The organism is Pseudoalteromonas prydzensis (assembly GCF_001661495.1).
Taxonomy (GTDB): domain Bacteria; phylum Pseudomonadota; class Gammaproteobacteria; order Enterobacterales; family Alteromonadaceae; genus Pseudoalteromonas; species Pseudoalteromonas prydzensis.
Window position 1 is genome coordinate 114,753 of sequence record NZ_BDDT01000004.1, and the last position, 115,343, is coordinate 230,095.

Annotated in this window: 89 protein-coding genes, 1 tRNA gene and 1 pseudogene (1 of these 91 only partly in view); 66 read left to right on the forward strand and 25 right to left on the reverse strand. The window is 41.5% G+C overall.

The window, feature by feature from the left end; all coding sequences use genetic code 11:
* Positions 1–293: 293 nt before the first annotated feature.
* Both A7968_RS23720 and A7968_RS10030 read left to right on the forward strand, forming a co-directional pair.
* Positions 294–1,592 carry a methyl-accepting chemotaxis protein gene (locus A7968_RS23720; RefSeq protein WP_157586720.1) on the forward strand — a complete coding sequence of 433 codons (1,299 nt, stop codon included), beginning with the start codon at positions 294–296 and terminating at the stop codon, positions 1,590–1,592.
* A 144-nt stretch (positions 1,593–1,736) separates the two neighbouring features.
* A complete protein-coding gene (locus A7968_RS10030) occupies positions 1,737–3,227 on the forward strand; it encodes a dipeptidase (protein WP_064666629.1) in 1,491 nt (496 codons plus the stop codon).
* Between the two features lie 63 nt (positions 3,228–3,290).
* On the opposite strand, the gene A7968_RS10035 is transcribed toward A7968_RS10030, so the two are convergent.
* The gene (locus A7968_RS10035) at positions 3,291–4,070 is read right to left on the reverse strand and encodes a putative porin (protein WP_064666441.1); all 780 of its coding nucleotides are present in this window, start codon (positions 4,068–4,070) and stop codon (positions 3,291–3,293) included.
* A 276-nt stretch (positions 4,071–4,346) separates the two neighbouring features.
* On the opposite strand from A7968_RS10035, the gene A7968_RS10040 reads away from it, so the two are divergent.
* The 4 genes from A7968_RS10040 to A7968_RS10055 all read left to right on the forward strand — a co-directional run bounded on the left by A7968_RS10040 (position 4,347) and on the right by A7968_RS10055 (position 12,629).
* Positions 4,347–4,970, forward strand: a complete 624-nt coding sequence (locus A7968_RS10040; RefSeq protein ID WP_225736576.1) for an OB-fold-containig protein — start codon at positions 4,347–4,349, stop codon at positions 4,968–4,970.
* Positions 4,971–5,032: 62 nt separating this feature from the next.
* A complete protein-coding gene (locus A7968_RS10045) occupies positions 5,033–7,135 on the forward strand; it encodes an SPFH domain-containing protein (RefSeq protein WP_064666442.1) in 2,103 nt (700 codons plus the stop codon).
* 69 nt (positions 7,136–7,204) lie between these two features.
* Positions 7,205–12,409 carry a DNA repair ATPase gene (locus tag A7968_RS10050; protein WP_064666443.1) on the forward strand — a complete coding sequence of 1,735 codons (5,205 nt, stop codon included), beginning with the start codon at positions 7,205–7,207 and terminating at the stop codon, positions 12,407–12,409.
* Between the two features lie 28 nt (positions 12,410–12,437).
* Entirely contained in the window at positions 12,438–12,629 is a 192-nt protein-coding gene (locus tag A7968_RS10055) for a biotin/lipoyl-containing protein (protein WP_064666444.1), read from the forward strand.
* A gap of 151 nt (positions 12,630–12,780) precedes the next feature.
* Here the strand turns inward: A7968_RS10055 and A7968_RS10060 are convergent, their stop codons facing one another.
* From A7968_RS10060 to A7968_RS10075, 6 genes are all read right to left on the reverse strand, one after another.
* Entirely contained in the window at positions 12,781–13,776 is a 996-nt protein-coding gene (locus A7968_RS10060; protein ID WP_227008850.1) for a N(5)-(carboxyethyl)ornithine synthase, read from the reverse strand.
* Positions 13,777–13,808: 32 nt separating this feature from the next.
* Positions 13,809–13,955 carry a hypothetical protein gene (locus A7968_RS23155; RefSeq protein WP_157586716.1) on the reverse strand — a complete coding sequence of 49 codons (147 nt, stop codon included), beginning with the start codon at positions 13,953–13,955 and terminating at the stop codon, positions 13,809–13,811.
* Positions 13,956–14,298: 343 nt separating this feature from the next.
* The gene (locus A7968_RS10065; RefSeq protein WP_064666446.1) at positions 14,299–14,853 is read right to left on the reverse strand and encodes a TFIIB-type zinc ribbon-containing protein; all 555 of its coding nucleotides are present in this window, start codon (positions 14,851–14,853) and stop codon (positions 14,299–14,301) included.
* A 103-nt stretch (positions 14,854–14,956) separates the two neighbouring features.
* Positions 14,957–15,109, reverse strand: a complete 153-nt coding sequence (locus A7968_RS22905; protein WP_084448133.1) for a DUF2256 domain-containing protein — start codon at positions 15,107–15,109, stop codon at positions 14,957–14,959.
* Positions 15,099–16,613, reverse strand: coding sequence for a cryptochrome/deoxyribodipyrimidine photo-lyase family protein (locus A7968_RS10070; protein WP_064666447.1), 1,515 nt, complete (start codon positions 16,611–16,613; stop codon positions 15,099–15,101). Before A7968_RS10070 ends, A7968_RS22905 begins: the two co-directional genes overlap by 11 nt.
* On the reverse strand, positions 16,613–17,929 hold the full coding sequence (locus A7968_RS10075) for a DASH family cryptochrome (RefSeq protein WP_064666448.1): 1,317 nt from the start codon (positions 17,927–17,929) through the stop codon (positions 16,613–16,615). Before A7968_RS10075 ends, A7968_RS10070 begins: the two co-directional genes overlap by 1 nt.
* Before the next feature lie 119 nt (positions 17,930–18,048).
* Between A7968_RS10075 and A7968_RS10080 the strand changes: the two genes are divergently transcribed.
* Positions 18,049–18,660, forward strand: a complete 612-nt coding sequence (locus A7968_RS10080) for a flavin reductase family protein (RefSeq protein ID WP_064666449.1) — start codon at positions 18,049–18,051, stop codon at positions 18,658–18,660.
* Between the two features lie 89 nt (positions 18,661–18,749).
* On the opposite strand, the pseudogene A7968_RS10085 reads toward A7968_RS10080, so the two are convergent.
* Positions 18,750–19,179 (reverse strand): annotated as a pseudogene (locus A7968_RS10085) (OsmC family protein).
* 208 nt (positions 19,180–19,387) lie between these two features.
* Positions 19,388–19,987, reverse strand: coding sequence for an FMN-dependent NADH-azoreductase (locus A7968_RS10090; RefSeq protein ID WP_064666450.1), 600 nt, complete (start codon positions 19,985–19,987; stop codon positions 19,388–19,390).
* Positions 19,988–20,193: 206 nt separating this feature from the next.
* Between A7968_RS10090 and A7968_RS10095 the strand changes: the two genes are divergently transcribed.
* On the forward strand, positions 20,194–22,116 hold the full coding sequence (locus A7968_RS10095) for an alpha/beta hydrolase family protein (protein ID WP_064666451.1): 1,923 nt from the start codon (positions 20,194–20,196) through the stop codon (positions 22,114–22,116).
* 28 nt (positions 22,117–22,144) lie between these two features.
* Here the strand turns inward: A7968_RS10095 and A7968_RS10100 are convergent, their stop codons facing one another.
* Both A7968_RS10100 and yghU read right to left on the reverse strand, forming a co-directional pair.
* On the reverse strand, positions 22,145–22,528 hold the full coding sequence (locus tag A7968_RS10100; RefSeq protein WP_064666452.1) for a hypothetical protein: 384 nt from the start codon (positions 22,526–22,528) through the stop codon (positions 22,145–22,147).
* A gap of 222 nt (positions 22,529–22,750) precedes the next feature.
* Positions 22,751–23,590 carry a glutathione-dependent disulfide-bond oxidoreductase gene (yghU, locus tag A7968_RS10105; protein WP_064666453.1) on the reverse strand — a complete coding sequence of 280 codons (840 nt, stop codon included), beginning with the start codon at positions 23,588–23,590 and terminating at the stop codon, positions 22,751–22,753.
* A 477-nt stretch (positions 23,591–24,067) separates the two neighbouring features.
* Between yghU and A7968_RS10110 the strand changes: the two genes are divergently transcribed.
* The 5 genes from A7968_RS10110 (at position 24,068) to csrA (ending at position 29,509) form a co-directional block, all read left to right on the forward strand.
* Positions 24,068–24,691 carry a GTP cyclohydrolase II gene (locus A7968_RS10110; protein ID WP_064666454.1) on the forward strand — a complete coding sequence of 208 codons (624 nt, stop codon included), beginning with the start codon at positions 24,068–24,070 and terminating at the stop codon, positions 24,689–24,691.
* A gap of 77 nt (positions 24,692–24,768) precedes the next feature.
* On the forward strand, positions 24,769–25,557 hold the full coding sequence (locus A7968_RS10115) for a BPSS1780 family membrane protein (RefSeq protein WP_064666455.1): 789 nt from the start codon (positions 24,769–24,771) through the stop codon (positions 25,555–25,557).
* A gap of 11 nt (positions 25,558–25,568) precedes the next feature.
* The gene (locus A7968_RS10120; protein ID WP_064666631.1) at positions 25,569–26,021 is read left to right on the forward strand and encodes a regulatory protein RecX; all 453 of its coding nucleotides are present in this window, start codon (positions 25,569–25,571) and stop codon (positions 26,019–26,021) included.
* Positions 26,022–26,040: 19 nt separating this feature from the next.
* The gene (gene alaS, locus A7968_RS10125; RefSeq protein ID WP_064666456.1) at positions 26,041–28,641 is read left to right on the forward strand and encodes an alanine--tRNA ligase; all 2,601 of its coding nucleotides are present in this window, start codon (positions 26,041–26,043) and stop codon (positions 28,639–28,641) included.
* 676 nt (positions 28,642–29,317) lie between these two features.
* Entirely contained in the window at positions 29,318–29,509 is a 192-nt protein-coding gene (csrA, locus tag A7968_RS10130) for a carbon storage regulator CsrA (protein ID WP_004587515.1), read from the forward strand.
* 26 nt (positions 29,510–29,535) lie between these two features.
* Here the strand turns inward: csrA and A7968_RS10135 are convergent, their stop codons facing one another.
* Positions 29,536–30,003, reverse strand: coding sequence for a YcxB family protein (locus A7968_RS10135; protein WP_064666457.1), 468 nt, complete (start codon positions 30,001–30,003; stop codon positions 29,536–29,538).
* A gap of 135 nt (positions 30,004–30,138) precedes the next feature.
* Between A7968_RS10135 and A7968_RS10140 the strand changes: the two genes are divergently transcribed.
* On the forward strand, positions 30,139–31,068 hold the full coding sequence (locus A7968_RS10140) for a hypothetical protein (RefSeq protein WP_064666458.1): 930 nt from the start codon (positions 30,139–30,141) through the stop codon (positions 31,066–31,068).
* On the opposite strand, the gene barA is transcribed toward A7968_RS10140, so the two are convergent.
* The gene (gene barA / locus A7968_RS10145; RefSeq protein ID WP_064666459.1) at positions 31,065–33,830 is read right to left on the reverse strand and encodes a two-component sensor histidine kinase BarA; all 2,766 of its coding nucleotides are present in this window, start codon (positions 33,828–33,830) and stop codon (positions 31,065–31,067) included. The genes A7968_RS10140 and barA overlap by 4 nt on opposite strands.
* 98 nt (positions 33,831–33,928) lie before the next feature.
* Between barA and rlmD the strand changes: the two genes are divergently transcribed.
* From rlmD to eno, 5 genes are all read left to right on the forward strand, one after another.
* Positions 33,929–35,254, forward strand: coding sequence for a 23S rRNA (uracil(1939)-C(5))-methyltransferase RlmD (gene rlmD / locus A7968_RS10150; RefSeq protein WP_064666460.1), 1,326 nt, complete (start codon positions 33,929–33,931; stop codon positions 35,252–35,254).
* 8 nt (positions 35,255–35,262) lie between these two features.
* Positions 35,263–37,419, forward strand: coding sequence for a GTP diphosphokinase (gene relA, locus A7968_RS10155; protein WP_064666461.1), 2,157 nt, complete (start codon positions 35,263–35,265; stop codon positions 37,417–37,419).
* An 8-nt stretch (positions 37,420–37,427) separates the two neighbouring features.
* Positions 37,428–38,225 carry a nucleoside triphosphate pyrophosphohydrolase gene (gene mazG, locus A7968_RS10160; RefSeq protein WP_064666462.1) on the forward strand — a complete coding sequence of 266 codons (798 nt, stop codon included), beginning with the start codon at positions 37,428–37,430 and terminating at the stop codon, positions 38,223–38,225.
* A gap of 138 nt (positions 38,226–38,363) precedes the next feature.
* Positions 38,364–39,998, forward strand: coding sequence for a CTP synthase (gene pyrG / locus A7968_RS10165; RefSeq protein WP_064666463.1), 1,635 nt, complete (start codon positions 38,364–38,366; stop codon positions 39,996–39,998).
* A 111-nt stretch (positions 39,999–40,109) separates the two neighbouring features.
* The gene (gene eno / locus A7968_RS10170) at positions 40,110–41,408 is read left to right on the forward strand and encodes a phosphopyruvate hydratase (protein ID WP_064666464.1); all 1,299 of its coding nucleotides are present in this window, start codon (positions 40,110–40,112) and stop codon (positions 41,406–41,408) included.
* A gap of 96 nt (positions 41,409–41,504) precedes the next feature.
* Here the strand turns inward: eno and mutH are convergent, their stop codons facing one another.
* Positions 41,505–42,176: a DNA mismatch repair endonuclease MutH gene (gene mutH, locus A7968_RS10175; RefSeq protein ID WP_064666465.1), complete on the reverse strand. Its 672-nt coding sequence runs from the start codon at positions 42,174–42,176 to the stop codon at positions 41,505–41,507.
* Positions 42,177–42,603: 427 nt separating this feature from the next.
* Here mutH and rppH point away from each other — a divergent pair, with 427 nt between their 5' ends.
* The 16 genes from rppH to A7968_RS10255 all read left to right on the forward strand — a co-directional run bounded on the left by rppH (position 42,604) and on the right by A7968_RS10255 (position 57,460).
* A complete protein-coding gene (gene rppH / locus A7968_RS10180) occupies positions 42,604–43,125 on the forward strand; it encodes an RNA pyrophosphohydrolase (RefSeq protein ID WP_064666466.1) in 522 nt (173 codons plus the stop codon).
* A 17-nt stretch (positions 43,126–43,142) separates the two neighbouring features.
* On the forward strand, positions 43,143–45,416 hold the full coding sequence (gene ptsP, locus A7968_RS10185; RefSeq protein WP_064666467.1) for a phosphoenolpyruvate--protein phosphotransferase: 2,274 nt from the start codon (positions 43,143–43,145) through the stop codon (positions 45,414–45,416).
* Between the two features lie 78 nt (positions 45,417–45,494).
* Positions 45,495–46,304: a sulfite exporter TauE/SafE family protein gene (locus tag A7968_RS10190; RefSeq protein ID WP_064666468.1), complete on the forward strand. Its 810-nt coding sequence runs from the start codon at positions 45,495–45,497 to the stop codon at positions 46,302–46,304.
* 12 nt (positions 46,305–46,316) lie between these two features.
* Entirely contained in the window at positions 46,317–47,120 is an 804-nt protein-coding gene (lgt, locus tag A7968_RS10195) for a prolipoprotein diacylglyceryl transferase (RefSeq protein WP_064666469.1), read from the forward strand.
* A gap of 14 nt (positions 47,121–47,134) precedes the next feature.
* The gene (locus A7968_RS10200; RefSeq protein ID WP_064666470.1) at positions 47,135–47,986 is read left to right on the forward strand and encodes a thymidylate synthase; all 852 of its coding nucleotides are present in this window, start codon (positions 47,135–47,137) and stop codon (positions 47,984–47,986) included.
* Positions 47,987–48,021: 35 nt separating this feature from the next.
* Complete coding sequence (gene galU / locus A7968_RS10205; RefSeq protein WP_064666471.1) at positions 48,022–48,900, forward strand: UTP--glucose-1-phosphate uridylyltransferase GalU; 879 nt, start codon at positions 48,022–48,024, stop codon at positions 48,898–48,900.
* Between the two features lie 124 nt (positions 48,901–49,024).
* Entirely contained in the window at positions 49,025–49,663 is a 639-nt protein-coding gene (locus A7968_RS10210) for an SPOR domain-containing protein (protein WP_084448134.1), read from the forward strand.
* Between the two features lie 120 nt (positions 49,664–49,783).
* Positions 49,784–50,383 carry a DUF4402 domain-containing protein gene (locus A7968_RS10215; protein WP_064666472.1) on the forward strand — a complete coding sequence of 200 codons (600 nt, stop codon included), beginning with the start codon at positions 49,784–49,786 and terminating at the stop codon, positions 50,381–50,383.
* A gap of 10 nt (positions 50,384–50,393) precedes the next feature.
* Positions 50,394–50,864 (forward strand): DUF4402 domain-containing protein, encoded by a 471-nt coding sequence (locus tag A7968_RS10220; RefSeq protein WP_064666473.1) that lies wholly within the window; start codon positions 50,394–50,396, stop codon positions 50,862–50,864.
* Positions 50,865–50,872: 8 nt separating this feature from the next.
* Positions 50,873–51,667: a fimbrial biogenesis chaperone gene (locus A7968_RS10225; RefSeq protein ID WP_064666474.1), complete on the forward strand. Its 795-nt coding sequence runs from the start codon at positions 50,873–50,875 to the stop codon at positions 51,665–51,667.
* 25 nt (positions 51,668–51,692) lie between these two features.
* Positions 51,693–54,638 (forward strand): hypothetical protein, encoded by a 2,946-nt coding sequence (locus A7968_RS10230; RefSeq protein ID WP_064666475.1) that lies wholly within the window; start codon positions 51,693–51,695, stop codon positions 54,636–54,638.
* A gap of 10 nt (positions 54,639–54,648) precedes the next feature.
* Complete coding sequence (locus tag A7968_RS10235) at positions 54,649–55,284, forward strand: SPOR domain-containing protein (RefSeq protein ID WP_064666476.1); 636 nt, start codon at positions 54,649–54,651, stop codon at positions 55,282–55,284.
* A gap of 51 nt (positions 55,285–55,335) precedes the next feature.
* Complete coding sequence (locus A7968_RS10240) at positions 55,336–55,929, forward strand: FlgO family outer membrane protein (protein WP_064666633.1); 594 nt, start codon at positions 55,336–55,338, stop codon at positions 55,927–55,929.
* Between the two features lie 12 nt (positions 55,930–55,941).
* Positions 55,942–56,622, forward strand: a complete 681-nt coding sequence (locus tag A7968_RS10245) for a FlgO family outer membrane protein (protein WP_064666477.1) — start codon at positions 55,942–55,944, stop codon at positions 56,620–56,622.
* A 7-nt stretch (positions 56,623–56,629) separates the two neighbouring features.
* On the forward strand, positions 56,630–57,298 hold the full coding sequence (locus tag A7968_RS10250; protein ID WP_064666478.1) for a FlgO family outer membrane protein: 669 nt from the start codon (positions 56,630–56,632) through the stop codon (positions 57,296–57,298).
* Between the two features lie 87 nt (positions 57,299–57,385).
* Positions 57,386–57,460, forward strand: a tRNA-Arg gene (locus A7968_RS10255).
* 131 nt (positions 57,461–57,591) lie between these two features.
* Here A7968_RS10255 and A7968_RS10260 read toward each other — a convergent pair.
* Positions 57,592–58,920 carry an ATP-binding protein gene (locus tag A7968_RS10260; protein WP_064666634.1) on the reverse strand — a complete coding sequence of 443 codons (1,329 nt, stop codon included), beginning with the start codon at positions 58,918–58,920 and terminating at the stop codon, positions 57,592–57,594.
* Positions 58,921–59,130: 210 nt separating this feature from the next.
* On the opposite strand from A7968_RS10260, the gene A7968_RS10265 reads away from it, so the two are divergent.
* Entirely contained in the window at positions 59,131–59,475 is a 345-nt protein-coding gene (locus A7968_RS10265) for a cupin domain-containing protein (RefSeq protein WP_064666479.1), read from the forward strand.
* A gap of 135 nt (positions 59,476–59,610) precedes the next feature.
* On the opposite strand, the gene A7968_RS10270 is transcribed toward A7968_RS10265, so the two are convergent.
* Both A7968_RS10270 and A7968_RS10275 read right to left on the reverse strand, forming a co-directional pair.
* Positions 59,611–61,059: a dihydrolipoyl dehydrogenase gene (locus A7968_RS10270; RefSeq protein WP_064666480.1), complete on the reverse strand. Its 1,449-nt coding sequence runs from the start codon at positions 61,057–61,059 to the stop codon at positions 59,611–59,613.
* 70 nt (positions 61,060–61,129) lie between these two features.
* A complete protein-coding gene (locus A7968_RS10275; protein ID WP_064666481.1) occupies positions 61,130–61,861 on the reverse strand; it encodes a glutathione peroxidase in 732 nt (243 codons plus the stop codon).
* Positions 61,862–61,975: 114 nt separating this feature from the next.
* Here A7968_RS10275 and A7968_RS10280 point away from each other — a divergent pair, with 114 nt between their 5' ends.
* Complete coding sequence (locus tag A7968_RS10280; RefSeq protein ID WP_064666482.1) at positions 61,976–62,878, forward strand: LysR substrate-binding domain-containing protein; 903 nt, start codon at positions 61,976–61,978, stop codon at positions 62,876–62,878.
* Here the strand turns inward: A7968_RS10280 and A7968_RS10285 are convergent.
* A complete protein-coding gene (locus tag A7968_RS10285; protein ID WP_064666483.1) occupies positions 62,862–64,055 on the reverse strand; it encodes a flagellar assembly protein FlgT in 1,194 nt (397 codons plus the stop codon). The two genes, A7968_RS10280 and A7968_RS10285, sit on opposite strands and share 17 nt — an antisense overlap.
* Positions 64,056–64,215: 160 nt before the next feature.
* On the opposite strand from A7968_RS10285, the gene A7968_RS10290 reads away from it, so the two are divergent.
* The 3 genes from A7968_RS10290 (at position 64,216) to A7968_RS10300 (ending at position 67,543) form a co-directional block, all read left to right on the forward strand.
* Positions 64,216–64,674 carry an LPP20 family lipoprotein gene (locus tag A7968_RS10290; RefSeq protein ID WP_064666635.1) on the forward strand — a complete coding sequence of 153 codons (459 nt, stop codon included), beginning with the start codon at positions 64,216–64,218 and terminating at the stop codon, positions 64,672–64,674.
* A 314-nt stretch (positions 64,675–64,988) separates the two neighbouring features.
* The gene (locus A7968_RS10295; RefSeq protein WP_503826079.1) at positions 64,989–65,558 is read left to right on the forward strand and encodes a transglutaminase-like cysteine peptidase; all 570 of its coding nucleotides are present in this window, start codon (positions 64,989–64,991) and stop codon (positions 65,556–65,558) included.
* Positions 65,558–67,543, forward strand: a complete 1,986-nt coding sequence (locus A7968_RS10300) for a bifunctional diguanylate cyclase/phosphodiesterase (protein ID WP_227008849.1) — start codon at positions 65,558–65,560, stop codon at positions 67,541–67,543. Before A7968_RS10295 ends, A7968_RS10300 begins: the two co-directional genes overlap by 1 nt.
* 104 nt (positions 67,544–67,647) lie before the next feature.
* On the opposite strand, the gene A7968_RS10305 is transcribed toward A7968_RS10300, so the two are convergent.
* The 4 genes from A7968_RS10305 to A7968_RS10320 are packed head-to-tail and all read right to left on the reverse strand — an operon-like array spanning position 67,648 to position 73,866.
* Positions 67,648–68,235, reverse strand: coding sequence for a response regulator transcription factor (locus A7968_RS10305; RefSeq protein WP_064666485.1), 588 nt, complete (start codon positions 68,233–68,235; stop codon positions 67,648–67,650).
* Positions 68,236–68,268: 33 nt separating this feature from the next.
* A complete protein-coding gene (locus A7968_RS10310) occupies positions 68,269–69,690 on the reverse strand; it encodes an HlyD family type I secretion periplasmic adaptor subunit (protein ID WP_064666486.1) in 1,422 nt (473 codons plus the stop codon).
* Positions 69,687–71,828: a type I secretion system permease/ATPase gene (locus A7968_RS10315; protein ID WP_064666487.1), complete on the reverse strand. Its 2,142-nt coding sequence runs from the start codon at positions 71,826–71,828 to the stop codon at positions 69,687–69,689. The genes A7968_RS10310 and A7968_RS10315 overlap by 4 nt, the downstream gene beginning before the upstream one ends.
* A gap of 40 nt (positions 71,829–71,868) precedes the next feature.
* Positions 71,869–73,866: a TolC family outer membrane protein gene (locus tag A7968_RS10320; RefSeq protein WP_064666488.1), complete on the reverse strand. Its 1,998-nt coding sequence runs from the start codon at positions 73,864–73,866 to the stop codon at positions 71,869–71,871.
* 231 nt (positions 73,867–74,097) lie between these two features.
* Between A7968_RS10320 and A7968_RS10325 the strand changes: the two genes are divergently transcribed.
* On the forward strand, positions 74,098–88,980 hold the full coding sequence (locus tag A7968_RS10325; RefSeq protein ID WP_064666489.1) for a beta strand repeat-containing protein: 14,883 nt from the start codon (positions 74,098–74,100) through the stop codon (positions 88,978–88,980).
* A gap of 174 nt (positions 88,981–89,154) precedes the next feature.
* Here the strand turns inward: A7968_RS10325 and flgN are convergent, their stop codons facing one another.
* The 3 genes from flgN to flgA all read right to left on the reverse strand — a co-directional run bounded on the left by flgN (position 89,155) and on the right by flgA (position 90,679).
* The gene (gene flgN / locus A7968_RS10330) at positions 89,155–89,586 is read right to left on the reverse strand and encodes a flagellar protein FlgN (protein ID WP_064666490.1); all 432 of its coding nucleotides are present in this window, start codon (positions 89,584–89,586) and stop codon (positions 89,155–89,157) included.
* Positions 89,579–89,893: a flagellar biosynthesis anti-sigma factor FlgM gene (gene flgM / locus A7968_RS10335; RefSeq protein WP_064666491.1), complete on the reverse strand. Its 315-nt coding sequence runs from the start codon at positions 89,891–89,893 to the stop codon at positions 89,579–89,581. Before flgM ends, flgN begins: the two co-directional genes overlap by 8 nt.
* 78 nt (positions 89,894–89,971) lie before the next feature.
* Complete coding sequence (gene flgA / locus A7968_RS10340) at positions 89,972–90,679, reverse strand: flagellar basal body P-ring formation chaperone FlgA (RefSeq protein ID WP_064666492.1); 708 nt, start codon at positions 90,677–90,679, stop codon at positions 89,972–89,974.
* A gap of 141 nt (positions 90,680–90,820) precedes the next feature.
* Between flgA and A7968_RS10345 the strand changes: the two genes are divergently transcribed.
* The 25 genes from A7968_RS10345 to pseI form a co-directional block, all read left to right on the forward strand.
* On the forward strand, positions 90,821–91,753 hold the full coding sequence (locus tag A7968_RS10345; RefSeq protein WP_064666493.1) for a chemotaxis protein: 933 nt from the start codon (positions 90,821–90,823) through the stop codon (positions 91,751–91,753).
* Positions 91,754–91,773: 20 nt separating this feature from the next.
* The gene (locus A7968_RS10350) at positions 91,774–92,604 is read left to right on the forward strand and encodes a CheR family methyltransferase (RefSeq protein WP_064666494.1); all 831 of its coding nucleotides are present in this window, start codon (positions 91,774–91,776) and stop codon (positions 92,602–92,604) included.
* A 317-nt stretch (positions 92,605–92,921) separates the two neighbouring features.
* Positions 92,922–93,332, forward strand: a complete 411-nt coding sequence (flgB, locus tag A7968_RS10355) for a flagellar basal body rod protein FlgB (protein ID WP_064666495.1) — start codon at positions 92,922–92,924, stop codon at positions 93,330–93,332.
* Between the two features lie 2 nt (positions 93,333–93,334).
* The gene (gene flgC / locus A7968_RS10360) at positions 93,335–93,766 is read left to right on the forward strand and encodes a flagellar basal body rod protein FlgC (protein WP_064666496.1); all 432 of its coding nucleotides are present in this window, start codon (positions 93,335–93,337) and stop codon (positions 93,764–93,766) included.
* A 14-nt stretch (positions 93,767–93,780) separates the two neighbouring features.
* Complete coding sequence (locus A7968_RS10365; protein ID WP_064666497.1) at positions 93,781–94,461, forward strand: flagellar hook assembly protein FlgD; 681 nt, start codon at positions 93,781–93,783, stop codon at positions 94,459–94,461.
* A 55-nt stretch (positions 94,462–94,516) separates the two neighbouring features.
* Entirely contained in the window at positions 94,517–95,884 is a 1,368-nt protein-coding gene (gene flgE, locus A7968_RS10370; RefSeq protein WP_064666498.1) for a flagellar hook protein FlgE, read from the forward strand.
* A 154-nt stretch (positions 95,885–96,038) separates the two neighbouring features.
* Positions 96,039–96,803, forward strand: a complete 765-nt coding sequence (locus A7968_RS10375; RefSeq protein WP_064666499.1) for a flagellar basal body rod protein FlgF — start codon at positions 96,039–96,041, stop codon at positions 96,801–96,803.
* Between the two features lie 21 nt (positions 96,804–96,824).
* Entirely contained in the window at positions 96,825–97,613 is a 789-nt protein-coding gene (gene flgG, locus A7968_RS10380) for a flagellar basal-body rod protein FlgG (protein ID WP_064666500.1), read from the forward strand.
* Positions 97,614–97,631: 18 nt separating this feature from the next.
* The gene (gene flgH, locus A7968_RS10385) at positions 97,632–98,315 is read left to right on the forward strand and encodes a flagellar basal body L-ring protein FlgH (protein WP_064666501.1); all 684 of its coding nucleotides are present in this window, start codon (positions 97,632–97,634) and stop codon (positions 98,313–98,315) included.
* 12 nt (positions 98,316–98,327) lie between these two features.
* On the forward strand, positions 98,328–99,422 hold the full coding sequence (locus tag A7968_RS10390) for a flagellar basal body P-ring protein FlgI (protein ID WP_064666502.1): 1,095 nt from the start codon (positions 98,328–98,330) through the stop codon (positions 99,420–99,422).
* Between the two features lie 132 nt (positions 99,423–99,554).
* Positions 99,555–100,523, forward strand: a complete 969-nt coding sequence (flgJ, locus tag A7968_RS10395; RefSeq protein ID WP_064666503.1) for a flagellar assembly peptidoglycan hydrolase FlgJ — start codon at positions 99,555–99,557, stop codon at positions 100,521–100,523.
* Position 100,524: 1 nt separating this feature from the next.
* Entirely contained in the window at positions 100,525–102,531 is a 2,007-nt protein-coding gene (gene flgK / locus A7968_RS10400) for a flagellar hook-associated protein FlgK (protein ID WP_064666504.1), read from the forward strand.
* A gap of 2 nt (positions 102,532–102,533) precedes the next feature.
* Positions 102,534–103,766, forward strand: a complete 1,233-nt coding sequence (gene flgL, locus A7968_RS10405) for a flagellar hook-associated protein FlgL (protein ID WP_064666505.1) — start codon at positions 102,534–102,536, stop codon at positions 103,764–103,766.
* 351 nt (positions 103,767–104,117) lie between these two features.
* The gene (locus tag A7968_RS10410; RefSeq protein WP_064666506.1) at positions 104,118–105,089 is read left to right on the forward strand and encodes a flagellin N-terminal helical domain-containing protein; all 972 of its coding nucleotides are present in this window, start codon (positions 104,118–104,120) and stop codon (positions 105,087–105,089) included.
* A 438-nt stretch (positions 105,090–105,527) separates the two neighbouring features.
* Positions 105,528–106,502, forward strand: a complete 975-nt coding sequence (locus A7968_RS10415; protein WP_064666507.1) for a flagellin N-terminal helical domain-containing protein — start codon at positions 105,528–105,530, stop codon at positions 106,500–106,502.
* 162 nt (positions 106,503–106,664) lie between these two features.
* Positions 106,665–107,636: a flagellin N-terminal helical domain-containing protein gene (locus tag A7968_RS10420; protein ID WP_064666508.1), complete on the forward strand. Its 972-nt coding sequence runs from the start codon at positions 106,665–106,667 to the stop codon at positions 107,634–107,636.
* 77 nt (positions 107,637–107,713) lie between these two features.
* On the forward strand, positions 107,714–108,148 hold the full coding sequence (locus A7968_RS10425; protein WP_064666509.1) for a flagellar protein FlaG: 435 nt from the start codon (positions 107,714–107,716) through the stop codon (positions 108,146–108,148).
* Positions 108,149–108,179: 31 nt separating this feature from the next.
* Positions 108,180–109,598 carry a flagellar filament capping protein FliD gene (gene fliD, locus A7968_RS10430; RefSeq protein WP_064666510.1) on the forward strand — a complete coding sequence of 473 codons (1,419 nt, stop codon included), beginning with the start codon at positions 108,180–108,182 and terminating at the stop codon, positions 109,596–109,598.
* A gap of 29 nt (positions 109,599–109,627) precedes the next feature.
* Positions 109,628–110,056 (forward strand): flagellar export chaperone FliS, encoded by a 429-nt coding sequence (gene fliS / locus A7968_RS10435; RefSeq protein WP_064666511.1) that lies wholly within the window; start codon positions 109,628–109,630, stop codon positions 110,054–110,056.
* On the forward strand, positions 110,046–110,345 hold the full coding sequence (locus tag A7968_RS10440) for a hypothetical protein (RefSeq protein WP_064666512.1): 300 nt from the start codon (positions 110,046–110,048) through the stop codon (positions 110,343–110,345). The genes fliS and A7968_RS10440 overlap by 11 nt, the downstream gene beginning before the upstream one ends.
* Before the next feature lie 11 nt (positions 110,346–110,356).
* Positions 110,357–112,435, forward strand: coding sequence for a motility associated factor glycosyltransferase family protein (locus A7968_RS10445; protein WP_064666513.1), 2,079 nt, complete (start codon positions 110,357–110,359; stop codon positions 112,433–112,435).
* Positions 112,436–112,672: 237 nt separating this feature from the next.
* Positions 112,673–113,896 (forward strand): aminotransferase class III-fold pyridoxal phosphate-dependent enzyme, encoded by a 1,224-nt coding sequence (locus tag A7968_RS10450; protein ID WP_208855837.1) that lies wholly within the window; start codon positions 112,673–112,675, stop codon positions 113,894–113,896.
* A 1-nt stretch (position 113,897) separates the two neighbouring features.
* Positions 113,898–114,386, forward strand: coding sequence for a GNAT family N-acetyltransferase (locus A7968_RS10455; RefSeq protein WP_064666515.1), 489 nt, complete (start codon positions 113,898–113,900; stop codon positions 114,384–114,386).
* A gap of 5 nt (positions 114,387–114,391) precedes the next feature.
* A complete protein-coding gene (locus A7968_RS10460) occupies positions 114,392–115,159 on the forward strand; it encodes a cytidylyltransferase domain-containing protein (protein ID WP_227008930.1) in 768 nt (255 codons plus the stop codon).
* A gap of 1 nt (position 115,160) precedes the next feature.
* Positions 115,161–115,343 carry the beginning of a pseudaminic acid synthase gene (gene pseI, locus A7968_RS10465; RefSeq protein WP_064666516.1) on the forward strand. It continues 855 nt past the right edge of the window, so the window shows 183 of its 1,038 coding nt (coding positions 1–183); its start codon is at positions 115,161–115,163; its stop codon lies beyond the right edge, outside the window.

Below are 115,343 nucleotides of genomic sequence, written 5' to 3' on the forward strand. Positions count from 1 at the left end.
TATTAAAGAATATAATTGCCCAAAAGTAATCAGGCTTATTATTAACTCTTTAATTTTAATAACTTAGCTACTAACATAGGATTATTGTTTAGAACTTTCGGTTTTTTGTAATACTTCCTGCTAATCCGATAACTAATCTTGCTCTTTTTAAAGTTTTTAACTATAAGATATTGTTGTTTTTTTTACGTGATGGTGGAAAAAATAGCTACAATCGAAGTATGGCTTTTAGAGAGTAGTGGTGTGAATTCTATGATTTAAATAGTTAATGAATAAAATAGTCAAAAGGTAAAATGATGTTTTTTAAATCAAAGAGTGCTGCTCTAGATAAACATAAACAAACTGGCGCAATAACTTCGCAGGCTCAAAAAGAACTCAATGCCATTAAATCTAATATAGCTTTTATCAGTTTTACGGCAGACGGGACTATTCTTGAAGCAAATAAACATTTTTTAGATGTAATGGGGTTTCAGCTTAGTGAAATTGTTGGTCAGCATCATAAAATATTTTGTGATTCAGACTATGCAAACTCTGAAGATTATCGTCATTTTTGGCAAGATTTAAGTGCGGGTAAATCGTTTGGTGGTACTTTTTTACGTTTTACAAAAACTAAGACTCCAATTTATTTAGAAGCAAATTATTTCCCCGTTGTAGAAGATGATGGTAGCGTAAGTAAAGTAATTAAAATCGCTAATGATATTACGGCGATAAATAATGTACTGAAGAATAAAGATGCAATACTTAATGCGCTGGATCTATCGCTAGCAGTTATTGAGTTTGATACATTAGGGAACATTTTGGATGCTAATGATAACTTTTTATCAACTGTTCGCTATTCACTTGAAGAAGTAAAAGGAAAACATCATAAGATATTTTGTGATGAAGAGTTTTATCTTAAAAACCCGATGTTTTGGGAGAGCCTTAGTAAGGGGCGATTTAATTCAGGTCGTTACAAGAGATTTACCAAAGATGGTCAAACATTGTGGCTTGAAGCAACTTACAACCCAATCGCTGATGAAAACGGCAAAGTATATAAAGTCATTAAGTTTGCATCAGACATAACTGAGCGCATTAACATAGCATTTAGCACGATTGATCAAGCTGCTGCTATATCAGAGCAAACCAGTCAAGTAACATCAAATGCAGTTAAAATATTAGGCTCAGCTGTTGAAACATCAAAAAACATTGCTGAACGAGTTAATAATGCTACGGCAACAGGAAAAGAGCTTAAAATTCAGTCTAAAAGTATTGTTGATATCGTGGTTACTATTCGCTCTATTGCAGATCAAACAAACTTACTAGCACTTAATGCCGCAATTGAAGCTGCTCGAGCTGGTGAAGCTGGGCGTGGCTTTGCTGTCGTAGCCGATGAAGTGCGCACTCTTGCCAGTAATACCGCAGAATCTACTGCAGAGATAGGTCGTGTGGTTGAGAAAACGCAAGCGTTGATAAGTCAAATGGACGAACTATTAGGCGCTGTCACAGGTATTGCAAATGAAGGGCAAGAAAGTATTTTAGAAGTATCTCAAGGGTTAAGTGAAATTACCCAGGGGGTTGAACGTTTTGTTGAGATGGTTGATCAGATGAAGCCATAAGTTGCTCCTAGTCTTTTAGTTACGTAGCAGCTGTGCTCTACGTTTTATTAAAAATAAGTTGTTGGTCTATCGCAAAGCGATGTTCGTTATCAAGTTAGGGCTTTATAATTGTGGTTCTTAGTTGTTAATTAAATGGGACTTGTTTTGAAAAAGTTAGCTTTAGCTAGTATCGCTTTATTGACCTTTAACGCGCATGCACAATTAAATAAAATTAATGACAGCGTGGCCGATTATGCTGTAAATAGCTACCAAAGTGCACAAATTCATACCTTAGCTAATTTAGTATCATTCCCGACTGTTAATAAAGACGGTATCAATACGCCCGATAATCTGGATTTTATTGGCTTTAAAACCTTGCTAAAAATGAAAGCTGCTGAGCTTGGTTTTGATTTCCAAGACTTAGGTTATACCGTACTTATAGGTATGGGTCAGCAAACAGATAAAGTAACCATAGTGACCCATGGTGATGTGCAACCAGCGGATGCCAGTAAATGGCAGAATAGCCCGTTTGAGATGGATAAAACCTCTGAGCCAGGTAAATTAATAGCTCGTGGTACCGAAGACGATAAAGGTGCTATCGCGACGGCTTTATATGCAATGAAAGCTATTAAAGATCAAGGTATCACACTTGATAATCGTATTGAGCTGATGATTTATTTAGCGGAAGAGTCTGATTGGGGGCCGCTTGAAGAGTTTATGAAAACTTATCAACAACCCAAATATGCAGTGACGATTGATGCCTCGTACCCCGTTGTGGTTGCTGAGAAGGGCTGGAGCTTAATAGCGCCGACGTTTGCAAGCACATCAGCACAAACCAATACCTATGTTAGCGATTTAACTGGCGGCGCATTTGTGAGTCAAATTCCTGAGGACGCCAGCGTTGTGTTACATAATGCGACAGATGCTAATCTTGAAACGCTTAATACTAATATTGCCACACTCAAGGATGTGAAAGTTGCCGTTACTGAGGTTAAGCAGGGCATTAAAGTTTCAGTAAAAGGCATGTCTGCGCATTCATCAGAGCCTGAGTCAGGGCACAACGCAATTGCTCATTTAGCGGAAGCGTTTAAAGGTATTGAGCTTGAAAATAACAGTGATGGTCAAGCAATTGAGTTTATAAATCAGCTAATTGGTCTTGATATACATGGCAAACAGTTTGGTGATATTGCTTATGAACATGACTTTATGGGGCCGATGACAGTCTCGCCAACCGTATTAAAACGTGATGGTAACGCGATCACTTTATCTGTGAATTTACGCCGTCCAGTTGGTAAAGATGAAGCAGTGCTAAAACAACAAATCGACGCAGCACTGGCAAATTGGCAGGCGAGTAATCAAGTCACTTTAAAAGATACGCAAGTGATTATTGGCACGCCTATGTTGCTCGACAGCGCACCTCATGCTCAAGCATTACTCGATATTTTTAAGCATTTTACCGGTGATCAAGAGGCGAGCTTCGTGTCTATTGGCGGCGGCACTAATGCCAAGTTATTTGATAATGCCGTATCGTTTGGGCCATCAATGCCAGGTAAGCGCTACACCGGCCACTCAGAGCATGAGTTTATTACAGTTGAGCAACTTAAGCTCAACCTTAAAATGTATACAGCAATGATGATAACGCTGGGTAATATGTAACTTAGGTTGTCATAGCCACAAAGTAAAACGCCGCTAAATAGCGGCGTTTTGATTTTTCACTCATTAAAACTGAGCTACAAATTTCACAGTGTATAAATCACCACTGTCATAATCAGTGAAATTTGCGGTAAAGTAATATTGGCTATTAATAAAGTATTTAGCTTCAAGTTGTAGGTCTGAGTCAGTAGCGCCAGCACCAATCGCAACCTTACGATTAAAGTAGTAATTAGCCATTGCTGATAAAGCATTGGTAGAGTCTTGGTAATCTACATCAAGGCTAAAATAGCGGTCGTTACCAAGGTGGCTAAAGTAACGCGAAGATGTATTCCAGTTATCTAGGTCATCATCAGTTTCTATAGTAAAACCGATATAGTCAGTGTCATTCAATTGATGATTATACTGTGCTTTAAACCAGAATATTTCATCTCCATATTCAAACTCTTGCATCCTTACTGAGGCTTTAAGTGAATCGTTAAATAAGTACCCTGCACCAACAGAGTAGTTGTCTAAATTACTTAAATCAGATAATTCAGCACTAACAAACCAGTTGCCATAAAAGCCTTCACCGTTAAAGGAAAAGTTATCATGGCCATTACTCTCGTAGTAATGAAGAGCAATGTTAGAATCAGTATCTAGGTAGCCATAATCATCCCACACGCCGGTATTTTGTTGTGGTGCAAAATAATAATGGCTCGAAAGTTGGGTTGAATCGTAATCTAAATCTGTATTTTCTAAGGTGTTATATTCAATACTATTAAACCATTGACGGGTTTCTGATTGCTGTGCACTAACAGTAGCTGAGCAAGATAATGCAAGTAATGAAATTGGTAGTAAATAACGCATAAGTGTCCTTTCTTAACGGTTTAAATAAAGCTATTTGCATAGAATGCAAATACGAGAGCGCGGATCCTATATTTTTTTGTAATCAATTGCGAGCATATTTTATAAGCAGCGTAATATCTAAGTCGTTAATTAAGTTAGATTTACATCAAAAAGTAGTAGTTGTTTACTTTCATTTATATTAAAAGCGTTAATTCGTTATAAAACACTTAACATTTACGCGACTAAATGATAAAAAGTTTTATCGCCTAATGCGTTTAAAATAAATGGATAGTTGTAATGATGGAATTTTTAAACTTAGCGCTTACTTTCCCCACCGTTATTTTTTCAGCCCTGTTGTTAGTTGTGATGTTGTTTTGGCTAATAACCCTTATTGGCTTCGCTGACATTGATCTGTTTGAGTCAGATCTGGAAATTGAAGCCGACGCGTCGCAAAGCTCAGGATTGAGCTCATGGTTTAGCATGGGTTTTGGTGGTATTCCAATTACCGTATCTATTAGTCTCGTAGTGATGAGCAGTTGGTTGATCAGCATTTATGCCCACAAGTTTTTTGCTTACTTGTTAGGGGATGGTATCTGGTTTTATATTTCTGGCGTGCTCATGCTGGGCGTTTGTTTGCTAATTGCTATACCAATTGCGGCTATTATTTCACGCCCCTTACAGCGCTTTTTTAGCAGCGCAGAAACCTCAAAAAGCTCTGATTTACTAGGTTTAGAGTGTGTTATTGCCACTGGCAAAGTAACCAACACATTCGGCCAAGCACGGGTTAAATTTCAAGGCACTGAACAGCTAATTGAAGTTAGAGCTGAAAATGACGAGCAATTTACATCAGGCGACACTGCGGTGTTACTTGAACACCTCAAAGAGCAACATTGTTACATTATTACCGCCAAGCCTTGGTAATACCTTAATTTTTTAGGGATAGGTGACAAATAATAAAATCGATAATCACGTTAGGACATAACATGGAATTTTTAGATAACCTCATACCTATATTGACATTTGTAGGTATAGCAATCGCTGTTATTTTTGCTATTTTGCTGATCATTGGTAAGTTTTATCGCAAGGTAGAACAAGGCCAAGCGCTGATCATTAATAAAATGAAAAACGAGCCGGATGTCACCACCACGGGGGGCATTGTATACCCTGTGATCCATAAAATGGAAGTGATGGATATTTCAACCAAGCGTATGGTGCTTGAACGTAAAGATAAGGGCGGCTTGATCTGTAAAGATAATATTCGCGCCGATATCGCCATTACTTTTTATATTCGTGTTAACGAAAACAAAGAAGATATTCTGCGCGTTGCTAAGCAAGTTGGTTGCGCCCGAGCATCAGAGCTCGACACACTACAAGAGCTGTTTGAAGCGAAGTTTTCAGAGGCGCTTAAAACCGTTGGTAAGCGTATGGATTTTGTTGAGTTATTTACTCACCGAAATGAATTTCGCGATAACATCAAAGAAGTGATTGGCCAAGATTTGTCGGGTTATACACTTGAAGATGTTGCTATTGATTACCTTGAACAAACGTCAATTGATAAGCTCGATCCGCAAAATATTTTGGATGCTGAAGGTATTCGCCGCATCACTGAAATGACTGCAGTGCAAAATGTATCTACCAATCAATTAAAGTGTGATGAACGGGCTAAGATTGAGATCCAAAATCAAGAAGCCACCGAGAAAACGCTGGAAATTGAGCGTCAAAAACAAGATGCCATGTCACGTCAAGTGCGCGAAATTGAAACTGTAAAAGCTCGTGAATACGCCGAAGCTGAAAAAGTACGTCAAGAAGAGCGCTTAAAATCAGAGCAAGCCCGCATTCAAACCGAAGAAGCCATTGGCATTAGCGAGCAAAATAAGCAACGTGAGCTTGATATTGCTGAGCAAAACCGATTACGCGTTTTGGGTATTGAAGAAGAGAAAGTGGCACGCTCACGTGAAATTGAAGTGATCGAACGTGAAAGAGAAACCGAAATCCTGCGCATCAATAAAGAAAAAGCACTGGAAGTAGAACGTAAAGAAATTGCCGATGTAGTGCGTGATCGCGTGATTGTTGAAAAATCAGTGGCCGAAGAAGAAGAGCGCATTAAAGATGTGAAAGTACTCGCAGGCGCAGAGCGTGAGAAAAATGCAATTATCATTCGTGCTAAAGCCGAAGCTGAAGAGTCATTAGTAAAAGACATCGAAGCTGCAAAAGCGCAAGAGCAAGCGGCGGAATATAAAGCCCGTGAGCTTGAAACAATGGCCAATGCAGAGCTTAGAATTGCCAATCAACAAGCTGAATCGAAAAAGATCCTGGCGCATGCGCAACAAGTTGAAACCGCAGCCAAAGGCCTTGCTGAAGCGGATGTTATTAAAGCTAAAGCACAAGCAAATGCCATTCAAGGTGAAACTGATGCTAAAGTAATGCGTCAAAAACTTGAAGCTGAAGCACAAGGTAACCGTGAAATTGGTTTATCTCAGGCGCAAGTACAAACAGCCATGGCTGATGCGAATGAGAAACAGGGTGAAGTGGAAGCGATTAACCTTGAGCGCAAGATGCGCGCCGAAGCAAAAGGCCTAGAAGAGAAGCTACAAGCTCTTAACGCGATGGATCAAGACGCTCGCGATTATGAAAGCTTTACGCTGCAGCTTAACCAGCAAAAAGAGCTGGTATTGGCAAAAATTTCAGCCAGTAAAGACATTGCCGAGCATCAAGCACACATTATGGCTAAAGCCTTAGGTGATGCTGATATCAACATTATGGGCGGCGATGGTCAGTTCTTTAATCAATTTATGAGTGCAATCAGTTTGGGTAAATCAATTGATGGCTTAGTTGATGAAAGTAAAACCGTACAAACCGTATTTAAAGATCACTTAAACGGTGATCGTAATTTAATTGAAGACCTAAAAGGGGTGTTAGCTGGGGCGAATGGTTCAGCAGAAACACTGAAAAACTTTAACATGAGTAAGTTATTAAAGCAGTTGAGTAATACCTCTGCGGCTGAAAAAAGCCAATTACTAAGCATGTTAGGCGGTAATTTAGGTGGTGGCTTAGATGACAAAATTAAGCTAGATCCAAAAGACTAGTGCGCTAAGTTTATTAGCCGTAACAGCGGTTGTTACGGCTAACTTCTATTAAATTTCAGGATAGGTTTCATGACGGACGCAACTCAACACGCGCTAGAGCAAGGCTCGTACGACTTAATTAAACGCCGCTTAAATAATTTTGGTGCTGATTTAAAAACGCAAATAGACGATGTAAATACACAGCGTATTAACGAATTTGGCAGCACAGAACTACAAGTGAAAGGACGTGTTCGCGTTCGCACTGAGCAAAACTGTACTCCGCGCGATATCGTGATTATTGGCGATAAAGTTATTTTTGCTTACAACGTATTTTTGGGCTTAAAAAAAGCAACCGCAATCAGCGACGTATTTAGTGTACAAAAACTGGTGCAGCAAGACGACCATTACGAAATTGAACCTTACCCTGATACGACACGTTTTTTAACGGATAGCCGTTTTATTCGTGATTTTGAAGAACTGTATACCTACTACAAACAAACTAGCCTACAGCATTTATACCAGCAAAATGGCAAGCTGTTTGCGCTATTCCAAATCGGTGACAAGTTATCGGATGTACGAGTTTTTCGCTGGGAAATTCATCCAGACAACACCATTAACTATATCGATAACCGTGGTGAGCGTGATATTCAACACGCACATGACTATGATTTTGAATGGCTCAAAACTGACCGAAGTAACCACATAGAAGGGCGCCACGCTCATATCAACATCGCCGATGAAGTGTTTGTTGAAACGATTGGCGGCTCACTAACGATTAAAATAGAAAACAGCACTGACACCGGTGAAGGGATTTATCAAGAGCCTGTTGATGATAAAAATCAATCCCTTGCTGATAGCGAAGTAGAATACGCGTTGGTAGGCGATTTAGTGCTGCTAAAAATTCTGCCGTACCGTGAAAAAATATGGCGCTATTTTATTTATAATACCCGTACTCAGCAGGTAATGCGCCAAGATGCAATCGGCAGTGCATGCGTTACTTTACCTGAAGATCACGGCATTATTTTCCCAGGCGGTTACTACTTACAATCAGGACAAGCACGCTCGTTTGAAGAGCAAATAGAAGATTTAGAGTTTCACCGACATATAAAGTCACCCAATGGCGAAGATGTTTTATACGTGTTTTACGAGCCAAGTGAAGGCCGTTACGCGCTATTTGCCTATAATATTATTGATAAAAACCTGCAAAATCCGATTTATTGTCACGGCTATGCTATTTACAACGATGGTATAACACTCACCTTTAAGGCTGATAAAGACCAAGCGGAGCGAGTACACCCAATTCAAATTTGGCAAAGCCCATTTGTATCCGCCGAGTTTGCAGCCAATGCGCCGCCACTTACTAGCTTTTTTGGCAAAATCGGCAACCCAGATTTAGTTCGCGGTATTTCTGATTTATACAGTGTCTGCAAAGCTATTAGCGAGCAAAGCCCGACCTTATTTCATTATGAAGATTTGATTGCTTTAAGCCGAAATATTTTTGACCGTTATCATTGGCTTAACGAAAGCGAATTTGCAGAAATCGCGAAAAATCTGCATAGTATTTTTGAAACTGCCGAGCAAGTGCTTGATGAGTTTGAAAAAGTCACCGAAATTCAAAACAAAGCCAAGCAAGCTCTGGTCGATATAAATAAGCGCTACACGGACGTAACCCGTGAAGTGCGCCCAGATAACTTTAAAACCGCCCCACAATTTGTGCAAGGTATTGATGCTTTAAAAGTACTCAAAGGCCAAGTAATAAGCCTTGAAGACATTAAATATATTGATATTGCAGCACTTAATAGCTTACAAAGTGAAATTGATGAGCACCTGGTGGAAGTAAGCCAAGCAACCGCTGCGTTTTTACAACAAGACAGCGCCTTGGCGCCGTACCACGAAAAACTTAAACAGCTTGAAGAGCTCAGCAGTAAAAGTGAAAGTGTCAGCGAGCTTAAAACCTATATTGCCCAGTTAGATGCGCAAAGTGTTGAGCTGGATTTACTGAATCACACGATGCTTGATTTAGATATTGACGACAGCCGTGTACGAACAAAAATTCTTGAAGATATCAGCGCTGTTTATGCGTTGGTTAATCGTGCTAAAGCGAGTATCGAAATTCGCCAAAAGAGCCTTGGCAGTGTTGAAGCGAAAGCTGAATTTGCTGCTCGGTTTAAGCTGTTTTCGCAAAGCATTACTAATGCGCTAAATAACGCAAAAACCCCCGAAGCATGTGACGACCAGCTTTCACGTTTGCTTATTCAACTTGAAGAGCTGGAATCACAATTTAGTGATTTTGACGAATACCTGACAGAGATCATTGCCAAACGTGATGACGTATACGAAAGCTTTGAGGCACATAAACAAAGCTTAATTGATACCCGCCAGCGCCGCGCTCTGAATTTAGCGAATGCTGCTGAGCGTATATTGCAAGGCGTAAACCGTCGTGCGCAAAGTTTTACTGAGCTTGATGTATTAAACACTTATTTTGCCGCCGATCCTATGATCAGCAAGCTTCGTGCATTGACTAGTGAGCTTAAAGAATTAGGCGATGAAATTCGTGCCGATGATATTCAATCAAAACTCAAAGCCAGTAAAGATCAGGGCATTCGTTCATTACGTGATAAACAAGATATTTTTACTGACGGCGGCAATACCGTCAGTATTGGTAAGCATGCTTTTAGCGTCAATAAGCAATTACTCGATTTAACCTTATTGCCGCGTGACGAGCAGCTAATGTTGCATTTAACCGGCACAGATTATTTTGAACCAATAACTGACAAGCAAAGCCTTGAAACCTTGCAACAAAGCCGTCACTTGTGGCAGCAAACTTTGGTATCAGAAAACGATAGCGTTTATCGTGGTGAGTACTTAGCAGCTCAAATTATATTGGCATGTGAGAACAGTGAGCACTCGCTGACTTTTGCGCAGCTAGAGCAGGCACAAAGAGATAAACAGTTATTGCAGTTGGTGCAAAAATTTGCCGAACCGCGTTACCAAGAAGGTTACGAAAAAGGCATTCATGATCACGACACATCTGCGATTATTGATACCTTATTAACGCAAAAAAATAGTTTGGATTTACTTATTTATCCGGCTAGTTGCCGCATTGTTGCGCAGCTGTTTAGTGCGCAATTATCTGCCGCACAGCAGAGTGAGTATTTCCATCAAGCAAGCAATGCTATTTTGATGGATAAACACTTTACCGCGACTAGTTTTATCGGCGCCTTAACCGCGCAATTAAGTGAACAGATCAACGACTTTTTAACTCAAGTTAGCAAATTATCAGCACGCTTTGCTGATTTATCCACTGACTTAGCCGCCGCTTATTTAGTGCAGCAATTAGCGCAACAAAAAACCGCGGATCAACAGTTGTTTATCGTCTCTCAGCAAGCTAAAAATTTGGCTGAACAGTTTAGTAGTGATGCTAAAGCTAAAGGTTATAGTAACGAGCTTGCTCAGGCTTGTGAAAACGTCAAGCAAACTGATGAGCGGGCATTATTATTTTTAAGTTGGCTTAATGCGTATTGCTTGCAAAGCCCTAAAGTGTCGGCAATGGTGCAAGCGGAAGCGGCTAACTACTTACACCTCAGTGCCACTACAGCATTGCAGTATACCGTACTGGATGCCACGCCGAGCACGCAAGTTGAGCGTTTAATGGGGCAGCATAATCGAGTGCAAGAGCAAGTCTTAAATTTAGATTACGCTGAGTTTTATGCCAGAACTCGTAAATACATCACTGAGCAAGTACCTGCTTTTGAGCAGTATCATGCACTGCGCAGTGATATTTTAGCTGAGCAAAAAGAGCGCCTGCAGCTTGATGAATTTAAAGCCAGACCGCTTAGTTCGTTTGTACGTAATCAGTTGATCAATAAAGTGTACTTCCCAATTATTGGCGATAACTTAGCAAAGCAAATTGGCTCAGCAGGTAAAAACAAACGCACTGATTTAATGGGCATGTTATTACTGATCTCGCCGCCAGGTTACGGTAAAACCACCTTAGTGGAATACGTTGCTAACCGTTTAGGGCTGACTTTTGTAAAAGTAAATTGCCCGTCGATAGGGCACGATCAGGTGTCACTCGATCCTGCTCAAGCCATGAACGCCACTGCTGAAAAAGAGATTGCAAAAATCAATCAGAGCTTTGAAATGGGCAATAACGTGATGCTGTATTTGGATGATATTCAGCATACTAATCCTGAGTTTTTACAAAAGTTCATTTCCCTGTGCGATGGTTCAAGACGGATTGATGGGGTGTGGAATGGTAAAAGTAAAACCTATGATTTACGCGGTAAAAAGTTTGCTGTAGTGATGGCAGGTAACCCTTACACGGAATCTGGCGAGAGCTTTAAAATTCCTGATATGTTGGCAAACCGCGCCGATATTTATAATCTTGGCGATACTTTAGCTGGCTGTGAGCAAGAGTTTGCCATGAGCTTTATAGAAAATGCGCTAACCTCTAATGCGGTATTAGCGCCATTGGCTAATCGCAATATGGAAGATTTATATAAGTTAGTGCGGATGTGTCAAGGCGAAGATATTTCATTAAATGAGCTTGAACACGGCTATTCACAAGCGGAAGTTAACGAAATTAAAGCGGTACTGATGCGATTAATCACTATTCGTAATACCGTACTAAAAGTGAACGCCCAGTATATTGCCTCAGCCGCGCAAGATAATAATTACCGTACAGAGCCGCCATTTAAACTGCAAGGCAGCTACCGTAATATGAATAAAATGGCAGAAAAAGTAGTCGCTGCCATGAATGACGAAGAACTAGAAAACCTGATCTGCGACCATTATCGCGGTGAAGCGCAAACGCTCAGCAAAGGCTCGGAAGAAAACTTACTTAAACTCGGTGAACTGCGTGGCACCTTAAGCGCCGAACAGCAGCAGCGCTTTAGTCAAATTAAAGCTGATTTCGTACGGTTAAATAAACTTGATGGTGCCGGCAGTCCAGTAATGATGGCGGTAGAGCAAATGGGGTATTTACATCAGTCACTGGAGGAGATTGCCAGTAAACTCAGTAAAAACAACCTAAGCCACGATTACAGCCAGCTACTACAAAGCCTTGGTGTGAATTTGCAAAGCTTAGATAATAAACAAGCAATTAATAGTATTGCGCAATCACTTGATAATAAAGAGGCTATGAATGCGTTAACCGCAGCGGTTACTAGTAATAATAACCAAGTATCATTTGCGCAGCTTGTTAATGCAATTAATCAACAAACTCAAGGTATCAACAGTAACAATGTGCAAGCTCAGTTTGAAAAATTGATTGCTGCATGGGGCGCGAAGTAGCATTTAAATTAATCACCAAGGAAGCAATATGGATATCAAAGTACCTGAACTAAAAGGAGTGATGGGTAAGGCTACGATTTCGGCAATTTATGTTAATGAGGGGGATACCGTAGTACGAAACCAAACTTTATTTGATGTTGATTTTGACAAAGTGGTGTTGGAAGTGATTGCTGCCTCTGCCGGGGTTGTTCATAGCTTTAGTGCCAAGCAAGGAGATTAGCTATATCCGAGCAAGTGGTAATGCAACTAAGAGAAATAGCCGTTGCTGAGCAAACAACATCAGAGCAATGACTCTTGCAGATGGACTCGTCGAGCAGGATTAACTGCTCGGCTTGGTCATTGATGTTTGTAAAATCAACCGCTTTTAATAACTAAAGTGCATTATAAGGCGGGTTTAATTGGCGTTTTTGAAACGCTAGAATCGCAGTGTTTTTGATTATACCGTCTTCAATATTAATCGCGCGGCGGATGGTTTCATCTTGTTGCCATTGTGCCTTGCCTGCTAATACTGTTGGTAAGTATACAATCATGGCGGCAGAGATTGAACGTGTTGCGCTTTCCCATAAATAACTAGGTGTATGATCAACCGCGTAGTAATCCGTGGTTGCATGGCGAAACATCGGATTTGCAAATGTAGTGGGTTTAGCAAAAAAGAACCCCATACCTTCGTCACAGCTTACATCAATAATTAAACTGTTTGCTTTTAGGCAGTCCGCTTCAGATCCAATAACAAAATTAACTGGGTTTGCAGTTTCTTGAAAAGTACCATTAACGATAATATCGGCTTCGCTGATCAGCTCAGTTAGTGGCCGTTGTGTACCATCGTGTTCAACCACCATCATGCGGGCTTCGCCTTCAATACCTTGGCGAACTTTAACGTAATGGCAGTCGAGGATCTCTTCGCGTACTTCGTGATCGGGGCGCTGGATGCAAATCGTAATATCTCTAAAACCATGGGCTTTGAGTGCATAAATTGCACCGCGACTAACAGCACCAAAACTAAAGATGATGGTTTTACGTTGATCACCATAATGTCCATCAATACCTTTGAGCTGCAGTGCGTGTAACACCGCACAGTAGCCGGCCATTTCGTTATTTTTATAAAAAGTATGACGGCCAACATTGCCTTGTGGCGACCATACAAACATATCTTCAAACGCAATGAGAGTGAGTTTTCTATCAACTGCAGCTTGGGTTATTTCGCGTTGTTGTACGCAATGTACGTAGCCCCAAAGGGTGCCACCTTCACGTAGTTCTTGTAAATCAGCAAGCACCGGTTTGGCGATGATCACGCTGCCTATTTTGGTTAAAATATCACTGCGACTTGCAACACCACCGGTTAATGCGGCTATTTGCGCATCGCTCACATTAAAAGCTTTGCCGTAGCCTTGTTCAAAGATCAGTTGTTTTCTAAGTTGTTCTGGAATGCGCTTAAGGGGTCTGGGTGGATGGGGTAACGTCGCTCATCTGTCTTACGTGACGTACCAATTACGCCAATAGTTAATTCACTCATGCTATCGCCTTGTTTAAAGTATGCTGAGTTCATAAACGAATGATGCTACTTCGCCAACAAACTGTGGGCTGTTTTACAGGCAAGCGCAACACTTGACTGTAAACAATGGTGCTCAGTAAAGGGTTTTGTTATTTACTAAATTAGTGTTTTTAATATAAAGCAGTTTTAAATCAGGTGGTTAACTTGCATAGAATGACAAGTTGAAAGTAAATATGGCATAGCCGCGATTGGCTTTTGCGTATTAGCGGTTGAGTATAACAGTAAAACAGTGGCGCATGCGCTTAACACAGCAATAAGAAAATTAAACAACTACAAAGACACAGGGGTATTGTGTGATAAAAGGACTCGATACAGCGAGTCCCACTTTTTTAGCAGCTTACTTTTCTGCAGAATATGGGTCTTCAGCCATTAGGTAGGCTCTCAAATCTGCTTTTTGCGGTTGTGAATTAAGCCATGTTCTGAGTTCTTTCACTTTTGTATAAGTGTCTGCGCCGAATTTATCAGCATATATGTCACTAAAGTTTTGCTTGGTACTTTGCTCTCTAATTTGGTTTTGCCATTGCTGTGTTACTACCGCATTCAATGTACCAGCTAGGCCTTCTTCTTTTAGTAATTCCCATTCACCTGCATCTAACCAGATCCCACCTACTGGTGCGCTGTAATCTATACGGTGGTCAGTTGATGAAGAAATACGAAACTTACGCATAATGACCCCCGATACTGGGCAAATTAACGCTTTTTTAGTGTCTGTAGCGTCGGCTTCGAATGAGATATTGTCAGCAAATGCAAAGTTTGGGTTACGCTCTTTCCAAGCTGCAAAGTCTTCGATTAGTATCCAGTGGCCATTACAGTGCGTGCATGTGTGTGAACGAAATTGACCTTCAATAAAACTAGGTTTAAGTAACCCTTTACCACAACTTGTACAATTCATAGTATCCCTTAATTCATGCTATTTATTATTAATAATAACAATGATGTTACCGTATTTTTAGAATCAATAACAAAGCTTTGTTCTGTTTAACTGCAAATTTTAGCTAGCGCGTTGACTCTTCGTTTTTACTGCGTTTACAACGCTCTGAGCAGTAAATAACGTTATCCCAGTCGCGCTGCCATTTTTTACGCCAAGCAAAATCACGTTTGCAAGTGGGGCAGGTTTTTTGCGGTAAAGTTAGTTTTTTATGAGCCATTGTGATGGTTTGCCTTGGTATTTTTTGAGCTAGGGGCGATGCTTACATGCTTTTTTAAAATCGCAGGAATAGCGCGCTTAACCTCAATACGTTCGCGATATTGCCAAAGCCGTTCTCTCGCTTCTTTAGACGCTTTGGTTAAATCAATCATCGGTGCAGGGTAATCGTCACCTAGTTTAAAGTCGTTAAACAGCGCTTCCATTGGCGTTTGCTCCCAAGGTTTATGCAAGTATTCTACAGGCAGCTTTTCAAGCTCTGGGCACCATTTTTTTATAAATTCACCGCTCGGGTCTTGCTCCTCAGATTGTTTAATTGGGTTGTAATGGCGAATAGTATTAATGCCCGTGACTGAGGCTTGCATTTGTATTTGCGGGTAGTGGATCCCCGGTTCAAAGTCTAAAAAATAGTTAGCTAACGGCAGGCTTGCATGTTGCCAGCTGATGTTTAAATGATGCGTAACAAAACTAACTAACATAGCGCGCATTCTAAAATTAATATAACCGGTGGCTTTTAAACAGCGCATGCAGGCATCAATAATAGGAATACCGGTTTTACCCTGTGCCCAGCGTTGAATATCGCTAGTAACCTGTGCGTCATCACGATATGGAAATGTGTGGTAGCCTGGGTTAAGCGCTTTAAATTCCATAGTGCACTGACTTTCAAATTTTTGCATAAAATGACAATGCCAATGCAAACGGGAGATAAACGCCGCGAGTGGTCGCTTCCAGCCTCTTCTATCTAGGAGCTTCGAGTCATACGTGGTTATTGCTTTTTGGTACACTTGCCGAAGGCTTATATTACCCCATGCTAAATAGGGCGATAGCCTAGAGCAATGGGTGCGACTTAAACTTGGGCTGGATATTCCTTTTTGATAACCCTTGCCACGTTCAGCAAAAAAGCTTTGCATTACTTCACGAGCAAGTCGTGGGCCGCCTTGCTGAAAATGTTCATTATCTTGCGTATAAGCTTTGGCAAGCTTAGGTGCTCGGTATTCAGAAAGGGTGAGTGGCTTTATTTGCTTCCAATTAGGTATAGCAATAGGTGCTTGCATGGTTTGTTGCCAGCGCTCGTTCCAATTGTGGCGATTTTTTTTACCCCGTATCACAGCCCCAGTTGGCGACTCTAGCCAGTTGATATCGTTATGTTGACACCATATTTTAATGGCTTTATCACGCTCAAAGGTGTTATTTAGCCCTATCTCTTGGTGGCTAAAGATGTTTGTGATTGCAAACTGCGTATTGAGCGATTCAAGCAGGGTTTGCATGTCTTCATTAAATATATATACGTGGCTATTAAAGCGAGCCAACTGAATGTTTAGGTCGCAAATAGATTGATAGACAAAGCGCCAATGCCGCTCGTTGTAGTGTCGATCTTCAAGCAGTATAGGTTCAAAGTTATAAATTAATAATGTAGGCAGGCCATTACTAAACGCATTTTTTAAAGGCTGATGATCGCTTAGGCGTAGGTCACGCTTAAACCAGACTATGTTTATTTTTTTACGCATCATAGCTTGCTTAGCGGCCAATCAGCGGCATCGTTTGTATCTAACGGGCGAACTGCATTGCCGTGCCAGTGATTTATAAAGCTATTATTCGGGTCATACATTTGCGTTTGCTTTGGTAAATTAAATCGTCTACCAGAACGCGGATCGGCGCCAACACCCGCTAGATATTGCCAATTACCCCAATTGGCGGCTACATCATAGTCAATCAGTTGCTGTTCAAAGTAAGCTGCACCAAAACGCCAATCTAGGTTTAATTCATTAACAAAGCAGCTAGCGACTAATTGACGACCACGGTTAGACATATAACCAGTTTGATTAAGCTGCTTCATGCAGGCATTAACAATTGGATAGGGGGTTGTGCCTTCGCACCAATTTGCAAAACGCTCAGGGTAAAAACTAGTTAAAGGTTTACGGTGTGTAATCCCTTGAAATGCAAATAACTGACTATCATAGCGCAAGCTATAAAGTTGAAAATATTCGCGCCAAAGTAGCTCAAAGTAAATCCAATAAGTGGATTCGTTAGCTCCATGTTTTTGTTCGTATTGCTGTAAGGCAGTCATAATTTGCCGCACTGATAAATTACCATTGGCAAGCCAGGGCGAAAATTTGGTTGAATTTATCATGCCATCAAGGGCATTGCGGGTGAGCTTATATTTGCTTGGTGCGGTGCTTGAAAAGTACAGCTCTAAGTGGCGGTGAGCGGCAGCTTCGCCTGCATCAAATACAGTACTGACAGCGTTAACTTTAGGCAGTAATTTAGACCAACAAACCGGTGCGATCAATGGCACAGGAAAATTATGTGGTAAATCGGTAGCTGGCTTTATAAGTAGGTTAGAAGATTCAATTTTTTTGCGGAATTGGCTGAAGGTTGCCGGTAGCTCATTAACTACAAACGGCAGCTGCTGCAAATCATAGAGCGTAAAAGTATTACTTTGCTTAAGTGTAAGAGTGTCATATTTATTGGTGATCGCTGCCAGTGTTCGCCTTTCATTTAAGCCCATTTGTTCGCTGCAATACAGCACGTGAATATTGTGGTGAGAGTAATAATGACCAATTACGTCTATGGGTGTTTTAAAATAAACCACCAAGTGCTGACCGAATGAATTAAGTTGGTTATTTAATTCATGCAGTGACTTTACTAAGAAAGCCCAACGTTGCCCGCCTAACGTTTGGCAGTTAAAGCGATTGCTTTTAAACCATTTAGGATCAATACAATAGATAAAGCTAATTTTTGAACTTTGCTCACACGCTTGCTGTAATAGCTGATTATCGCGTAAGCGTAAGTCATGGGTAAACCAATATAAGGAGTGTGTCATATAATTAACTTGCCATTTTAGTTGTGCTAATCCATTCTGATTTTTATACGTAATAAACTTAAAACACGTTTAAAAAAGAGCTAATGTATAATTATTTTTATAACTAAGGTGAAGCGAAGGTGTATTTAGATTTAACGGATGACGGCAATAAAATTAATATTTACAGCCAGTTAGTGGGAGGCATTACGCCAAGGCCGATTGCTTGGGTAAGTACCGTCGACAGTGATGGTGTGGCAAATATTGCTCCTTATTCGTTTTTTACTGTGGCCAGTGTTAATCCACCAGTATTGAGTGTGACGCAGGTAAACCCGAGTGATAATAAAAATAAAGATACTTTAAACAACTTATTGGCTACAAAAGAGTGTGTGATTAATGTAGTTAGTCATGAGTTGGTGGAGCAAATGAATCAAAGCTGTGGTAATTATCCTTCACAAGTTAGTGAGTTTGCAGCTGTGGGGATTGAGGCAACAGCCAGTCAAGTTGTAAAACCTTTAAGTGTGGCTGCTGCTAAAGTGCGTTATGAATGTCGATTACGTGAAGTGATCACAATTTCAAAGCAATCTGCTGGTGGTCAAATGATGTTACTTGATGTGGTAGGGGTTTTTATTGATGACAACGTGTTGATTGATGGTTATATCGACCCGCATGTCTTGAATACTGTTGGAAAGATGGGCGGCAATGAGTTTGCTACCACACAGCAGTTATTTAGCTTAATTCGGCCTGAACTTTAAATATACATAGCTGTTAGCGAGGCTCTAAAACGCGCTTAATACAAAGCCAAGTACTAGGTACTTGGCTTATTTTTTTGTAAACTTTTAACTTAGTTGAGTGCCGTAGAAAGCGAGATTTCTGCATTCATTAATTTTGAAATTGGGCAACCTTGTTTTGTTTGCTCACACAGTTTATTAAATTCTGACTCAGAAATACCTGCGATTTTAGCCTCGACATGCAGCGCAATATGACTTACTGCAAAGCCGTCATCCACTTCATCTAAACTGACAACGGCACTTGTGGTGATATCATCGGCTACATAATCGGCTTCTGTTAACGCCAGTGAAAGTGCCATGCTAAAGCAAGCACTGTGTGCAGCAGCAATGAGTTCTTCAGGGTTGGTGCCTTGCTTGCCCTTCAAAGCGTGTATTGAAGCCGAAAGGTTGGTTTGTTAGCGCACCGCTTTCGGTGTTTATATGGCCTTTACCCGATTTTATATTGCCAGACCAATGTGATAGCGCTGATTTTTTAATCGTCATACTCATCTCCTTTGTAATATTTTCGCTGATTGTGAAAAGCCTTCACATTTTTAAAGTGAAATAGCCTCACTACAATACCTACTGCAATATAAACGCCACATATAATTAGAGTGTAAGTTAAATGGGATTAATGAGTTTTGCTCAGAAAATAAGTATTTTCTAATCGAACTAAAAAACGGCCACTAGGGCCGTTTTATTGAGCTAAAGCTTAAAGAGTTGATACGTAATCTGAAATTTCTTTGCTAGCAGCATCTTTACTTTGTTCAGCGCCTGGCATATTTAGGCCTTCAGCATAAATAAAGGCGACATCAGTAATACCTAAGAAAGCAAAAAAGTCTTTTAGGTACTTAGTTTGGGTATCCATATCTGAGCCGACATACATGCCACCACGTGCGGCAAGAATTACCACTTTGGTGTTTTCAACTAATCCTACCGCGCCTGTTTCAGTATACTTAAAGGTAATACCTGCGCGAGCAACGCGATCGATCCATGCTTTTAATGTTGATGGAATACCAAAGTTATACATAGGTACGCCCATCACGATCAGCTCATTATTTTGTAGCTCAGCAACAAGCTCATCAGAAATAGTCGCTAATGCATTTTGCTCATCGCTACGCTCTGAAGGCGATGTCATCCACGCGCTCATTTCAGCTTGCGTAAGATGCGTTAGTGGGTTTGCAGCAAGGTCACGATGAGTAACAGCAAGCTCTGACTTTTTCGTGAGCTCGGCAATAAATTGTTCACTAAGCTGGTGTGAGTTACCTTGTTCACCATTAAGTGATGAGTTAATTAGTAATACGTTTTTCATAGCAGTTCCATTAATTGCAAGTTATTAATTTAAAGCATATCCTTTTGTATGATAAATTAATAATGCAATTTATAGGTTCAACCATTCTATTTTAAAGAATGGTTACTGGAAATTAATACAGTTGATGAATTAGTTTGCCAAACAACGACTAGCAAAAACAGCTATTAACCCTTAAGATAGTTGCAAAAACAAAAATGGAATTTTCTATGAAATTTAAACTGCTTATATTATGCGTAATGTGGAGTGTTTGTTTTAGTGCGATATCCGCTACAAAATTACCAATTGAATCATTTGCTGCACTAAAGTCATTTAGTCGCTTACAGCTTTCTCCAAATGGTGAAAATCTCGCCTTTGTTAGAAACGTAAAAGGTGAATTGGTGTTGATGGTTTACAACACCAAAGACGCCAGTTTTAAGTCTATTTTAAAATCTGATGACCATACTATCTTTTTTGATTGGTATAACTGGGCAAACGATGACGTATTACTGCTAGGCGCTCGGTATATTAAACGCCAACGCGGTGGAATTAAGTATGCATCGACACGTCTGTATAGCTACAACATCAAAAATAATGAATCAATTAAGATAGCAACAAAACCAGATTATGGCCGTGATGAACGTCAACCCCAATTTGAAGATCAACTGCTTAGCTTTTTACCACACAAAAAAGATACCGTCTTGATCCAGGCCGACTACGATGTGGCAAATATGCCTGCTGTTTATGAACTTGATTTAAATAATCAGCGCAAAAAGAAAGTTCAACGCGCACGAAGCAGTGTGGTCGACTGGATAGCTGATCGCCAAGGTAATGTGCGTATTGCCCAGAAAATGGATGATGATAAGTTTAGTTATGAACTTTTGCATCAGCAGTCAGGTGATTGGGAAACATTATTTGCATACAGTGCGTTTAGCGATAAAAGTGTTGCTATTTTAGGCTTTGATAAAGACCCTAACTTTATTTATATCAAAGCGATTCATAATGGCCGAGACGCGTTGTTTAAGTTTGATTTAACCACTAAAAAACGTGAATTAATTTACAGCGATGATAAATATGATGTTGATGGTGATATTTTTTACTCACCAAAAACCGGTGAAGTTGCTGGATTTACTCATTCACAGTTACCTGATGGGGTGCAATATTGGGATGCTGATTTAGCTGCCTTACAAACCGCTATTCGTAATGTATTACCCGCAGAAGAATTTTCAGTCGATATTTTAAATACCAGTGATGATCAGCAAAAATATGTGTTGTTTATGAGTTCGGATTCAACTTCAGGGACTTACTTGCTCGGTGATCGGCAAAACAATGAGCTGTCCGTTTTTGCCACAGCTTATCCTGACATTGACGAAACAATTTACCGCGGCAAAGAGCACATTAGTTTTAAAGCACGTGATGGTTTAGCCATTGAAGGTTATTTAACTTTGCCGGTTGGCTATAAAAAAGGCGATAAACTGCCGACCATTATATTCCCGCACGGTGGGCCAATGGCGCGTGATTACAGCAACTTTGATTACTGGACTGCGTTGTTGGCCTATCATGGTTATGCCGTATTACAACCTAACTTTCGTGGTTCGAGTGGCTATGGCTATGATTTTTTAATGCAGTCGGTGCAAGGGTTTGGTCAAGCAATGCAAGACGATTTGCAAGACGGCGCACTATGGCTTGTAGAGCAAGGTATAGCTAACAAAGATAAAATTTGCATTGGTGGCGCAAGCTATGGTGGTTATGCAGCATTAATGGCGGTAGTAAAACACCCAGAAACCTTTAAATGCGCAGCAAGCTTTGCTGGTGTCAGTGATTTAGAGCACTTAGTAAGGCAAGCGCGGTATTTTACTAATAAAGAGATTGTTAGAAAGCAATTTGGCACAGATGACGATGTGCTGGCAAAAAGCTCGCCGGTTAATTATGCCAAACAAATAAACCGCCCAGTATTACTTGTGCATGGCAGTGATGACAACATAGTGCCTGTTTACCATAGCCGTGAAATGGAAGACGAGTTAGATGATGAGGATAAAGATGTAACTTACATTGAACTTGAAGATGGCGATCACTATTTGTCGTATCAACCTTATCGGATCCAAACCTTACAAGCGTTTTTAGATTTTTTTGATAAACACTTAAAAGAGTAATAAGGCGACCAAAAGGTCGCCTTAATTATTAATTCGCTAATTCTGAATCGATATGACGGGTTAAGTTTGTTACCCAATTTACATATTGGCGATGTATTTTTTCACCGTTGTAATCTAGGTTTATCGAGTCTTTATAATCAATGTCATACTGCGCTGCATTATAGTTAATATTAACGCGGAGCTGATGTTTACGAATATCTAACACCCCTAGTATTTTACCTGTTTCTTGTATGCGGCATTTCCAAGTAAGTTGTTTACAAGCGAGTAAAATTGCTTCCCCAACACTTTCTTGTGTATGTGTTGTATTTGCATTTTGTGGCACTAAATTTTCATCAAAATTACGCATCTGCACCAAAGTACTGCAACCTGATAATGCAGCGATAGTCGCTGCTAAAATAATTAATTTTTTCATGGGTAGTCCTTTGCTTTAAAACAATATGATAACTTAAGTTTGTGTGAAAATGCACCGTCTTAGTACATTTTTATAATGCTGTTTTTACAGCAAAGATTGAAGGTGCGAAGAGACTTATAGACTTTGCTTCAAGGTGTTATTGAAAAGCTTAAATATGAGTATTTTTAGTGAGACAAATAAAAACGCGGTTAGTTATACTCGCCGCGTTTTTATGTTTAGTGACTAAAAGTCGTTTTTACTATGGCGCTCAGCTAATTGCTCGTTTTCTGGTCCCCAAGTACGATTTACACGACGGCCGCGTTTAACCGCAGGGCGACGCGCAATCTGCTTAGCCCAGCGCATTACATGAGTGTAAGACTCAACATCTAAAAATTCTGCTGCATCATAAATATCCCCAAGTACCAGTGAGCCATACCAAGGCCAAATCGCAATATCCGCTATTGAATACTCACTGCCTGCCATATAGTCATGGTCGCTTAAATGGCGATTTAATACATCTAGTTGACGCTTCACTTCCATGGTGAAACGGTCAATAGGGTATTGCATTTTATAAGGGGCGTAAGCATAAAAATGACCAAAGCCACCACCTAAATACGGAGCAGAACCCATTTGCCAAAATAACCAGTTACGGCATTCAGTTTTACTGGTGTGATCGCTTGGTACTAGAGCTGCAAACTTTTCAGCTAAGTACTGTAAAATGGCACCCGACTCAAACACGCGCGTAACTGGGTTAGTACTGTGATCCATCAATGCTGGAATTTTTGAATTAGGATTAACGCCTACAAAGCCTGAACCAAACTGGTCGCCATCACCAATTTTAATTAAAAATGCGTCATACTCGGCTGCAGTAATGCCAAGCTCTAATAGCTCTTCAAGCATGATTGTGACTTTTTGGCCATTCGGCGTTGCTAAAGAATATAGCTGTAAAGCATGTTCGCCAACTGGCAGCTCTTGAGGGTGAGTTGCGCCGGCAATTGGCCGGTTTGTTTTAGCCCATTCACCGCCATTTTCTGCATCCCACTGCCACACGGCTGGTGGGGTATAGTTTTCGCTGTTACTCATCAAAACTCCTCAATCGTTGGATATAGATGTTATTACGAACAATCCATCCTAGTTGATCATTAAGGGCAAGGGAAGTAAAGTTAAATTTCAATTCATACTAATGGCACAATCAATAAACATGGCTTGGCAATTGGTTTTTAATTGCTGAGTCATCGGTGAGGCTGTAACCCAGATAAGCAATAGCAAAACAGAGTAGTAAATAGCTAGCTTTTATAATGATCCTTATTATTTTAGCGAAATAAATACTAACGGATCCGTGTCGCTGATTCAGAATATCAACGAAAAATTTGTTTTTGTAGCGCAGTGCTGTATTGCCGATTCTGCCCAGCGCTAAACTGAGGTATAATGCTTGAATTGCTAGTAACTGCCTCAATATAGTTACTACTCATTGCGATGTTGTATTATTTTCAATGCAAATCATTTTTGTGATAATATCACATTTTAGTATCGCATTACTTTTTAATATTTGGATTTGTCGTGGCGCAAGTAAGAGCTAGAGTCCAGCTTAATGTTGGCAAAAACAGTGATATACCCGCAGAGATAGTGTCATTCAGCGGTTTAAAAGATGGCCAAGAGCATGTAGCTTTGGTATTTAATAATGCGGATAGCGAGCAGTCTGTGCCGCTTATTCGCATGCATTCAGAGTGTTTAACCGGCGATGTTTTCCACTCATCACGTTGTGACTGTGGTGAACAACTTAACGAATGCATTGAGATGATGCATGAACAAGGTGGTATTTTACTTTATTTACGCCAAGAAGGGCGTGGTATTGGCTTGTATAACAAAATTGATGCCTATGTATTGCAGTCACAAGGTATGAATACCTACGAAGCAAATAATCATTTAGGTTTTGCTGATGACTTACGTGATTTTTCTGACGCCGTATTGATGCTAGAAGCGATGGGGCTCACTCATGTAAAACTTATGACTAACAATCCTAAAAAACTAAATGCCCTAAAAGATGCGGGTATTGAAGTTGATTCAGTGATTGGCACGCATGCACATATCAAAGCCGGATTAGCGGGCAATAAAGCGTACCTAGAGACGAAAATTAAGCATGGTGCGCATATGTTAGATATAAAGAAGATTAAAAAACCGTAATTTTACGCGGTCGTCTATGTAATCAGATCCAACGCCGAGTTATACTCGGCGTGTTTTGTTGTTAATTAAGAGCAAGTATGTCAATTGAATTACGAGTATTTAAGGCCGATGCAGGGCTGAAGTGGTTTAAAGCTGGGTGGCTTATTTTTAAAACTCAGCCTTTTACCTTTATTTTTATGCATTTATTTATCGGCATAATTGGTTTGCTGTCGCTATTTCTACCTTTTTTACAAATTATAGCAGCCTTAGCCACCCCGTTTTTAACCGCAGGGTTTTATCAAGCGGTGATCACTAAGCAGCAAGGTGGCAAAATTATGCTGGCGGATATCTTAAAGCCGTTTACGGCTAAGGGAAATCGCCTAGGGTTGTTGCGCTTAGCTCTGTATCAAATGGCGGCAGGTGTGTTAATGGCGTTATTGGCCGGAGGCTTATTTTCCGAAGCGATTGAGATAATGAGTAATCCAAATGTTGACCCTAACATTGCTTTACAGCGAGTGGTTGATAGTATTTCAATGGCAAACGTGGCACTGTTTTTAATTGCCTTATCGGTGTATTTAACGGCTTTTTCTTATGCTGTGCCGTTAGTTTACTTTAATCAACAAAAACGTATTTTTGAGGTGCTAAAAAGCTCATTCATGGTGTTTTATCATAATATGGCACCACTGAGTGTATATGGCGCTATTGCAGCTGTATTGATGATGTTTTCAATGTTCTTATCATTCTTACCACTGTTGGTTTTAATGCCGATTTGTTACATTAGCTTTTTTGTTTCTTACCAAGCTATTTTTATGCCGGTTGTGCCGCCTGCTGATACTAAGCCTGTATCGCCGCAGCATAATGATGATAGCGGTCGTTTTGACGCATAATGGCTGATGAAATGGATGAAGCATTACAAAAAAAGTTAAAAAATTATGTGCTTTGGTTACTTGGTCGACAAGAGTATTCGCGCCGAGAGTTAACGCAAAAATTACAGCAAAAAGAGGCGACGCCGGAATTTATAGAGGTTCTATTAGATTGGTGCGAAGAGCACAATTTTATTAATGAGCAGCGCTATATTGAAGGGTTTGTACGTCGTCATATTGCTAAAAAACATGGCTTAAAACGTATACAAAGTGAAGCTATGGCGAAAAGGATTGACCGAACACTATTAGAAAGTGTCATTGAATCATTCGAGATAGACTGGTTTCAATTAGCGCAGGATGCGTATTTAAAGAAATATTCAAATTCACAGGACGACTTCGATCAGAAAGAAAAAGCTAAGCGCGTGCGCTACTTAATGTATCGAGGGTTCAGTTACGAACAAATTGATTTTGCAATGCAAGCACAGTAAAAATGGGTGAGACGTTCACATGCAGCACATGACTACCGCACAGATCAGGCAACAGTTTTTAGACTTTTTTGCCTCTAAACAACACCAAATTGTTCCATCAAGCTCGCTTATTCCGGGTAACGATGCGACGTTATTATTTAATAACGCCGGCATGGTGCAATTTAAAGATGTATTTTTAGGCGCAGAAAGTCGCCCTTATAACCGCGCAACTAGCTCACAACGTTGTGTGCGTGCCGGTGGTAAGCATAACGATTTAGAAAACGTGGGCTATACGGCGCGTCACCATACATTTTTTGAAATGTTAGGTAACTTCAGCTTTGGTGACTACTTTAAGCAAGATGCGATTAAGTTTGCGTGGGAGTTCTTAACTGACGTAGTAAAGCTGCCTAAAGAAAAGCTTTTAGTGACGATTTACCATGATGATGAAGAAGCCTTTGGTTATTGGGCTAACGACATTGGTTTGCCTGAAGAGCGTATTATCCGTATTGCTACCTCTGATAACTTTTGGTCTATGGGTGATACTGGCCCGTGTGGCCCGTGTTCTGAAATCTTTTATGACCATGGCGAACATATTTGGGGTGGTCCTCCAGGCTCACCAGAAGAAGATGGCGACCGTTTCATTGAAATCTGGAATCTGGTATTTATGCAATACAACCGTCAAAGCGACGGTACAATGGAGCCGCTTCCTAAGCAGTCCGTTGATACGGGAATGGGCCTTGAGCGTATTGCCGCTATTTTACAAGGCGTGCACTCAAACTACGAAATCGACTTATTTCAAGGCTTAATTAAAGCAGCCGCGGAAATTACCCATGCCCAAGACATGGATGATAAGTCATTGCGCGTAGTGGCGGATCATATTCGTTCATGTGCGTTTTTAATCTCTGATGGTGTAATGCCATCAAATGAAGGTCGTGGCTATGTGCTACGTCGTATTATTCGCCGTGCTGTACGCCACGGTAATAAACTGGGCGCAAAAGGCTCGTTCTTCTATAAGTTAGTGGCTGCATTAATAGAGCAAATGGGTCAAGCGTATCCAGAGCTTGCCAAACAGCAAGAAATCATTGAAAAAGTACTTCGCATTGAAGAGGAGCAGTTTGGCAAAACTCTTGAACGCGGCTTAGCTATCTTGGAAGAAAGTTTAACGGATTTAACTGGCGATGTGATCCCAGGGGAATTGGTATTTAAGCTTTATGACACCTATGGTTTCCCGGCTGATTTAACCGCAGATGTTGCGCGTGAACGCTTTATGAGCATTGATGAAGAGGGTTTCCAACAATGCATGGCTGTGCAGCGTAAAACAGCACAGCAAGCGGGTAAATTCGGTGCAGATTACAATCAACAATTAAAATCTGAGAAACACACTGATTTTAAAGGTTATGACGCAACACATTATAGCGGCACTGTGATTGAAATGTTTGCCCAAGGCGAAGCTGTATCAGTACTAGAAGATGGCCAGCAAGGTATTGTTGTACTTGACCGTACGCCATTTTATGCCGAATCAGGTGGTCAAGTTGGCGACACTGGCACATTAACCGTAGCAGGTGGTGAGTTTACAGTTACTAACACCACTAAACTTGGTAATGCATTCGCGCACCACGGAACAGTAATGGGCCGCATTGGTGTAAATGATAAAGTGGAAGCGAGTATTGATGACGCGCGTCGTGACCGCGTTAAAAAGAATCACACAGCAACGCATATTCTTCACGAAGCACTGCGCCAATTATTGGGCGAGCATGTGTCGCAAAAAGGTTCACTCGTAGACCCTGAACGTTTACGTTTTGATTTTTCACACTTTGAAGCCGTAACTAAGGCTGAACTACGTGAAATTGAGCGCGTGGTTAATGACGAAATTCGTCGTAACTTTGCACTAAATACTGAACTGATGGCAATCGATGCCGCCAAAGAAAAAGGCGCTATGGCATTATTTGGTGAGAAATACGATGACGAAGTACGCGTAGTGACCATTGGTGATTACTCTATTGAGTTATGTGGTGGTACTCACGTAAATCGTGCTGGTGATATTGGTTTATTTAAAATCGTATCAGAGAGCGGTATTGCAGCCGGTGTACGCCGTATTGAAGCCGTAACAGGCGCAGATGCAATTGCCTACGTTAGCGAGCAAGAACAACACCTAAATGACGTTGCAGCACTTGTTAAAGGTGACAGCGCATCAGTACTTGAAAAAGTAACTGCATTACTTGAAAAGTCTAAAGGACTTGAAAAGCAAATCGCACAACTTAACGATAAACTAGCAAGTGCTGCGGGCGCTTCATTGCTTGATTCAGTGGTTGAAATCAATGGTGTTAAACTATTGGTTGCTAATGTTGAAGGTACAGAATCAAAAGCCTTACGTGGTATGGTTGATGATCTTAAAAACAAGATTGGCTCAGGTGTGATTGCTCTAGGCGTAGCCGATGGCGATAAAGTAAGCCTAATTGCCGGTGTAACTAAAGACTTAACTGGTAAAGTTAAAGCGGGTGAGCTGGTTAACTTTATGGCATCGCAAGTTGGCGGTAAAGGCGGTGGTCGCCCAGATATGGCCCAAGCCGGTGGCTCAGAGCCGCAAAACTTAAGCGCTGCGCTTGATAGTGTAACAGCTTGGTTAACTGAGCGTACTTAAGAGCTCAGTACGTAAAGTTGATTTAACACCTTGGGAGGCTCAATTGAGCCCCTAAGGGGTTTATCCTAAATCTGCTTTAACAGCTAAGTCACATCCTAAATTTATAGCTAAAACGGCATACCTTTCTAAATACACATTACCGCACCTTTTATTGCCAATTGACCTTTCCTACAATACGAAAAACTTGCCCTAGGTTATGAATTATCCTTTAGGGGCGCATCACTGCTATTTATATTGAAACTTTTTGCTGATCATAGCGTCCAAGTAGTTAAGATTAATCATAACTTTGAAAAATAGACTATGCTTTATAGTACCTATAAAGATTTTTAGCAGCGACTTGAAGTATTGAGGGTAAATCACCATTATATTAAGTGTAGAAAGATTTCTGGTGGTTACTCAGCAGGCTAAAATTTATTATAGCAGTGAGTACGAGATCACAACTTAGCGCTGCAAGTAGGTTTTATAGATTAACGTAAACAGCTATTGAATTAATATTTGATATTAAATTGTTCATTTGAATAGATGAAACAGACTTAAAATTGGCAATAGGCGCATTATAAAGAGTTTTTTTAACAGAAAATGAATCGATTTAGAGTTTTTACTTACTTTTAAGCTTTATTTTCTTTAAGATACAAACGCGGAATCTTTTAATTTATTGGAATACGGGAGCAAGAGAATGCTAATACTAACTCGTCGAGTAGGTGAAACCCTAATGATTGGTGACGAAGTAACTGTCACTGTACTAGGTGTTAAAGGAAATCAAGTACGTATTGGTGTTAACGCACCTAAAGACGTTTCAGTACACCGTGAAGAAATTTACATGCGTATTCAAGCTGAAAAGTCTAACCCGAACCCGGGCAATGCTTAATCAATTTAATTGATATGAAAGAGCCACTATTTAGTGGCTCTTTTTTTTATGTATTCAATCATCTCATCACTGAGTACGCTATTTGAAATATACTGCATACCGCGGCGGCTTTTTAAAATAATACCGCGAGGAGTAAAAATCACCTCATCGATATCTTGCCACGTTAGCTGGTAACTCTTATGTAGATTAACACTCTTAAAACCGTCTTCATCTATGGTTAAAGTAGCTTCTGATCCTGATGCACGACTGAGCATTTGTCGCGTTACCCACCAAGGCCTGCGATAATAAAATGCTACGCATTCAAGCACAGCCACCAAAATTAAAAAATTACCTAAATAATGCTTATTCATCGCATAGATTGCGATCAGTCCTAAACTTACCAACAATACTAACAATGCATATTTGGGTTTTGCTTGGGCACTATAGGGCAGTGACTCATCAAAACATTCATAGAAATAAGGTTTATCTAATGTATAAGTGGTGGAAAAAGGCATAATCAATTAATTCTGCAGGAACTATGTCGCCATTTTAGCAAGTCTGATAAAAAAAAGCCGTTTATTTAGGTGTTCATTTGTTTGTTAGTATGAGAGCTTATTATGGTCGTTTTGTAACGTGTCATTAAGGATATCATGATGGGTCTTATCAGCTTAAGCTGGGTGTTGGCTAGCAATGCATTTTTGGTCATGGGGGATATGCCATACACCCCAATAGATGAACTAAATTTAATGCCAACGGGAGTTTTAGGCAGCAAAATAAATAGCACAGAACATGCTTTTTTACTTCATGTAGGTGATCTGAAATCAGGGGCTGAGCCGTGTACAGATGAGCTGCTGACAAAAAACAAACAATTGTTAAGCTCGTTATCTTCCCAACCATTTATTTATACCCCAGGTGATAATGAATGGACTGATTGCGATCGAACGAATTTAACCCCCCGCTATGATGAATTAGCGCGCTTAGTATTTTTAAAAAGTCTGATGTACGATCGCACCTATTTTGAAAAAGCTAAGCAACTAGAAAAATTTAAGTACCAAGCAAGTATGATAGAAAATGCTCGTTGGCAATTCGCCGATGTTGAGTTTATGACGCTGCATATTGCTGGCACGCATAATGGTCGTAGGCAGATACTCAACAGTGATAAACAGCTTGCTTATCAACAAGCCGATGCAAGAGATGTAAATAATCTGCAGTGGTTGGCACAAGCAAACCCAACAGCGAAAGGGTATGTAATCGCCTTTCAAGCTGATATCTATACTCATCAAACGGATCAACCTGCATGTGACGCAGCGCTGCATCAAGAGTGTGATGGTTTTAAGATTTACCGAGATGCACTACGTGAGTTTGCGAGCACGGTGAAAAAACCCGTTTTAGTGATCCACGGTGACACAGGTCCATATTGCCAGCAGTCTTTATCGAGTTACTTAACACGATTAAATGTGCCTGGTGATTACATGGTTAGTGATATTGCTAAGGTCACATTGGCACAACAAAATGCCACTGCAACATGGCAAATAAGCAGCTTAAAAACAGGTGAGGCGCTTGAGCGACAGTGCCGTTAAGGCTCAGCCATGCCTGCATCGGTCATTAGATTATTAAGTTCGTCTTGCAACTCAAATAACTCAGGCTCAATATAACTTAAATCACAATCGCCTTTTAATGCGGTTTCCAGTGCCTCTGCAAGCGCTTTTAGTTTCGGCACCCCAGTGTAGCAGCAAGCGCCGTGAAATTTATGAATAATACTCAATAGGTGTTCACAATCTTGCTTTTCGGTTGCTTCATCAAGTAGGCGTAAGGTTTCAGGTACGCTTAGCAATAACATATTGAGCATTTCTAGTGCCAGCTCGTTTTTACCACCGGCACGTTGCAGGGCTAAAGACCAATCTAGTGAGGTGCTAGTAAATGGTGGCTCAAGAGTGATTAAATCATGACGACTTTTGTCACGTCTAATTGGTGCTTGAGGGCTGTGATCACTAATAATTTGTTTCAGCATGTCCTCATCAATTGGTTTGGTTAAATAACCTTTAAAACCATCTTTAATGAGCTGTTCTTTTTCACCCGCTAAGGCGTGAGCCGTAACGGCAATAATAGGTGTATCTTCGTTTAATGATGATTCACGGATCAATTTACAGGCGGTAATACCGTCCATAATTGGCATCTGAATATCCATAAAGATAATGTCGTATTTATGGCTTTTGCTCAAACTATAGGCCTGTGAGCCATTGTGAGCGGTATCAATGACTTCAATTTGCTCTTCTAGCAAAGTACAAATTAACTTTAAGTTGGCATCGTTATCATCAACGACTAATACTTTTAGTGGCAATAGTTTCTCGTCATTCTCTTCAATATTATGTACTGGATGATCGAGTCGATATGGTGCGGCCAACACTTCACAGAGTTTACGGTGGTTAAGTGGTTTACTTAAACACGCATCAGCGCCACAGCCTATATAGGCTTCGCGCATATTGTGCGATACCGAATTGAGCATTAAATATAAGTAGTCGGTAGATTCACGCACCGCTTTGATATAGCTTTTTAATCGCTGCATTTCATCAACCGCAGCGACGTGACCAATAATACAAATATCGTAATTAAACTCTTTATTGAGTTCTTGTAGAAAGCTCTCTTGATCAAAACAAGCCGTCACTTGAGTTTGCCACTCGGTCAGTAAAGAGAGGACTGCATGATGGGTGTGTTCATGTGGCTCTAGGTATAAAATACGTTTGTTTGCGAGCGATTTACTCGGTAAGTCGCTGGTATAAGTATGATTTGGTAATCTAAAAACACTATTAAAAGTAAAACAGGTGCCACTGCCTGGTGCCGAGTTTAAGGTAATGCGACCACCCATGTTTTCAACAATGTGTTTGGTGATGATAAGGCCTAATCCTGTACCACCAAACTTACGGGTAATACTAGAGTCTGCTTGGCCAAATGGCGTGAACAAGGCATCTTGTTTATCCATTGGAATACCCACACCAGTGTCGGTCACTGACACCAAAATAGAAGTACGTTCTTCATCAAGTAAGCGATGGCCTACATCAATTTTAATCGCGCCTTTTTCGGTGAATTTAATTGCATTGCTGATCAGGTTGATCAGCACTTGTTTAAAGCGAGTAGGATCGCCAGTAATGTTATCAGGCACCTGCGCATTAATATAAATTGATAGCTCTAGCTGCTTCTCATGTGCACTAGGGGCAAGTAAAGTAAGTACTTCATTGATGGTATCGCGAAGTTGAAACTGGATCGATTCAAGCTCCATGGCGCCCGCTTCAAGCTTAGAGAAATCTAAAATATCACTGATGATAGTCATTAAACTATTTGCTGAGAGCTCAATAGTATCGAGGTAATCTTTTTGGTGTTTATTTAGCGGTGTTTTATGTAGCTGTCGGGTAAAGCCGATAACCCCATTTAGCGGCGTGCGTAGTTCATGACTCATTTTTGCTAAAAAGTCAGACTTTACGCGGTTGGCATCTTGGGCATCGGTTTTAGCAATACTGAGCTGAATATTTTGCGTTTCGTACAGTTCTAATGATTCGCGTAAATCACTGGTCGCTTGATCAATGTGCTTTTGCATTTCATCTTTTTGCATCACCATAGTATCGGAAATGGTGTTAAGGCCTTGGCGTAATAGTTCGAACTCCCCCATCATTGGTGTTGTTAGGCCCGTTTCTCTTTTACCTTCTATTAGCTTGTCGGTAGCAAGTACTAACTTATTTAATGGGTTCATAAACATGTGGCTCAGCCTGATAGCTAGGATCGCGGCTAACATTAAGGCCAAGATGATCACAATACCACTGACTAATAATGCTTGCTGTTGACCAATAATAGCTTGATCTTTATTGAGCTGTATAACCACAGTGCCAAGTGAGGTTTGAAAAGCGGCGTTGTTCCACTGTGCATCTGGGGTTGAGTGGTTGATGATAGGGGTGAAAAAAGTAATCAGCTGACTGCTGTTGATCACTTTAGTATTTTTGCTTACTTGCAAGTGCTCAGTATGCATTAGATCATCAAAATCACGGTGGTAATTACTGGTTAATACCAGTTCGTTGTGCTCGTCAAAAATGGCGATGCTCTTAATTGCTGGTGAATGTTTATTGTGCGCGTGGCTGATCAAACGATTTAATAGCTGCTTATTTTTAGCTAATAACGGTTGTTCAATCGCGATCGAAAGTGGCTCAGAAATGGTTGTACCTTGCTGATATAAAATTTCATCAAGCTCAATGTAACGATTTATTGTAAAATAGCCGCCAAGGAGTAATCCGATAATCACAGTGGGAATGAGTGTTAGCGTTAAAACTGAGTCGCGCAAACCAAGTTTAGTCATAAGTGAACGTTGTTATCATTATTAGTTAGTTAAAGAGTATATACTTATAAGCTAGTAATCAATCACCCTCGTAGAATCAATATTTAAGGTGTTGCCCGATGGCGCAGTTTTTCCAAGCAAAAAAGAAAACCCTTTCAGGGCAGTCATTAACGTTAGCCATTACCGGTATGGATCATCAAGGTCGAGGCATAGCCAAACACAATAATAAAGTGTGCTTTGTCAGTGGTGCTCTAACCGGTGAAACGGTTAAAGCCAAATTAATCGAAGATAAAGCCCGTTATAGTGCTGCGAAAACAGTAAAAGTCGAACACCCGAGTGATGCCAGAGTAAAACCATTTTGCGAGTACTATCAACAATGTGGAGGTTGCCAGCTGCAACACTTGCGTCTTGATCAGCAACTAGTTGAAAAGCAATTAGCGGTGAGCCAGTTGTTTGCCAAGTTCGCCAAGCTTGATGCTATGAACTGGCAAGTCCCATTATTGAGCGAATCAACACATTATCGTCGCAGTGCGCGTTTAGCTGTGATGTTTGATAAAACCGCGAAGAAAATGCGTGTAGGCTATCGTGCGCAAGGCTCTAAACAAATAGTAAGCGTGCAACACTGTGCGGTATTAAGTGAAGCGTTTACGGATATTTTCACTGTATTTGATGAACTGTTAAATCAATACAATGAACTTCGCAGTGTCAGCCATATACAATTATGCCAGGCGGATGAACAAAACTTTGTGGTGATCCGCCATACTAAAACCATTAGTGATAAATTAAAAAATACCATTGCAGCACTAGGGTTAACTCACCAGTGGCAAATAATATGGCAGGGCGAAACGCAACACATTAATCACGACCATGTAGCGATGCCATTTTATCAATTACCTGAACTTGGTTTAAAGTTTGAATTTGGCTTGGAAAACTTTATTCAGGTAAATGCGCAGGTTAATCAGGCTATGTTATCTCAAGCAGTTGATTGGCTTAACTTAAATGGAGACGAGCAAGTACTAGATTTATTTTGTGGCATCGGTAACTTCTCGTTAGCGCTGGCAAACAATGCAAAAACTGTTGTTGGTGTCGAAGGAGTTGCTTCAGCGGTTGCAATGGCAGCGCAAAATGCGCAAACTAACCATATAGCCAATGCTCATTTTCATTGTTTTGATTTAACTCAAAACATGCAGCAAGCGCCATGGTTTAGTAAAGAGTTGGATATATTAGTACTCGATCCTTCACGTACTGGCGCACTCGCTATTTTAGAGCAACTGCCTCTTAAGCAATTTAAAACGATTTTATATGTATCTTGCGATCCTGTTACTTTAGCCCGTGACAGTGCAATTATTACGCAAGCTGGATTTTCACTGCAAAAAATTGGGCTAATGAATATGTTTCCACACACCGGACATATTGAAACAATGGCGTTATTTCAAAGGAGGTAGAGCGCATTATGGTAGCTACTCGGCAATCACACCAGCACGACAAACCGGGTGATTTCAGCACACGACTTGGTTTACTGAATTTAACGCAAGAAAAATGCGAGTTATTAACTAAAGCGAATACCCTTTGCGCTGAACTGCACAATCATCAGCAACAAAATATTGCCATGGAAATGGTCGAAATTTTGGTGGAAATGAATCTCGACGCAGATACCTTAGCAACAGCGTATATTACGCCATGCTTTTTAGCTGATCTGATTGATATTGAAAAAGTCACTGACGTGATGGGCAATCATGTAGGAACTCTATTAACCGGTGTTTCGCAAATGGCAACTATTAGCACCTTGGCTCATCAAGGTACTGGTACCGTTCAAGTGGATAATATCCGCCGTATGTTACTAGCCATGGTAGAGGATGTTCGTGCTGTTGTTATCAAACTTGCAGAGCAAGTATGCCATTTGCGTGATGTTAAAAACGCCAGTGAAGAAGAGCGCGTTATTGCCGCAAAAGAAACCGCCGATATTTTTGCCCCACTTGCTAACCGTTTAGGGATTGGCCAATTAAAATGGGAGTTGGAAGATTTAGCGTTTCGTTATCTGCACCCAGATGTTTATAAAAATATTGCTAAACAATTGGATGACAAACGACTCGGTCGTGAAGCCTATATGGTCGATATGGTTGAACAAGTTAAAAATAAACTTGCTCAAGCAGGCATCAAAGGTGAGGTCTATGGTCGGCCAAAACATATCTACAGCATCTATAAAAAAATGGCGCAAAAAAATTATGAATTTGATCAGCTGTTTGATATTCGGGCCATGCGTATTGTGGTCGATGAATTGCAAGATTGTTACGGTGCGCTGGGCATAGTACATACAAATTGGCGCCATCTTAATAAAGAATTCGATGATTATATTGCCACCCCTAAACAAAATGGCTATCAATCGATTCACACAGTGGTGTTTGGCCCAGAGGGCAAAACCGTTGAAATTCAAATTCGAACTCATGCCATGCACCAAGATGCAGAGCTTGGTGTGGCTGCGCACTGGATGTATAAAGAAGGTGCGCTGCCAGGGCGTGGTTCTGGCTATGAGCAAAAAATTAGCTGGTTGCGTAAATTACTGCAATGGCAAGAAGAAGTGGTTGATGGTAGCGATTTAGCGGATGAACTCAAAAACCAAGTTGTTGAAGACAGAGTTTATGTTTTCACCCCACGTGGCGATATCTTTGACTTGCCACTGGGCGCAACACCACTGGATTTTGCTTACTATATTCACTCAAATGTAGGGCACCGCTGTATTGGCGCCAAAGTATTTGGCAAAATAGTGCCATTTACTCATCAATTGCATACGGGGGATCAGGTTGAAATTTTAACCCAAAAACAACCGAATCCAAGTCGCGATTGGTTAAACCCATCGCTGGGCTACATTAAATCGTCCCGTGCTAGAGCGAAAATACATCATTGGTTCAAACAACTCGACCGTGATAAAAACCTCAGTGCCGGGAAAGAAATTCTTGATAACGAATTGCAGAAACTTGATCTGACCTACAAGCATTTAGAGCCGGCTATTTCGCGTTATAACTTTAAAGAGCTTGAAGACTTAATGGTCGCGATTGGTGCGGGCGATGTACGCTTAAATCAGCTGCTTAACTTTATAACGGATCGCTCTGATGACGAGCCGGTGATCCGCTTTAAAAATCCAACCAAAAACAGTGGCGATAAAAACGGCATCGTGGTTGATGGTGTGGGCAGTTTAATGAGCCACGTAGCTAAGTGTTGCCGCCCAGTGCCTGGCGAGCAGATCATCGGCTATATCACCCAAGGACGCGGTATTGCCGTGCACCGTGATGATTGTGATTCATTTACTAACCTTAAGTCACAGCACCCTGAACGGGTTGTGGCAGTTAGTTGGTCAGACGAAATTAACGGCTCGTATGCGTTAGCGATAAAAATCGAAGCCAGTGATAGAGCTGGGCTTATTCGCGATATTAGTTCCGTACTGGCAAATGAAAAAGTCAATGTGCTGAATATGAACATGGAAACCGTGGACGACCGACAATTAGCGCTATTTACGATGCAAGTTGAAGTGCATGATTTATCAAGCACAAATCGACTGTTATCGAAGCTGCATCAAATTGAAGGTGTACATGAAGCCAAGCGCAGCCATTAGAGGGTAATATGAGTCAGCAAAATGCATTATCTGAGTTATTGACTATTATGGCTAGGTTACGCGACCCTAAAACGGGTTGCCCTTGGGACGTAAAGCAAGACTTTAAATCCATAGTGCCGCATACCATTGAAGAAGCCTATGAAGTTGCCGACTGTATAGAACGAGGTGACTTGTCTGAATTAAAAACTGAGCTGGGTGATTTACTGTTTCAAGTGATTTTTTATGCGCAGCTTGGTAAAGAGCAAGGCTTGTTTGATTTTCATGATATTGTGCAAGGGCTCAATGATAAGTTGATAAGGCGTCATCCGCATATTTTTGCCCAGCAACAGAATTTAACCGATGAACAAATTGCTCAGCAATGGCAAGCTATAAAAGCACAAGAACGTATAGAAAAAGCCAATAATGCCACGCCTTCACTGTGGCAAGATATACCCGCAAACTTACCGAGTTTAAGTAAGGCCAAAAAAATTCAGCAACGGGTTGCCGGGCTCGGTTTTGATTGGCCAAGTTATCATGGCGCACTAGATAAAGTGGCCGAAGAAGTGGATGAAGTAAAAGAAGCGCTCGCGGTTGATCCCTATTCAGCGCACAGCGCTGAAGAAGTGGGGGACTTGTTGTTTGCGACGGTGAATGTCGCACGCCATATTAAACGCGATCCAGAGCAACTATTACGTGCTGCAAATGATAAATTTTCAGTACGCTTTGAAAAAGTTCAAGCATATTTAACTGAGCGAGGACAGTCACTGGATACGGCAACGCTCGAGCAAATGGACGCCGCATGGGAAGCGATAAAAAAGCCAGTGTAAATAAGGATGGACTCTGAGTGCGTTTTTTGTGCAGAGAATTGCTAACTTTCACTGGATTGATGGCAGTGCCTTTGCTATAATTTCGCCCCGTCTTGATTCTATATTTTTCCTTTTAATTCCTGATATTCTAGGGTTCGCATGAGTACAAAATTTATCTTCGTTACCGGCGGGGTTGTTTCCTCGTTGGGTAAAGGTATTGCAGCAGCATCGTTGGCAGCTATTTTAGAGGCCCGCGGTTTAAATGTTACCATTTTAAAGCTGGATCCTTATATCAACGTTGACCCAGGCACAATGAGCCCAATTCAACATGGTGAAGTATTTGTCACCGAAGACGGTGCTGAAACTGACCTTGATTTAGGTCACTATGAACGTTTCATCCGTACCAAAATGACAAGCCGTAACAACTTCACACAAGGTCGTGTATATGAAGATGTGCTGCGTCGTGAACGTCGTGGTGAGTACCTTGGTGCAACAATTCAGGTAATTCCACATATTACCAACGATATTAAGCAACGTGTTTACGACGGTGCTGAAGGCCATGATGTGGCAATCGTTGAAATCGGTGGCACGGTTGGTGATATTGAGTCACAACCATTTTTAGAAGCAATTCGTCAGCTAGGCACAGAGATTGGCCGTGAGCGCGCATTGTTTATTCACTTAACGCTAGTGCCATTCTTAGGCCCAGCAGGTGAGGTGAAAACCAAACCAACTCAACATTCTGTAAAAGAATTACGCTCAATTGGTATTCAGCCAGATATTCTTATCTGTCGTTCAGATCGTAAATTACCAAACAACGAACGTGCGAAGATTGCACTTTTCACTAACGTTGAAGAAAAAGCGGTTATTTCATTACCAGATGTAGACAGCATTTATAAAATTCCTGCGTTATTAAAATCGCAAGAGCTAGATAACTTTGTATGTCGTCGCTTTCACCTTGACGCTCCAGAAGCCGATCTAGTTGAATGGGAACAAGTGTTATACCAAGAGTCAAACCCTACGGGTGAAGTGACCATTGGTATGGTTGGTAAATACATTGAATTACCAGATGCGTATAAATCTGTAAACGAAGCACTTAAACATGCAGGTCTTAAAAACCGTTTAACAGTTAATATTCAATATGTTGATTCGCAAGATGTAGAAAGCAAAGGCACTGAACTACTTGCTAACCTTGATGCTATTTTAGTACCTGGTGGCTTTGGTGGTCGTGGCGTTGAAGGTAAGATTTTAGCGGCTCAATATGCTCGCGAAAATAAAGTACCTTACCTTGGTATTTGTTTAGGCATGCAAGTTGCGCTAATTGAGTACGCACGTAATGTTGCCGGTTTGACTGATGCAAATTCAACAGAGTTCAATGCTAACTCAGCAAGCCCTGTTGTTGGTTTGATCACTGAGTGGTTAGATGCTGAAGGTAATATTGAAACACGTAATGAGAAATCTGATTTAGGTGGCACAATGCGTTTAGGCGCACAAAAATGTCATTTAACACCAGGTTCTAAAGTACGTGAAGTATATGGTAGTGACGAGATTGTTGAGCGTCATCGTCATCGTTACGAAGTAAACAATAATTTTGTTGAACAGCTTGAACAAGCTGGCTTGAGCTTCACTGGTTTATCGGAAGATAAAAAGCTAGTTGAGATCATCGAGAATAAAGATCACCCGTGGTTTATTGCGGCTCAATTCCACCCGGAATTCACCTCAACACCACGCGATGGTCATCCGTTGTTTGAAGGGTTTGTTGCCGCTGCGCATACTCATCAAAAAGCGTCATCGTAATGTGAATAAGCCGTGCTCTATGCACGGCTTATTTGTTTTTAAAACCGACGGCATTAAGGAAAATTAATAAAGTCGGAGTAGACTCACCATTTTGGGAAAAGAGGAATCAAGATGTCAAATATCGTAAAAGTGATCGGTCGAGAAATTATGGACTCGCGTGGTAACCCAACTGTAGAAGCTGATGTACATTTAGCTGACGGTTCTTGGGGTCGCGCTGCAGCACCTTCTGGTGCATCAACAGGAACTCGCGAAGCACTAGAATTACGTGATGGTGATAAAGCACGTTATTTAGGTAAAGGTGTATTAAAGGCTGTTGGTTTCATTAATAATGAAATTAACAGTGCATTAGAAGGTCAAAGTGCATTAGCGCAAAGCACGGTTGATCAAATCATGCTTGATTTAGATGGTACTGAAAATAAAGAAAAACTAGGTGCCAACGCAATCTTAGCTGTATCACTTGCAACAGCTAAAGCCGCTGCACAGTCTAAAAAAGTAGAGCTTTATGAGCACATTGCAGACCTAAACGGTACGCCAGGTGTTTATTCTATGCCATTACCAATGATGAATATCATCAATGGTGGTGAGCATGCTGATAACTCTGTAGATATTCAAGAGTTTATGATCCAGCCAGTTGGTGCTGCTAACTTCCGCGAAGGCCTACGTATGGGCGCAGAAGTATTCCACAGCCTTGCAAAAGTACTTAAAGCAGACGGTCATTCAACAGCCGTTGGTGATGAAGGTGGCTTTGCACCAAACCTTGCTTCAAACGAAGCGGCACTTGCAGCAATTAAAGTCGCTGTTGCTAATGCAGGCTACGAGCTTGGTAAAGACATTACACTTGCTATGGACTGTGCTGCCTCAGAGTTTTATGACAAAGAAGCAAATATCTACGACCTTAAAGGCGAAGGTAAAAAATTCACGTCTGAAGAGTTTAACTATTTCCTTAAAGATTTGACTGAGCAATACCCAATCGTATCGATTGAAGATGGTCTTGATGAGTCTGATTGGGATGGTTTTGCACACCAAACAAAATTACTTGGCGACAAGATCCAATTAGTGGGTGACGATTTATTCGTAACTAATACTAAGATCTTAAAGCGTGGTATCGACAACGGTATTGCTAACTCAATCTTAATCAAATTTAACCAAATTGGTTCACTAACTGAAACGTTAGCTGCAATCAAAATGGCGAAAGATGCAGGCTTTACAGTTGTTATATCGCATCGTTCAGGCGAAACCGAAGACGCAACCATCGCTGATTTAGCGGTAGGTACTGCTGCAGGTCAAATTAAAACAGGTTCATTGAGCCGCTCTGATCGTGTTGCTAAGTACAACCAATTGCTACGTATCGAAGAGCAATTAGGCGCTAAAGCACCGTACAATGGTCTTAAAGAAGTAAAAGGTCAGTAATTCTTTTCTAAGAATATGATTTAAGCTTTTAAAAATCCTCGCAACTGCGGGGATTTTTTTATGTAGGTATGAGTTTACCTCGGGCATATTTTGGCGCTAAAGCTGAAACTGTTGCTTTAAAATCTCAGCGGTAAAGCTGGTTTTTAAATAAAAGCCGCGAGGCAGGGTTTTAATAATTTGCCCATTTGGGCCAATGGCATCGGTGACAATGCGACTGTTGGCCGCTTTTGGGCGTATTTGCATTGCATCGCCTAAATGCCCGGAAATCTCATCAACACGCCCTAGTGCAATCAGTTCCATTTGCTCTTCCCAGTCTCGTTGCAATTGCGCGTCTTGCTCTGCGGAGGGGTGCCACAAAAAGCCACTGCCGATGGTGCGATCAAATGGCACTATGTCTCGCTCACCAAGTATGGGTAGCCACAATACATGGTTGAGCTTTTTGCGCACATTGCTGTGCTGCCATGTCATACCTGTTACATTTAATAATGGTGTAACCGACACGAAGGTAGTCTCTAGTGGTTTACCTTTATAGGAAATTGGTAAGGTTTTTAACTCTATGCCAAGTTCTTCAAAATCAGGCGTGGGTTTTGAGCCTGCTGTTGCACCCAGTGCATATTCAATCAATTGGCCTGTCCAGCCTTTTTCCTTTAATAAATGCGCCGGTGTTTTAAACTGATATTGACTCGCTAATTGACCTAATGTCAGTCCTGCAATGTTGCTAACTCGTTGCATTAATTCATTGATTGAATGTGGTTTTATCGGCTTCATCGCAGGTTATTTAGTTGTATAAATTCATTACTGATGATAGCAAAAGAGTTTAACCGTGGATATCTTTGTGTTTGGGTGTTTTTTGTTCAAAGGTTGTTTGCTGTGTTTTTAGACAAACTGAAACTTGCTGACTTTAAGCTTAATACATTGAATTTAATGGTTTTTAACTGTTTCATTAGCAATGGCAGCCAACGTGGTTGATAACTTGTTGGGATAAATACACAACTATAAACAATGTTATCCACAGAAACTGTGGAAAAGGCGAGTTATTAGATCTGCCATTGTGGATTTGTTTGCAAAATGAGCTGTATAAACTAAAGTTATGCACAAGCTGTGAGTAAGATGCGTAAAACTGGCATTATTGATTGCCGTATCGCAGCTAATGTGGAACAATCATTAAAAATCGACTTACAAATGAGGCACTAAGGTGATTGATGCCGAAGGTTTTCGTGCCAATGTCGGAATTGTAATTTGCAATAATCAGGGGCAGGTTTTTTGGGCCAGACGTTATGGTCAGCACTCTTGGCAGTTTCCTCAAGGGGGAGTTGATAGTGGTGAAACCGCAGAGCAGACCATGTTTCGTGAATTGCACGAAGAGGTCGGCTTGCGTCCTGAAGATGTAGAAATTGTTGCAAGTTCAAAACATTGGTTACGTTATAAGTTGCCCAAGCGTTTGATCCGCCGAGATTCAAGTCCGGTGTGTATTGGGCAAAAGCAAAAATGGTTTTTACTGAAACTGCGTTGTAAAGATGAAGACGTTAACTTACTAAAAACACATCATCCTGAGTTTGATGATTGGCGCTGGGTAAGTTATTGGTATCCGGTAAGGCAAGTTGTATCGTTTAAGCGAGATGTCTATCGCCGTGTTATGAAAGAATTTGCGCCTTTTGCGATGCCTTTTAATAAACGAGAACAACCTAAAGATAATTGGCGACACAAAGGTAAATAATATAAAGGAGCAGTATTATGCTGGCTACACTCAGAGCTATTGCCGAGTCCGTTTCGCAACAAGCGAGTTTGGATAGTGCGCTAGCATGTTTTGTTGAAATGGTGAAAGATGCCATGAAAACTGAGTGCTGCTCCATTTACTTTGCTGATTACAGCCAAGATAATTTCGTTCTAATGGCCACCAGAGGGCTAAACCCTGCTGCGGTTGGTAAATTTAGAATCGGTTTTACCGAAGGTCTTGTCGGCTTAGTTGCGCAACGAGAAGAGCCAATAAATATCGCCTTTGCCAAATCTCATCCGCGCTTTAAACTCTCTCCTGAAGTAAATGAAGAAGGCTATAACGCATTTTTGTCTGTGCCTGTGGTACATCAAAAAAAAGTACTGGGCGTTATTGTTGTACAACAAAAAATGGCCCGAGTATTTAGCCAAGACGAAGAGTCATTCTTAATTACGTTATCTGCGCAACTTGCCTCACAATTAGCGCATGCTGAAATCAAAGAAGTCCTACGCCAAGATGAATTTTCCCATCAAACCTCGGTGCTTAAAGGGGTTTCAAGTGCGCCAGGGATTGCGATAGGGCAGGCATTTGTTATTCTGCCAAAGCTTGATTTTAAGTCTATCGAATTAAAAAAAGACGAAAACAACGCAGAGCAACGGCGCTTATTTACCCAAGCTGTTGCAGCTACTCGCAAAGAATTTAATACCTTGTCGATGACGCTCAGTGATTCAATCCCTAAAGAGGCGTTAGCTGTTTTTGATGTCTATCAGCAACTACTCGATGCTAAAAGCTTAGGGCAAAATGTTGAAGCACAGCTACAGGAAGGTTGGTGTGCAAAAAGTGCCTTGAAAATAGTGATAGAGCGACTGATATCGCAATTCAATGCTATGCAAGACCCATACATCAAAGAGCGAGCTGTTGATGTGAAAGACATTGGTCTACGCGTGTTGCATCATTTGGTTAACACTGAGCATGCTGTAAAAAGTTACCCCAAAGATACCGTCCTTATCGCAAACACCTTAACGCCAGCCATGCTTGCAGAAGTACCCAAAGGGCACTTGGTCGGGGTGGTTAGTGTCAATGGCGCAGCTAATAGCCATGCGTCAATTTTAACCCGTGCCATGGGGATCCCGGCAATTTGGGGCATCGAAGATTTACCACTGTTGCAGTTTGATGGTAAAGAAATGATATTAGATGCCTATGCTGGGCGGCTGTATATTTCGCCTTCGCAAATGCTACAAACTGAATATTTGCAACTACAACATCAAGAAAGTCTACTCAATGATAAGTTTATAGCTGAACAAGAGTGTGATGCCATAACATTAGATGGCGAGCATATTAGTCTATTGCTCAATGCGGGTTTAGATCTCAATACCGAAAAAGTGAATACCAAGGTCTGCGATGGTGTCGGCTTATACCGCACTGAAGCGTGGTTTATGCAAAAAGGCCAGTTTCCCTCACAGATAGAGCAAGAAAATTGGTATCGCGAAGTATTATCATGCTATCACCCAGAGCCTGTAGTGATGCGTACTCTCGATATTGGTGGCGATAAAGTACTCGACTACTTTGATATAACAGAAGAAAACCCCTTCTTAGGCTGGCGTGGTATTCGTGTTACTTTAGATCACCCCGAGTTATTTTTAGATCAACTTAAAGCCATGGTTAAGGCTAATATCGGCTTAGGTAACTTAAAAATAATGTTACCAATGATCAGCGGCACAGAAGAAGTTGATGAATCCTTAGCGTTATTAGAGCAAGCTTATTTTGAGCTGGCAGAGCAATACCCAGAGCACACGATCGAACGCCCTGAGATTGGCGTTATGTTAGAAGTACCATCCAGTGTATTTATGCTGCCAGAATGGGCTAAAAAAGTAGATTTTTGCTCTGTAGGGAGTAACGATTTAACGCAATATTTACTCGCTGTTGATCGCTCTAACGCCCGTGTTGCTGATTTATTTAATCCTTATCACCCAGCAGTATTAAGAGTACTGCAAAAAGTCGCCACTGAGTGCCAGCAATATGAAATGTCTTTTAGTTTGTGTGGCGAACTAGGCGGTGATCCAGAAGGTGCCATACTATTGATTGCTATGGGTTATCGACGTTTAAGTATGAACTATTCATCATTAAGTAAAGTAAAATGGGTGTTAAGGCGTTTAAAAGCCAGCGATATGGAAACACTACTGGCAGAATGTTTAGCTCAATCTACTGCAAAACAAGTACTTAGGCTTACCCGTAACTTTATGATTGAACATCAATTGGGGGAATTATTTTATACCCCAAATCAGGCTTCTTAGTTATAAAAACGAGTGCTGTAAAGATCCGATATAATCGATTAGTATATGCATATAACATTTAAAATATAAGAGTTTGCTATGCATGATTTAGTCATACTGATCCTCAGCTGCGCGTTATTAGGTTGTGTGGTTGGATTTTTAGCTGGGTTGTTAGGCATAGGTGGTGGCTTGATTATTGTGCCCGTGCTCAGTACGTTATTAGTGAGTTTTGATGTTGTGGCGGTTGATCATGTATTAATTATCGCTATCGCCACCTCACTTGCCTCTATTTTATTTACTTCTACGTCATCTGCATTAGCTCACCATAAAAACAATAATGTACCATGGGAAATTGCGCCTTGGGTTATGTCTGGTGTGGGACTTGGCGCCTTGATCAGCGGCTTTGCAGCCAGTTTAATTCCGGAACAATTATTACGTATCGTATTTGCTGTAAGTGTAGTGTTTATTGCAGCCCGCATGGTGCTGTCAGCTCGTGATAAACCGGTTGCAACTAAACCTATGCCGAGTGGTCCTATTATTGGCGCCGTTAGCGCGATAATGGGCGGTCTCTCCGGTCTAATTGGCATCGGTGGTGGCGCACTGATTGTACCGTTGCTGCATTATTTTTCAGTGGATATTAAAAAAGCGATTGGTTGTGCAGCGGCATGTGGCATTGTAATAGCGCTATTTGGCTCTGTGGGATATATCAGCGCAGGCTGGCAAGTTACCGATTTACAACATGGCTTTGCAGGTTTTGTGTATTTACCGGCATTATTAGGTATAGTAATAACTTCGTGGTTTATGGCGCCAATTGGGGCTAAAGCAACGCATTATTTACCCGTTTCAACGATAAAAAAAGTGTTCGCGGTGTTACTCGTAATTATCGCACTTCAAATGGTTTTTAGTTAAGGTTTAATTTATATGGCTCTTGAATTTCCAGAGATCGATCCGATCATATTTACGGTCGGTCCTCTAAGCGTACGTTGGTACGGTTTAATGTATTTAATTGGTTTTGCCTTTGCGATGTGGTGGGCAAATAGACAAGCAGCTAAACCAAACTCTGGTTGGACAAAAGAACAAGTCAGTGATTTACTTTTTTACGGCATGCTTGGGGTCATTCTGGGTGGGCGTATTGGTTACGTATTGTTTTACCAATTTAGTTATTTTATAGAAAATCCACTCTATTTATTTAGGATTGACCAAGGTGGCATGTCATTCCATGGTGGTACATTGGGTGTGATCACCGCGATTTGTATATTTGCTTGGACACGTAAAAAACAGTTACTTGCAGTAGGGGATTTTGTTGCACCGTTAGTACCAGTTGGTCTGTTAGCAGGGCGTATTGGTAACTTTATTAATGGCGAGTTATGGGGGCGAACTACCGATGTGCCTTGGGGTATGGTGTTTCCTACTGGCGGGCCGCTTGCACGTCACCCATCACAATTGTACGAAGCGTTTTTAGAAGGCCTAGTCCTGTTTATTATTTTATATGTATTTACTAAAAAGCCGCGTCCGGCTGGTAGTGTCGGTGGATTATTTTTACTCGGCTACGGTGTATTTAGATTCTGTGTTGAATATGTACGTGAACCTGATGCGCATTTAGGCTTATTTGGCGGCTTTATTTCAATGGGGCAAATATTGTCATTGCCGATGGTCATCGCAGGCCTAGGTTTGATAATATGGGCATACAAAAAGCCACAGCCTGCTGTTGCAAGTAAAGCATAAAAAAGAAGCGAATAATGAAACAATATTTAGAATTATGTCAGCGTATTGTTGATGAAGGTATTTGGGTTGAGAATAAACGTACAGGAACGCGTTGTTTAACAGTCATTAATGCGGAGCTTGAATACGACGTTGCGAACAATAAGTTCCCAATGATCACCACCCGAAAAAGTTATTACAAAGCTGCCATCGCAGAGCTGTTGGGTTACCTTCGTGGTTACAGTAGCGCAGCGCAATTTCGCGACATTGGCTGTATGACTTGGGATGCTAACGCCAATGAAAACCAAGCCTGGCTAAATAATCCAAACCGTAAGGGTGAGGATGATATGGGCCGTGTTTACGGTGTACAAGCTCGAGATTGGCAGCGCCCAGATGGCACGCCTTTAGATCAGCTAAAAAAGGTGATTGATAACCTTAAAAATGGCGTGGATGATCGCGGTGAGATCATCACCTTTTACAATCCCGGTGAATTTGATTTAGGTTGTTTACGTCCATGTATGCATACGCATACTTTTTCGCTACTTGGCGATACACTTTACCTAACTTCGTATCAGCGCAGCTGTGATGTACCGCTTGGTTTGAACTTCAATCAAATTCAGTGTTTTGTATTACTTGCCTTAGTTGCGCAAATTACCGGGCACAAAGCAGGCAAGGCGTATCACAAAATCGTTAATGCCCATATTTACGAGAATCAACTTGAATTAATGCGTGATGTGCAGCTACAGCGTGAACCATTTGCATCACCAACACTGACGATAAATCCAGAAATCAAATCTCTTGAAGATATAGAAACGTGGGTTACCCGTGATGATTTTGTAGTACATGATTACCAGTGTCATGACGCTATTAAATATCCATTTTCGGTATAATCATTAAATATAGTCACTATTTAAGGAAAAATATTATGAAAGCAGTGATCCCAGTTGCAGGTCTTGGTACTCGCATGTTGCCAGCAACTAAAGCTATTCCAAAAGAAATGTTACCGGTTGTAGACAAGCCATTGATTCAATACGTAGTTAATGAAGCTGTTGCGGCAGGTATTAAAGAAATCGTTTTAGTAACCCACTCAAGTAAAAACTCAATTGAAAACCATTTTGATACCAGTTTTGAACTTGAAGCAACGCTCGAAAAACGGGTAAAACGACAATTACTCGCTGAAGTACAAGCTATATGTCCAAAAGATGTAACTATCATCCATGTTCGTCAAGGTGAAGCGAAAGGCTTAGGGCATGCGATTAACTGCGCTGCGCCTATTATCGGCAATGAACCGTTTGTGGTCATTTTACCTGATGTGATAATTGATGACGTAGAAAGCAACCTTAAAAAAGATAACCTCGCTGAAATGATCGCGCATTTTAATGAAACCGCGCACAGCCAAATTATGGTTGAGCCAGTACCAATGCAAGATGTTGATAAGTTTGGTGTTGTTGACTTAGGTGATGCAACGCTTGAGCAAGGACAAAGTGCGCCAATCAAAAACATGGTTGAAAAGCCACCGGTACACTCAGCGCCATCAAATTTAGCGGTCGTAGGGCGCTACGTTTTAAGTAAAAATATTTGGCCATTACTTGCGAAAACCCCTGCTGGGGCGGGTGATGAAATTCAACTTACCGACGCTATTGCCATGCTAATGGAAAAAGAAGCGGTTGATGCATACGCCATTAAAGGGCGTAGCCACGACTGTGGCAGCAAATTGGGCTATTTAAAAGCAACTATTGAATTTGCACTGCGTCGTGATGAATTTAAAGATGAGCTTAGTGACTTTATTAAAACCTTAGTTTAAGTTGATTTAGCTAATCCAATTTAAGAAAAGTGCCAGCATGGCACTTTTTTTATGGTCTAAAATACTGAAACTGGCACTTACTTTGCTTACAATACAGCATTCCTATTTCATGATGCGCTAACAGATGATATGTTTAAAAAAGCAAGCTTGGTTTACAACTGCATTGATCACTATAACTATTTTACTAATCGGGTGTAGTAGTAATGCGCACGATCCTGAAAAACAACCAGCATTAATATCAGATCAACAAGTGAAAGAGTATGTACAGCAGTGGCACTCCCAACAAGACAGCATAAATCGCTTAGCTGCTATGGAAGCTGACCTACAACTGTTAATAATGGCACTTTCAGCCAACACAGACATAGCTGAAAACCCAGCAGCCCTTCGTCAAAATGATGTTGCCGTTGTACATAATAGTGGTGAAGTTAGTAAACCATTAGAAAGTGAAACAACTGAGCCAACTCTAACAGCTGCAAACCCTGAAGCGAGCAACTTAAATGACTCTCTACCTGGTGCACAACTTGGCCTGTATTTAAAGCCACAGTTAGTCAGAACTAAAATAACCAGACTACATCGCCAATACCCTAACGCATTTAGCCAATTAAGTTTTGTAATTACTGAGCGTCAAAATAAAGGCGTTACCTTGTATGGACTGCGTGTTGGACCATTTCAAAACTATAACGAAGCCAATGTTTTTTGTTCATTAGCACAAAATTTAGGCCAAAAATGCCTCAGCGCCCCATTTGTAGGCCAGCCCTTGTAATTAAATAAGTTATTTAGCTTATTTTTCAGTTATTAAGCTTAAAGTAATTGTTCTAAGTGTCGATAATATCTAAGATAGGGGCAACATAGGGTAATGTCCCATCTCTTATAAGGATTTAACATGAAATTATCTTCCCCAATACTCGTTATGAGTATTTTAGCTGTGCCTTTCAGTGCGATATCTGCTACAGAGACGTTTCGAGCAGAAGTGACGGTACAAAATGCCGTTGTGCTAACTAAAGATACTGATTTAAATTTTGGCACCGTGCGTGCAGTTGCAGACCCACTAGGCGTTGATATTGCAGAACTGACGGTTAATGCTACACCTGATGCCAGCCCTATCGCTGAAAGTTCAAATAGTACAGATGCTGCTAAGTTTGCGATTATCGAAGACGGGGAGGCTGCCTCTTTCACAGTATCTGAAGCAGTGCCAAGTGCAGTATTAACAATACTTGATCCAGTTAAAACAAATTTAGAGTTTGAAAACGGACAAGATACCGACCGCCCTGATTTTACTATTGGCGATTGGAAGTATGTGATCACCAGTGGGGATAATAATAACGCCGACTATACACCGGGTACACCTAATCTACAGGTGGGTCAAGATGGTACGGTATCATTTAATATTGGTGCAACATTAAAAACCTCTAGTAAGGTAACCTCAAAGCCTTACGCTGATGGCGTATATGCGGGTACTTTCCAAATCGAAGTAGCCTATTAAACCACAGTTAATGCGACGACTCCTTTATGTTGTGGCTGTAAGCGTTTTTGTTTACAGCCCGTATAATTTTGCCAATTCAATTGTCCAGCAACATCTTGATTTTGGCACTTTGGTGATCCCTAGCAATAGCAACATCAGCTCTGTGATTATTAAGGCTGACGCTGAGATAAATACAACAGGTCGTATTTATGTGCTTGAAAAGGGCCAACCTGCAGAGCTATTGTTGACCGATTTACCAGCCAATATACAGGTAACTATGCATTTAGTTAACTCTGTAACTGTGCAGCACAACGCACAGGGGAGCAGCAGTGCCGAGTTTGAAGTCCGCCTTAATGGTTTTCCAAAATACGCAATTACCGACGGTTTTGGTGACGCTAAAGTGTTTATCGGTGGCACATTAATAACAAAGCCTAGCAGTAAAAGTTATTCTGATGGCGATTACTCCTCAACCACCAACTTAGAAATTTCGATTGACTACTAAGGACTGACATGTTCAATAAATTAACAGTGATGTGTGTGCTGCTAACAGCATTTTTTAGCCAAATGGCCTTGGCGAACTTATTGATCTCACCTACCCGTGTTACCTTTGATGAGCGCCAACGCAGCGCCAAAGTGACGGTGATCAATAATTCTGATGAGCAACGCACTTATCGAGTAGTTTGGAGTGAAAAACAAGCTTTACCAGCAGGCGGCTATAATAATTTAGCGCAAGTAACAGCAAACAGTTTATCGCCAATGACACGCCTATCACCAAAACAAGTGACCTTAGCACCCGGTGAAAAACAAACTGTTAAAATTGCAATTCGCAAACCGAAAGGTTTACAGCCTGGCGAATATCGCTCGCACTTATTATTTCAAGCTTTGCCTAACGAAAATACAGAGCAAAAGTCAGGAATACAGGTCAATATGATTATGAGCTTTAGTATTCCCGTTGTTTATCGCGAGCAGGCAGAGCAGCCTGAAGTAAACATTACTCAAGCCAGTATTATAGAAAGTAGCAATCACCCTAAACCGCAAATTCAAGTTAAACTGCAACGCCACAATAACTTTAGCAGTTATGGAAAACTCAGCGCTTATATAAAAACAGCATCGGGTGAGAATGAGAAAATAGCTGAAATTAGCAATTTAAGCCTCTATCCAGAAGTTGATACTGTTATTGCAACACTGAGCCTGTTTAAAGATAAACAGCTACCAACACAGGGCAGTATCTTCCTCGATTATCAAGGCGCAGAAGAATACAAAGGGATTGATTTTGCTTCATATACACTTGCTATCGAGGAATAATCTTAAGCACTATTAAGTTATTAAAATGCTCCGTATGTTTGCAATTGGGCTGCTACTTTTAAGCCCAATGAGCCTTGCCAGTAGTGTGCAGACTAATGATGTTCTGCGCACTATTAAAGCTATTCAAGCTAAATTAAATCAAAGTTCGCCGCCGCAGGAGCCGTTAGTACATGCAAAAGCAGAGCATCGCAGCACTAAGGTGCAACGCATTGCTACTGGCGAGTTTTTACTCTTTTCGTTATCTCTAAACGATGCCTATCTTGGCGAAGTATTTGCAATAAAAAGCGAGCAAGGGGTGTTACTCGGGTTATCGGGTTTAGTGGAGATATTACAGCTTGCTATTAATGTTGATGTTGCACAAGGTGCTGCTTCAGGTTGGTTTATAAATGAGGCAAATCTATTTACAGTAAGCACTGGCGAACCTGCCAACCTAATTGCAAACAATCAACTGTTTATGCTTTCTCAGCAACAACTACAGATAGATGATGATATTTATATTGATGCGACAATATTAGAGCAAGCTTTTTCTATAGTAACTACCCTTGATTATGCTAGCTTAACCCTTGAGATTTCTACGGATAAGTTATTCCCTGTTGCAGCACAGTTACAAAGACAAAACCGCTTATTTAACAATCAGCAAAACAATGAAAACCAACCAACCCAGCCATGGAAAGCAAGCCCTTATCAAGCTATTTCAATGCCAGTGGCAGATTTACAACTGAATTACCGCCGAGATAACGACAGTAGCCGCACAAGTTATTCATTATTGGGCGCGCAGGATTTTGCTTATCTTTCTACGGAATATTTTTTAGCAGGGCGAGAGCAAGATTTATTAAGTGACTCTCGGCTGACATTTTCTAAACAAGATGTGAATAACAACTTACTTGGTGTTTTTGCAGCCAGCGAACTGACGTTTGGTGATATCACTGCAACACAAGTCGGAAGCCGTTATAACGGTCAGTATGGTCGAGGTTTTAAGTTTTCTAATTATCAGTTAGACCGAAAAATAGATAACAATCGAATTAACCTCACTGGTGCCATCCAGCCGGGCTGGGATGTTGAGCTGTATCGTAATGGCATTTTAATTGAACAACAGTTAAGCCTCGCAGATGGTCGTTATATATTTGCTAATATAGATTTACTGTACGGCGAGAATAACTTTGAGCTGATATTTTATGGGCCGCAAGGGCAGGTTGAGCGTAAAACAGAATATTACTTTATTGATGGTAATCAATTAGCACAAGGTGAAGATGCATACGAAATTTCAGTATCAGAGCAAGGAAAACAATTATTAGGTAGTGAAAGTTATACTTCGCAAAGTGGTTGGCTAGCAGCAGGACGATACGAACGAGGCTTGACTGATAATATCGCTATTTACACAGGGGCTATGGCGCAAAAACGTGAGGACGAGGAGTTTTACCAATTTGCGTTTGGCACCAATATCAACCTGTTTGAAAGACTGTTGCTTAATTTAGATTACGAGCAAAATAATCAACAACAAAATGAATTAGAACTGACAGCAAGAACCCAAATAGCGGATCAATCATTACTGTTTACCGTCACTGATCGTTCGGATCAACAACAAGACTTTCAAAGTTATCAATTTGATATGTCGGGTGAGCTGATGCAAAATCGTTATGGTCGCCTTAATTATCAAAATAACTTTTTATTACAGCATTCAAGCTCAGGCCGAGACCTGCAACAAGCCTATAATCGTTTTAATTATAGTTATTCAGGCTTCTCTGTGAACAACCTTTTGCAATGGCAAAATGTAAATGAGCAAAGCAAAGTCTATGGTGCAACTCGCATTCAAGGCCGAATTGGCAGAACTTACAGCCGTTTTGGGTTTGATTATTTACTTTCACCAGAGAGTGATATTTTAAGTTATCAAGCTGAATTTAATCGCAGTATCACCTCACAATTACAAGCTGAGCTTACACTTAAAAACACCCTAAATGAGAATATCCAATCAGCAGATCTAGGGCTTAATTGGCAAAATGATGATTTTAATTTAAGCAGTACTATTAATTACGACACTAATGATAATTGGCTTTTTAGTTTATACAGCCGCTTTAGCTTTGGTTATGACGGGGAAAACAACCGTACTTTTATGACAAATCGCAGCCTGACCAACACTGGTAGTTTAATGGTTAAAGTATTTTTAGATCAAAATAATAACGGCGTTATGGATCCTGACGAACACGGTGTTGCGGGTATCAAAGTAAAAGGGCTGCAAAATTACCGCCAAGCAATAACCGATGAAAATGGCATTGCATTGTTAACATCAATGCCAGCTAATCGTACCACCGATATTGTGCTCGATAGAGACAGCTTTCCCGATCCGTTTTTTGTGCCTGCACATGATGGCTTTTCAATTACGCCAAGAGCAGGGTTTATTGAATACATGAATTACCCGTTAAATAATGCCAGCGAAATTGAGGGTGTAGTGTATCAGCAACAAGGCGAACATACGCAAGTTCAGCCTTATGCCAGCATTACATTATTAGATAAAAATGGTAAAAAAGTAGCTAAAACACAGGCTGCCTATGATGGTTATTACTTGTTTACCGATCTCCGCCCGGGGCAATATCAGGCTGTAGTTGATGAACAGTTCAAAGATCGTAAAGCACTAAAAAATACTCAACAGGTTAAAGTTAATTTATCTCCTAAAGGGGATGTATTACTTGGTGTCGATTTTACCCTCAAGTCTCTTGAGCAAGTATCAGGTACTATTGTTAATGCAGGCAGTTTCTCATCATTAATGGTGCTAAAAACCTACTTAAGATTGATAAGCCCACGCTTAACCTTAAATCAGCAAGAAGTATTCTATATTCACGATCAACAGCAAAATAAGTATATACTCGCTTTAGGGTATGCAGAGCATGCTCAGCCTGAGTTCGCTGGCATTTGTCAGTCACTCATAACACAAGGCTTGAAGTGTGAGCTTGAACAACGAACAATACTTCATTAAAGGAATGCCAATGAATATTAAACAGCCTGTTGCCATGATTACCGCTATGTTATTTGCCTTTACTGTTGTTGGGCTAGTGGGGTGTAAAAGTACCGAGACCGAGACACAAAATGCACAAATGACCACAACAGATCAGTATGTGCAAATAACAAAGCAAGAGTTACAGCAGTTACAAACAAGTTCAGCGCAGTGGCAAACAATAAAACCAGATATTGAAAGGCTATTATTAATTGAAAGCGATTTAAACTTATTGATCGCACAATTAACTGCAATCGCGAATGAAGATCAAACTGAAAGTAGTGCGCCGGCAGCATCGCAACAGCAATCGCCAGTTCATAAAGCAGAATTAGCCCCTATGGCATCTGGCGATCTCCAGGCATTATTTGCACTTCAAATAGTCTCCGTTACCCAACAAGCGCAACTGGCAACCAGCTGGCAAGCAATTCAACAAAAAGCCCCCAGTTTAGTTACAACGAGTGCGATCACCAATGTTGAAACGGCGCAGGTAAAAGGCACAACTTATTATCGGCTTAAACTCGGCGCGTATCAGTATCAAAAAAATGCCCAAGCTGATTGCGATAAATTAAAGCAACAACAGCTCAACTGCATGGTGACTCACTACACAGACAACCCAATAAAATTATAAACAGGCACAATACTTGCTTTGTAATTGCCATGTTTAGTAAGGATGGCAATTATGCGCCTTTTGTTATGTTTATTATTGCTGAGTTTAACGGCGTGTAGTTTAACGCAAGAAAAACCACCAGCACCTAGTACCGAAGCCCAAAAAGCGTCGATGGCGCCGTATACGGTTCATCAGTATGTGGGCGATTTAAGCACCCAACTTAGCCACGTAAACGGGCCATTTAAAAGCTCTGCACGGATTGCCGTTACTAGCTTTTACTTAGCTGATGCGCTTGATACTGAGCTGGCGCAAGGGCAGGGAGCTGGGCTGAGCCAACAAATTCAAGAAAGTTTATTAACTCAGTTTACTCAACTAGGTTACAACACCATTGAATATCGCCTTGAAAAGCACCTTAACCTAGCTAGTAATGCTGACGGTATGTTAAGTCGCGATATTAGTAAATTACGTCAACGTCAGAATATTGACTTTGTCATCACCGGTACATTAACACGGCAACAACATGCCTATATAGTTAATGCCCGCATGGTAAATACGCAAGATAGCCGCGTTGTATCAGCAGCCAGCACAGAGATCCCCATTAATGTAATGTGGGGCAATGAAAAAATACAACAGCGCGACGGTTATATTTACCGCAGCGAATACTAATTAGGAGCTCTCATGAAACGCTTAATATTAACTTTATGTTTGCCACTGGGATTTGGTTGCGCACAAATGACACAACCGAGCAGCGCACAAGGTATGAATAATTCGCCACAATTGGTTGATGATCAAAGAATGGTTGCAGCCCCTGGGCAAACGAATTCGTTGTATCAAAGTAATACCGCGGTGATCAATGATAGTAGTCAGGTCAGTGTCCCAACGCGTAAAAATATTAATCACTATGTACGCGGTATCATGCAAGATATGGCAGAAAACCTACAGTACGTGAACAGTAAAACGCCACTTGCGGTATCGAGCTTCATCTTTTTAGATGACAACTACAACGATGGCACTTTACTGGGCAATCAAATAGCCGAAAGCTTTATGCACGAGCTACATAGCTTTGGTGTACCGGTGATTGATTTTAAAACCACCGACTTTATGCGCGTCACGCCAAGTGGTGACTTTGTGTTTAGCCGTGATTATTTAGAGCTTAGCCAAGATCAAAATTTTAACTACGTACTAGCCGGAACTATGGTTAATCACCAAGGTGGTGTACTTGTTAATGCCCGTATTATTGGCTTAGCAAGCAAAGCCGTTGTAGGCTCTGCGCAAGGGTTTATTCCACAATCAGTGGTTGATGCACTAGACAGTAGCTATCGCACTGATGGCGTAATGCTCAAACAAGCGAGTAAGTGAGGCTATAATGAGTAAGTTAACAGCGAGCACGTCTTTAGTAACTGCAGGGTTACTGCTTAGTACGCTCAGTGCATGTAATATGATGAACAACTCAGCGCCTGTTGAGCCAGTACAAAGCACCACCAGCCAGTACGAGTACGACCTTACTCCATTGCTGCAAGCTCAAGCTAATAGCCAAGAGCCACTTGATAATTCAGCGCAATTTACTCCTAGCAAGCACCATAAAACTTTAGTTAATTATGTGGAGCAAATGGCGTTAGACTTAGTCGATACCATGCAAACCGAGTTAGATGTATCGATTGCCGTAACTTCATTTGTAGATTTAGATGCCAGCCTTAATAACAGCAGTCAGTTAGGCAATCAGTTATCAGAGAGCTTTATCCATCAATTGCAAAAGTTTGGTTATGGTATTGTTGACTTTAAAACCACCGACTACATAGCAGTCAATGCCCGTGGCGACTTTGTGTTTTCGCGTGATATAGAGCAATTAGCAGATAAACACATTGCCAGCCATGTATTGTCAGGCACCTTGATTTACCGCAGCAGCGGCGTTGAAGTAAACGCCCGAATTATCGATATAAGCAGTAAGCGCGTTATCGCCAGCAGCAATAAAACCCTGCCATATTACGTGCTCAACAACGCCGATATCCACCTACAGCGCGCAAGTATCAACTAAGGCCGTATTAAGTCCATTTAACTGCTTGATTGTAAATAGGATAAACCGTTATAATTTCCTAGCACCTAGCACCTAGCACCTAGCTCTGGCCTCTTAGTTAAATGGATATAACGGCCCCCTCCTAAGGGGCAGTTACAGGTTCGATTCCTGTAGGGGCTACCAATAAAGTCAATGAGTTACGTGTTTTGTTTTTTCTTCCTTTTGGCTTTGTATTGGTGTTTAATATGAGCTTTGCGAGCATTCGCCAGCCTCTTCATTTATATCGTAATGAAGTTTGAGAGGTCTATCTTTTATCAATTTATCAGCCTCAGGTGTTTGCTTACTACATATTCACTGTAGTAGAGCGGCAGGACAATATATTCCTTTTCCAGTGGTGATGAGCCTTGCGTGCCTGTGAGTTTAATTGTTTTGATGGGCTGGCATTTATTTATGTACGATTGCAGTGATTTTGCTTTGGTGCGTTTACCACTCTTGACTTCGATAGGCAGTATGTTGCCTTCGTCATCAGAGACCACAAATTCGATCTCAGCTCTTGCATCACCCCATGAATATGTTGGGTCAATGCCTTGTGCAGCAAGCTCTTGTTGTACAAAATTTTCGGCTATAAATCCTTTGTATTCGTAGCCTTGTTGTTTTATCTCTTTATACCCAATGTTTAGCATATGATTTAATAAGCCGACATCAAAAAGAAATAACTTAACGATATTGTCTTTTTTATATGCTGCTAATGGGCTTTTAGGTGTGCCGTCAATAGGGTGGTTTTTGAGTATCAAGCGGCACTTATTTAACCAAGAAATAGCGCTTTCAAAATCACCATAGCGAGATTTTTTATCGTGCATCCCTTTAAATTTAAAGCGATTAACCGATTCATCCATCACTGATGATAGCTGTGCTGGAACATTATTAAATACAGCTTCGATTAAACCTGCATCTACTTTTCCTGAGTATTTGCCGAAGTCTCGTTGATAGCCCAGTACTAAGTTTTTATGAATGTCAGTTACAGCTTGAACGCGGTCAATGATACTGTGATCAGATAAATCGAACCATGTACTTACAGCCTCAGGCATACCACCAGTAAAGTAATAATCAGTGAGTTTTGAGAATAATTTACTATGTGCTGTACTTGAGTTTGTTTGTGCTGCAAATGCCTTAATTAGAGCGGTTTCTTTCGAGGCGATCAGAAACTCACGAAATGTGAGAGGGCGCAGATTATGTTGCTCCACTTTACCTACCGGAAAGGAGTTTAATAAACCGATATTAGAACCACTGGCGGCAATGTGCATATGCGGCGCTTGTTCAGCAAAGTATTTGAGAGATGTGACTGCTTTAGGGCATTCGCCTATTTCATCAAGGATCAGTAGATCAGTATTAGGGTCAAACGCTTTTCCTGTAAGTAGCTCAATATTAGATAGTACGTCATCGGGTGATAACGAATCAGCAAATGCTTCGCTCATTTGTGGGGACTCTAAGAAATCGATTCGAATCACGTTTGCAAAGGTACTGCCTAATAGAGTTTGTAATAAATAAGTTTTACCTGTCTGGCGAGCGCCATCAATTAATAATGGTTTTCGTGCTGGTTTAGATTTCCAATCTAATAACTTTTCTAAAATTAATCGTTGCATGGCAGGTCTCACATTACTCATTAGATGATTAATTACACTTTATTGCGCGAATAAATGCAAGTTTTTACACTTTTACGCGCGAATAAATGCGGATTTTCACACTTTTATGCGCGAATAAGTGTGGTTGTGTTGTATGAATTAAATTTACTACCATTTTAAACTGTGATGTTTTACCTTGTTGTGCAGTCGTTTTTAAGGGATAACGAAGATATGGCAAGGCCTATTTCAATAGAAAACGCTGAGCATTATAACTGGGGTGATAACTGCGATGGTTGGCATTTGGTGAAAAGTGCGGCATTGAGTGTGATCCAAGAGCGAGTGCCGCCGGGCTGTTGTGAGCAGTTGCATAAGCATGAGTTTGCAGAGCAGTTCTTTTTTGTACTTAATGGGCAGGCTAGTTTGATAGTGGAAGCTGAAACGCACATATTAAATCCGCAGCAGGGCTTGCATGTGCCTGCGGGGGTTGTTCATCAACTATGTAATTATGGTGAGGACGATTTGGTTTTTATTGTTACCTCAACGCCGCCAAGTCATGGTGATAGAGTTAACCAATAATACCAAAGGAGGCCTAGACCTCCTTGATTATTGGTAATATTTTTATCCTAGCAACCTAGCAACCTAGCAACCTAGCAACCTAGCAACCTAGCAACCTAGCAACCTAGCAACCTAGCAACCTAGCAACCTAGCAACCTAGTTCCCCGGTCCACATTCCATACATTGGTTAATAATGTCTGGGCCAAATTTAAGTTTGGCGTTTAAATCGCGCAGTGCGGTGCGTAGGCCTTCTTCAATCACTGGGTGATAAAAAGGCATGTCGAGCATCTGTGGTACGGTCATTTTATTTTGTACAGCCCATGCCAGTAAGTGAGCTATATGCTCAGCTTGTGGGCCAATAAACTCGGCACCTAAAAATAAGCCAGTGCCTTGCTCTGCGTATAAACGCATATGGCCTTTGTTTTTCAGCATTACGCGGCTGCGACCTTGGTTTTCAAAGCTGACTTCACCAATTTCAAAACAACCACATTCACCAAAACGCTCGGTTATTTGTTTATAAGTTTCACCAATCATAGCAATTTGTGGATCGCTAAATACCGCGGCAATTGCCGCGCGGCGCAGGCCATTACGCACATCAGGGAATCGCCCTGCGTTTTGCCCAGCAATAGTGCCTTGATCGCTTGCTTCGTGTAGCAATGGGATCATGTTACTGGCATCCCCGGCAATAAATATATTTGAATCGCCACACTGCATAGTGTGTTTATCCGCGATTGGCACGCCGCGTTCATCAAGCTCAATGCCAGTGTTTTCAAGGCCGAGCTTGTCGGTGTTTGGTACGCGGCCTGTAGCGGCAAGCACGTAATCAAATTGTTCGGTTTGTTTGTTGCCGTTTTTGTCTACATAGCTAAGCTGGGCTTTATCGCCCACTTTTTGCATTTCAGAGACGTTTGAATCGGTATCAACATAAAATTCTTCAGCGAATACGGTATTTGCGTAATCTTTTATAACAGGGTCGGTAATTGGGCCAATTGCGCCACCTACACCAAATAGTTTTACCTTTACACCTAAGCGGTGTAGGGCTTGGCCAATTTCAAGGCCAATTACACCAGGGCCAAATACAGCAACTGACTCTGGCAAATCTTGCCAATTGAATACGTCATCGTTAATGATCAGTCTGTCGCCAAAATTATTAAATACCTTAGGGTAAGCAGGGCGTGAGCCAGTAGCTATTACAAAACGCTTAGCGGTAATAATGGTATGGTCGTCAATTTGTACGCGGTTAGCATCTAGAAATTTTGCGTAGCCTTTGATTTTATCTTCACTTGGTAACTCATCTACGGCTTCGACTACAAAGCCTGCAAAGCGGTCGCGCTCGTTACGTACCCGGGCCATTACTTCAACACCGTTTATAGTTGGTTTTGAGCTGTGTACACCAAATGCAGGGGCCACTTCAATTGAGTGAGCGGCTTCGGCTGCGGCTATTAAAAGCTTGCTTGGCATACAACCAACACGCGCACAGGTTGTACCATAGGGGCCTGCTTCAATCATTAGTACATTGTTAGTGTGTTGTTTAGCATTGCGATATGCGCTTAAGCCTGCGGTGCCAGCACCAATTACAACAACGTCTGTTTGCAGTTCTTTCATAGTGTTGTCCTTTAATAAAAAAGGGGCGTTAATGCCCCTTTTCTTAGTTTGATGAGGGTTATAAAACTACTTATTTAGCAAAGTATTTTTCTAAATCGTCAGAGCCACCAATGTGCTTACCGCCGATAAATACTTGTGGCACGGTTTCGCGGCCTGATATTGCTTTAAGGCTAGTTAGTGAGGCGCCAGCACCCATAGTGATTTCTTCGTAAACTAGGCCTTTTTCTTCTAGTAAGGCTTTTGCTTTTTTACAGAACGGGCAACCTGGTTTAGTAAATAAGCTTACTGCTTCTGGTTTAACCTGCTTAGGGTTAATGTAATCAAGCATGGTATCTGCGTCAGATACTTCAAACGGGTCACCTGGTAAATCTGGTTCGATGAACATTTTTTCGATAACGCCATCTTTTACCAGCATAGAGTATCTCCAGCTGCGTTTGCCAAAACCTAAATCGTTTTTATCAACTAACATGCCCATGCCGTCAGTGAATTCGCCGTTACCGTCTGGCAATAAGGTAATGTTTTGTGCTTCTTGATGCTCAGCCCATGCATTCATTACAAAGGTATCGTTTACTGATACACACACGATGTCGTCAACGCCATTTTGCTTAAGTACACCAGCAAGCTCGTTGTAGCGTGGTAAATGCGTTGATGAACAGGTTGGTGTAAATGCACCGGGTAGTGAAAATACAACAACGGTTTTACCTTTGAAAATGTCGTCAGAAGTTACTGATTTCCATTCGTCGTTTACGCGAGTTGCAAATGTAACCTGTGGAATTGTTTGACCTTCAATATTGTTTAACATGTTTTTTAGTTCCTCTTGATTTGTTGATAGCCATTATGTCGTGAAAGTTACAATAGCTCCAATCGTTTGTTTATATTACTATGATAGGTATTACCGATTAGTTGTGAGTTTGCTATGAATTTAAAAGACCTTGAATATGTAAAAGCAATTGCGCACTTTAAGCATTTTCGTAAAGCTGCCGATGCGTGCTATGTAAGCCAACCGACGCTCAGTGGCCAAGTAAAAAAATTAGAGCAGGAGTTAGGGGTAACTTTATTTGACCGTTCCACTAAGCAAGTTACTTTAACGGTGCAGGGTGAACGTTTGTTGACACAAATAAAAGTGATCTTAGAGCAAACCCAAATATTAAAAGAGCTAGCGGCCACATCGAGTGCGCCACTTCAAGGTAAAGTAAGAATAGGCATTATTCCAACAATTGCCCCGTATTTATTACCAACCTTGCTTACCTCTATGAAAGAAGCATTTGCAGAGAGTCAATTTGCTTTTGTTGAGATGCAAACTGCCACCATTTTAACTGCGTTGGATAATGGTGAGTTAGACGTGGCTATCTTAGCAGATGTGCCTGAACTTAAGCTTTATCATACAGTTAATTTATACAAAGAAGATTTTTTGGTGGCAATGTCAACCCAAAACAACCTTGCAAAACGCAGCAAAATTGCCTTGGATGAGTTGCAAGCCTGTAATTTGTTGATGCTCAGTGATGGTCATTGTTTTAAAGATCAGGCACAGCAATTTTGTTTTGCCGCAGGCGTTGATGTATCAAATGAGTATCAAGGAAACAGTTTAGAAACTTTATTAGCTTTAGTGGCAATGGATGACGGAGTAACCTTTGTGCCTAAGCTTGCCTGTATTGCACGAGCAGGAATTAGCTATTTACCAATTTTTCCTACTCAGCAGCGCAATGTGGTGCTGGCATGCCGTAAACATTACCCACATTTAGCGGGTATTGAGGTGCTTGCGCAGTGGCTAAGCGAGCACCCTGGTTTACGCCAGCAGCTGGCTAAGGCTCTGAACTAATCAATTCAACAACATCATTGATTTGAATATTAGGCAGCGGCTGTTGATCAACGCTTACGGCAACTGCGCTTTGCTTATAAACTTGCTCTACTTGTAGCTGATTAAGTGTGGTGATCAGATGGGGCATTTTGTTTCCTGCCGCATCGGTTAAATAATTATGATGAGCAATACTTAAACGTTGGCCTTTTTCTATACCATGAGCTGTGCCTAAATTAATGATCAACTTATTATTTTCAATGTGTAGGATTTTACCTTGAGTTTCTAGGCAGGCCATCGCGGCTTGTAAGTCATAACTTACCGTTTGATTGATATCTGCAATGCTTTGGCCGTAATCTGAGCTCCAAAACTTTTCACTGTATACATCAATAATTTTAGTTTTTTCAAATGGCCAAATTGCTTGGCTGCGATAACTTTTTTGCCATAGTCGCTCATACGTGGTGCCATCAAATAAAGCAAAATCAACCTTGTAAGAGCGTTGATAGGTTTCGTCTTGCCAAAATGCATAACTGTTATTGAGCTTGTCGCTGTTAGAAATATCAACAATCTGGCTGAGTAACACATATTGCGAATTACTACGGCTCGAGATCTCTTCTAATAGGGCGTTGCTATAGTCGTATTGCTGATTAAAAAATTCGCTGACCCGGATCGGAAAGTTAAAATAAGCGGTTGGCTTAGCATTCATCGCCGATTTACTTAAGGTTTTATACAAAGCTTCGCTGGTGGCTTTATCAATGTCAAAAATTTGACCCATACGAGCCTGTTCACGATTAATCAATTGTGTTTGGGTGATCGCAACAAATTTAGTAAATTGATTTGCAGGGCAGTGCTCTTGTTGTGGGAAGATATCTAAGCGTAACGTAATAGCAAATTGGTCAGATGTTCGATCTTCACTGATCATCTCTATTTTTTGAATTTCACCATGGCTGTTTATTTTTAGTTGATCTTGGGTTAACACCCCATCTACTAAGGTTTGCATTGAGCTTACCCGTGCGCCTGAAAACACTAAAGCTTGGGTGATGGCATCTTTGATAGCCGCGGATTTAGCACCACTGATGTCACCATTTTTTATACTCGCGTGACCGGTTGATTCATACCACTGCGCAATTGTATTGGGAGAAAATAGACTGATGCTCAGCCAACTGCTGGCGATGACTACTGTTGATATAATTCGCTTCATTTCCCAAACCCCATGATCATACATTTACTATTAGAAGTAACAGAGCAAGGACTGTACCAATTGTATGAGTTGAGCGTTTAAAACCAGTAAAGGGGTTAATTATGGCATTGATCGTGCATTGATTTAGCAATTAATGATTCGTTTAAGCGTGAGAGAAGCCATGCGTATTGTGATTTCAATTTGTCTACTAGCAAGTTTAGGTTTAGCTGGTTGCAGCAGTATTTTTGATAAACATGTTGAATATAAGTATATAGAGCCAGATAACTACCCAATTTTAAAAGCGGTTGGCTATGCGCCAATCAGCGCGCAACCAGGTGATAATCAATCACAACGTTCATTAATGGCGATTAAAGCATCAAAACTTGAAGCCTACCGTGAGCTTGCAGAACAAGTGTATGGGCAAAAGATCACCGCAGGCACAACGGTACGTGGCAGTATTGCACAAAACGATCAATTGCAAAGCCAAGTGCAAGGGATCATCAAAGGCGCGCAAGTGATTAAGAGCTACGCGGTAGGTGATACTTACGCCACTGAGTTACAGCTTGATATGAAACGGGTGCATGATCTATATATAGGCGAGATAAAACCTCGCGAAGTGAAAAAAGTAACCTATTACTAAGCTCTAATACATTTGTTGCTATTTAGCTTTAATAAGCAACAAAATAATGACTAAAATATCTCACTGTTAACGCTTCAGTGCTATGCTTTATTTACTGTTTTTTATTGAATAAAGATTGTGGCAAGCAGAAACTCGACGCGTTTTTTAGTGACCTACTCAAGGTTGCCTCTGTGAGGGCTTTTCGCTCTGGTTGTGTATCTTTGAGTAAATGGAGTAATCGCCCGTTACTGCATTTTGTGCTGCTTTTAATACTTGTTACCACGCTTGTGTATGCTGACCGTCTTCCTATCCAATTTAATACCTTTTTAGAAAAAATGAACCAACAGTTTGGCCCTGCTCGTGTAGCCGTCGCTCGCAATTGGCAAACAATGTTAGTCCAATCGCAGAATAAAACCGAACAACAAAAAATTTTAATCGTAAATGATTTTTTTGCGCGCAACTTACGCTACCGCACTGATATCCAGCTTTGGCAACAAAATGACTATTGGGCAACGCCGCTCGAAACCTTAGGTAAAGGTTTTGGTGATTGCGAAGATTACGCCATTGCTAAATATATTAGCTTGCGGGCATTAGGTATAGATGACAGTAAATTACGCCTGATCTACGTTAAAGCGCAAATTGGTGGTCCAAATTCAAAACAAACACAAGCGCATATGGTGTTGGGGTATTTTGTTACTCCCAACGCACAGCCGCTAATTTTAGATAGTCTTATTACAAAAGTACTGCCCGCTGCTAAACGGACTGATCTTAGCCCTGTTTTCAGTTTTAATAGTCAAGGCCTTTGGGCGAATAACTCAACGCAAAGTGTGGCAAATCCGACTGCGCGGTTATCTCGCTGGCGCAATATAATTGAGCAGACGAAGTTAGAAGGAGTTATGTGGTGATGAGCTTTATTTCCTTATTTAAACGTAATAAACGTATCACGTTGCGCCAAGAGCTATGGTTAGCAATTTTAGTGGTGATTATTATTGGTTTCGTCAGTAGTGTGCTGATCAGTACGTATTCAGCTAAGCACTACTTTACCTCTCAGTTGTATTTAAAAAATGTCGATAATGCCAATAGTTTAGCTTTAATGTTGAGTCAGTTGCATAAAGATCCGGTTGAACTAGAGTTACTGATTTCAGCTACTTTTGATACTGGTCATTATCAACGGATTGAATTACAAAACCCGCAAGGTGAGACGATCATAAAAAGGGTTTTTAGCGGCGAATTTGATACCAGTGCACCTGACTGGTTTCATCATTTCTATCATTTGCAAGTGATGCCAGGGATTGCGCAAGTAAGTGATGGTTGGCAACAATTTGGCACTTTATATTTAGAAAGCCATAGCCAATACACTGAGCAAGCATTATGGGAAAGTGCAGTTCGGTTATTTTTTAGCTTTTTTATTGTGGCGATTATCGCATGTATAGCCAGTGCTTATTTTTTAAGGCGAATATTACGGCCATTAGATGATGTGGTAGAGCAAGCCAATGCATTGGGTGATAAACGCTTTATTAAATCTAAAGTGCCCAATACTTATGAATTTGCGCGGTTAGTCAGCTCGATGAATTTATTATCTACACGCTTTAGTCGCATAATTAAAGAAGATAAACGACGTTTAGAGGAGTTTCGCTTTAAAAGCCAACATGATGAATTAACAGGATTAGCGAACCGAGAATATTTTAGTGCCACGTTGGAAGCACAATTACAACAATCAAAAGAGCATGCTCATGGCGCATTATTTTTATTTAGGATTGTCAATCTTGATCAAATTAGTGAGCAAGTTAATCGTGTTGAAATGGTGGATTTTTTACGCCGATTTACGCAAACATTAGTGTTGTTTTTAGAGTCAAATGAAGACCGTTTCTCCGAAAGCCATATTGCTCGTCTGTCGCATACCGATTTTGCTGTGTTAGTGACCGACACTGATGATATTGAAGGTTTAAGTGCGCAAGCATTGCAGCAACATCAAGCATTAGTAGCAGATTATAGTCAGATCAACTTAGCGATTACTCATGCCTGTAGTTATATTGAGCGCGAAGATAGCCGCTTTACACTATTAAAGCGGGTGGATAATTTATTAAAAGTAGCGATTACGCAACCGCAAATGCAGGCGCAAGTAAACAACAATAAGCAGCGCAATGAGTTGTTTAGTGATGCCGACAGTTGGCGCGAAGCAATAGAACATGCTTTAGATACCAATGCGCTTGACGTACTGCTTTATCCGGTTAAATCATTCTCTGGTAAGTTGTTGCAAAATCAACTCAGTTTAAGCTTATTACTCAATGGTGAGCTGTATCGCAGCGGCTATTATTATCAATGGGCGAAACGGTTGCAGTTACTGGCCCGTTTAGATTGGGGGCTGATCAAGTATTTAGTAAGCGTGTTTGAGCAGCGTGATGATTTAAACCAAATTTCTGTCGAGTTATCACGGGAAACATTACTTGATGATAGCGCGGTAGCTGCGATCCTTACCTATTTAGTGGCTTTTCCGAAATTAGCTGAACACATTTGTTTTGATGTCCGTGAAAGTATTGTGGTATCAGAGTTTGCGTTATTTAAGGATTTTTGTATTCAAGCAAAGAGCATGGGCGCTAAAGTGGCGCTGAAAAGAGTGGGTCCTGCGTTTAATAAGATCAAAAAGATTCACGAGTTAGGTCTGGAAATAATTAAAATCGATAGCGTCTATGGACACAATATCAGCTATAGCCAAGATAATCAGACCTTTTTAAGAGGGATTTGCTCGGTTGCTCATTCTATTGGGATCATGGTAATTGCGGAGGGGGTAAAAAATCCAGAAGATCAGAAGACTCTGCAATCGTTAGGATTTGATGGCTTTGTATCGCAACCAGTTGATGACGAAAAACAGGAACAAGTAACTGAATAATAGACTATACGGCTTTTTGGAAACTGCGCGGGATAAACCCGAGCCTACGGGCGTGGCGCAATTTATGTAGCAGCGATTTTACATCGCGACAGGAGACTCGATTTTTAACTACCTTTAACGGCGAGCATTAGCTGCATGCGGTCACGTACTTTGAGCTTATTAAATATCGAGCTCATATGTTCTTTAACGGTGCGTTCGGTAATATTTAATTGTTTTGCAACCACTTTGTTACTAGCGCCGGTGACAACTACATCAACTACTTGGCGTTCGCGTTTGGTTAAGAGTGCTAGATCACAAGCATGCTGATAATTGATTGGCTGTTTTGAGAGTACGCCGACTAAATTTGATAATAACTGACCCGGTAACCAGATGCCGCCGCTGAGAACGGTTTCTGCCACTTGCTCTATAATCACCTGACTTGCAAATGCTTCCACATAACCGCGAGCGCCTACTTGCAGTGCAGCGCATAGCTCGGCCATATTTAACTCTTTAGTCATAACAATCACGGGAATGCGATTTTTACTGTACTTTTGTACTATTTTCAGCCAGTCAGGACTGCCTGCTAAGATCCATAAAATGGTATCGGCGGTAATATTGTTAGGCTGCTTTTCACTAATTTCACATTCAGGGTAGGCTGCTTGCCAATGTGGTGAAATAAGATCAGCTTCGGTGATAAATACACTTTGGCGCATTATTGTTCCATATAAACGTGTGAATAACGTTAATTAACGCTCTGTCATTGCTAATGATGTTGCTCGTAATACCGGTTTAAGTAAGTATTCCAACACGGTTTTTTTACCAGTGATGATATCCACTTGAGTGGTCATGCCTGGAATAATTGTCAGATTATCGGCAAACTGATTTTTGTTGGTTTTAAGTTGTACTAAATAAAAAGTGTTATCGCGCTCATCTGTAATCGTATCAGCGCTGATCTGAATTACTTCGGCATTTAAGCCACCATAGATAGCAAAATCGTAGGCACTAAATTTGATCATCGCGGTTTGACCTGGTCGTAAAAACGCAATGTCTTTGGGCGGGATTTTAGCTTCGACTATTAGTTGGTCATCCAGCGGTATGATCTCTAATACATCACTACCTGGTTGTAAAATACCTCCCACGGTATTGACCATAAGGCGCTGTATTGTGCCATTAACAGGTGAGCGAATTTCAGTTTGAGTGACTTTATCGGCTAAGCCAGATTCAGTTTCTTTGATTGCATCTAGCCGTAGCCTTGCTTCTGACAGTTCGTTACTCCAGCGATTGATCATCGATAGTTCAACTTCAGCCACTTTGTTTTTTGCTTCATTGATAGCAGAGAGACTGCGATTAATTACAGCTCTAGAGCGATTTATTTCACCATTTAAGTCAACAGCTTGGCGTTCTAAGCGAATAATGTCGATATCAGAGACTGCACCAGTTCGTAGTAATGGACGAGTTACTTGCAGTTCGCGGTTTATTAACCTTAATGCATTGGTATGCTGCTGCAGGGCAGCTTGTGCTTCAATATGATCTTGGCGGCGTTGCTCTAATTGACGTTTATGGATGGCTACTTGTTGTTCAAGCTCTTGATTATTACTGGTGTAAAGCGCTTGTTCGTGCATCACCACACCGGGCGCATCAGTAGTGAGTTTAGTGTCAAAAATTAAAGGCTGCTTTTTAGTCAGTGCTTCAAGGCGTGCTACTTTGGCACTGAGTGACAGCACTTTCGATTGGTTTTCTCGAAAGCTAGAAATATACCGAGTAGGGTCAATTTTTATCAGTACATCACCTATGTTGACGACTTGCCCTTCGCGGACATTAATTTGTTCTACCATACCGCCATCGTATGATTGAATAAGCTGTAGCTTATTTGACGGGATCACGCGTCCTTCACCACGAGCGACTTCATCTAAATCGGCAAATGCAGACCAAACGAACAGCAAACCCATACTTAAACAAATTAAATACAACAGCAACCGTGCACTGGCTGGCTGTTGCTGCATTTTTTCCCACTGCGCATCGACCACCCAATCTTGGCTGTTTGGTGGGTTGAGCCAGCCTTTAAATAAGTTATTAAACAGTGACGGTTTTTGTCCTTTACTTGCCTCTATAGCGCGACCTACAGATTCGAATGAGCGTTGCTCTATGGTAAGTTTATTTTTACTCATGAGGCACGCTCCGCTACAGTTTGGTTGTTTAAAGATGCGATAACTTTAGCTTTAGGGCCATCAGCGATGATTTTGCCGTTATCTAGTACGATAATACGGTCAACTAACTCTAGTAAGGATGTTCTATGAGTTATCACCAATAAGGTTTTATCTTGGCTGTGCTGTTTTAAATTGGCGATAATTTTCGCTTCGCTATTATGATCCAATGCTGAGGTGGGCTCATCAAGAACTAATATAGGCGGGTCGTTGATCAAGGCGCGCGCTATGCCAACAGCTTGACGTTGACCACCGGAGAGTAATCGGCCTTGCTCACCAACTTGAAGGTCAAAGCCATCAGGGTGAGAGTTTATCAGGTCAAATAATTGGCTGCGTTCACAAGCACTAATAATTTGTTCATCTTTGGCGTGCCATGCACTTAAGGTGATGTTGTCTTTAAGGGTGCCAAAAAAGAGTGATACAGTTTGTGGCACATAACCAATATTATGGCGTAATTCAGCAGGGTCTATTTGATGGATATCTGTGTTATCAACTAAAATAGAGCCTGAATTTGGCTCATGCAATCCTAAAATGAGCTTTTCTAAGGTACTTTTTCCAGAGCCATTACGTCCTAAAATAGCGACTTTTTCACCCGCTTTAATTTTGAATGAGACCCCAGAAAGTGCCTCGTTACTTTCATCGGAATATTTAAAATGCACGTCATGGAATTCTATATCACCACGAAGCACCGGGTGACTTAACCAATGTTTACCAGCTGGACGCTCAACTTCTTTTTCCATGATTTCATTAAGTGAGTGCATGGCAATGGCGGCATGATGAAATTGCGCCAGTACCGCAGCAGATTGACCGATTGGTCCCATAGTGCGTGACGATAATAAATAAGCGGCGATCAAGCCACCTTGGGTTAAATCGCCTGCGATCACTAAATGTACGCCAATGATCATGATGATCACGCCAACACACTGTTGCAGCCAGGTTGCTGAATTAGCAATGGAGCCGGAAATAAGCCGACTTTGGGCATTAACACGAGCAATGTAAATTGTTGATTTTTCCCATGATGCTTGAGTTTTACATTCACTGTGGAAGCTTTTCACATCTTCAATATTAGTCAGGCTTTCGACCAATATAGCGTTGCGCATAGAGCTGGCTTTCATGGTTTGCTCTGAGAGCGCTTCTAGTTTTCGGTGGGCGGCTAAGGCGTAACATAGCAATAACAGCGCCCCAACAATAATAGGAATACTGAGCTGTACACCTATAATTGCAATCACTGTAAGGTATAGCAGTACAAAGGGTAAATCGACTAAAGCGATAAGGGTTATAGAGCTGAAAAAACTGCGTACTGCTTCAAATGATTGAATATTACTGGCGAAGGAGCCTGCTGATGCTGGGCGGTTTTTTAATTGCATCCCAAGTACTCGCTCCATTATCACCGCGGAGACTTTAACATCGATGCGACTGGCAGCCAGCTCGACAAAATAGCTGCGTACTAACCGCAAAACAAAGTCTGCGGTCAGCGCTATTAATACCCCAATGGCTAATACCCACAGGGTTTCTACCGCCTGATTGGGGACTACTCGGTCATACACGTTCATTACAAACAAGGGCATCGCAATGGACAGCACGCCCAGTGCAATGGCTGAAATTATGACGTCTTTGTATAAAGAACGACACTCTTTAATAACTCCCCAGAACCAACCATCTTTAGATAATTTTTGCAGCACTGGTGAGCGCGCATCAAAGGTGAACTCTGGGCGTGTATAAATAACAATGTCGGTCGGGTTTTTAGTTAGATCGGTAATATTTAATGTTACCGCTGAGTCACTGAGCTCAGGGTAAATAACCTCGACTGTTTGCGTAAGAGGATCCAGCGCAGTTATTACACAGGCTTGATTATTCTCAAGTAATAAAATTGCAGGGAGTAAAGCTGTATTGATTTTGGTTAACTGTTTATTGACGACTTTGGTTTTAAAGCCAATACGCTTCGCGGCTCTTGAAAAGCCCGAAGGGGTGAGGTTTCCTTGCTCAAGGGGTAGCCCATTAAGCAAGGTTTCACGAGAGAATTCACGGTCATGGTAGTGACATAAAATTGCTAAGCAATCTACTAATATACCACCATGACTGACTACATCATCTATTTCCATATAGCTTCCAATATTACATATTGAGTTTTACTACTAAACGTTAGTAACTTGATGCTACAAAACTGTTTCCTGTATTAGTGTCTGTGATCACGGCTTCAATACGCCTGTTTGCAGCATTAGCTCGTACGGATATTTCATTAATTCTTGGTTTATCTATGCCGTAACCAAGAGATTTAACCCTTTTTGGCAAAACACCGTATTGTTGAATTAATATTTCGGCGACTGAGAATGCACGTTTTTCAGAGAGTTTTTTATTGTACAAAGCGGGCCCTTCTAACGACGCATGACCCTGTATTTCCACATTTTTAGATGGGTGAGATTTCAAAAAATCAGCAAGACGGGCAATCTCTTGTAAGTACTCAGGGCGCACTACACTGGAGTCAGCCGCAAATGGAATGCCGATTTCTACGTTACTGGTATTACTGTTGTATTTAGTGCAGCCTTTTTCATCGATTTCGGTGAAAGCAGGGGTTGATGGACAATCATCCTGCTCGTTTGCAACACCGTCATTATCATCATCACTAAATGTACTGCTTAGCGCGGGGGCATTAAGATAGCTTGGCATAGCAGTGACGCTCATATATGCGCTATCTTGTTGGGCCTTTTTTTGCAAAAACTCCTGACGGTTGATGGTGGCTGCTACGTCATATTTAGGACAAATAAATTCCGCATTGTGGGCAATTGGATCATCCGTTAATTCGGTGATTTTTGGAAATTTGTCAGAGGTTACATTTAAGGTTGGCAATAGTTTACCCATTTCCGCGAGCATCGCGAGTATTGCCCCTTGACGATCGTAAAGTGCTGCAGTGTATGAGCGGTTAGATTGGAATGATTCGTTTTCGGCATCGAGAACGTCTAATAACGTGCGTTGGCCAATATCAAATTGATCTTTGTAGGCTATTTTTACTTTGTCGGATGAGCGACGGTGTTGATCTAACGAAGGCAGTTTACTTTCAAGTACTTTTACATTGTTATAAGCAACTTGTAAGTTTTGACGGATCTCAATACATGATTGATCGCGTTGGTATTTTGCAATATTAACTTCTTGGTATGCTTGATCAAGATTGGCACTGTCTAAGCCACCATTATATAAGTTGTATCGAACATCAATACCCACTCTGGCTTCTGTTCTGGTTTCATTAAAACCAAGCTCATCGCGATCTTGTGTACCGTATCGAGCAGATAAATCGACTTTAGGATGAAAGGCCGCTTTCTGCGATTGCGCGTTAGCTTGCTGAGCTTCAATGTTATATAAAGAGGCGTAAAAATTTGGGCTGTTTTTATAAGCAATATCAAGCGCTTGGTTAATTGAGATTGGAATGCTGTCTTCACTTAATTTAGCTGCAACGGTACCTTGTTGCGGCAGCTCGCCAACAATCCGCAAATAACGTGCGCTTACATCGTGCAGGTTTGCATATTCTGTCATTACATTTGATTGAGCAAGTGATAAACGACCACTGATTTGCTCTAGATCGGCCGCTCTGGCAACACCTGCACCAACACTTTGTTCAATTTGTTGATATACAGATTCATGTTCACGGAGGTTTTTTTGTGCCAGCTCTACTAAGGTGGTGAATTTTTGTACATCAAGGTAGGCAACACTTGCTTGTAAGGCTATTAGCTCAGCTTGTGAGAGCATTTCAAAGTAGCGAATAAGTTGAATTCGTTCAAATCGTTTAACGGTATTCGAGGTCTGAAATCCGTCATAAAGCATTTGGCTTAACGTAAGCTCCGCGGTGTTGCGGTTATATTCATCTTCAATACCGTAGTTGCGTTTTTCATAGCCTGCGCTGATTGATGCATCAACTGTAGGTTTATAACCCGATTGCGCGGCATCAATACCATAAACCGATGCTTTGAAGGCGTGCCATGCTTGTTGAACCTCTGGGTTACTGGCAATTGCTTTATCAGCGACATAAGTTAAAGGCATGAGAGAAGTTTGTTCAGCATGAAGATGGGGGGTAAATCCATTTGTAGCTAAAACCAAACCAATTAGAAGTGTTACTCTATTACGGGTAAAGTTATTTTTCCTAGCCATTTCGTCCTCTTAGATCCGAGTTGATGATCATTTAGATTAGTTTTAGACAAGGAAATTGATTAGCGCAAATAGAAGTTTTGCCTAGCATAAAAATTAATTTTCTCCAGTTATTTAAGCTTTTAATATTAATTTATTATTTTCATACCTGTACTTTAGTCCAGTGTTCTTTTGGCTGTGTTGTTCTAAATTTACTAATACAAAGGTTTAATTTCTAATGACGCAGGTAGCAAAATGGACGCAAATCAATTACTAATCATAGATATTCAGGGCTCTGCTGGAATCGTTTTAGAAGATGGCTCAATTAAGGCATTATCACTTGGAGATACCATTACCGTTGGCGATATTGTGATAACCGCGGCTAATTCGTCATTATTAATTGATGTTAAGGGTATATCACTTGCTATCCCTGCTAATCAGCGAGTGCAAATTACGCCAGATTTAGTTGCTGAAACGACCCGAGATAGTTCTGAGACCACCATTTTTGATGACAGTATTGATGATGCAATTGCGAGTTTAAATCAGCCAGATTCGAATAATCCGACAGAAACCTCCCCATTAAATGATGATGTAAGTGATTTTTTAGAAGCCCTCGAAGGTGACGGCGATTTACTTGATAACTTGGAAGCTACAGCTGCTGGTGGTAATGCTACTGCAGGTTCTGGTGGGGGTAGCTCTTTTGTTGAATTAGCACGTATTGCTGAAGCTGTTGACCCAAACAGCCTTTCTTTTGATGATAGTTTTGAGGCGAACAATGATGGTATTTTCGCTGTTCGGGATACCACGGATGGAGTGATCCCAGAGGCTGCACTTAGTGGCAGTATAGCGTTAGATGAGATTGGCCTAATTAATAATCCACAGCCGGTTATTTCAGGAACATCGACTAACTTAGCCGGGCAAACCGTATTAATCACCATCACTGATGCGTTGGATAATACACAAACTATAGAGGTAATAGTGCAACCCGATGGCACGTTTACCTCGCCAGCAATCGCTCCATTACCAGATGGCCCAATTGTAGTAGATGTAACTGTCATAGGCCCAGATGGTGAGCCAATTTCAGATACAATTACAGCAGATATAGATACCACTGCGCCTATTTTAACTATTGATACGTTAGCTGATTCTGCTTCGCCTGTGGTAACAATTACAGGCTCTGTTGTGGGTTTAGATGCAGGCGATGATGTGACGCTCACTGTGACTGATAGCGCAGGTCAAGTGCAAACATTTGTGACTCAGGTTGATCAACAAGGTAATTGGAGCATTTCAACTGCCGCATTAGCTGAGGGACCTTACAATGTACAAGCCAATACTGTTGATGATGCTGGTAATGAAGGCAATGCAGAAGCAACGGCGGTTATAGATTTAACAGCCCCTGTAATTACGATTGATGCAATTGCTGATACTAATGATGTAACTCCGACATTAACCGGAACGGTAAATGGTGTAACAACAGGCACGCTTGTATCAATAATCGTGGTGGCGAGTAATGGTGCAACACAAACATTAACAGCAATAGTGACGGCCGACGGCAGCTGGTCTGCAGAAGTTACAGAGCCGCTCGTAGAAGGTGAGTTTACAGTAACTGCAACCGTTGCAGATAGTGCCGGTAACTCTGCCAGTGATAGTGAAGTTGGTGTGGTAGATACCACCGCGCCAACTATCTCTATTAATGCTCTTGGCGAAAGCAACGATGCAACACCTACCATTAGTGGCACAGCGCTGGGTGTTGATGCGGGCACGACAGTAACTTTAGTGATCACCGACAGTAATGGTGCTCAACAAACAATAACAGCGGTTACTGATGCGACTGGCAATTGGCAAGTTGACCCTAGTATTGCATTAGCAGAAGGGGATTACACCGTTACGGCAAGTGTTAGCGATGTGGCGGGTAATAACACGACCGCAACAGCAACGGGAATAATCGATTTAACCGCCCCCCTTATTAGTATTAATGCTATTGCAGATACAAACGATCAAACTCCGGATATTTCCGGTGTAACTCAAGGCTTACCAGCAGGCAGTAATGTTACCGTCACAGTGACGGACAGCAATGGTGCTATACAAGTATTTAATGTCACAACGGCAAGTGATGGTAGTTGGAGCATATTGGTAGTAAATGAGCTTGCACAAGGGCAGTTTAACGTTATTGCTCAAACTCAAGATGTGGCAGGCAACTCAGCGCAAGACAGCGCTATAGGCAATGTTGATACTACCGCGCCTTTAATTAATATTGACGCTTTTGCAGATAGTAATGACACAACTCCTGTCATTACGGGGACGGTATCAGGCGTTGATGTCGGTAGTACGATCACCGTAACAGTGCTTGATAGTAATGGTGATCAGCAAATCCTAACTGCAGTTGTAAATGCAGATAACACTTGGCAAGTAGATGTTACCTCGGCTTTAGCTGAAGGGACATTTAATATTACAGCAACAGTAGTTGATAATGCAGGTAATCAAGCTAGTGATACAAGTGTTGGCTTAATTGATGTAACCGCTCCGCTGATCAGTTTAGATACATTAGCGAATTCGGCGGATGATACGCCAACAATTTCAGGCCAGGTTCAAGGTGTTGCCACTGGTACATTGGTGTCTATTGTTGTGGTTGATGCCAATGGTGCGCAACAAACATTCACAACACAAACTTTGATTGATGGCAGTTTTGCGGTTGAAGTGCCAAGCAGTTTAGCCCAAGGCCAATATTCGGTTGAAGCTACAGTTGTTGATACCGCTGGTAATCAAGCTTCAGATACTACCACAGGGCTGATAGATCTTAGTTTATTATCAATCAGTATTAACCTCGTTGGTGAAACAAATGATACGACACCAGCGCTTACTGGTAGTACGTTAAATGCTGCTGTTGGCGATCAAGTCCAAGTTGTTATTACAGATATCAATGGGCAAACAGAAACATTATTAACTACGGTTGATGCCAATGGCAATTGGGCCGTTACACCATCACAGGATTTAGCCGAAGGTGAGTTTAGTGTTACGGCCGTAGTGACAGATAGCGTCGGTAATACAGCAAATGCAGCTATTACGGGTATTGTGGATATTACTGCACCGACGATATTAATAGATACTGTGGGTGATATTAATGACAATACGCCAGTCATTTCAGGTAGTACTCAAGGTGCATCGTTAGGAAGTGTTGTTTCAATAGTCATCACTGACTCGCAAAACAATAGTCAAACTTACATAGCTTCAACAGATGCCAATGGTAATTGGGCCTTTGATGTGACTACTCCTCTAGCTTCAGGTGAATTTACTATCACAGCATCTGTAACTGATGCTGCAGGTAACACAGGAACCGATACCGAGATAGGTAATTTTAACAATGCAAGCCCGATATTAACCTTAGATTTTGATCAATTAACCAGTGATAACACACCATTAATCAGTGGTACTAGTGACACCGATGCAGGTAGTGTAGTTACTGTTTTAGTAACTGATAGCAACGGGAATTCGCAAACTTTATTAGCTGTTGTAGGGGCAGATGGTAGTTGGTCTATCAGTCCAGATAACGCATTATCGGAAGGTGGTTTTACTGTATCAGCAAGCGTTGCTGATACGTTTGGCAATCAAAGTACGGTGTCTGATACTGGTGTAATTGATGTAACAGCACCGACTTTAACTATTGATAACTTAGGCACAGTGAATGACACGACACCTATTATCAGCGGTCAAACAAATGAGCCTGCGGGCAGCGTAGTAAACCTAGTTGTTAATGATGGTGTAAATTCACAAAACTTGACCGCGATAGTAAATGGGGATGGCAGTTGGTCAGTCGAAGTGCCTAATGCATTGCAAAACGGCACTATTGATGTTGTTGCGAACATCACTGATGCAGCCGGCAATCAAGCAACTGCTTCTAGTAGCTTTATTTTAAATGATAATGCGCCAAGTATTAGTATTGATACGATTGATGATAGCAACGATGTTACACCTATGATCAGTGGCACATCCGATGCTCCCGACGGCGCAATCATTACCGTTACAATTACCGATAGCAATAATAATAGCCAAACTCTTACTACAACTGTCACCGCAGGCATATGGAGTGTTGAAGCGCAAAATACAGTTGCCGAAGGTGAATATACTGTTGATGCAAGCGTCACAGTGGATGGTCTAACAAGTGAGGCACAAGCAACAGGCATCATTGATACTCTTGCCCCAACCTTTGATATCGATCCTTTGGCAAATACCAACGACACGACTCCAACCATCACCGGTAGCAGTGATGAAATTGGTGGACTGGTGAGCATTACAGTCACAGATGCCAATGGCGATATACAAAGCTTAACCGCCACTGTGCTTGCAGATGGCACCTGGTCGGTGGATGTCGCAACGCCGCTTGCAGAAGGCGCTTTTGTTGTTGATGCCAATGTCACCGATGCTGCCGGCAATACCGCGTCTGATACAGAAAATGGCGGGGTGATTGACACTCAAGCTCCGACTTTTGATATTGATGCGCTCTCTGCAACCAACGATACCACGCCAACGATCACAGGTAGTAGTGATGAAATTGGTGGGCTGGTGAGTATTACGGTAACGGATGCCAATGGCGATATACAAAGTTTAACGGCAACTGTGCTTGCAGATGGTACTTGGTCGGTTGATGTACCGACACCGCTTGCAGAAGGCGCTTTTGTTGTTGATGCTAGCGTCACCGATGCCGCAGGCAATACCGCCAGTGACACTGAAAACGGTGGGGTGATTGACACTCAAGCACCGACTTTTGATATTGATGGGCTCTCTGCAACCAACGATACCACCCCAACCATCACAGGTAGCAGTGATGAAATTGGTGGGCTGGTGAGTATTACGGTAACGGATGCCAATGGCGATGTACAAACCTTAACCGCCACAGTATTGGCCGATGGCACTTGGTCGGTGGATATCGCAACGCCGCTTGCTGAGGGCGCTTTTGTTGTTGATGCTAGCGTCACCGATGCCGCAGGCAATACCGCCAGTGACACTGAAAACGGCGGGGTGATCGACACCCAAGCGCCGACTTTTGATATTGATTCTTTATCAGATACCAATGACACCACGCCAACCATCACTGGTAGCAGTGATGAAATCGGTGGGCTGGTGAGCCTTACAGTCACAGATGCCAATGGCGATATACAAACCTTGACGGCAACTGTGCTTGCAGATGGTACTTGGTCGGTTGATGTACCGACACCGCTTGCAGAAGGCGCATTCCAAGTGGATGGTAGCGTAACGGATGCGGCCGGTAATACCGCCAGCGACACTGAAAACGGCGGGGTGATTGACACCCAAGCGCCGACCTTTGATATTGATCCGCTTGCTGCAACCAACGATACCACCCCAACCATCACAGGTAGCAGTGATGAAATTGGCGGGCTGGTGAGCCTTACAGTCACCGATGCCAATGGCGATATACAAAGCTTAACCGTCACTGTGCTTGCAGATGGCACCTGGTCGGTGGATGTCGCAACGCCGCTTGCTGAGGGCGCTTTTGTTGTTGATGCCAGCGTCACCGATGAGGCCGGCAATACCGCCAGTGACACTGAAAACGGTGGGGTGATTGACACCCAAGCGCCGACTTTTGATATTGATGGGCTTTCTGCAACCAACGATACCACCCCAACGATCACAGGTAGCAGTGATGAAATTGGCGGGCTGGTGAGCCTTACAGTCACAGATGCCAATGGCGATATACAAACCTTAACCGCCACTGTGCTTGCAGATGGTACTTGGTCGGTTGATGTACCGACACCGCTTGCAGAAGGCGCTTTTGTTGTTGATGCTAGCGTCACCGATGCCGCAGGCAATACCGCCAGTGACACTGAAAACGGCGGGGTGATTGACACCCAAGCGCCGACCTTTGATATTGATCCGCTTGCTGCAACCAACGATACCACCCCAACGATCACAGGTAGCAGTGATGAAATTGGCGGGCTGGTGAGCCTTACAGTCACAGATGCCAATGGCGATATACAAACCTTGACGGCAACTGTGCTTGCAGATGGTACTTGGTCGGTTGATGTACCGACACCGCTTGCAGAAGGCGCATTCCAAGTGGATGCCAGCGTAACGGATGCGGCCGGTAATTCCGCCAGCGACACAGAAAACGGCGGGGTGATCGACACCCAAGTGCCAACGGTTGATATTGATGCGCTTGTTGCAACCAACGACACCACGCCAACTATCACAGGTAGCAGTGATGAAATCGGTGGGTTGGTGAGCATTACGGTAACCGATGCCAATGGAGATATACAAAGTTTAACGGCGACAGTACTTGCAGATGGCACCTGGTCGGTGGATGTTGTAACACCGCTTGCTGAAGGCGCATTCCAAGTGGATGCCAGCGTAACGGATGCGGCCGGTAATTCCGCCAGCGACACAGAAAACGGCGGGGTGATCGACACCCAAGTGCCAACGGTTGATATTGATCCGTTAGCAGATACCAACGATAACACCCCAACCATCACAGGTAGCAGTGATGAAATCGGTGGGCTGGTGAGTATCACAGTGACCGATGCAAACGGTGCCGTGCAAACGCTAACTGTAACGGTATTGGCAGATGGTACTTGGTCGGTGGATGTTGCAACACCACTTGCAGAAGGCGCATTCCAAGTGGATGCCAGCGTAACGGATGCAGCAGGTAATACCGCCAGCGACACTGAAAACGGCGGGGTGATTGACACAATCACGCCAAGCGTTACGATCGATGCACCGGCCTTGACCAACGACAACACGCCGCTGGTGACAGGCACATCAGACTTAGCGAACAGTGACATTGCGATTACCTTTACGGATGCCAATGGCAGCCATACAGTGACAGTGCAAACCAATGCTAGCGGTAATTGGAGTGCCGAGGCCACGCAACCGCTGATTGATGGTGCATACACAGTGACTGCCAATCTGAGCGATGCGGCAGGCAATACCGGCAGCGCCAGTGATAATGGCGTGGTGGATACCATCCCGCCAGAGCTTGCATTTACGCCCACCTTCCTATTAGGGCAGTTAGTGTCGCTCAGTGGTACCTCAGATTTACCAGCTGGAAGTACTGTTACTGTCACGCAAAACCTACTCGGTGGTGGGGTGGTAAATTACACCGCGACCACCGACGCGGCAGGGAATTGGTCATTACTTGGCTTGACTATTCCATTGCTTACCCTGAGCTCAATAACCGCCAGTGCCAGTGATGAAGCAGGCAATGTACGCACCATCAACTCGACCGACTTTGATGGTACGCCACCGGCGCTCACCGTGAGCGTTGATACCTTGAGCAATGACAACACCCCTGAAATTACTGGTACCAGCGATGCGGGTCAAGGCGCAGCAGTGACGGTGGTTGTGACCGATAAAGATGGCAACACTGAAACACTCACCGCCACCGTGGATGCCAATGGCGATTGGGCCATTAGCCCGACAACGCCATTACCGGATGGCGCGTTCAGTGTTGATGTCAGTGTACGCGACAGTGTGGGTAACGAAACCACCGAGTCTGTTAGCGGCGTAATTGACACCATCGCGCCGACGCTTACCGTGCAAGGGGTGGGAGCTGGCAGTGATGTCACCCCAGTATTCAGTGGCACCAGCAATGAAATCGGTGGCACAGTGACCTTAATTGTCACCGATGCTAACGGGGTTACACAAACCCTGAGCGCGACAGTGCAAAGCAATGGTCAATGGTCTGTGGAAGTACCAAATGGCTTGAGTGAAGGCGATTACAACGTGGATGCGACCATCACTGATGCGGCGGGGAATGACACCCAACTCGCCCTAACGGGCACAATTGATACCTCAGTGCCTGTTGTTATCGTCAACGATAATGGCCTGAGTAACGATGCAACCCCCACCATTACCGGCACCTCAACCGAGCCTGCGGGCACGCTTGTGAGTATCAGCATCGTGGATGTTAACGGCGATAGTTATGGGTTAAGTGCGCAAGTACAAGCCGATGGTTCATGGCAAGTAACTGCACCGAGCTTACCGGATGGCGCGTACACTGTGACGGCCAGCATTACCGATGCCGCTGGCAACACCGGCAGCGACACCGGCACCGGCAGTGTGGACACCTTAGATCCGCTTATTAGTATCAACAGCCTCGGTGCGATTAATGATGACACGCCAACGCTCAGCGGTACCTCATCAGAGCCACAAGGAACGGTGATAAACCTCACTGTCACCGACAGTGGTGGGACAGTTACCACCCTCAGTGCCACGGTTGATAGCAATGGCGAGTGGACGGTCACAGCGCCAGTACTTGCTGATGATGACTATACGGTGGTTGCGAGCGTCACTGATGCCGCAGGTAATAGCAACAGTGCCACCGATAACTTCACACTCAATACCTTAGCACCGAGTATCACCATCAATGCGATTGGTGAAACCAACGACACCACCCCGACCATTAACGGCACCAGTGATGCCGCGGATGGCAGTGTTGTCACTGTGGTGATAAATGATGGAATAAACCCTGCAGAGACCATTCAAACCACCGTAACTGGCGGCACGTGGAGTGTCACGGCCAGCAGTGATTTAGCGGAGGGAGACTTTAGCGTCACCGCCACTGTTGAAGATGCAGTGGGTAATCAAGGCTCGGCCACAGTGACCGGGATCATTGATACCACCATGCCGGATATTGCGATTAACCCGCCAGCCGACACGAATGACACCACGCCTACCATCAGTGGCACGGCCAGTGCGCCACAGGGCAGCATAGTTACACTGGTATTTAATGATGCCGCAGGTAACACTCACACAGTCACCACGCAAATGACGCCATCAGGCACCTGGTCAGTGCCTGCGCTGGAAGCGTTAGCAGAAGGGACCTACACAGTCACCGCGAGTGTTTCAGATCAAGCCGGGAATCCAGCCAGTGCAAGTGTCACCGGGTTAATCGATGTCACCGCACCAACAATCAGCGTTGACGCGTTAATGGACAGCAGTGATGTGACCCCGCTCATCAGCGGGCAAAGCAGCGGAGTGCCAGCAGGCACGCAAGTCAGTATTGAAATCATTGGCGCCAATGGCGCAGTACAAAGTGCGACAGCCACCACCGATGCCGCAGGCAATTGGTCAGTGGAGGCCAGTAACGCGCTCGTCGAAGGCGAGTACACAGTGAATGTCAGTGTGACAGACTCCGCAGGCAATACCGGCACTGATAGCGAAACCGGGGTGATAGACACCACCGCGCCAAGCGTTACGATCGATGCACCGGCCTTGACCAACGACAACACGCCGCTGGTGACAGGCACATCAGACTTAGCGAACAGTGACATTGCGATTACCTTTACGGATGCCAATGGCAGCCATACAGTGACAGTCCAAACCAATGCTAGCGGTAATTGGAGTGCCGAGGCCACGCAACCGCTGATTGATGATGCATACACAGTGACTGCCAGTCTCACCGATGCCGCAGGTAATATCGGCAGCGCCAGTGATAATGGCGTGGTGGATACAGTTGCCCCAGAATTAAGAATTATACCTTCTTTCTTACTTGGCAATTTGGTATCACTGTCAGGTGATTCAGATTTACCTGCGGGAAGTACCATCACTATTACCGAGAACTTAGTTGGAGGTTTGATTGGTGCAACGTATACGGCAACTACAGATGCTAATGGTAATTGGCAATTACTAAACTTAACGGTGCCATTACTTAACCTAGCCTATGTTACTGCCAGCGCAACTGATGCTGCAGGGAATACAAGTACGGTCAGTACACTCGACTTTGATAACATTGCACCTGAGTTAACGGTCAGTGTTAACGCATTGAGCAATGACACAACACCTGTCATTTCAGGTGATACGGATATGGGTCAAGGTACTGTGATTAATTTGACCGTGGTTGATAGTGATAATGTCAGCCAAACATTTACCGCTGTTGTTCAAGCAGATCAAACTTGGTCCGTGTCAGTACCACAAGCAATCGCAGAGGGAACTTACACAGTTACTGCATCTGTGCGTGATGGTGTCGGTAATTTAACCACGGAGCAAACCACAGGGGTGGTTGATAGTGTTGCGCCAAGTTTAGTAATTGACACTTTACAAACAACAGCAGACACAACACCAACCATCACAGGCAGTAGTAATGAGATTGGTGCTGAAGTAACGGTTGTGGTTGACGGGCAAACTCTGCAAGCAACAGTTGCAAATGATGGTACTTGGCTGGTAACAATCCCAACGGCATTGAATGATGGTGATTACCCAGTTGAAGTGAGTATTACTGATGACGCCGGGAATCTACAAACGGCATCTGCAACCCTGTCAATTGATAGTATTACGCCTGTATTGACTATGGTGGATCCAGGTATCACTAATGATGCAACGCCGACAATTTCAGGAACTTCAACTGAGCCGCAAGGTACTGAAGTGGTCATTGTTTTGGTTGATGCTAATGGTGATAGTCAGCAATTTACAGCCCAAGTGCAAGCCGATGGAAGTTATTCAGCAAGTCCAAACGCGGATATCGCCGATGGTGCTTACACTGTCACGGCCACAATTACAGATGCTGCTAATAATATTGGCACAGCGCAAGGCACCGGTACCGTTGATACATTAGATCCCACTTTAACTTTAGACGGATTAGGCACATTTAACGACGCTACACCGGTTATTTCAGGCAGTAGTGATGAAATTGGTGCAACGGTGACGGTGAATGTCAGTGATAATTTAAACAGTTATCAACTAACTGCTGTTGTACAAGCCGATGGAAGTTGGTCAGTGCAAGTTATTGATGCATTGAGCGATGGCGCAATTACTATTACTGCTAATGTGAGTGATGCTGCAGGCAATCAAGCATCAGCTTCAGGTAACGCAACATTAGACACCAATGCGCCGACTATCTCGATTGCGAGTTTACAACCCACGATGGATACAACACCAACCATCTCTGGTAGCACAGATGCTAGAGATGGTACTGATGTAACGATAGAAATTATTGCTTCTGGCATTGTTGTGCAAACATTGACCACTCAAGCTTTGGCTGGGCAATGGACTATAGATGTCAGTGATGCACTTGTTGAGGGCAGTTATACTGTGAATGCCGTTGTTAGCGAGGACGGTTTAACTGGTTCATCCAGCACTAGCCTTACAATAGACTTAACCGCACCAACATTGGCTGTTAATACACCGAGTATTACAAATGATACAACACCATTAATTAGTGGTACATCAGATGCTGCACAAGGCACTATAGTTACCTTGTTGGTCACAGATAGTGCTGGCACCGAGCAATCGGCACAGGCAACGGTCAAAGCAAATGGTACATGGTCTGTCGCGCTTGCTACTGAGCTTGCGGAAGGAAATTATAGTGTTGCAGCAACTATCGCTGACATTGCCGGTAACAGCAATTCAGCCCAAACAACAGGCGTAATAGATTTAACGCCACCTACAGTGTTGATTGATCCAATAAGCATCACAGCAGATAAAACACCGGTTGTTTCAGGGGGCGCAGTAGATGCTGTTGCAGGGAACACCGTTGCTGTTACCTTTACCGATGCACAAGGTGTAAGTCATACAGTCAATACAACACTTGCAGCTGATTTAACATGGCAAGTAGAAGCATCTCAAACTCTTGCCGAGGGGGCGTATACAGTCACTGCTGTGGTCACCGATACTGCGGGTAATGCTGGGCAACAAATTGCCAATGCCGTTATTGATAGTATTAACCCTGAGATCACCATTGACCAAAGTAGCTTGGTATTAACACAAGATACAACACCGCTGATCAGTGGTACATCAGATGAAGCGAATGCCACTGTTGAGGTTACCTTTACGGATGCAAGTGGTGCTGAGCAGGTTGTAATCGTCACTACGAATGCTCAAGGTGATTGGCAAGCAGCGGCAAATACGCCATTAGCAGAAGGAGTTTACTCTGTTAAAGCAACGATTACCGATATGGCGGGCAATCAAGGTGAAGACAGTAAAACTGGAGGTGAAGTTGATATAACGCCACCAGAATTGGCAATCGTCCCGTCATTCTTATTGGGTAGTTTGGTGTCCTTGTCAGGAACCTCTGATTTACCTGAGGGTAGTGTAGTCACAATTACAAATCATTTAGTGGGAGGCGCCGTAGGTTTACCTTATACCGCCACTGTTGATGCAAATGGTGACTGGAGTGTATTGAATCTATCAGTATCATTGCTAACACTGGCTTACGTTGAAGCCTCAGCTACTGATGCGGCGGGTAATACCACTACTATCAGTACCTTAGATTTTGATAATACAGCGCCTGAACTTACATTATCGACTCCAGCGCTGACTATGGATAGTACACCAACGATTAGCGGAACCACTGACTTAGGTGAAGGCGCGCAAGTCACACTTGTAGTCACAGGGCAAGGGGTTGCAACACAAACCTTTAGCGCGACAGTGCAAGCGAATGGCAGCTGGTCAGTCAATGTGCCGCAAGGCTTAGGGGACGGGCAATATACGGTAAAAGCGAGTGTGCGCGATGGCGTTGGTAATCTAACCGAACAGACGGGCAGTGGTGTAATTGATACTACAGCACCAAGCTTAGTCCTTAATGCAACGGCGAGCACCAGTGATGATACGCCGCTTATCAGTGGCACCAGTAATTTAACTGGTGGTGAGGTTACTGTCACTATAGACGGACAAACCTTAACAGCGACGGTGGCACAAACTGGCCAGTGGCAAGTGTCGGCGAGTACACTCACCGATGGTACCTATACAGTCACTGCAACGGTTACCGATCCAGCAGGAAATAGTACAACGCGTATAGGTAATATCACAGTAGATACAGTTGCACCAAATATTACAGTGGCCAGCCAAGGCTTAGCCAATGATGCTACGCCAATAATCTCGGGAACGAGTGATGAAGCACAAGGTAGTACGGTTTCGGTGGTAATCGTTGATGGTAATGGCGATACACATAATTTGACCGCAGTAGTTGATATTAACGGCGATTGGCAAGTTGAAGCCGACGTCCTTCCTGAGGGGGAGTACGATGTTACAGCATCAATTACCGATGCGGCAGGGCTTACATCAAGTGCTACAACAGCCGGTGAAATAGATACCGTTGCGCCAGTTGTAACTGTAGATGCTGTAGGCACAATAAATCTTGCAACCCCAACAATTACAGGTAGCAGCGATGAGCCTGCGGGTACAGTGATCAGTATTGAAGTGACTGACAGTACACAAACTTATAGTTATACAGCCGAAGTGCAAGCTGATGGTAGTTGGTCTGTGGATGTTCCTGATAACTTAGAGGATGGTGATATCAGTGTTGTTGCCTCGGTTACCGATTTAGCAGGCAATACAAGTACATCAGATAGTGTAACTGGCGTGCTCAATACTAGCGCCCCAAGTATAGGCATTACGCCTTTAGCGGCTACAAATGATACCACCCCAGTTATAAGTGGTACGAGTGACGCGCCAAATGGCAGCACTATTAATTTAGTGATCAGCAATGCCGGTGGTGATGTGCAAAGCTTTACCGCCACTTTGAATAGTGGTGTATGGAGTGTAGCGGTTCCTCAAGCGTTGCTAGAGGGCAGCTATACGGTTTCAGCAAGTGTTACCGAAGTAGGGTTAACGTCGTCAGCTTCAACTTCACTTGTGATTGACTTAACCGCACCAACACTTGAAATAGCATCGGCATTGTCTTCTGCTGATTCAACTCCGTTAATATCAGGCACCAGCCTTGATGCACCGTTGGGTTCTACTGTTGAAGTAACAATACTCGATAGCAACGGGGTTAGCCAAACTGTATCTACCCAAGTGCTTGCAAATGGTAACTGGAGTGTTGTTGCAACCACGGCGCTTGCTGAAGGCGATGCTCAGGTAACCGCTGTGATCACTGACACAGCAGGTAATAGCAATAATGATACAATCACGCTCAATATGGATTACACAGGACCAGTAATTTCAGTAACAGCGCCAGCGATAACGAATGATTGGACACCGGTCATAAGTGGTTCTATCAGTGGCGCACCGACAGGCACTTTAGTGACAGTGTTGGTCACTGACAGTGCTGGCAATGCGCAAACGCTGAGCGCAACATCTAATTCCGATGGTAGCTGGGGTGTTGAAGTAATTAATGCCTTAGCAGATGGCACTTACACTGTTAATGTCAGTGCTGCCGATGATTTAGGAAATGAATCATCAGCGCAAAGTACAGGCATCATAGATACGCTAGCGCCAGAAGTCGCAATTACCAGTGGTTTAGTTTTAACTTATGATACGAGCCCACTGATCACAGGAACGTCAAGTGAAGCGAATTCAGAGGTGGTAATAAGCTTTGGCGGCTATCAGCAAACAGTTACAACCGATAATGATGGTAACTGGTCAGTTTCATTAGGAGATGATATCAGTGATTTTCCTGCAGGGTTATCGGATGGCACGTATACGGTAAGTGTTAGTATCGAAGATGCTGCGGGTAACATAGGTACTGCATCAGGCAATGGCTTAATAGTTGATACCACTCCTATTGAGTTTAATGTGACGGATTATAATCCTGGTATATTGGGTCTGCTACTTCCTTCAGCAGAAGGCGATGCACCACCGGGAACAGAAATTTATATTATCGGAGCAAGTTTAATTGGCGTAGGCTTATTGGGTATTGATCTTGATGTATTAGAAAGTTACCCAAGTACCACAGCTAACGCCAACGGTGACTGGGGTTATACGTTATCTTTATTAGATTTGGACCTGTTAAGCGGTGAAGATTATTATTTCTTAACACTTGACCAAGCAGGAAATTACCTTGCTAAAGATACTACTAATCAGGACGTTGCATCTGGCAATATTAATGACGACCAAGCACCAGCCAGTGTGGAGGCAGAGCAGAGCATAGCGCAGGCAGACATATCAGAATCAAGTACAACCTTTAGCAATGACATATCACAAGATGAAAGTATTGATTTAAGTCGCATCCTAGTTGCTGACAATACTGTGAGTAGTGATCCAGAGCCACTGGATTTAACCTTAAATGATGTACTTAGCGACGCTGAACAAACGGATTTGCTCGCTTTAGACTTAGACAGTGAAGAAAGTAGTATTGCATTCAATGGCGATACATCGTCAACTGCTGAGCCTGCTATTGATGTGCAAAATCAATCAGAGGAGATGATTAAGAAATTAATAGAAAGCGGCAATAATCAAATCGATAGCTAATGAATTCATAATATCAATGTAAAGCGCGGGTTGTTCTCGCGCTTTATTATTTATTGGTTTCGTGAATCTTAACTAGGAGTTAGGGGGCAGTCTAATAAATAAGTTGCTAACGTAATAAAAGGATTGCTAAAAACAGGAAAGGGAATTACAAAGGATATTTTCTACGAGCGAGCACTACGCTTTTAAATTATGAACGATTTTGCTGTTACCGTGGACAACACTACCACCTTGGTCATAGGTTGTTGACGTTGGCACGCCAATTAAAATGTCTTTTAATTGTTTTACAGTTAATTGGGCATGATGGGCTGCATGAGCATTAACATCATTTTTCTTTTTGCATGACTCTAATAATTTACGCACGTCAGCGATCAAGTCAGCGACTTCGGTAGATTCGAGTTCATTAGTAGCGAGTAAAGTTTTAAGTTCTTTATCTAAAGTTTGTATCTGGCCCAAAAAGGCTAGTTTTTGTTTCGCGATATCTTTTAAGCCCTCACCACGACGGGAGGCGATAGCAGTTAATTCATCATCTAAGATATCAGCAAGCGATGTTAAGCAATTTAGCTGCATAACAAGTTTAGAGCAGATCAAACTATTGTGATCAGCCATACACGTCAAACTCAAATGCAGCGATATTTTTGGCTAACTTTTCAGCATCAATTTGATATTTACCTTCACTGATCGCTTTTTTAAGTTCAGCAACCTTAGTGCTATCAAAACCAGAAGACTGTTGAGCCTTTTCTTGCAATGACTTTAATTGCTGAGCTTGAGGAGTCAGACTCACTGAGTCAGCAGCCGCTTTAGGAGCATTTGCTTGTGCAGTATTTGCATTATTGTTTTGCAAATCAACTTTTTGCTGTTTAGCATTGGTCAACACATTAGCCTGTTGCTGACCTTTATTTACTTGGCTTACCATGATTTTAACCTATACGTTACCCAACTTATGCCTAGTTATCGGCATACACATTAGAAACTTTAGCACAAATACAAAAATTTAGATAATTACCTGCACAGACTCAACGCCGTCAACACGGGCATTTAAAACTTTTCCTGATTTTGCATTTTTTACTTTAACTTGCTCCCCTAAAGTACCATCTTCTAGGGCTAAACCGGAAGTTTTTATTTTTAATCCGCGAATGGTCGCAAAGATAGTCACATTATCCCCTTTGCAGACCATACAAATTTGATTTAAAGCAACGGGGTAGCCGCTGCGTATATTACGTTTACTGCGGCTGCCAATCAACAGCTCTTCGTCTTGTAAATATTGTGCGCGAACAAAATGTTTTGGTTTCATAACTAGACTCAAATGATGAGCTTCAATCACTTCACCACGACTTAGATTTTCACTGGCGACGATAACAGGGGAGAGCTCAATCATACGCACGTGCACGTATTGACTCCAGCCATTTAAATCATCACATTTAATTTGTACGGTGATCTGCCGATTAAAAGGGGGCTCGGTTGGAATTGTATAGGAGGGCGCATTCTCGCAACTGCGATCAGGAATGCGACTATCTAAACTTAAAGCGTTAAGTTGTTTATCATCTGCGGTAGCAGGATCAAGCTGATCGTATACATAAGATACAGCGAGTTCCTCTAGTTGCTCTTTACTGTAAGTTTGCGCAGCCAGTGGCGCAACTAGGCATAGGCTAGCAAGAAAATAAAAAACACTGTATCTTCGGCTTTTTTTTAACAAACTCATAATGTTTCGACTATGCTTATGGTTGAAAACAGGGTATAAATATTTAGCGTCAATAAACAGACGCTCCCATGTAGTTATGTAGCTTTACAAAAAGAAAGCAATTATTGTTCCGTTATTGTTCGCTTTCTTTAGGAGATTGAAATGGCAGGCATTTTAGACTCAGTTAACCAACGTACTCAGTTGGTTGGGCAAAACCGCCTTGAATTATTATTATTCAAGCTCAGAGGGCGGCAGCGCTTTGGTATTAATGTGTTTAAAGTGAGAGAAGTACTGCAATGCCCTCCTTTAACAAATATGCCAAAGTCAAACCCTTACATAAGAGGGGTCGCGCACATTCGTGGGCAAACTATTTCAGTTATCGATTTATCGATGGCTGTAGGTGGCCCAGCGATCGAGAATATTAAAGATAGTTTTATCATCATTGCTGAATATAATCGCTCTGTGCAAGGTTTTTTAGTCGGTGGTGTTGAACGAATCGTTAATATGAATTGGGAAAAAATAATGCCACCGCCATCAGGAGCGGGTCGCTATTCATATTTAACTGCGGTAACAGAAATTGAAAACGAATTAGTAGAAATTCTCGACGTTGAAAAAATATTAAATGAAATCTGTCCGGTAAATACCGAAGTCAGTGCTGAAATAGCAAACGACGGTGAAATTCAAAAAGACTTAGGTGAGCGCATTGTATTTATTGCCGATGATTCTGCGGTTGCTCGTAATCAAGTTAAACGCGCGCTTGAACCATTAGGCGTGCAAACAGAGCTTGCTAAAAATGGTAAAGAAGCGCTGATACGTTTACGAGAGATTGCCGAGCTAGATTGTAAAAACGATATTACCGAGCGAGTAGGGTTATTGATCTCTGATGTTGAAATGCCAGAAATGGACGGCTATACATTGACAGCAGAAATTAAAGCCGACCCTAAGCTCGCCCCACTTCATGTGATTTTGCATACATCACTTAGTGGCGTATTTAATCAGGCGATGATTGAAAAAGTGGGCGCTGATGACTTTATTGCTAAGTTCAACCCGGATGAATTAGCGACAGCAGTGAAGAAATGGGTTCATTGTGACTAATTTGAAAAGGCGGTGTAACTTTGGAAAATAAGCATTTAGAGCAACGCGAGTACGATCAGTTTCGTTCTTTTTTAGAGCAACAATGCGGTATTGTGCTAGGTGATAATAAGCTTTATTTAGTCAAAAGCAGACTTGCTCCGCTAATGGTACGCTTTAATGTCGCATCATTGTCGCAACTAGTTAGTAAAACGCTGAGCCCACATGAGCGGCAGTTACGTGCCGCAGTAGTTGATGCTATGACCACCAATGAAACCTTGTGGTTTCGGGATCAATACCCGTTTGAACTACTACAAAGTAAATTATTTCCAGAACATAAAGAGTTACGTCGGCCGCTGAAAATTTGGTCTGCGGCAAGTTCGTCAGGCCAAGAGCCGTACTCTATAGCAATGTCGGTTGCTGAGTTTCAAGCTAAACAGCCAGGCGTGTTAAAAATGGGCGCTCAGATCATCGGCACCGATATTTCTAATACCATGTTGGATATGTGCAAGCATGCAGAATATGACTCGCTTGCTTTAGCGCGCGGGCTGTCGATAGAGCGTAGGAAAAAGTTTTTCAAAGATAGCGGCAATGGTATGGCGCAAGTGAATGATTCAATCAAGAAATTGGTCAGTTTTCGCCATCTCAACTTGTTGGATTCATATGCGTTAATGGGTAAATTCGATATTATTTTTTGCCGTAATGTACTCATTTATTTTGCTCCAGAAGTTAAAGCAAAAATTATTGCGCAATTCGCGCAGGCGCTTAATCCTAAAGGGTACTTATTCTTAGGAGCCTCGGAATCGATGTCGGGCTTAAGTGACGAGTTTGATATGGTGCGTTGCAACCCCGGTATTATTTACCAAAAGAAATAATATTTTAAAATTAAGACCTTACTGCCCCTATAACTAGGCTCGCGTTTATCTTGTGTAAATAAAGCTCTTTTGCACAAGATACACCCGTAGGAAATGGCTTTAGCCATGAATTTCCAACTACTCGGTTTTAGGATCCTAACGGCTAGTCACTTCCCTAGAACCTAGTTCCTATATTTAACGTAAACGCGCTGGCAAGCCACTCCCTACAAGTAATGTAAACACCGAGTTGCTCCCCTAGACCTTTATCTCCCTAGCAGCTAGTTAAACTGGCTCACCTTTTGCATTAAACATCCTAAGTCAATTTTTTGGAGATGGTTATGGCTATCAGTTTTGATAAAGCATTTGGGGTTCATCCTCATGCAATGTTGATCCGTTCGCAACGTGCAGAGTTATTAGCAACCAATATCGCTAATGCTGATACGCCGGGCTATAAAGCGAAAGACATCGACTTTGCCTCAGCGTTAAAAGCGGCAAAAAGCCACCAACAAGGCGGCAATAACATGGTCACAACGGATGCAAATCACATTGCCGGTGGCAGTCGTTATGTTGGTAATAGTGAAATGTTTCGCTCGCCAAATCAAGCAGATACAGGTGATGGTAACTCTGTTGATATACAAGTGGAACGAAACTTGTATACAAAGAACTCATTAGAGTATCAGGCAAGCCTGCAATTTATGAGTGGTAAAATTTCAGGCCTTAAAAAAGCCCTCGGTAGTCAAGGAGCCTAAGCATGAGTTTATATAACGTTTTTGATATTTCGGGTACAGGTATGAGTGCACAAAATGTGCGTTTGAATACAACCGCGAGTAATATTTCGAATGCGAATACCATTAGCTCAAGCCAAGACAAAACGTACCGAGCGCGTCACCCTGTTTTTGCCGCTGAGCTGATGAAAGCATCAGAATCAACGGGTAACAATCAGGGGTCGTCTGTTGGCGTTAAAGTACTAGGCATTGTAGAGAGTGATAAACCGCTACAAATTGAATATAACCCAAATCACCCCAGTGCGGATGAAAACGGTTATATCTACAAACCTAACGTTAATGTCGTTGAAGAAATGGCTAATATGATTTCTGCCTCACGCTCTTATCAAACCAATGTGCAAGTTGCTGATGCAGCGAAGCAAATGTTAAGTAAAACACTGTTGCTTGGGCAGCGGTAATTGAGGGTTAGATTATGAGTAACGATATCAGCACTGCATCGTCAAGTTACATTGATTCACTTCGCGGGACGAATAACCAAGTTACTGGCGAAAAGAAAAGTGATGCACTAACGCAAGAAGATTTCTTCTCGTTGTTAACGCAGCAGCTGTCGTTTCAAGATCCCAGCAAACCTGCAGATAACGATCAAATGATTGCGCAGATGACTAATTTTACTATGGCGGAAGGTATTTCTAACCTCAATAGTAACTTTCAATCATTGGCTGCATCAATGACATCTAATTCAGCATTACAGGCTTCTACACTTGTGGGCAAGCAGGCGCTATTAGAATCGAATAGTTTAGACCTAAATGATACCGGCAGTGCAAAAGGTACTGTGGTTGCCGAAAAACCAGTTGAGAATCTATTTTTAAGAATTGAAGATTCTTCCGGACAGCTGGTACGCAGTATTGATTTAGGTGCGCAATCAGCAGGTGCTATCCGCTTTGAATGGGATGGAATGAATGAGAATAAAGAACGTTTACCACCTGGTGAATATAAAATTAAGGCTGAAGGGCAGCTAAATGGTGAATACACCAGTTTGCCTATTGCTACTTTTAAGAATATCGAAAGTGTCAATATCAACGGTGCCAACGGCATTATTATTAACACCAAAGAAGGTGCGGTTAGGCTAACTGACGTTGCAGAAATCGCGTAAAAATTTAATTATTAGTTAGCCTTCGGCTACACATTGATAGAGTTAGAGGTGAATTATGAGCTTCAATATTGCATTAACTGGCATAGCTGCCGCACAAAAAGACTTAGATGTCACAGCAAATAACATTGCTAACGTAAATACCACAGGTTTTAAAGAGTCACGCGCTGAGTTTGCAGATGTCTATGCATCTTCGGTGTTTAGCTCAGGGAAAACTAAAAATGGTGACGGTGTACAAACCACTATGGTTGCGCAGCAATTTCATCAAGGTTCATTAAAGTTCACTCAGAACTCTTTGGATTTAGCGATCACCGGTGAGGGTTATTTTGCCATGAGCCAAGATTTAGGCGCGCAAGATTTCACCTATACCCGTGCTGGTGCGTTTAAATTAAACAAAGATAATTTTATCGTTGATGCGAAAGGTAATTTTTTACAAGGCTTCCCTGTTGATGAAGCTACTGGTGATACAACATCAGTAAGCTTAAGCACGTCATCGGCGTTACAAATTCCTGATTCATCGGGTTCGCCGCGTGCAACAACTAATGTATATTCATCATTTAACTTAGACTCACGTGCAGCACCGCCATCAGTGACAACGTTTGATCCAGAAACTAGCGCATCGTATAACAGCTCTACATCAACAACTCTATATGATTCATTAGGTGAACCGCATGTTTTACAATTTTTCTTTGTGAAAACAGATTCAACAGCAACAGGTAATGATAACGAATGGCAAGTATATACAACCTTAGATAAAAAGCCATTTAGCCCAGCGGGTGTCGAAGAGACTGCTGCGCCGTACACACCATTATCAACTTTTCAATTTGATGCCAGTGGTTTACCACTAAGCACTGACGGTGCAGCTAATACGAGCGCTACTTTCAACCCATTAGCATTACCAAGTGGTGCAGGAGCGGCAGTTGGTCTTTCTGATTTACTAACCAATGGTGCTAGCTTTCCAGAAGATGTAAATATTAATTGGCGTGATGAAGCCGGTACAGCAAATAAAGTACCAACCCAATATGCTAGTCGCTTTGAAGTCAAAGCGTTAGAGCAAGATGGTGCAACAGTAGGGCGTTTAGCTGGTATTGATATTGGCACGGATGGGAAGATTGTTGCTTCGTATAGTAATGGCGATACCTCATTTTTAGGTCAAGTTGCCATGGTTCGCTTCTCTAACTCTCAAGGTTTACAGCAAGCTGGTGATACTGGTTGGAAAAAAAGTTTAACCTCAGGTGAGCCGATTGCTGGAGAACCAGGTTCAGGTACTTTAGGTTCAATTAATTCATCGGCGTTAGAACAATCAAACGTTAACTTAACCAATGAGCTGGTTGACTTGATCAGCGCACAACGTAACTTCCAAGCCAACTCTCGTGCGCTTGAAGTGAACTCAACGCTACAGCAAAATATCTTGCAGATCCGATAATTTCGGTTCTACTTTTTATAATCCGACACCGAGGCCGCTATTTTTAGCGGCCTTTTTTATTTACCTCATATCTTGCTAGCATTTATCACGTCAATTTATTGTGGCACTTATCTTGCATTTATCATTTTATAGATTTTTAACGTGAGTCGATGTTATGGACAAGATGGTCTACATTGCAGCGTCTGGGGCTAAGCAAAGTTTGCGGGGCCTAGAGCTTAAAGCAAATAATTTAGCAAACGCGAATACCACAGGTTTTAAATCGGACTTCGCGCAAGCTCGCTCGATGCAAGCGTTTGGTGAAGGTTTACCAACGCGTGTTTTTACTATGCAGGAACGTCCTGGTTCGAATATGACATCCGGCGGTATCGTTGAAACTGGCCGTGATCTTGACATTGCGATGAGCGATAAAGGCTGGTTAACAGTACAAGATGCATCAGGTAACGAAGCTTATACCAAAGTCGGTACGCTGAATATTACCCCTGATGGCGCGTTAATGACTAGTCATGGCCGTCAAGTTGTTGGCGAAGGTGGACCTATCATCTTACCGTTACCAATTGAAAAAATTGAATTCAGCGAAGATGGCTCGATCCAAGTACGCCCGCAAGGAGCGCCAGCCAACTTTTTAGAAGTTGTCGACCGTTTAAAAGTAATTAAAGCGAACAATTCAGAGCTTGAAAAAGGCAATGATGGTCTGTTTCGACCAAAACCTGAATTGCTTGAAAATGATATTTGTGGATTTTGTGACATCTCTAATGATGTAAAAGTGCTCAGTGGCACCTTAGAAATGTCAAATGTGAATCCAGTACATGAAATGGTGGATATGATAAGCCATCAACGCCAATTTGAATTACAAGTTAAGCTGATGAAAACGGCAGAAGAAATTGACGAACGACATACTCAATTACTGCGTATTGTTTAACTTTATTGAGAGGACATTAGTATGAATCCTGCATTGTGGATAAGTAAAACTGGGCTTGATGCTCAACAAACCGATATATCGGTGATCTCAAATAATTTAGCCAATGCCAGCACCGTTGGTTATAAGAAAAGCCGTGCGGTGTTTGAAGATTTGCTGTACCAAAATATTAATCAGCCGGGTGGTCGTTCATCACAAGATACCGAGATGCCATCAGGTTTAATGCTCGGTGCAGGTACTAAAGTTGTTGCCAACCAGAAAAACTTTTCGCAAGGTAATATGTTAACCACTGAGAATTCATTGGATTGGATGATCTCCGGCCCGGGTTTTTTTGAGGTGTTGCAGCCTGACGGTAATATTGCCTACTCTCGAAATGGTCAATTTACTACCGATGAAGATGGCCGCATTGTCACCGCAGGTGCTGGTTTTCCAGTACAGCCGGAAATGAATGTGCCTGATGATGCGCAGTCAATTACCGTATCGCAAGATGGCGAAGTATCTGTGCGCATTGCCGGGCAGCCTGAAAATGTGGTGATTGGTCAGCTGACGATCAGCGACTTTATTAATCCATCGGGCCTTGAACCAGTAGGGCAAAATTTATACACCGAAACAGCTGTCAGTGGTGCACCTGTACAAGGTAACCCTGGACTTGAAGGCTTAGGTACGGTTGTGCAAGGTGCACTTGAAACGTCTAACGTAAATGTAACCGAAGAATTAGTTAACCTGATTGAAACGCAACGTATTTATGAGATGAATTCAAAAGTGATTTCAGCGGTTGATGAAATGATGAGTTATATCAGTCAGCAACTTTAATTAATTTGGAGCAAGGTTATGCGTAATTTATCTATAGTCTTCACTGGCGCATTTATCTTGAGTGGTTGTATGACGACTCAAAATCTTCATGTGGTTCAAGATGATCCATACTATGCTCCTATGTATCCAGAGCCTGCTGCTGAGCAAGTAGTGCCAACAGGATCATTGTTTGATAGTTATTTATCAAACGATTTATATTCGGATAAAAAAGCTTTACGTACAGGCGATATCATTACAGTAAAACTGCAAGAAGCAACTCAAGCAACGAAAGCGGCAAAAACTGAAACAGATAAAGAAAGTGACGCAAATCTTGATCCTGTGATTGGTTTAGGTGGACTACCCGTCAATATTGGTGGAGACAGTATCCAATTTGGTATTGGCAGTGATTCATCGTTTAAAGGTGACTCTAAATCGAATCAGTCAAATAGCTTGTTTGGTGATATATCGGTCAATGTGATGCGAGTATTGCCCAATGGTAACTTAGTGATCCGTGGTGAAAAGTGGCTTACCTTAAACACCGGTGAAGAATTTATTCGTCTAGAAGGGCTTGTTCGCCCGCAAGATGTAACCGCAGATAATACTGTGACCTCTAACAGAATTGCCAATGCACGCATTCAATATTCTGGTAAAGGGCAAATACAAGAGACACAAAGTGGCGGCTGGTTAACCCGGTTCTTCAGTAGTGCTCTGTTCCCTTTTTAAAGGATGTTGATAATGAATAACTTAAAAGTGTTGTTGTGTGTATGTTTATTGGGTTGGCATTATAGTGCCAGCGCTGAACGTATCAAAGATGTATCAATGGTTGAGGGTGTTCGTTCAAACCAGTTAGTCGGTTATGGTCTGGTAGTTGGTTTACCGGGCACAGGAGAGCAAAGCCGTTTTACTGAACAAAGCTTTAAAGCCATGCTGAATAGCTTTGGCATCACCATGGCCTCAAATTTAAAGCCCAAGATAAAAAATGTGGCCGCGGTTGCTGTTCATGCCGAATTACCTGCATTTAGAAAACCCGGTCAAACAATTGATATTACCGTTTCTTCGATTGGTAGTGCCGGTAGTTTACGCGGCGGCACATTACTGCAAACCTTCTTAAAAGGAGTTGACGGTAATACCTATGCGGTAGCACAAGGTAGTTTGATTGTGGGTGGTTTAGGTGTTGAAGGCGCGGATGGAAGTAGGGTTGTAATGAATACCCCAACAGTTGGGCGTATTCCTAACGGCGCAACAGTCGAACGTGCAATTAAAAGCCCTTTTATGCAAGGTGATTACATTACCTTTAATTTGAACCGTCCTGACTTTACGACTGCAAAACGTTTAGAGCAAACGATTAATGAGTTGGTTGGCCCTGATAGTGCCCATGCACTTGATGCCGCATCAATTCGTGTGATTGCTCCGCGTGATGCATCACAGCGCGTTGCTTATTTATCAACGCTTGAAAATCTTGAGTTTAAACCGGCAGATACATCAGCAAAAATTATTGTCAACTCACGGACAGGGACTATTGTAATAGGCAAAAATGTTAAATTACAAGCAGCGGCAATTACCCATGGTGGCCTAACGGTTACCATTGCAGAACAACAGAATGTATCGCAACCTAATGCGTTAAGTGAAGGGGAAACTGTTGTTACTAACCAAAGTATCATCGACGTTGACCAAGATGACTCACGGGCATTTGTGTTTAACCCTGGCGTGAGCCTTGATGACTTAGTACGCGCAATTAATGAAGTTGGTGCTGCACCAGGTGATTTAATGGCGATACTCGAAGCATTAAAAGAAGCTGGGGCTATTAGTGGCCAACTTGTTGTAATTTAATTATGAAAGGCCCTAGGTTCTAGGTTACTAGAATTTAGGGTATATTCCGCCTTCCTTTCCTGCATAGTAATTTCCTATTGGCGCAATTATTGCATTGTTAATTTCATTATTAATCACTGTGTCAAATTGCTGATGGATACTAATCATCTCGATAAACAAAACTTCTTTGATTTAGGTAATCTTAATACTTTACGCCAAGATGCCTTAAAAAGTGATGCCTCGCCAGAAGCATCAAAAGAAGCATTAAAAAAAGCAGCGGCACAATTTGAATCTATTTTTACGCAGATGTTGCTTAAAAGCATGCGCAAGGCCAATGAAGCGTTTGAAGATAAAGACAGCCCATTCAATTCCAGTGGCGTAAAGTTTTTTGAAGAAATGCATGACCAGCAGTTATCAGTTGATCTTTCGTCAAAAGGCTCATTGGGCTTAGCCGATCTGATTGTGCAACAACTCTCTCCTGATGCAAAAGGCTTTACCCCAAGCTCGGTGCTACGTACCACTGATAATTTCAGTAGTGATCAACGTGCAAGCGGTAAAAGTGCTGATAGTTCGCCTGACATGGCTGCTGTTACTAGCAGCTCATCAACAGCGAAGAAGCCGCAATTTGAAAATGCAGAAGACTTTATTAGTAGTGTTTGGGAGCATGCCAAAACAGCGGCTGAAAAAATTGGTTTAAACCCAGCAGTAATGGTTGCCCAAGCGGCGCTCGAGACGGGGTGGGGTAAGCATATTATTAATAAAAGTGATGGTAATAGCAGTTTTAACTTGTTCAATATCAAATCAGATAGAAGCTGGCAGGGTGAGAAAGCCAATAAAATGACACTAGAATTTGAGCAAGGCACGCCAGTAAAAAAACAAGCCAGCTTTCGGGCTTATGAATCGATTAAAGACAGCGTGAATGACTTTGTACAGTTTTTGACAGAAAACCCACGCTACCAAGAAGCATTACAAAATACCGCAAAACCAGCTGCCTTTTTAGATTCACTTCAAAAAGCTGGTTATGCCACAGATCCCAATTACGCTGACAAAATTAAGCAGGTGTTAAACCACACAGAGCTTAAAACATTGGCGACATCATTGGTTCGCCAAGGAGTAAATTAACATGTCGTTTAACATATTTGACATAGCAAGCTCAGGAGTTCGTGCTAGCTCTGAGTTACTGCAAACCACCAGTAAGAACATTGCTAATGTGAATACGGTGGGTTATGTACGCGAACGTACAGAGCACATGACCATGATCGACAATCAAGTGGGTCGTGGAGATACCTATCGCTTATTAAATGAGTTTGCGCAAAAACAACTTAACCGCGATACCTCAAATAAAACCTTTTTTGATCAATTTGTTACTGAAGCAAGTCGTGTTGATACCTTATTTTCAGAAGAATCAAACAGTTTGTCGACCAGTGTTAATTCCTTTTTTAACAATATTCAAGAAAGTTTAAATCAACCGTCTTCATCTGTTGCACGTTCATTAGTGATGACAGATGCAGAAAACTTGCTTGATCAGATGGATAGGCTCTCAGGTATCGTTTTTGATCAGAAAAATATTGTGAATGAGCAACTAGAGGTTTTTTCTGATGAAGCTAATACGTTAATTCAAAATATTAGCAGCTTGAATAAGCAAATAGCGACCGTAAATGGTACTAGTAACGAAGCAGACTCAAGCACTATGTATAACGAGCGAGATTTAGCTATTCGTAAGTTATCAGAATTAATCGATGTAGAAACACTCGATGGTCCTAATGGCGAAAAACTGGTTTTTATGGGCACAGGTGAATCACTAGTAATGCAGGATGGTGCGTTTAACTTATTTTCGATGACTGGCGATCCGGATCCTAATTTCAAAGAATTACATCTTGATATAGATGGCGGCAAAGCCGTGCCGCTCGAAGTTGATGCGAGTAAATTAAAAGGTAAAATAGGTGGCCTACTGGCATTTCGTGATGACATTTTAGTACCAGCACAAAATCAACTTGGGCAAATGGGGCTTGCGATTGCGGATGCGTTTAATCAGCAAAATCGTTTAGGCATGGATGGCAATGGTGAACTCGGTGGGGATATTTTTGCTATTCCGACTGTGGGAGCTTATGCCTATCAAGCCAACACGGGTAATTCAAGTATGACGGCTACCTTAGAGCCGGGCAAAGGCAGTGAAATACCTGCCAGTGATTTTATTGTTACTTATACTAGTGGTACAACCGTTGAAATACAGCCAGTAGATAATAAAGGTGAGCCATTAGGTGCCCCTTCAACCGCGGATATCGTGGCTGGCGTCATTGATTCATCGACTATTACAGGCGGGGAATCGTTTGGTTTACAATTAACTGTGTCGGGTAGTGGTAATGCTGGTGATCAATTCTCAGTGAAGCTTAATGCAGAAGCTGCATCTAGTTTAACGCTTGCGACAAATAGACCTGAAGCACTCGCATTAGCATCGCCAATCCGTACCGCGGGTAATATAAATAATACCGGTAATGCTAATATATCGGTTGGCACAGTGAGCAGTGTAACGAGTGGTGGGTTTACAACGACAAGTCCACCTGGTTTAGCAAATGGTGATATCAGTATTGTTAAAACCGCAAACGCAAATGAATACACGCTAACGGATGGGAGTGGTACAACAACATTTACTATCACTCCTCCTGCTGAGAATATGCTCGCTCAAGCGGGAGCGCCTTATGACACTTACGGGTTTGATTTTAACATTGAAGGAACCCCCGCTGTAGGTGATAGCTTTACTTTGGAGTTTAACGAAGGTGGCTTTGATGATAATCGCAATGGCTTACTGTTGGCAGGACTACAAAGTGGTGAGTTAGTACGGCAGAATGTGACCACAACCGCATCGGCTGATAATCATAAAACATTTAATCAAGCTTATGCTGGGCTTGTCACTGATATAGGTGTGGTAACCAATCAAGCTATGACTAACGGGGCTGCTTTTGACGCATTAGCCCAACAGTCAGAGGCGTGGTATGAGTCGCTTTCAGGAGTAAACTTAGACGAAGAAGCTGCCAATTTATTACGTTTTCAGCAATCTTACGCAGCTTCTGCACAAGTACTTTCAGCTGCTCGTACAATTTTCGACACTCTACTTAGTGCTGCGAGGTAATTATGCGTTTATCAAATAACCAAATGTATCAAAATAGCTTAAACTCTATTTTGAATAACCAGCAGAATGTTAATAAAGCGCAAGAGCAAGTTAATACTCAAAAGCGTGTATTGACAGCTGCTGATGATCCATCGGCAACCGCGCGGGCTTTACTGTATACCGACCGTATTCAAGCTAATGAACAGTATAGTAAAAACATTACCATGCTGACGAGTCGCTTAAATACCCAAGAGAGTGTGCTGGAAAATATTAAAGGCTCACTTGAAAAAGCTTATACCTTGGCAATTCAAGCCGGTAACGGGGTTTATACGGATATAGACCGTGAGGGCATCGCGGAGGAGCTTAAATCAATACAAAGTAGTGTGCTCGATTTAATGAATGCTAAAACTGAAGATGGCAAATATATATTTTCAGGTTATCAAGATAACACGCAAACCTATTCTCTCGATTCATCAACAGGCAAATATGTTTATGGTGGCGATCAAGGCCAGCACAAGATCAAAGTAGCAGAAGGGGTTGAGATAAAATCAAGTGATAACGGCTTTGATACCTTCGAAAAGGTTAATGCGCGTTTAAATGTTGCCTCTAATGATGGTGTTGCATCTGGTGGCATCACCAGCGCTCAAGTATATGTACGAGAGCAAGCACAATTTGATGCATTTCATAAAGCCAACTATAACGCAGATCCTAGCGCTGCAGCTGGAGCAAACACGTTTAATATTATTACAACCGCCGGCAGCCCAAATTCATATTCAGTAGAGCAAGGCGGTAATGTGGTTGCTTCAGGCACATTTGATGGTTCAACTCTTAAAGTCGCTGGCATGGAAATCAGTATGAGCCCTGTTGCAACCGGGCAAGTGGACTTTACACTTGAGGCTCCGCAAAAAGAAAACGTGTTAAATACGCTAAGTGACTTAATCGCAGGCCTAACTGATCCAACACTGAGTCAAGACGATTATGATCAAGTACTCGCTGCTGCGATGATCCAAATTGATAACAGTAAAAATACTGTATCTTTAACTCAAGCAGGATTAGGAGGGCGATTAAATACCACTGAAAAAATCACCCAATCGAATAGTGATCTGGATGTGAATAATAAATCATCGCGAGCAGATCTAGTTGAACTTGATATGGCAGAAGCAATCACAGAGCTCACTAAGCAAGAAACGGCACTGCAAGCTTCACAGGCAACGTTTGGCCGCTTAGCTAAACTTTCATTGTTTGATTACTTATAAGTAAGCTATAAGAACACCAAGAGTAAGGCAAAACATTGCCTTACTTTGCTATTTTCCCACCTTCTAAGACTCTTATCTTTATTATTTAATTACTTAGCTGATACTGAACTAGAACATCTTTCGTTAACCGCATAGCGTTGTTTTCGGTGTGTGATAATTGTTTTATGTGGCTAAAAGTTATTTAATAACAATGAGATAATAAAATAATTAAAAAAAACTTAAAAAAAGCTAAAGGATTTTTCGAGCAGACCGATAACTTAATTAACCAAGCAAAGCGTTGTAAATAACAACCACTGCTTAATCTAAGTAAGTTTGAGAGTAAATGATAAGTTTACTTCGGGAGAGATAATCATGGCTTTATATGTAAATACAAATGTTAGTGCATTAAACGCACAAAGACAATTAAATAACTCTGGTAACGCACTAGACACCTCATTCCAACGTTTATCATCAGGTTTGCGCATTAACAGTGCAAAAGATGACGCGGCTGGCCTACAAATTTCAGACCGTTTAACATCACAAATTAACGGTTTGAACCAAGGTAACCGTAATGCGAATGATGGCATTTCACTTGCACAAACAGCTGAGGGGGCACTTGACGAAGTTACTGCAATGTTTCAACGAGTACGTACTCTTGCACAACAAGCAACTAATGGCTCAAATACTGATGAAGACCGCTTAGCGATTCAAGAAGAAATTAGGTCTTTGTCCGCTGAAGTAAACCGAGTTGCAGAAGATACAACTTTTGGTGGTCAAAACCTATTAGATGGTACGTATGATGCCAAGTTCCAAGTTGGCGCTGACGCGGTTCAAACAATTGGCTTTAGTATGCAAAATGTAGGTGGTACCGCCGCAACTAACAGTATCTCTACAAATGGTGGATTTACTATGTCAGGTATTGCAGGAGTTGCCAGTGCTGTTGGTGGTAAAGGCTTAACTACCCTTGCAGCTGGTGTATCTGATATCGCAGGCTCTGCAATTGGCGCTACTAGTGATTTTGCTACTAAGTTTACTGAAACTGGTATCAGTGTTTCATCACAAACAAATGCGCAGTATGTTTTAGCTGGTATGGATGCAATGATTGCTGTAGTTGACAAAAAGCGTGCCGAGTTAGGTGCAGTGCAAAATCGTTTCCAATCAACTATCCGTAACCAATCGAACATTGCTGAAAACTTAAGTGCTGCAAAATCACGTATTAAAGATACCGATTTTGCGCAAGAAACAGCTAACTTAACAAAAATGCAGATTCTACAACAGGCTAGCCAAACAATCTTGAGTCAAGCAAATCAGCGTCCACAGGCTGCATTAAGTCTACTTGGGTAAGATTAGGTATTGAGTCGTCAATAATTTGACCTAAAAGAGAAGCGCCTTTGTCTAATGGGGTATTAACAAAGGCGCTATTGAAGGATTGTAAAGCGGAGGCTTAAAAATCCATCTTTAGTGTTCTAACATTTGTAAGAACATAAAAAACAAAGCATAAAGTGTGCCACTTTCTGTTTTTAAAACCCACTCTCAAACTTATCTTTCAAAGGCTTCTTTAAGAAGCCTTTTTTCATTGTGTATCCTCAATATATTATTCTTTGCGCAATTATAAAAAGTTGGCCTAAAGCTTGCTCTAGTCTTATTAAGTTTTAACTAACCTGCAAAGTGGCAGTTTTTTGCCCCAGGCAATTAAAGTTTGCCGTTGTAATGAGTCACTTTGTCAAATACCACCACCTCAAGGTGATGGCTTAACTTTGACAGATAAGAAGAGAGTTTATTATGGCTTTATATGTAAATACAAATGTGAGTGCATTAAATGCGCAAAGACAACTTGAAAGAACTGGAGGTGACCTTGATACCTCATTCAAACGTCTATCTTCAGGTTTACGTATTAATAGTGCTGCAGATGATGCGGCAGGTTTGCAAATCTCTGATCGCTTACAATCGCAAATCCTGGGTTTAAACCAAGGTAACCGAAATGCCAATGATGGAATTTCATTAGCACAAACAGCTGAAGGTGCAATGGATGAAATTACGTCGACTTTTCAACGTATTCGAACACTGGCACAACAATCTGCTAATGGGTCAAATACCGACGAAGATCGTTTGGCAATTCAAGAAGAGATCCGTCAATTATCTGCAGAGGTAAATCGAATTGCTGCCGACACCACATTTGGTGGCCAAAATCTTCTAGATGGTAGTTATGCTGCGAGTTTTCAAGTTGGCGCAGATGCAGTACAGACTATTGGTTTTAGTATGCAGGATGTAGGCACTTCTGCCGGAGGGGCGAATAGTGTTTCGGCCAATGGTGGGTTTACTATGTCTGGTATTGCGAGTATTGCTTCAGCCGTTGCTGGTAAGGGGATGTCTACATTAGCAGCGGGTATCAGTAATGTTTCTTCTTCATTAACAGAAGCTACAGTTGGTTTTAGTAGTATTACAGCCGGTGGGATTAGTGTTTCTAGCCAAGGAAATGCGCAACTAGTTTTTGCTGCTATGGATGCAATGATAGCTGTTGTTGATAAAAAGCGTGCTGAATTAGGTGCTGTACAAAATAGATTTCAATCTACAATCCGTAACCAAGCTAATATCTCTGAAAATCTAGCATCTGCAAAATCTCGGATTAAAGACGCTGACTTTGCAATGGAAACGGCTAACCTAACAAAAAACCAAATTTTACAACAAGCTAGTCAAACTATTTTAGGCCAAGCAAATCAACGACCTCAAGCCGCATTAAGCTTATTACAAGGTTAAAAATTAAATAAAAGTTAAAAATTTTACAAATAAAGCTAAAGCTTTCGCTTTATCAGACGATAACTGATTTAGAGAACTACAGATCTAGGACTCTATGTCGACTTAATAACTGGGTAGGGGTATCTCGTTATTAAGTTATAAAATGATAAAGCGGAGGCTAATATGGCTATCTATGTAAATACTAATGTGAGTTCACTGAACGCACAGCGGCAATTAATGAAATCAGGTAATCAGCTAGATACATCCTTTCAACGTCTATCATCAGGCTTACGCATTAATAGTGCAAAAGATGACAGTGCTGGTATGCAGATCTCGAATCGCTTAACCGGTCAAGTTAATGGTTTGAATCAAGGTAATCGTAATGCTAATGACGGCATATCACTTGCTCAAACGGCTGAGGGCGCTCTGGACGAAGTAACAACAATGTTTCAGCGAGTTCGTACTCTTGCTCAGCAAGCAACGAATGGTTCAAATACTGATGAAGATCGCCTAGCGATTCAAGAAGAAATAAGATCATTAGCTGCTGAGGTTAATCGTGTTGCTGAAGATACTACCTTTGGTGGTCAAAACTTACTAGATGGGACTTATGATGCTAAGTTCCAAGTTGGTGCTGATGCGGTGCAAACAATTGGTTTCAGTATGCAAAATGTAGGTGGTACAGCGACAACTAATAGCATATCTACAAATGGTGGATTTACGCTTTCCGGTATAGCTGGTGTTGCGAGTGCTGTAGGTGGTAAAGGTTTAACCACGCTTGCAGCTGGTGTGTCTGACATTGCAGGCTCTGCAATTGGTGCAACAAGCGATTTTGCTACTAAGTTTACGGAAACAGGCATTAGTGTTTCATCACAAACAAATGCACAATATGTTTTAGCTGGTATGGATGCAATGATTGCAGTTGTTGATAAGAAACGTGCAGAGTTAGGTGCGGTGCAAAACAGATTCCAGTCAACCATTCGAAACCAAGCAAATATTGCTGAAAACTTGTCTGCGGCACGCTCGCGTATTCAAGATACAGATTTTGCTCAAGAGACAGCTAACTTAACTAAGATGCAGATACTGCAGCAAGCAAGTAGTTCAATTCTAAGTCAAGCAAACCAGCGTCCACAAGTAGCATTATCGTTACTAGGCTAGGCGGTTTATTAGGTCATTATTGGGATATTGTCTCAATAATGACTTATACTTTGTTTGTATTTTGAAGGAGAGCTATCATGGCTGACTTAGGTGGAATAATTAAATCGAGTGAAAACTTTACCGCTAATTCATCTTTTACAAATAAAAATGAGTTAAATGAATCAAGTAAAAAAGCAGTTGTTGAGCAGGCAGGTATAAAAACTGCTGATAGAGAGCCTGTATTTGTTGATGACAGCAAGCAACTTGATTCTGAAAATGAAAGAAAAGCACTGATTGATGAAGTGAAAGAAAATTTAGAGAAATTAAATAAGTATATTCCCGTTACTTCAACAAATTTGAAGTTTGAATTTGATGAACAAGGGGATCCACCAATAATCAAAGTATTTGATAAAACCAGCGAAGAAGTTATTCGCGAAATTCCAACTGAAGAGTTTAGAGAAGTTGCTAAAGCTTTAGATGAATTTGCCGATAAACTTACTAATAAAGGTTTGTTATTTAATCAAACAGTATAATATTTTTTGGAACAGATAGTAGGAGAGAGGTATGCCACTTATAACATCCGCAGGTATTGGATCTGGGTTGGACCTTGAAAGTATCATTCAGGCAACTGTTGATGCCGAAAATGTTCCAAAAATGAATGCCTTTGCAAAAAAAGATAAGTCACTAGAGGTTGAGATATCATCAATCGGAGAGATCAAGTCTGCGTTATCCAAGCTACAAGACACAATAAAAAAGCTAGCAGATCCTGATAACTTCAATAAACGCATTGCTAATATCACTCAACCAACAAGTGATGACGGTGATCTTGTCTCAGTTACTCCAACAAAAGATATTACGCCTGGTAATTTTAAAATTGAAGTTTTAGCACTGGCTCAGGGGAGTCGTGCAACCTCAAACGACGCTGTACCTCCTTTATTTTCTTCTACTGACGATGTAGTTACTGCTTCTGGAGGCACCTTATCATTTGCTGCTGGGGACAAAAGCTTTGATCTAACTCTCGATGCGGGTGCAACATTAGCTGATTTACGTGATGCAATTAATGACTCCGATGATAATTTTGGCGTAACAGCAAATATAATAAACACAGGTACAGAGTCAAAGTTGGTACTTACTTCGAGTGTGAGTGGTGCTGGTAATGACTTGGTAATCACCAATGATAATGCTGAGCTTGATAATGTATCTACTGATGCTAATGGAGGAGCTTCTGGTAGTGGTGGTATTGGTATAACAGCTGGAAATGAAGCAAAAAGCGCAGTAATTAAAGTTGATGGTATTGAAATTACTAATGACACAAATACGTTTAAAGATGCAGTGCAAGATATGACTATTACTGCTAAGCGTGAAAGTGTAGATGGAGAAACAGCAAAATTAGCTGTTAGCTATGACCGAGAAAGTGTTACAACATTAATCGATGAATTTATTGCTAATTATAACAATGCAATAGGGCAGTTAGGCTTGCAATCAAGAGTTGGTAAACCTTTAAATAGTGATGCAACCATTCGTACTTTGAGCTCGCAGATGGTCAATATGCTTTCTAAAAATTTAACTGATGCAGGGCCGTTTACAAGTATTTTCGATATTGGTTTGGGTGTTGATAAGAAAGGTTACCTAGAAAAATCAAGTTTAGTCCGTAGTTTAAATACAGCAATGGATGAGAACTTTGACAATATTGGCAAGGCCTTTGCAGGTGAAAATGGGGTTGCTAAACAGTTCGAATCTTTTTTAGATAATTACGTAAGTTCAAAAGGAATATTGAAACAACGAGAAGACAATCTAAACACTCAGGTCACTGATCTGGAAGATGATGTACTAAAGCATGAATTTAGAATGACCGAACTAGAAGGTAGGCTTAGAAAGCAATATGCGGGCTTGGATGTGTTACTGGCGCAAATGCAGTCTACACAACAATACTTAGGAGCGCAGCTTGCAAGTTTGCCTGGATTTACAAAAAACAAATCATAAATAAATTTTGATTTAAAAGGGTTTTAACTATGTATAACGCCAAAGTGAAAAATTATCAGAAAGAAGCACTCAAAACTCGCGTTGCCGGTGCTGATCGTTATGAAATTATTCAAATGTTAATGGCTGGTGCAATTGAAAAGATGGTGCTATCTAGAGTTGCAATTGAAAAAAAACACTTTGAAGCAAAAAGTGAACACTTATCTAAAGCATCAGCAATTATAGAGGCTTTACGTAGCTGCTTAGATTTTGAGTTGGGCGGTGAAGTGACTGAAAATTTATACGCGCTATATTCGTATATGATTGATCGCCTTATTGATGCTAGTATCAAAAATGATCCTGAAATTGTCACGGAAGTTTCTAACTTATTAAAAGAGATAAAATCTGCTTGGGATGCAATCCCACATGACGTTAGAGAGCAAACTCTTCGGGACAATGGTGCTGATGCTAATGTCGGATGAGCGTTTAGTAGACATAGAAAAGCAAATTAAAACTACTGAGCAGTTATTGGATACGAGTGATTTTGAAGTATTGGCAGAAGCTGTTGCAAATTTAGAGCTTGCCATTAGAACGTTTTTTGAAGACACACATCTTTTAGATAATTCAGATCTACCTGCTTATCAAAAAATATATGATACATTCTCTCTGTTAATACTAAAGGTCGAAGTAAAAAGAAAGGAGCTTGGAGAGGAATTAGGTAATCATTTAAGCACAAAGAAAAAGCTCAATGTTTATAAAAGTATCAAATAGGTCAGTTAAAGATGGCAAATAATCAGTCAGTAGAAGAACAGTTAGAATTACTTTCAAGTAAAATTGATGACACATTGACGCAGCAACGAAGAGAACAAGAGTTTGCGAATGTAGCAAATTTAAAGTTTGAAGAAAACCTTCTCGCTTTTAAAAAATATTTTCCTGATATTTTTGAAAAGTTTCAAAAATATGAACCAAACGAACAGTTTCAATTTATTTTAAATGATAATGGCACTGCTAATATTATTGACTATGACACTCAGGTACCTATGTACTCTGAAGATCCCATCAAACAAGCTATTGAACAAGTTAATAATAATATTAAGTCGCCAATTCTGGGCAAAACAGATCACTCGGCAGTTTCCGCAATCCAAAACCCCTTAGATTTTATCCATATTGATTTAATGAATAAAATGGGGGAAGTGTTTGGCGAAGCTAAGGCAAATTTACGAGATAATAGTTGTTTAGAAGAGAAGTTACCAAGTTTGATGCTGTTTGGAATTGGCTTAGGTTATCATTTACCAGAGTTAATCGAGAAGCGAGAAATCAGTTTTATTAATATTATTGAGCCAAATGAAGATTATTTTTTTGCAAGTTTATTTGTAGCTGACTGGAAAAATATTTTAGAAAGTATAGATAATAATGGAAGCTTCCTTTATTTGGGAGTCGGCATGTCCGAAGATGAGGTATTCAAAAATATTTATGATCGAAGTCGAAATATAGGTATCGCTTCGGTAAGTTATACTTGGTTTTATCAACATTACCCATCCCAAAAAATGAATAAATGGATTGATGAGTTTAAGGTGAACTTCCATCAATTTTTTACTGGCTTCGGTTTCTTTGATGATGCAATGATGGGGATAGCTCATACTCTTGGTAATTTAGATAATGAATTTAACCTAATGAGTGTGCAAAAGCCGATGAAGCATGAGATGGCTGACTTTCCTGTAGTCATTATTGCTAATGGACCTTCTCTTGATCAAGAAATTGAATTCTTACAGCAAATACAAGATAAGGTTGTTATTTTTTCTTGTAATTCAGCATCTACAGCTTTAGTTAAAAAAGGGATCATACCTGATTTTCATGTCGCTTTAGAAAGAACAGAAATGACATATGACTTTTTAAGGGATTTTTTACCTAAAGAAGCACGTCAAAAAATGAATTTATTGGTCACAAATGTTATGCATCCAAAGGTGGCTAGTTTGTTTCCATGGACAGGTTATGGATTAAAAGGAAATGAATCTGCTACTCAATTAGTACATTTATCGCAATTTATTAATCGAAAACCAATCACTGAAATACTTTCGTATTGTAATCCATTGGTGGGAAATACAGCGTTGAGTTATGCATGCCATCTTGGTTTTAAGAATATCTATCTCTTTGGGGTAGATAATGGTTATGTTGATGAAGATTACCATCATTCTAAATCTAGCTTTTATTATAATAAAGAAGGTCAAGTAGAGCATAAACCATTAAAAATCGGTAAGCAGATTGCACTTCCAGGTAATTTTGTTCCTACAATACTTACTGATGAGTTTATGAGTGTGGGTAACATCCAAATGGAAAAGCTTATAAATTCATTTAAAAACGAAGGCATTAATTTTTATAACTGTAGTAACGGTGCGAAAATTAAAGGTGCAACGCCTCTTCATTCTGACTACATTTATTTAGAACCGACTTCATTGGATAAATCAAATGTAGTTGAATATGTGAAAGAGCATCGCTTTTCTACAAGAGTTCAACTTAGCGAAGTTGAAGCTTTACTACATTTTGAAGAGTTTACTGAGTTCTGTAAAACAATGGCTGAGATATTAAAAGAAAATACGGAAATTCGTTCTGATGCTCTTAATAATCTGTTAAAAAGTGTTCGTTATCTGTACTCATTTAAAAATTCCGCGAAATATTTAAACGTATTTTTGTTGTTTGAAGGTGAAGTTCTTTATACAGCTTCTTTGTTAGTATCTTTACTTTATAACTATGGAGATGAAACGGAAATTTTAGAATATTATAACAAAGCACTTAATTGCTGGATTTCCTTTATTGAAAGTGCTCCTGACTATTACAAAGAAAATGTACGATTATGTAAATAGAGATACTTTAAAAAGAATTTTATCTTTATATTTAATCGTTTGACGATGAAAATCTTGGGCTTGATATATTTATTGCTAGAGTCAGATACTTAAATATATCAAGTGGATTATGCATTCCCTTCATCAGAAGAATTAAAGATTATGACCGCAAAAAATATAACAAGCAGCATCGCTCTTCAAAAAAGGGCTAAAAGTATCATTCCTGGCTTAACTCAATTACTTTCTAAGCGACCAGATATGTTTAGCACCGATATTTGGCCAGGGTATTTTTCTAAATCAAAAGGATGCCACGTTTGGGATCTTGATGATAATGAGTACCTCGATATGTCTATTTCTGGTATTGGTGCAAATATACTCGGTTACGCAGTTGATGAAGTTGATGATGAAGTTATTAACTCTATCCGCAATGGTGTGAGTTCAAGCTTAAATTGCCCAGAAGACGTGGAGCTTGCTGAGAAGTTATTAGAATTACACCCTTGGTCAGAACAAGTAAGATATGCCCGCTGCGGTGGTGAAGCGATGACTGTTGCAGTTCGTATTGCCCGTGCGGCAACCGGTAAAGATAAAATTGCTTTTAGTGGTTACCATGGATGGCACGATTGGTACTTATCAGCCAATGTGACGAGTAATAGTAATCTTAACGACCATTTAATTCCTGGCCTTTCACCTAAAGGTGTTCCAAAAGCGCTAGCCGGGACAGCATTACCTTTTCCTTTTAACGATATAGAAGCCTTAGAAAAGTTAGTAGCTGAAAATGGTAATGAACTGGCCGCGATCGTGATGGAGCCAATGAGAAATTTTGCCCCATCTGAAGAATACTGGCAAAAAGTTGAGGCAATTGCTGCGAAATTAAATATTCCATTAATTATTGATGAAATATCTATGGGTTTTAGGATCAACTGTGGCGGCTCGCATTTAAAGCTTGGTATTAACCCTGACATTGCTGTTTTCTCTAAGGCTATGGCTAATGGTTACGCTATGGCTGCTGTCATTGGAAAATCTAAATGGATGGATGCAGCTCAAACGAGTTTTATATCTAGCACCATGTGGACTGAACGAGTAGGGCCAACAGCTGCATTAGCAACTATTAACTATTATGAAAAACACCAAGTACATGATCATTTAGCTGCAATAGGTGCAAAAATTAAGGATGGTTGGCTGAGTTTAGCGCAAAAGCATGGCCTTGAAATTCATGTTTCTGGTATTGATGCCCTTTGCCACTTTAGCTTAAAGAATGAAAACTTTTTGACGCTTAAATCTTACTTTATTGAGAAAATGTTAGAGCAAGGTGTGTTAGCAACTAATATGTTTTACTGCATGTATGCGCACAAAGAACACCACGTTGAGACTTATTTAAAAGCGGTTGATAATGCGTTTTCGGCCATAGCCGATTCGATTGAAAATCCTGAGTTACTGGCACATGTTATTCCATCAACGTCAGGCTTTAAAAGGCTGAATTAAGATGAACTTACTGACTTGTGATAGGTTTAAACTAAGATACCTTGAAGCAGCTGATGCATCTACTAAGTATTTAAACTGGTTAAATTCAGAAGTAAGCCAATTTATCCTGAATAAGCCTGAGTCTAAAAGTCGCCTCGTCACATACATTGAAGAACAGCATGCAGATGCAGATGTCTATTTCTATGGTATTTTTACACTTGATAATGATGATCATATTGGAAATATTAAGTTTATCATCAAAGGAAAAAGTCGCGATTGTGTTGAAATGGGTATTCTGATTGGTGAAAAAGCGTGGCATGGCAAAGGTGTTGCAAAGGAAGTAATAGAATGTTTTGCAAGCCATGCAAAACAGCAATTAGGTATTACTAAAATGCAGCTTGGTGTTGATTCTGCCAATACAGCCGCAGTTTCTGCTTATTATAAAATAGGTTTTAAAGTTGTTGATGATGGTCGAAATGACGGCGGTCTTACCATGCTATGGGAGTTTTAAATTTGTTGGGTGCTTTAAAGGATCAGCTCGTTACTAAGCTTCTACACAAAGATTTCTATATTGTTATTCAAGCTAGAATGACTTCATCTCGTTTACCTAAAAAGGTAATGTTGCCTCTTGGAACAAAACCTGTATTAGAAGTGATGCTTGAAAGATTGGCTCCTTTCAAAGAGAAAATCATTATTGCGACAACAGATGATGGAACTCAGCGACCGATCACTGAGTTGTGTGAACGAGTGGGTGTGAAATACGTTGAAGGTGACACTAACAATGTATTAAGTCGCTATTACCTAGCTGCACAGTCTGTAAATGCAAACTCGGATACTGTGATTGTTCGCTGTACCAGTGATTGTCCTCTCATTGATTTAACTGAGACTGCACGTGTTATAGAGCACTTTTATAGTGTGCGCAGTGAGTATGATTATATTTCGGCTGGACCTCATTGTGGTTTCCCTAATGGCTTTGATACAGAAGTGTTTACTTTTGAGGCGCTTAAATCAGCCTTTGAATGCGCAACAGAAGATTTTGAAAAAGAACATATGACGCAATATATTTGCAGAAATATGAAAGTGGCTGACTATAAGAACGTCGATGATTTCAGTCATTGGCGTTTAACTTTAGATGAGCCCGCTGATTATGAGTTAATTAAAGCCATTTATAGCTTGTTTGATTACCGTACTGATTTCACATTTGATGAATTAAAACAAATGCTAAGCTCTCATCCTGATATACTTAAGATCAATGAGCACGTAGAACAAGTTCAAGTTGGGTAATATGTTTAAGAAAGAATTTAAAATAGCTGATACATGGGTAGGGCACGATCACCCTTGTTATATCATCGCTGAAATGTCAGCTAACCATGGTCAATGTTTAAATAAAGCTAAAGAGTTAGTTCATGCTGCTCATGAAGCCGGTGCTGATGCGATTAAGCTACAAACTTATACCGCTGATACTTTA

Bases quoted from the DNA above. Each gene is read 5' to 3' on its own strand.
- A7968_RS10070 (WP_064666447.1), bottom strand. From the start codon at position 16,613: ATGCGTAAAAAAATAAACATAGTCTGGTTTAAGCGTGACCTACGCCTA.
- pyrG (WP_064666463.1), top strand. From the start codon at position 38,364: ATGAGTACAAAATTTATCTTCGTTACCGGCGGGGTTGTTTCCTCGTTG.
- flgH (WP_064666501.1), top strand. From the start codon at position 97,632: ATGCGTAATTTATCTATAGTCTTCACTGGCGCATTTATCTTGAGTGGT.
- A7968_RS10315 (WP_064666487.1), bottom strand. From the start codon at position 71,828: ATGGAAATAGATGATGTAGTCAGTCATGGTGGTATATTAGTAGATTGC.
- A7968_RS10320 (WP_064666488.1), bottom strand. From the start codon at position 73,866: ATGGCTAGGAAAAATAACTTTACCCGTAATAGAGTAACACTTCTAATT.
- A7968_RS10305 (WP_064666485.1), bottom strand. From the start codon at position 68,235: ATGCGCCAAAGTGTATTTATCACCGAAGCTGATCTTATTTCACCACAT.
- flgJ (WP_064666503.1), top strand. From the start codon at position 99,555: ATGGATACTAATCATCTCGATAAACAAAACTTCTTTGATTTAGGTAAT.
- yghU (WP_064666453.1), bottom strand. From the start codon at position 23,590: ATGAGTAACAGCGAAAACTATACCCCACCAGCCGTGTGGCAGTGGGAT.
- A7968_RS10045 (WP_064666442.1), top strand. From the start codon at position 5,033: ATGGAATTTTTAGATAACCTCATACCTATATTGACATTTGTAGGTATA.
- A7968_RS10210 (WP_084448134.1), top strand. From the start codon at position 49,025: ATGATATGTTTAAAAAAGCAAGCTTGGTTTACAACTGCATTGATCACT.
- A7968_RS10040 (WP_225736576.1), top strand. From the start codon at position 4,347: ATGATGGAATTTTTAAACTTAGCGCTTACTTTCCCCACCGTTATTTTT.
- A7968_RS10090 (WP_064666450.1), bottom strand. From the start codon at position 19,987: ATGAAAAACGTATTACTAATTAACTCATCACTTAATGGTGAACAAGGT.
- A7968_RS10375 (WP_064666499.1), top strand. From the start codon at position 96,039: ATGGACAAGATGGTCTACATTGCAGCGTCTGGGGCTAAGCAAAGTTTG.
- A7968_RS10055 (WP_064666444.1), top strand. From the start codon at position 12,438: ATGGATATCAAAGTACCTGAACTAAAAGGAGTGATGGGTAAGGCTACG.
- A7968_RS10230 (WP_064666475.1), top strand. From the start codon at position 51,693: ATGCTCCGTATGTTTGCAATTGGGCTGCTACTTTTAAGCCCAATGAGC.
- A7968_RS10425 (WP_064666509.1), top strand. From the start codon at position 107,714: ATGGCTGACTTAGGTGGAATAATTAAATCGAGTGAAAACTTTACCGCT.
- flgG (WP_064666500.1), top strand. From the start codon at position 96,825: ATGAATCCTGCATTGTGGATAAGTAAAACTGGGCTTGATGCTCAACAA.
- A7968_RS10215 (WP_064666472.1), top strand. From the start codon at position 49,784: ATGAAATTATCTTCCCCAATACTCGTTATGAGTATTTTAGCTGTGCCT.
- A7968_RS23155 (WP_157586716.1), bottom strand. From the start codon at position 13,955: ATGAACTCAGCATACTTTAAACAAGGCGATAGCATGAGTGAATTAACT.
- flgN (WP_064666490.1), bottom strand. From the start codon at position 89,586: ATGGCTGATCACAATAGTTTGATCTGCTCTAAACTTGTTATGCAGCTA.
- A7968_RS10140 (WP_064666458.1), top strand. From the start codon at position 30,139: ATGATGGGTCTTATCAGCTTAAGCTGGGTGTTGGCTAGCAATGCATTT.
- A7968_RS10290 (WP_064666635.1), top strand. From the start codon at position 64,216: ATGCGTATTGTGATTTCAATTTGTCTACTAGCAAGTTTAGGTTTAGCT.
- A7968_RS10415 (WP_064666507.1), top strand. From the start codon at position 105,528: ATGGCTTTATATGTAAATACAAATGTGAGTGCATTAAATGCGCAAAGA.
- galU (WP_064666471.1), top strand. From the start codon at position 48,022: ATGAAAGCAGTGATCCCAGTTGCAGGTCTTGGTACTCGCATGTTGCCA.
- A7968_RS10310 (WP_064666486.1), bottom strand. From the start codon at position 69,690: ATGAGTAAAAATAAACTTACCATAGAGCAACGCTCATTCGAATCTGTA.
- A7968_RS10440 (WP_064666512.1), top strand. From the start codon at position 110,046: ATGTCGGATGAGCGTTTAGTAGACATAGAAAAGCAAATTAAAACTACT.
- A7968_RS10035 (WP_064666441.1), bottom strand. From the start codon at position 4,070: ATGCGTTATTTACTACCAATTTCATTACTTGCATTATCTTGCTCAGCT.
- A7968_RS10295 (WP_503826079.1), top strand. From the start codon at position 64,989: ATGAACCAACAGTTTGGCCCTGCTCGTGTAGCCGTCGCTCGCAATTGG.
- A7968_RS10260 (WP_064666634.1), bottom strand. From the start codon at position 58,920: ATGCAACGATTAATTTTAGAAAAGTTATTAGATTGGAAATCTAAACCA.
- A7968_RS10445 (WP_064666513.1), top strand. From the start codon at position 110,357: ATGGCAAATAATCAGTCAGTAGAAGAACAGTTAGAATTACTTTCAAGT.
- A7968_RS10225 (WP_064666474.1), top strand. From the start codon at position 50,873: ATGTTCAATAAATTAACAGTGATGTGTGTGCTGCTAACAGCATTTTTT.
- flgE (WP_064666498.1), top strand. From the start codon at position 94,517: ATGAGCTTCAATATTGCATTAACTGGCATAGCTGCCGCACAAAAAGAC.
- flgC (WP_064666496.1), top strand. From the start codon at position 93,335: ATGAGTTTATATAACGTTTTTGATATTTCGGGTACAGGTATGAGTGCA.
- A7968_RS10200 (WP_064666470.1), top strand. From the start codon at position 47,135: ATGAAACAATATTTAGAATTATGTCAGCGTATTGTTGATGAAGGTATT.
- A7968_RS10270 (WP_064666480.1), bottom strand. From the start codon at position 61,059: ATGAAAGAACTGCAAACAGACGTTGTTGTAATTGGTGCTGGCACCGCA.
- lgt (WP_064666469.1), top strand. From the start codon at position 46,317: ATGGCTCTTGAATTTCCAGAGATCGATCCGATCATATTTACGGTCGGT.
- mazG (WP_064666462.1), top strand. From the start codon at position 37,428: ATGAGTCAGCAAAATGCATTATCTGAGTTATTGACTATTATGGCTAGG.
- fliD (WP_064666510.1), top strand. From the start codon at position 108,180: ATGCCACTTATAACATCCGCAGGTATTGGATCTGGGTTGGACCTTGAA.
- mutH (WP_064666465.1), bottom strand. From the start codon at position 42,176: ATGAAGCCGATAAAACCACATTCAATCAATGAATTAATGCAACGAGTT.
- A7968_RS10220 (WP_064666473.1), top strand. From the start codon at position 50,394: ATGCGACGACTCCTTTATGTTGTGGCTGTAAGCGTTTTTGTTTACAGC.
- A7968_RS10300 (WP_227008849.1), top strand. From the start codon at position 65,558: ATGAGCTTTATTTCCTTATTTAAACGTAATAAACGTATCACGTTGCGC.
- relA (WP_064666461.1), top strand. From the start codon at position 35,263: ATGGTAGCTACTCGGCAATCACACCAGCACGACAAACCGGGTGATTTC.
- flgB (WP_064666495.1), top strand. From the start codon at position 92,922: ATGGCTATCAGTTTTGATAAAGCATTTGGGGTTCATCCTCATGCAATG.
- A7968_RS10275 (WP_064666481.1), bottom strand. From the start codon at position 61,861: ATGTTAAACAATATTGAAGGTCAAACAATTCCACAGGTTACATTTGCA.
- A7968_RS10285 (WP_064666483.1), bottom strand. From the start codon at position 64,055: ATGAAGCGAATTATATCAACAGTAGTCATCGCCAGCAGTTGGCTGAGC.
- rlmD (WP_064666460.1), top strand. From the start codon at position 33,929: ATGGCGCAGTTTTTCCAAGCAAAAAAGAAAACCCTTTCAGGGCAGTCA.
- A7968_RS10325 (WP_064666489.1), top strand. From the start codon at position 74,098: ATGGACGCAAATCAATTACTAATCATAGATATTCAGGGCTCTGCTGGA.
- A7968_RS10365 (WP_064666497.1), top strand. From the start codon at position 93,781: ATGAGTAACGATATCAGCACTGCATCGTCAAGTTACATTGATTCACTT.
- alaS (WP_064666456.1), top strand. From the start codon at position 26,041: ATGCAGCACATGACTACCGCACAGATCAGGCAACAGTTTTTAGACTTT.
- eno (WP_064666464.1), top strand. From the start codon at position 40,110: ATGTCAAATATCGTAAAAGTGATCGGTCGAGAAATTATGGACTCGCGT.
- flgM (WP_064666491.1), bottom strand. From the start codon at position 89,893: ATGGTAAGCCAAGTAAATAAAGGTCAGCAACAGGCTAATGTGTTGACC.
- A7968_RS10420 (WP_064666508.1), top strand. From the start codon at position 106,665: ATGGCTATCTATGTAAATACTAATGTGAGTTCACTGAACGCACAGCGG.
- barA (WP_064666459.1), bottom strand. From the start codon at position 33,830: ATGACTAAACTTGGTTTGCGCGACTCAGTTTTAACGCTAACACTCATT.
- A7968_RS10235 (WP_064666476.1), top strand. From the start codon at position 54,649: ATGAATATTAAACAGCCTGTTGCCATGATTACCGCTATGTTATTTGCC.
- csrA (WP_004587515.1), top strand. From the start codon at position 29,318: ATGCTAATACTAACTCGTCGAGTAGGTGAAACCCTAATGATTGGTGAC.
- A7968_RS10410 (WP_064666506.1), top strand. From the start codon at position 104,118: ATGGCTTTATATGTAAATACAAATGTTAGTGCATTAAACGCACAAAGA.
- flgK (WP_064666504.1), top strand. From the start codon at position 100,525: ATGTCGTTTAACATATTTGACATAGCAAGCTCAGGAGTTCGTGCTAGC.
- A7968_RS10455 (WP_064666515.1), top strand. From the start codon at position 113,898: ATGAACTTACTGACTTGTGATAGGTTTAAACTAAGATACCTTGAAGCA.
- flgA (WP_064666492.1), bottom strand. From the start codon at position 90,679: ATGAGTTTGTTAAAAAAAAGCCGAAGATACAGTGTTTTTTATTTTCTT.
- A7968_RS10450 (WP_208855837.1), top strand. From the start codon at position 112,673: ATGTTTAGCACCGATATTTGGCCAGGGTATTTTTCTAAATCAAAAGGA.
- A7968_RS10245 (WP_064666477.1), top strand. From the start codon at position 55,942: ATGAAACGCTTAATATTAACTTTATGTTTGCCACTGGGATTTGGTTGC.
- A7968_RS10075 (WP_064666448.1), bottom strand. From the start codon at position 17,929: ATGACACACTCCTTATATTGGTTTACCCATGACTTACGCTTACGCGAT.
- A7968_RS10100 (WP_064666452.1), bottom strand. From the start codon at position 22,528: ATGAAAAAATTAATTATTTTAGCAGCGACTATCGCTGCATTATCAGGT.
- ptsP (WP_064666467.1), top strand. From the start codon at position 43,143: ATGCTGGCTACACTCAGAGCTATTGCCGAGTCCGTTTCGCAACAAGCG.
- A7968_RS10240 (WP_064666633.1), top strand. From the start codon at position 55,336: ATGCGCCTTTTGTTATGTTTATTATTGCTGAGTTTAACGGCGTGTAGT.
- A7968_RS10345 (WP_064666493.1), top strand. From the start codon at position 90,821: ATGGCAGGCATTTTAGACTCAGTTAACCAACGTACTCAGTTGGTTGGG.
- fliS (WP_064666511.1), top strand. From the start codon at position 109,628: ATGTATAACGCCAAAGTGAAAAATTATCAGAAAGAAGCACTCAAAACT.
- flgL (WP_064666505.1), top strand. From the start codon at position 102,534: ATGCGTTTATCAAATAACCAAATGTATCAAAATAGCTTAAACTCTATT.
- A7968_RS10050 (WP_064666443.1), top strand. From the start codon at position 7,205: ATGACGGACGCAACTCAACACGCGCTAGAGCAAGGCTCGTACGACTTA.
- A7968_RS10390 (WP_064666502.1), top strand. From the start codon at position 98,328: ATGAATAACTTAAAAGTGTTGTTGTGTGTATGTTTATTGGGTTGGCAT.
- A7968_RS10065 (WP_064666446.1), bottom strand. From the start codon at position 14,853: ATGAATTGTACAAGTTGTGGTAAAGGGTTACTTAAACCTAGTTTTATT.
- A7968_RS10120 (WP_064666631.1), top strand. From the start codon at position 25,569: ATGGATGAAGCATTACAAAAAAAGTTAAAAAATTATGTGCTTTGGTTA.
- A7968_RS10265 (WP_064666479.1), top strand. From the start codon at position 59,131: ATGGCAAGGCCTATTTCAATAGAAAACGCTGAGCATTATAACTGGGGT.
- A7968_RS10095 (WP_064666451.1), top strand. From the start codon at position 20,194: ATGAAATTTAAACTGCTTATATTATGCGTAATGTGGAGTGTTTGTTTT.
- A7968_RS22905 (WP_084448133.1), bottom strand. From the start codon at position 15,109: ATGGCTCATAAAAAACTAACTTTACCGCAAAAAACCTGCCCCACTTGC.
- A7968_RS23720 (WP_157586720.1), top strand. From the start codon at position 294: ATGTTTTTTAAATCAAAGAGTGCTGCTCTAGATAAACATAAACAAACT.
- A7968_RS10250 (WP_064666478.1), top strand. From the start codon at position 56,630: ATGAGTAAGTTAACAGCGAGCACGTCTTTAGTAACTGCAGGGTTACTG.
- A7968_RS10280 (WP_064666482.1), top strand. From the start codon at position 61,976: ATGAATTTAAAAGACCTTGAATATGTAAAAGCAATTGCGCACTTTAAG.
- A7968_RS10135 (WP_064666457.1), bottom strand. From the start codon at position 30,003: ATGCCTTTTTCCACCACTTATACATTAGATAAACCTTATTTCTATGAA.
- A7968_RS10115 (WP_064666455.1), top strand. From the start codon at position 24,769: ATGTCAATTGAATTACGAGTATTTAAGGCCGATGCAGGGCTGAAGTGG.
- A7968_RS10190 (WP_064666468.1), top strand. From the start codon at position 45,495: ATGCATGATTTAGTCATACTGATCCTCAGCTGCGCGTTATTAGGTTGT.